The 112,524-nt window shown below is 67.9% G+C and carries 106 protein-coding genes, 1 other RNA gene and 1 pseudogene (1 of these 108 running past the window's edge); 65 read left to right on the top strand and 43 right to left on the bottom strand.

Annotated features, from left to right (window positions below; genetic code table 11):
- Window positions 1–152: 152 nt before the first annotated feature.
- From FB600_RS12420 to FB600_RS12400, 5 genes are all read right to left on the bottom strand, one after another.
- The gene (locus FB600_RS12420; RefSeq protein ID WP_145756763.1) at window positions 153–932 is read right to left on the bottom strand and encodes a peptidylprolyl isomerase; all 780 of its coding nucleotides are present in this window, start codon (window positions 930–932) and stop codon (window positions 153–155) included.
- Between the two features lie 25 nt (window positions 933–957).
- On the bottom strand, window positions 958–1,266 hold the full coding sequence (locus tag FB600_RS12415) for a BolA family protein (RefSeq protein WP_025100292.1): 309 nt from the start codon (window positions 1,264–1,266) through the stop codon (window positions 958–960).
- Between the two features lie 2 nt (window positions 1,267–1,268).
- Entirely contained in the window at window positions 1,269–1,799 is a 531-nt protein-coding gene (locus tag FB600_RS12410) for a septation protein A (protein WP_013698332.1), read from the bottom strand.
- 155 nt (window positions 1,800–1,954) lie between these two features.
- On the bottom strand, window positions 1,955–2,383 hold the full coding sequence (msrB, locus tag FB600_RS12405) for a peptide-methionine (R)-S-oxide reductase MsrB (RefSeq protein WP_013698331.1): 429 nt from the start codon (window positions 2,381–2,383) through the stop codon (window positions 1,955–1,957).
- A 34-nt stretch (window positions 2,384–2,417) separates the two neighbouring features.
- A complete protein-coding gene (locus FB600_RS12400; protein ID WP_145756764.1) occupies window positions 2,418–3,983 on the bottom strand; it encodes a protein adenylyltransferase SelO in 1,566 nt (521 codons plus the stop codon).
- Window positions 3,984–4,102: 119 nt separating this feature from the next.
- Here FB600_RS12400 and FB600_RS12395 point away from each other — a divergent pair, with 119 nt between their 5' ends.
- From FB600_RS12395 to FB600_RS12360, 8 genes are all read left to right on the top strand, one after another.
- Entirely contained in the window at window positions 4,103–5,785 is a 1,683-nt protein-coding gene (locus FB600_RS12395; RefSeq protein ID WP_181164045.1) for a 3-(methylthio)propionyl-CoA ligase, read from the top strand.
- 271 nt (window positions 5,786–6,056) lie between these two features.
- Complete coding sequence (locus tag FB600_RS12390; protein WP_145756766.1) at window positions 6,057–8,141, top strand: 3-hydroxyacyl-CoA dehydrogenase NAD-binding domain-containing protein; 2,085 nt, start codon at window positions 6,057–6,059, stop codon at window positions 8,139–8,141.
- Window positions 8,142–8,161: 20 nt separating this feature from the next.
- On the top strand, window positions 8,162–8,785 hold the full coding sequence (gene pncA, locus FB600_RS12385; protein ID WP_046581692.1) for a bifunctional nicotinamidase/pyrazinamidase: 624 nt from the start codon (window positions 8,162–8,164) through the stop codon (window positions 8,783–8,785).
- Between the two features lie 54 nt (window positions 8,786–8,839).
- Window positions 8,840–10,018, top strand: a complete 1,179-nt coding sequence (locus FB600_RS12380; RefSeq protein WP_013698326.1) for an acetyl-CoA C-acyltransferase — start codon at window positions 8,840–8,842, stop codon at window positions 10,016–10,018.
- Window positions 10,019–10,345: 327 nt separating this feature from the next.
- Complete coding sequence (locus FB600_RS12375; RefSeq protein WP_013698325.1) at window positions 10,346–10,828, top strand: PaaI family thioesterase; 483 nt, start codon at window positions 10,346–10,348, stop codon at window positions 10,826–10,828.
- A 130-nt stretch (window positions 10,829–10,958) separates the two neighbouring features.
- Window positions 10,959–11,957 carry an NADP-dependent oxidoreductase gene (locus FB600_RS12370; RefSeq protein WP_096750572.1) on the top strand — a complete coding sequence of 333 codons (999 nt, stop codon included), beginning with the start codon at window positions 10,959–10,961 and terminating at the stop codon, window positions 11,955–11,957.
- 137 nt (window positions 11,958–12,094) lie between these two features.
- Window positions 12,095–13,054, top strand: coding sequence for an alpha/beta hydrolase (locus FB600_RS12365; RefSeq protein WP_096748707.1), 960 nt, complete (start codon window positions 12,095–12,097; stop codon window positions 13,052–13,054).
- Between the two features lie 36 nt (window positions 13,055–13,090).
- Window positions 13,091–13,543, top strand: coding sequence for a GNAT family N-acetyltransferase (locus tag FB600_RS12360; RefSeq protein WP_096748708.1), 453 nt, complete (start codon window positions 13,091–13,093; stop codon window positions 13,541–13,543).
- Window positions 13,544–13,610: 67 nt separating this feature from the next.
- Here the strand turns inward: FB600_RS12360 and FB600_RS12355 are convergent, their stop codons facing one another.
- Window positions 13,611–14,456, bottom strand: coding sequence for an NRDE family protein (locus FB600_RS12355; protein ID WP_096748709.1), 846 nt, complete (start codon window positions 14,454–14,456; stop codon window positions 13,611–13,613).
- A gap of 88 nt (window positions 14,457–14,544) precedes the next feature.
- Complete coding sequence (locus FB600_RS12350) at window positions 14,545–15,585, bottom strand: YgfZ/GcvT domain-containing protein (RefSeq protein ID WP_096748710.1); 1,041 nt, start codon at window positions 15,583–15,585, stop codon at window positions 14,545–14,547.
- A gap of 78 nt (window positions 15,586–15,663) precedes the next feature.
- On the opposite strand from FB600_RS12350, the gene mltG reads away from it, so the two are divergent.
- The 9 genes from mltG to FB600_RS12305 all read left to right on the top strand — a co-directional run bounded on the left by mltG (window position 15,664) and on the right by FB600_RS12305 (window position 24,226).
- Window positions 15,664–16,680 (top strand): endolytic transglycosylase MltG, encoded by a 1,017-nt coding sequence (gene mltG / locus FB600_RS12345; RefSeq protein ID WP_096748711.1) that lies wholly within the window; start codon window positions 15,664–15,666, stop codon window positions 16,678–16,680.
- A complete protein-coding gene (gene tmk / locus FB600_RS12340) occupies window positions 16,680–17,300 on the top strand; it encodes a dTMP kinase (protein WP_013698318.1) in 621 nt (206 codons plus the stop codon). Before mltG ends, tmk begins: the two co-directional genes overlap by 1 nt.
- Window positions 17,301–17,323: 23 nt before the next feature.
- A complete protein-coding gene (locus FB600_RS12335) occupies window positions 17,324–18,352 on the top strand; it encodes a DNA polymerase III subunit delta' (protein WP_098153932.1) in 1,029 nt (342 codons plus the stop codon).
- 39 nt (window positions 18,353–18,391) lie between these two features.
- Entirely contained in the window at window positions 18,392–19,171 is a 780-nt protein-coding gene (locus FB600_RS12330) for a TatD family hydrolase (RefSeq protein WP_096748713.1), read from the top strand.
- A 43-nt stretch (window positions 19,172–19,214) separates the two neighbouring features.
- Window positions 19,215–19,946, top strand: a complete 732-nt coding sequence (locus tag FB600_RS12325) for an ankyrin repeat domain-containing protein (RefSeq protein WP_096748714.1) — start codon at window positions 19,215–19,217, stop codon at window positions 19,944–19,946.
- Window positions 19,947–20,024: 78 nt separating this feature from the next.
- Window positions 20,025–20,381, top strand: coding sequence for a Rap1a/Tai family immunity protein (locus FB600_RS12320; protein WP_013698314.1), 357 nt, complete (start codon window positions 20,025–20,027; stop codon window positions 20,379–20,381).
- 141 nt (window positions 20,382–20,522) lie between these two features.
- Window positions 20,523–21,713 (top strand): mechanosensitive ion channel family protein, encoded by a 1,191-nt coding sequence (locus tag FB600_RS12315; RefSeq protein WP_096748715.1) that lies wholly within the window; start codon window positions 20,523–20,525, stop codon window positions 21,711–21,713.
- 76 nt (window positions 21,714–21,789) lie between these two features.
- Window positions 21,790–22,959 carry an AAA family ATPase gene (locus tag FB600_RS12310; protein WP_105819851.1) on the top strand — a complete coding sequence of 390 codons (1,170 nt, stop codon included), beginning with the start codon at window positions 21,790–21,792 and terminating at the stop codon, window positions 22,957–22,959.
- A gap of 202 nt (window positions 22,960–23,161) precedes the next feature.
- Window positions 23,162–24,226 (top strand): glycosyltransferase family 4 protein, encoded by a 1,065-nt coding sequence (locus tag FB600_RS12305; RefSeq protein ID WP_036041100.1) that lies wholly within the window; start codon window positions 23,162–23,164, stop codon window positions 24,224–24,226.
- A gap of 109 nt (window positions 24,227–24,335) precedes the next feature.
- Here the strand turns inward: FB600_RS12305 and FB600_RS12300 are convergent, their stop codons facing one another.
- The 3 genes from FB600_RS12300 to FB600_RS12290 form a co-directional block, all read right to left on the bottom strand.
- On the bottom strand, window positions 24,336–24,923 hold the full coding sequence (locus FB600_RS12300) for a YSC84-related protein (RefSeq protein ID WP_013698310.1): 588 nt from the start codon (window positions 24,921–24,923) through the stop codon (window positions 24,336–24,338).
- A 281-nt stretch (window positions 24,924–25,204) separates the two neighbouring features.
- Entirely contained in the window at window positions 25,205–25,663 is a 459-nt protein-coding gene (locus tag FB600_RS12295) for a hypothetical protein (protein ID WP_096748716.1), read from the bottom strand.
- A gap of 237 nt (window positions 25,664–25,900) precedes the next feature.
- Window positions 25,901–26,191 carry a PsiF family protein gene (locus FB600_RS12290; protein ID WP_025097611.1) on the bottom strand — a complete coding sequence of 97 codons (291 nt, stop codon included), beginning with the start codon at window positions 26,189–26,191 and terminating at the stop codon, window positions 25,901–25,903.
- A gap of 214 nt (window positions 26,192–26,405) precedes the next feature.
- On the opposite strand from FB600_RS12290, the gene FB600_RS12285 reads away from it, so the two are divergent.
- Window positions 26,406–27,437, top strand: coding sequence for an asparaginase (locus FB600_RS12285; protein WP_098153934.1), 1,032 nt, complete (start codon window positions 26,406–26,408; stop codon window positions 27,435–27,437).
- A 341-nt stretch (window positions 27,438–27,778) separates the two neighbouring features.
- On the opposite strand, the gene FB600_RS12280 is transcribed toward FB600_RS12285, so the two are convergent.
- The 3 genes from FB600_RS12280 to gcl form a co-directional block, all read right to left on the bottom strand.
- Window positions 27,779–28,666: a 2-hydroxy-3-oxopropionate reductase gene (locus FB600_RS12280; protein ID WP_096748718.1), complete on the bottom strand. Its 888-nt coding sequence runs from the start codon at window positions 28,664–28,666 to the stop codon at window positions 27,779–27,781.
- Window positions 28,667–28,701: 35 nt separating this feature from the next.
- A complete protein-coding gene (hyi, locus tag FB600_RS12275; RefSeq protein ID WP_098181861.1) occupies window positions 28,702–29,499 on the bottom strand; it encodes a hydroxypyruvate isomerase in 798 nt (265 codons plus the stop codon).
- Between the two features lie 85 nt (window positions 29,500–29,584).
- Window positions 29,585–31,360, bottom strand: coding sequence for a glyoxylate carboligase (gcl, locus tag FB600_RS12270; protein WP_145756767.1), 1,776 nt, complete (start codon window positions 31,358–31,360; stop codon window positions 29,585–29,587).
- A 166-nt stretch (window positions 31,361–31,526) separates the two neighbouring features.
- On the opposite strand from gcl, the gene FB600_RS12265 reads away from it, so the two are divergent.
- From FB600_RS12265 to FB600_RS12220, 8 genes are all read left to right on the top strand, one after another.
- Window positions 31,527–32,438, top strand: coding sequence for a LysR family transcriptional regulator (locus FB600_RS12265; protein WP_096748721.1), 912 nt, complete (start codon window positions 31,527–31,529; stop codon window positions 32,436–32,438).
- Between the two features lie 203 nt (window positions 32,439–32,641).
- A complete protein-coding gene (gene rpsF / locus FB600_RS12260; protein ID WP_013698302.1) occupies window positions 32,642–33,016 on the top strand; it encodes a 30S ribosomal protein S6 in 375 nt (124 codons plus the stop codon).
- A gap of 39 nt (window positions 33,017–33,055) precedes the next feature.
- On the top strand, window positions 33,056–33,355 hold the full coding sequence (gene priB / locus FB600_RS12255; RefSeq protein WP_145756768.1) for a primosomal replication protein N: 300 nt from the start codon (window positions 33,056–33,058) through the stop codon (window positions 33,353–33,355).
- 3 nt (window positions 33,356–33,358) lie between these two features.
- Window positions 33,359–33,634 carry a 30S ribosomal protein S18 gene (rpsR, locus tag FB600_RS12250; protein WP_006486248.1) on the top strand — a complete coding sequence of 92 codons (276 nt, stop codon included), beginning with the start codon at window positions 33,359–33,361 and terminating at the stop codon, window positions 33,632–33,634.
- Between the two features lie 28 nt (window positions 33,635–33,662).
- Window positions 33,663–34,115: a 50S ribosomal protein L9 gene (rplI, locus tag FB600_RS12245; protein WP_036041092.1), complete on the top strand. Its 453-nt coding sequence runs from the start codon at window positions 33,663–33,665 to the stop codon at window positions 34,113–34,115.
- 151 nt (window positions 34,116–34,266) lie between these two features.
- Window positions 34,267–36,690 (top strand): replicative DNA helicase, encoded by a 2,424-nt coding sequence (gene dnaB / locus FB600_RS12235; protein ID WP_096748722.1) that lies wholly within the window; start codon window positions 34,267–34,269, stop codon window positions 36,688–36,690.
- A gap of 137 nt (window positions 36,691–36,827) precedes the next feature.
- Window positions 36,828–37,454 carry a DUF47 domain-containing protein gene (locus FB600_RS12225; protein ID WP_013698298.1) on the top strand — a complete coding sequence of 209 codons (627 nt, stop codon included), beginning with the start codon at window positions 36,828–36,830 and terminating at the stop codon, window positions 37,452–37,454.
- A gap of 10 nt (window positions 37,455–37,464) precedes the next feature.
- Window positions 37,465–38,475, top strand: a complete 1,011-nt coding sequence (locus tag FB600_RS12220) for an inorganic phosphate transporter (RefSeq protein ID WP_047836527.1) — start codon at window positions 37,465–37,467, stop codon at window positions 38,473–38,475.
- Between the two features lie 105 nt (window positions 38,476–38,580).
- Here FB600_RS12220 and FB600_RS12215 read toward each other — a convergent pair whose 3' ends face one another.
- Genes FB600_RS12215 through FB600_RS12200 form a run of 4 tightly spaced genes read right to left on the bottom strand, consistent with a single transcriptional unit; the run spans window position 38,581 to window position 42,083 of the window.
- The gene (locus FB600_RS12215) at window positions 38,581–39,870 is read right to left on the bottom strand and encodes an NAD(P)/FAD-dependent oxidoreductase (protein ID WP_145756769.1); all 1,290 of its coding nucleotides are present in this window, start codon (window positions 39,868–39,870) and stop codon (window positions 38,581–38,583) included.
- A complete protein-coding gene (locus FB600_RS12210) occupies window positions 39,867–40,619 on the bottom strand; it encodes an amino acid ABC transporter ATP-binding protein (RefSeq protein WP_036051275.1) in 753 nt (250 codons plus the stop codon). The genes FB600_RS12215 and FB600_RS12210 overlap by 4 nt, the downstream gene beginning before the upstream one ends.
- Window positions 40,616–41,272, bottom strand: coding sequence for an amino acid ABC transporter permease (locus FB600_RS12205; protein WP_098153938.1), 657 nt, complete (start codon window positions 41,270–41,272; stop codon window positions 40,616–40,618). The genes FB600_RS12210 and FB600_RS12205 overlap by 4 nt, the downstream gene beginning before the upstream one ends.
- Window positions 41,273–41,306: 34 nt before the next feature.
- Window positions 41,307–42,083 (bottom strand): ABC transporter substrate-binding protein, encoded by a 777-nt coding sequence (locus tag FB600_RS12200; RefSeq protein ID WP_047836524.1) that lies wholly within the window; start codon window positions 42,081–42,083, stop codon window positions 41,307–41,309.
- Window positions 42,084–42,237: 154 nt separating this feature from the next.
- Here FB600_RS12200 and FB600_RS12195 point away from each other — a divergent pair, with 154 nt between their 5' ends.
- A complete protein-coding gene (locus FB600_RS12195; protein WP_013698292.1) occupies window positions 42,238–43,053 on the top strand; it encodes an IclR family transcriptional regulator in 816 nt (271 codons plus the stop codon).
- Between the two features lie 72 nt (window positions 43,054–43,125).
- Here FB600_RS12195 and FB600_RS12190 read toward each other — a convergent pair whose 3' ends face one another.
- Both FB600_RS12190 and FB600_RS12185 read right to left on the bottom strand, forming a co-directional pair.
- Window positions 43,126–44,277 (bottom strand): C40 family peptidase, encoded by a 1,152-nt coding sequence (locus FB600_RS12190; RefSeq protein WP_096748724.1) that lies wholly within the window; start codon window positions 44,275–44,277, stop codon window positions 43,126–43,128.
- 267 nt (window positions 44,278–44,544) lie between these two features.
- The gene (locus tag FB600_RS12185; protein ID WP_096748725.1) at window positions 44,545–46,362 is read right to left on the bottom strand and encodes a PhoH family protein; all 1,818 of its coding nucleotides are present in this window, start codon (window positions 46,360–46,362) and stop codon (window positions 44,545–44,547) included.
- Here FB600_RS12185 and FB600_RS38070 point away from each other — a divergent pair.
- Window positions 46,258–46,499: pseudogene (locus FB600_RS38070) on the top strand (hypothetical protein); the annotation flags it as partial. The gene FB600_RS12185 and the pseudogene FB600_RS38070 overlap by 105 nt on opposite strands.
- 197 nt (window positions 46,500–46,696) lie before the next feature.
- On the opposite strand, the gene FB600_RS12175 reads toward FB600_RS38070, so the two are convergent.
- The 9 genes from FB600_RS12175 to FB600_RS12135 all read right to left on the bottom strand — a co-directional run bounded on the left by FB600_RS12175 (window position 46,697) and on the right by FB600_RS12135 (window position 55,145).
- Window positions 46,697–47,158, bottom strand: a complete 462-nt coding sequence (locus FB600_RS12175) for a peroxiredoxin (protein WP_025097627.1) — start codon at window positions 47,156–47,158, stop codon at window positions 46,697–46,699.
- Window positions 47,159–47,241: 83 nt separating this feature from the next.
- Window positions 47,242–48,138: a polysaccharide deacetylase family protein gene (locus FB600_RS12170; RefSeq protein ID WP_145756770.1), complete on the bottom strand. Its 897-nt coding sequence runs from the start codon at window positions 48,136–48,138 to the stop codon at window positions 47,242–47,244.
- Between the two features lie 4 nt (window positions 48,139–48,142).
- Window positions 48,143–49,198, bottom strand: a complete 1,056-nt coding sequence (locus tag FB600_RS12165; RefSeq protein ID WP_145756771.1) for a bifunctional UDP-4-keto-pentose/UDP-xylose synthase — start codon at window positions 49,196–49,198, stop codon at window positions 48,143–48,145.
- The gene (locus tag FB600_RS12160; RefSeq protein WP_017920888.1) at window positions 49,195–50,151 is read right to left on the bottom strand and encodes a formyltransferase; all 957 of its coding nucleotides are present in this window, start codon (window positions 50,149–50,151) and stop codon (window positions 49,195–49,197) included. The genes FB600_RS12165 and FB600_RS12160 overlap by 4 nt, the downstream gene beginning before the upstream one ends.
- Complete coding sequence (locus FB600_RS12155; protein ID WP_013698285.1) at window positions 50,148–51,155, bottom strand: glycosyltransferase; 1,008 nt, start codon at window positions 51,153–51,155, stop codon at window positions 50,148–50,150. Before FB600_RS12155 ends, FB600_RS12160 begins: the two co-directional genes overlap by 4 nt.
- A gap of 6 nt (window positions 51,156–51,161) precedes the next feature.
- A complete protein-coding gene (locus FB600_RS12150; RefSeq protein ID WP_096748727.1) occupies window positions 51,162–52,313 on the bottom strand; it encodes a DegT/DnrJ/EryC1/StrS family aminotransferase in 1,152 nt (383 codons plus the stop codon).
- Window positions 52,314–52,485: 172 nt separating this feature from the next.
- The gene (locus FB600_RS12145; protein WP_013698283.1) at window positions 52,486–52,857 is read right to left on the bottom strand and encodes an EamA family transporter; all 372 of its coding nucleotides are present in this window, start codon (window positions 52,855–52,857) and stop codon (window positions 52,486–52,488) included.
- Between the two features lie 14 nt (window positions 52,858–52,871).
- On the bottom strand, window positions 52,872–54,554 hold the full coding sequence (locus tag FB600_RS12140) for a glycosyltransferase family 39 protein (protein ID WP_098153942.1): 1,683 nt from the start codon (window positions 54,552–54,554) through the stop codon (window positions 52,872–52,874).
- Between the two features lie 207 nt (window positions 54,555–54,761).
- Window positions 54,762–55,145, bottom strand: a complete 384-nt coding sequence (locus FB600_RS12135; protein ID WP_013698281.1) for an Mth938-like domain-containing protein — start codon at window positions 55,143–55,145, stop codon at window positions 54,762–54,764.
- Between the two features lie 360 nt (window positions 55,146–55,505).
- Here FB600_RS12135 and FB600_RS12130 point away from each other — a divergent pair, with 360 nt between their 5' ends.
- The 7 genes from FB600_RS12130 (at window position 55,506) to FB600_RS12100 (ending at window position 63,188) form a co-directional block, all read left to right on the top strand.
- A complete protein-coding gene (locus FB600_RS12130; protein WP_013698280.1) occupies window positions 55,506–56,744 on the top strand; it encodes a pyridoxal phosphate-dependent aminotransferase in 1,239 nt (412 codons plus the stop codon).
- Window positions 56,745–56,789: 45 nt separating this feature from the next.
- A complete protein-coding gene (locus FB600_RS12125) occupies window positions 56,790–58,112 on the top strand; it encodes a homoserine dehydrogenase (RefSeq protein WP_025097634.1) in 1,323 nt (440 codons plus the stop codon).
- Between the two features lie 7 nt (window positions 58,113–58,119).
- The gene (gene thrC, locus FB600_RS12120) at window positions 58,120–59,571 is read left to right on the top strand and encodes a threonine synthase (RefSeq protein ID WP_036041078.1); all 1,452 of its coding nucleotides are present in this window, start codon (window positions 58,120–58,122) and stop codon (window positions 59,569–59,571) included.
- A 255-nt stretch (window positions 59,572–59,826) separates the two neighbouring features.
- Window positions 59,827–61,086, top strand: coding sequence for a gephyrin-like molybdotransferase Glp (gene glp / locus FB600_RS12115; RefSeq protein ID WP_145756772.1), 1,260 nt, complete (start codon window positions 59,827–59,829; stop codon window positions 61,084–61,086).
- A 30-nt stretch (window positions 61,087–61,116) separates the two neighbouring features.
- Complete coding sequence (gene moaD / locus FB600_RS12110; protein ID WP_017921957.1) at window positions 61,117–61,374, top strand: molybdopterin converting factor subunit 1; 258 nt, start codon at window positions 61,117–61,119, stop codon at window positions 61,372–61,374.
- 9 nt (window positions 61,375–61,383) lie between these two features.
- Entirely contained in the window at window positions 61,384–61,872 is a 489-nt protein-coding gene (gene moaE, locus FB600_RS12105; RefSeq protein ID WP_096748731.1) for a molybdopterin synthase catalytic subunit MoaE, read from the top strand.
- Between the two features lie 119 nt (window positions 61,873–61,991).
- On the top strand, window positions 61,992–63,188 hold the full coding sequence (locus FB600_RS12100; protein WP_145756773.1) for a J domain-containing protein: 1,197 nt from the start codon (window positions 61,992–61,994) through the stop codon (window positions 63,186–63,188).
- Between the two features lie 28 nt (window positions 63,189–63,216).
- Here FB600_RS12100 and FB600_RS12095 read toward each other — a convergent pair whose 3' ends face one another.
- Complete coding sequence (locus tag FB600_RS12095) at window positions 63,217–63,801, bottom strand: group III truncated hemoglobin (protein ID WP_244133669.1); 585 nt, start codon at window positions 63,799–63,801, stop codon at window positions 63,217–63,219.
- A 177-nt stretch (window positions 63,802–63,978) separates the two neighbouring features.
- Between FB600_RS12095 and FB600_RS12090 the strand changes: the two genes are divergently transcribed.
- Window positions 63,979–64,449 (top strand): Rrf2 family transcriptional regulator, encoded by a 471-nt coding sequence (locus FB600_RS12090; protein WP_013698272.1) that lies wholly within the window; start codon window positions 63,979–63,981, stop codon window positions 64,447–64,449.
- A 282-nt stretch (window positions 64,450–64,731) separates the two neighbouring features.
- Entirely contained in the window at window positions 64,732–67,329 is a 2,598-nt protein-coding gene (gene clpB, locus FB600_RS12085; RefSeq protein WP_017921349.1) for an ATP-dependent chaperone ClpB, read from the top strand.
- Between the two features lie 91 nt (window positions 67,330–67,420).
- On the opposite strand, the gene FB600_RS12080 is transcribed toward clpB, so the two are convergent.
- The 11 genes from FB600_RS12080 to trxA all read right to left on the bottom strand — a co-directional run bounded on the left by FB600_RS12080 (window position 67,421) and on the right by trxA (window position 78,902).
- Window positions 67,421–68,479: a hypothetical protein gene (locus FB600_RS12080; protein WP_105819834.1), complete on the bottom strand. Its 1,059-nt coding sequence runs from the start codon at window positions 68,477–68,479 to the stop codon at window positions 67,421–67,423.
- 137 nt (window positions 68,480–68,616) lie between these two features.
- Window positions 68,617–69,051, bottom strand: coding sequence for a YidB family protein (locus tag FB600_RS12075; RefSeq protein WP_013698270.1), 435 nt, complete (start codon window positions 69,049–69,051; stop codon window positions 68,617–68,619).
- Between the two features lie 104 nt (window positions 69,052–69,155).
- Window positions 69,156–69,785: a ComEA family DNA-binding protein gene (locus tag FB600_RS12070; protein WP_145756774.1), complete on the bottom strand. Its 630-nt coding sequence runs from the start codon at window positions 69,783–69,785 to the stop codon at window positions 69,156–69,158.
- 405 nt (window positions 69,786–70,190) lie between these two features.
- On the bottom strand, window positions 70,191–71,546 hold the full coding sequence (locus FB600_RS12065; protein ID WP_025097642.1) for an MATE family efflux transporter: 1,356 nt from the start codon (window positions 71,544–71,546) through the stop codon (window positions 70,191–70,193).
- A gap of 2 nt (window positions 71,547–71,548) precedes the next feature.
- Window positions 71,549–73,312, bottom strand: a complete 1,764-nt coding sequence (locus tag FB600_RS12060) for an ArnT family glycosyltransferase (RefSeq protein ID WP_096748736.1) — start codon at window positions 73,310–73,312, stop codon at window positions 71,549–71,551.
- A 214-nt stretch (window positions 73,313–73,526) separates the two neighbouring features.
- Entirely contained in the window at window positions 73,527–73,790 is a 264-nt protein-coding gene (locus FB600_RS12055; RefSeq protein WP_013698266.1) for a type B 50S ribosomal protein L31, read from the bottom strand.
- A 159-nt stretch (window positions 73,791–73,949) separates the two neighbouring features.
- A complete protein-coding gene (locus tag FB600_RS12050) occupies window positions 73,950–74,792 on the bottom strand; it encodes a zinc-dependent peptidase (protein ID WP_025097645.1) in 843 nt (280 codons plus the stop codon).
- A gap of 37 nt (window positions 74,793–74,829) precedes the next feature.
- A complete protein-coding gene (locus tag FB600_RS12045) occupies window positions 74,830–76,386 on the bottom strand; it encodes an MFS transporter (protein WP_145756775.1) in 1,557 nt (518 codons plus the stop codon).
- Window positions 76,383–76,931 (bottom strand): MerR family transcriptional regulator, encoded by a 549-nt coding sequence (locus FB600_RS12040; RefSeq protein WP_096748738.1) that lies wholly within the window; start codon window positions 76,929–76,931, stop codon window positions 76,383–76,385. The genes FB600_RS12045 and FB600_RS12040 overlap by 4 nt, the downstream gene beginning before the upstream one ends.
- 184 nt (window positions 76,932–77,115) lie before the next feature.
- Entirely contained in the window at window positions 77,116–78,378 is a 1,263-nt protein-coding gene (gene rho, locus FB600_RS12035; RefSeq protein ID WP_006402347.1) for a transcription termination factor Rho, read from the bottom strand.
- Window positions 78,379–78,575: 197 nt separating this feature from the next.
- Window positions 78,576–78,902, bottom strand: a complete 327-nt coding sequence (trxA, locus tag FB600_RS12030; protein WP_013698262.1) for a thioredoxin TrxA — start codon at window positions 78,900–78,902, stop codon at window positions 78,576–78,578.
- Between the two features lie 527 nt (window positions 78,903–79,429).
- Between trxA and ffs the strand changes: the two genes are divergently transcribed.
- From ffs to FB600_RS11980, 10 genes are all read left to right on the top strand, one after another.
- Window positions 79,430–79,528: signal recognition particle sRNA small type (gene ffs, locus FB600_RS12025), an RNA gene on the top strand.
- 196 nt (window positions 79,529–79,724) lie between these two features.
- Window positions 79,725–82,172, top strand: coding sequence for a DNA polymerase III subunit gamma/tau (locus FB600_RS12020; protein ID WP_145756776.1), 2,448 nt, complete (start codon window positions 79,725–79,727; stop codon window positions 82,170–82,172).
- A gap of 79 nt (window positions 82,173–82,251) precedes the next feature.
- Entirely contained in the window at window positions 82,252–82,578 is a 327-nt protein-coding gene (locus tag FB600_RS12015; RefSeq protein WP_013698260.1) for a YbaB/EbfC family nucleoid-associated protein, read from the top strand.
- 27 nt (window positions 82,579–82,605) lie between these two features.
- Entirely contained in the window at window positions 82,606–83,202 is a 597-nt protein-coding gene (recR, locus tag FB600_RS12010; protein ID WP_036051298.1) for a recombination mediator RecR, read from the top strand.
- A gap of 38 nt (window positions 83,203–83,240) precedes the next feature.
- Window positions 83,241–84,446 (top strand): CaiB/BaiF CoA transferase family protein, encoded by a 1,206-nt coding sequence (locus FB600_RS12005; RefSeq protein ID WP_098153948.1) that lies wholly within the window; start codon window positions 83,241–83,243, stop codon window positions 84,444–84,446.
- 74 nt (window positions 84,447–84,520) lie between these two features.
- Window positions 84,521–85,282, top strand: a complete 762-nt coding sequence (gene surE / locus FB600_RS12000) for a 5'/3'-nucleotidase SurE (RefSeq protein WP_145756777.1) — start codon at window positions 84,521–84,523, stop codon at window positions 85,280–85,282.
- Window positions 85,279–86,190 carry a protein-L-isoaspartate(D-aspartate) O-methyltransferase gene (locus tag FB600_RS11995; RefSeq protein ID WP_013698256.1) on the top strand — a complete coding sequence of 304 codons (912 nt, stop codon included), beginning with the start codon at window positions 85,279–85,281 and terminating at the stop codon, window positions 86,188–86,190. The genes surE and FB600_RS11995 overlap by 4 nt, the downstream gene beginning before the upstream one ends.
- 5 nt (window positions 86,191–86,195) lie before the next feature.
- On the top strand, window positions 86,196–87,128 hold the full coding sequence (locus FB600_RS11990; protein WP_098181871.1) for a peptidoglycan DD-metalloendopeptidase family protein: 933 nt from the start codon (window positions 86,196–86,198) through the stop codon (window positions 87,126–87,128).
- Window positions 87,129–87,139: 11 nt separating this feature from the next.
- On the top strand, window positions 87,140–88,246 hold the full coding sequence (gene rpoS / locus FB600_RS11985) for an RNA polymerase sigma factor RpoS (protein ID WP_096748743.1): 1,107 nt from the start codon (window positions 87,140–87,142) through the stop codon (window positions 88,244–88,246).
- 22 nt (window positions 88,247–88,268) lie between these two features.
- Window positions 88,269–89,045, top strand: a complete 777-nt coding sequence (locus FB600_RS11980; RefSeq protein ID WP_013698253.1) for a 3'-5' exonuclease — start codon at window positions 88,269–88,271, stop codon at window positions 89,043–89,045.
- An 85-nt stretch (window positions 89,046–89,130) separates the two neighbouring features.
- Here FB600_RS11980 and FB600_RS11975 read toward each other — a convergent pair whose 3' ends face one another.
- Complete coding sequence (locus FB600_RS11975; RefSeq protein ID WP_145756778.1) at window positions 89,131–90,000, bottom strand: endonuclease/exonuclease/phosphatase family protein; 870 nt, start codon at window positions 89,998–90,000, stop codon at window positions 89,131–89,133.
- Window positions 90,001–90,073: 73 nt separating this feature from the next.
- On the opposite strand from FB600_RS11975, the gene rlmD reads away from it, so the two are divergent.
- Window positions 90,074–91,468, top strand: a complete 1,395-nt coding sequence (gene rlmD / locus FB600_RS11970) for a 23S rRNA (uracil(1939)-C(5))-methyltransferase RlmD (RefSeq protein WP_096748745.1) — start codon at window positions 90,074–90,076, stop codon at window positions 91,466–91,468.
- 73 nt (window positions 91,469–91,541) lie between these two features.
- Here rlmD and FB600_RS11965 read toward each other — a convergent pair whose 3' ends face one another.
- Window positions 91,542–92,240 carry a Bax inhibitor-1/YccA family protein gene (locus FB600_RS11965; protein WP_017919871.1) on the bottom strand — a complete coding sequence of 233 codons (699 nt, stop codon included), beginning with the start codon at window positions 92,238–92,240 and terminating at the stop codon, window positions 91,542–91,544.
- A gap of 271 nt (window positions 92,241–92,511) precedes the next feature.
- On the opposite strand from FB600_RS11965, the gene ndk reads away from it, so the two are divergent.
- The 17 genes from ndk (at window position 92,512) to FB600_RS11880 (ending at window position 111,264) form a co-directional block, all read left to right on the top strand.
- Window positions 92,512–92,937, top strand: coding sequence for a nucleoside-diphosphate kinase (ndk, locus tag FB600_RS11960; RefSeq protein WP_013698249.1), 426 nt, complete (start codon window positions 92,512–92,514; stop codon window positions 92,935–92,937).
- Window positions 92,938–92,978: 41 nt separating this feature from the next.
- A complete protein-coding gene (rlmN, locus tag FB600_RS11955) occupies window positions 92,979–94,115 on the top strand; it encodes a 23S rRNA (adenine(2503)-C(2))-methyltransferase RlmN (protein ID WP_013698248.1) in 1,137 nt (378 codons plus the stop codon).
- Window positions 94,116–94,247: 132 nt separating this feature from the next.
- Window positions 94,248–95,276 (top strand): RodZ domain-containing protein, encoded by a 1,029-nt coding sequence (locus tag FB600_RS11950; RefSeq protein WP_096748746.1) that lies wholly within the window; start codon window positions 94,248–94,250, stop codon window positions 95,274–95,276.
- 88 nt (window positions 95,277–95,364) lie between these two features.
- Window positions 95,365–96,669: a flavodoxin-dependent (E)-4-hydroxy-3-methylbut-2-enyl-diphosphate synthase gene (gene ispG, locus FB600_RS11945; protein WP_025097656.1), complete on the top strand. Its 1,305-nt coding sequence runs from the start codon at window positions 95,365–95,367 to the stop codon at window positions 96,667–96,669.
- An 18-nt stretch (window positions 96,670–96,687) separates the two neighbouring features.
- Window positions 96,688–98,022, top strand: coding sequence for a histidine--tRNA ligase (gene hisS, locus FB600_RS11940; RefSeq protein WP_013698245.1), 1,335 nt, complete (start codon window positions 96,688–96,690; stop codon window positions 98,020–98,022).
- Between the two features lie 50 nt (window positions 98,023–98,072).
- Window positions 98,073–98,702: a tetratricopeptide repeat protein gene (locus FB600_RS11935; protein WP_025097658.1), complete on the top strand. Its 630-nt coding sequence runs from the start codon at window positions 98,073–98,075 to the stop codon at window positions 98,700–98,702.
- A 43-nt stretch (window positions 98,703–98,745) separates the two neighbouring features.
- Window positions 98,746–99,891, top strand: a complete 1,146-nt coding sequence (bamB, locus tag FB600_RS11930; protein ID WP_096748747.1) for an outer membrane protein assembly factor BamB — start codon at window positions 98,746–98,748, stop codon at window positions 99,889–99,891.
- A gap of 272 nt (window positions 99,892–100,163) precedes the next feature.
- Window positions 100,164–101,510 (top strand): ribosome biogenesis GTPase Der, encoded by a 1,347-nt coding sequence (gene der / locus FB600_RS11925; protein ID WP_060003598.1) that lies wholly within the window; start codon window positions 100,164–100,166, stop codon window positions 101,508–101,510.
- Window positions 101,511–101,632: 122 nt separating this feature from the next.
- The gene (gene hfq / locus FB600_RS11920) at window positions 101,633–101,872 is read left to right on the top strand and encodes an RNA chaperone Hfq (protein ID WP_006399927.1); all 240 of its coding nucleotides are present in this window, start codon (window positions 101,633–101,635) and stop codon (window positions 101,870–101,872) included.
- A gap of 72 nt (window positions 101,873–101,944) precedes the next feature.
- Window positions 101,945–103,132, top strand: a complete 1,188-nt coding sequence (hflX, locus tag FB600_RS11915) for a GTPase HflX (protein WP_172535073.1) — start codon at window positions 101,945–101,947, stop codon at window positions 103,130–103,132.
- Between the two features lie 49 nt (window positions 103,133–103,181).
- Complete coding sequence (gene hflK / locus FB600_RS11910) at window positions 103,182–104,567, top strand: FtsH protease activity modulator HflK (RefSeq protein WP_096748749.1); 1,386 nt, start codon at window positions 103,182–103,184, stop codon at window positions 104,565–104,567.
- A gap of 15 nt (window positions 104,568–104,582) precedes the next feature.
- The gene (hflC, locus tag FB600_RS11905; RefSeq protein WP_098153952.1) at window positions 104,583–105,488 is read left to right on the top strand and encodes a protease modulator HflC; all 906 of its coding nucleotides are present in this window, start codon (window positions 104,583–104,585) and stop codon (window positions 105,486–105,488) included.
- A 42-nt stretch (window positions 105,489–105,530) separates the two neighbouring features.
- The gene (locus tag FB600_RS11900) at window positions 105,531–105,722 is read left to right on the top strand and encodes a DUF2065 domain-containing protein (RefSeq protein WP_025097663.1); all 192 of its coding nucleotides are present in this window, start codon (window positions 105,531–105,533) and stop codon (window positions 105,720–105,722) included.
- Window positions 105,723–105,905: 183 nt separating this feature from the next.
- Window positions 105,906–107,054 carry an ATP phosphoribosyltransferase regulatory subunit gene (locus FB600_RS11895; protein ID WP_013698237.1) on the top strand — a complete coding sequence of 383 codons (1,149 nt, stop codon included), beginning with the start codon at window positions 105,906–105,908 and terminating at the stop codon, window positions 107,052–107,054.
- Window positions 107,055–107,166: 112 nt separating this feature from the next.
- The gene (locus FB600_RS11890; RefSeq protein WP_013698236.1) at window positions 107,167–108,513 is read left to right on the top strand and encodes an adenylosuccinate synthase; all 1,347 of its coding nucleotides are present in this window, start codon (window positions 107,167–107,169) and stop codon (window positions 108,511–108,513) included.
- Window positions 108,514–108,527: 14 nt separating this feature from the next.
- Entirely contained in the window at window positions 108,528–109,130 is a 603-nt protein-coding gene (locus FB600_RS11885) for a phosphoribosyltransferase (protein WP_025097666.1), read from the top strand.
- 241 nt (window positions 109,131–109,371) lie between these two features.
- Window positions 109,372–111,264: a potassium transporter Kup gene (locus FB600_RS11880; RefSeq protein ID WP_046581606.1), complete on the top strand. Its 1,893-nt coding sequence runs from the start codon at window positions 109,372–109,374 to the stop codon at window positions 111,262–111,264.
- A gap of 166 nt (window positions 111,265–111,430) precedes the next feature.
- Here FB600_RS11880 and FB600_RS11875 read toward each other — a convergent pair whose 3' ends face one another.
- Window positions 111,431–112,524: the 3' portion of a Tex family protein gene (locus tag FB600_RS11875; RefSeq protein WP_145756779.1), read on the bottom strand. 1,240 nt of this gene lie beyond the right edge of the window; only the last 1,094 of its 2,334 coding nucleotides appear in the window; its start codon lies beyond the right edge, outside the window; its stop codon occupies window positions 111,431–111,433.

The raw sequence follows: 112,524 nt of genomic DNA, 5'->3' as shown, positions 1-112,524 counted from the left end.
TCCGCGCAGTGTATCGACCAAGCAGATCGCTCCGACCCGCCATTTTCCCCAGGTGCGACAACAACAGCCCAATAAAAAATGCCGTCCCAAGGGACGGCATTTTTTCACCAGGCCAGCTCATCAAAAGCCGGCCCAAGCACATCAAACGAACCTCACTGAATCTTCGCCTGCGCGCGCAGCTTCTCTTCAAACGCCTGCAACTTCTGCTGCACCATCTGCTGCGCCAGTTGCGCCTTCACCTGCTCGAACGGCGGCGGGGCGATCGGGCGAACATCATCCACGCGGATGATATGCCAGCCGAATTGCGTCTTCACCGGCTCGTCCGTCATCTGCCCCTTCTGCAGGTGCGTTGCCGCATTCGCGAATTCCGGCACGAACGACTTCGGGTCCGCCCAATCCAGATCGCCGCCGTTCTTGGCCGAGCCCGGGTCCTTCGAGAACTGCTTGGCCAGGTCCTCGAACTTGGCGCCGGCCTTGATCTTCGCGATCAGATCCTTGGCCTGCTGCTCGTTGTCGACCAGGATGTGATGCAGGTGATACTCGCTACCCGTCGCGCCCTTGGCCAGCTCGTCGTACTTGGCCTTGACCTCGGCGTCGCTCGGCTGGTTCTTCTTCACGAAGTCCTCGATCAGCGCGCGCAGCACCACGGTCTGCTGGGCGATCGCCACTTGCTGCTTCACGTCGGGACGGTTCGGCAGGCCTTCCTTGAGCGCTTCCTGCATCAGGATTTCGCGGTTGATCAGCTCCTGGCCGACCATCTTGCGCAGCTGATCGGAATCCTGCTGACCTTGCTGGACGAGCTGAGCGACCATCGCGTCGACGCGCGACTTCGGGATCGGCGTGCCGTTCACCACGGCGACGTTCTGGGCGAAGGCCGGTGCGGCGACGAATGCGGCGGCCGCGACCCACAGGCGGGGGGATTTCAGGATCATCGGGAAGAATTCCTAGTGAAACGAATTATTGTGAAGACACGTTGAACTCATCGGGCGTGTAAGCCACGATCGCGAGCGCGTGAATGCCGCGCCGCATCGCATCAGCGAGCGCATCATACACCAGCCGATGCCGCGCCACGCGGGACTTGCCGGCGAACGCGGCGGCCACGATCGTCACCGTATAGTGCCCGCCTGCCGCGGCACCCGCGTGACCGGCGTGCTCGGCGCTGTCGTCGCTGACATGCAGGGATTCGGGGGAGAGCGCGCTGTTCAGGCGCGCTTCGATCAGCGCGATGCGCCCTTCGGGCGAGGCGCTGAGGAAATCGTCGGACATCGTCATTCGTCTTTCAGGTATTTCGCGAGCCACAGGCTCTGCAGGATGATGAACACGAACATCGCGCCGGTGGTGCCGAACAGCTTGAAATTGACCCACTGCGACGGCGTGTAGTGATTCACCACGTAGAGATTCACCACGCCCAGCACGGCGAAGAACAGGCCCCAGGCCAGGTTGAGCTTGTCCCAGATCGGATGCGGCAGGCTCAGTTGCTTGCCCATCATCTTCTCGATCAGGTTTTTGCCGAACAGGTAGCGCGCGGCGACCAGGATCACGGCGAACAGCCAGTACAGCACGGTCGGCTTCCACTGGATGAACTTCTCGTCGTGCAGCACCAGGGTCGCGCCGCCGAACACGACGATCACGCCCAGGCTGACCCACAGCATGGTGTCGACCTTCTTGTGGCGGAAGGCCACCCAGGCCACCTGCAACAGCGTCGCGACGATCGCCACGGCGGTGGCGGTGAAGATGCCCCAGACCTTGAAGGCAGCGAAAAACAGGATGATCGGAAACAGATCGAACAGGAATTTCATGGTGATCGGGGCTGCGTGGCGGACCGGGTTCGAGGCGCCCGGGCTGCGCCACCGTTAGGGGCCCCGCCCGGCGGGCCGCGGCGGCACGCAAGACGGGTTTGCGCCGGCGGCTGTTGCGTGTGGCCGAAGCGCCCGGGCCAGCCCGGGCGACGGCCTCACTTGCCGGCGTCAGGCTCGAAGTTTAACGCAGCCGAATTGATGCAGTAACGCAGGCCGGTCTTGTCGCGCGGACCATCCTCGAACACGTGTCCCAGGTGCGCGCCGCAATTGTTGCAGCGCACCTCGACGCGGATCATGCCGTGCGTACGGTCCATCTTCTCCTCGATCACCTCGCCGTTGAGCGGCTTGAAGTAGCTGGGCCAGCCGCAGCCCGAGTGGTACTTCGCGCCGGATTCGAACAACGGCGTGTCGCAAACCACGCAGTGATAGATGCCGGCATCTTCCAGGTCGGTGTATTCGCCGGTGAAGGCGCGCTCGGTGGCGGCATGCTGGGTGACCTCGTACTGCATCGGCGTGAGGCGCTCGCGCAGCTCGGCCTCGTCCTTCTGGTACGGGTAATCGCGGTCGTTGTGATCGTGGGACATGTGGGTCTCTCCAGGGGAATCGGGGCGCCGTCGCTCAGGACGAACAGCTGACCTCGAGCGTGCCGGCCCAGTCCGGCGGCAGCGCGGCGTAGGCTTCGTGCTCCGGTTGCTCGTCGAACGGCCGGCGCAGGATCGCCGCGAGCCGCTCGACTTCCGAATAGTCCTTCTCGGCCGCGCGACGGATCGCGGTCTCGGCCAGGTGGTTGCGCAGCACGTACTTCGGGTTCACGCGGTTCATCGCGGCGGCGCGCTCGGCGTCGTCGCGCGTCTCGTCGGCCAGGCGCGCGCGATATTGCGCGGCCCAGCCGTCGAAGGCTTCGCGGTCGATGAACAGGTCGCGCACCGGCGCATCCGAATTCGCGTCGTGCTTCGAGAGCTGCGCGAGGCGCCGGAAGGTCAGCGTGAAATCGGCGTGGCTGCCGTGCATGATCTCGAGCAGCCGGTTGGCCAGCGCGGCATCGCCTTCCTGCTCGAGCGCGAGCCCCAGCTTGGCGCGCATCGCGCCTTCCAGCGCCGGGCCGAAGGTTTCCGGGAAGCGCGACAGCACCGCCTGGGCGTCCTCCACGGCGCGCTCGGTGCGCGGGTCGTCTTCCAGGTCGACGCGTTGCTGGCCGATCAGCGGCAGCAGCGCCTGCGCCAGGCAGAAGCAGTTCCAGTGCGAGATGCGCGGCTGCATGCGATAGGCATAACGCCCCTGCTGGTCGGTGTGATTGCAGATGTGGCCAGCGTCGAAGGCATCGACGAAGCCGAACGGGCCGTAATCGAGCGTGAGCCCGAGGATCGACATGTTGTCGGTATTCATCACACCGTGGCAGAAGCCGACCGCCTGCCATTGCGCGACCATCTTCGCGGTGCGCTGCATCACGGCTTCCAGCAGGGCGAGGTACGGGTCCTCGGCCTCGCGGCAGGCGGGGTAGAAGCGGTCGATCACGTGGTCGGCCAGTTGCTTGAGCAGGTCGGGCCGATCGTTCGAGAAGAAATGCTCGAAATGGCCGAAACGCACGAAGCTCTCGGCCACGCGCGTGACCACCGCGGCCGTCTCGACGGTCTCGCGCATCACGGTCTGGTCGGAGCCGATCACGGTCAGCGCGCGGGTGGTCGGGATGCCGAGATGGTGCATCGCTTCGGAGCACAGGAATTCGCGGATCGAGGAGCGCAGCACGGCGCGGCCGTCGCCCATGCGCGAGTAGGGCGTGCGCCCGGCGCCCTTCAACTGCAGCTCGAAGCGGCGTCCTTCGTGCTCGATCTCGCCGACGTTCAGCGCGCGGCCGTCGCCGAGCTGGCCGGCCCAGACTCCGAACTGGTGTCCCGAGTAAACGCTCGAATAGGGCAGCGCCTCGGCGGGCCAGTCGCGGCTCGGGTTGCCGCAGAACAGCTCGGCGAAGCCCGGCAGCGCGCGGATCGCGGGATCGAGGCCCAGTTCCGCGGCCACGTTGTCGGAGAAGCCGACCACGTAAGGCGCGGGCAGCGGCGCGGCGGGCAGGCGCGTCAGGAATGCGGCGCCCAGCTTGAGGAAGGCATCGTCGCGCGGCGCGGCGAGCGAGGCGGCGAGATCGGGGAGGGTGGCAGCCAAATCGGATTCGCTTCTGGATAACGGCAAGTTGAACGACGAGTCACAAGTCGGTATTGTAAATCCGCGCCGCGCGGGCCGCTTGCGGCGAGGGAGAGGCATCTGTCGTAGTCGGATCCAACCGGGAGAGCTGGACGATGAGCACCACGATGAACCCGCCGCTGCTGGGCCAGATGATGGACATACCCTTGCTGGTGTCGTCCCTGATCACGCACGCGGCGCGCCACATGGGCCATGCCGAGATCGTATCGCGGCGGCTCGAGGGCGATATCCACCGCTACACCTACCGCGATTGCGAACGGCGTTCCCGGCAACTGGCGCAGGCCCTGCTGCGCGCCGGCGTCGAGCCGGGCGAGCGGGTCGGCACGCTGGCCTGGAACGGCTATCGCCACCTGGAAGCCTATTACGGCATCAGCGGGATGGGCGCGGTCTGCCACACGATCAATCCGCGCCTGTTTCCCGAGCAGCTCGTCTACATCATCAACCACGCCGATGACCGTTTCGTGCTGTTCGACATCAGCTTCGCGCCGCTGGTCGACCGGCTCGCGCCGCTGTGCCCGCAGGTGCGCGGCTGGATCGCGATGACCGACGAGGCGCACCTGCCGGCCGCCGCCACGCCGCTGCTGGCGTATGAAACGCTGCTCGAGGCCGAGGACGGCGACTATCAATGGCCGCTGCTCGACGAGCGCCAGGCTTCCTCGCTCTGCTACACCTCGGGCACCACCGGCAACCCGAAGGGGGTGCTCTATTCGCATCGTTCCACCGTGCTGCACGCCTACGCGGCCGCGCTGCCCGACGCGATGGGCCTGTCGGCGCTCGATTCGGTGCTGCCGGTGGTGCCGATGTTCCATGTCAACGCCTGGGGCCTGCCTTACGCGGTGCCGCTCACCGGCGCGAAGCTGGTGATGCCGGGCAAGGACCTGGACGGCAAGTCGCTGCACGAGCTGATGGAGGCCGAACGCGTGACCTGCTCGGCTGGCGTGCCGACGGTCTGGCTGGGCCTGCTCAACCATCTGCGCGAATCGGGCGCCGGCTTCTCGACCATGGAGCGCACGGTGATCGGCGGCTCGGCCTGCCCGCCGGCCATGCTGCGCGCCTTCGAGGACGATTACGGCGTGCAGGTGATCCACGCCTGGGGCATGACGGAAATGTCCCCGCTGGGCACCCTGTCGCGGCTGACCTGGGAGCAGACGCAGCGCGACGAGGCCGCGCGGCGCCGCTCGCTGGAGAAGCAGGGGCGCGTGATCTATGGCGTGGACATGCGCATCGTCGGCGAGGACGGCCGCGAGCTGCCCTGGGACGGCGTCGCGTTCGGCGAGCTGCAGGTGCGCGGGCCCTGGGTGGTCGAGCATTATTTCGACGGCAGCGGCTCGCCGCTGGTCGACGGCTGGTTCCCCACCGGCGACGTCGCCACCATCGATGCCGACGGTTTCCTGCAGATCACCGATCGCAGCAAGGACGTGATCAAGTCGGGCGGCGAGTGGATCAGCTCGATCGACCTGGAGAACGTCGCGGTGGCGCATCCGGCCGTGGCCGAGGCGGCCTGTATCGCCTGCGCGCATCCGAAATGGACCGAGCGGCCGCTGCTGGTGGTGGTGCCGCGACCCGGCATGGACGTCACGCGCGAGGAACTGCTGGCCTTCTACGCGGGCAAGGTCGCGAAATGGTGGATCCCCGACGACGTGGTGTTCGTCGAGACGCTGCCGCACACGGCCACCGGCAAGCTGCAGAAGCTCAAGCTGCGCGAGATGTTCCGCGAGCATGTGCTGCCCGGCATCGTGGCCGGCGAATGCCCGCTGGAAGGCGAGCCGCTGCGCCCGGCCGGGCTTTGACGCGAGAGCCCGCATCGAGTGGCGCGTCGTTGCCGTTTCCGCAATCATCGGCGGCCGGGTTTCGCTTCTGGCGATCCGGCCGCCGAAGCTGTTTACAGCGTGGTTCCGACCCGCATCCGGCACCTTCAAGTTGTAATTGAACGATCGTTCTTTTTTGTTGTATGCTGCCCCGGTTTCCTCGCGTGCGGCCACGGCGTCGCGCGCGCACAATCACCGTCGACGCTGACGAAGCGCGGCCTGGCGGCTCGCGCAACCGCATGGAGGCAGACAGATGGCAGTGGACTACACGACTCGTGACGGCGTGGCCGTCATCACGCTCAACAATCCGCCCGTCAACGGGCTCGGCTATTCGACGCGAGCCGGGGTGATGGACGGCCTCGATCGCGCGCTGCAGGACCGGGCGGTGACGGCCATCGTGCTCACCGGCGCGGGCCGCGCCTTCTCGGGCGGCGCCGACATCACCGAATTCAATACGCCCAAGGCGCTCCAGGAACCGAGCCTGCACACCCTGATCGCGGCCGTCGAGGCCAGCGCCAAGCCGGTGGTGGCCGCCGTGCACAGCGTGGTGATGGGCGGCGGGCTGGAACTGGCGCTGGGCGCGCATTACCGGATCGCCGCGCCGGGCACCCAGGTGGCCCTGCCCGAGGTCAAGATCGGCCTGCTGCCGGGCGCGGGCGGCACCCAGCGGCTGCCGCGCGCGCTCGGGCTGGAAACCGCGCTGAACATGATCGTGTCGGGCGCGGCCGTGCCTTCCGAGCAGCTCGCCAAGAGCGGCCTGTTCGACGAGATGGCCGAAGGTGACCTGCTGGAAGCGGCGGTGGCGCTGGCCAGGCGCGTCGGCGCCAAGCCGGGCCCGCATCCGCGCGTGCGCGACCGCAAGATCGAGCACCCGAACGCGGCCGGCTTCATCCAGTTCGCGCGCAACAGCGCCCGCGCCGCCGCACCGCAATACCCGGCGCCGCACAAGTGCATCGACGCGATCGAGGCCGGCGTGCTGAAGGGCTTCGACCAGGGCCTGATCGATGAGCGCGAGGGTTTCGTGGCGCTGGTGCAGACGCCGGAAAGCCGCGCGCTGCGCCATGCCTTCTTCGGCGAGCGCGCCGCCAGCAAGATCCCCGACGTGCCGGCCGACACGCCCGTGCGCGAGATCCGCAAGCTCGGCGTGATCGGCGCGGGCACCATGGGCGGCGGCATCACCATGAACTTCCTCAACGCGGGGCTGCCGGTCACGCTGCTGGAAACGAAGCAGGAAGCGCTCGAGCGCGGCCTCGCCACGATCCGCAAGAACTACGAGGCGCAGGTCAAGAAGGGCAAGCTCAGCGAGGAGAAGCTCGAGGCGCGCATGGCGCTGATCTCGCCGACGCTGTCCTACGAGGACCTGAAGGACGCGGACCTGATCATCGAGGCCGTGTTCGAGGAACTGGGCGTGAAGGAGCAGGTGTTCCGCAAGCTCGACGAGGTGGCCAAGGCCGGCGCGATCCTCGCCTCGAACACCTCCACGCTCGACGTGAACAAGATCGCGGCCTTCACCAGGCGGCCGCAGGACGTGGTCGGCATGCACTTCTTCAGCCCGGCCAACGTGATGAAGCTGCTCGAGGTGGTGCGCGGCGAGCATACCGCCAAGGACGTGCTGGCCACCGTGATGCAGCTCGCCAAGAAGATCCGCAAGACGGCGGTGGTATCGGGCGTGTGCGATGGCTTCATCGGCAATCGCATGGTCGAGCAGTACATCCGCCAGGCGCTGTTCATGCTGGAGGAGGGCGCGCTGCCCGCCCAGGTCGATCGCGCGATCGAGGCCTTCGGTTTCGCGATGGGGCCGTTCCGCATGAGCGACCTGGCCGGCAACGACATCGGCTGGGCGATCCGCAAGCGCCGCTACCTCGAGCAGCCCGACCTGCATTACTCGAAGATCGCCGATCGCCTCTGCGAACTGGGCCGCTTCGGCCAGAAGACCGGCGGCGGCTGGTACGACTACCAGGCCGGCGAGCGGCGCGCCAAGCCCTCGAAGCTGGTCGACGAGATGGTGCTGGCCTATTCGAAGGAAGCCGGCTTCGAGCGCCGCAAGATCGCCGACGAGGAGATCGTCGAGCGGCTGGTCTACGCGCTGGTCAACGAAGGCGCGAAGATCCTCGAGGAAGGCATCGCCTCCAAGGCTTCCGACATCGACATGGTCTACCTGACCGGATACGGCTTCCCGCTCTGGCGCGGCGGCCCGATGCTGTACGCGGACACGGTCGGCCTCTACAACGTCGAGCGCGCGATGCGCCGCTACGCGGCGGGCGCGAACGGCGATGCCTGGCAGCCGGCACCGTCGATCGCGAAGCTCGCGGCGGCCGGCAAGGGTTTCAACGGCTGAAGCGCGCGGAGGATACCAGCATGCGTAGCGACGATGTGCTGCTCGTGATTGACGTGCAGAACGATTTCATGCCGGGCGGCGCGCTCGCGGTGGCCGACGGCGACGCGGTGGTGCCGGTGATCAACCGGCTCGCGCGGCGCTTCGAGCAGGTGGTGATCACGCAGGACTGGCATCCGCGCGCGCACGTGTCGTTCGCCGCCAACCACCCGGGCCGCGAGCCGTTCTCGACGATCTCCCTGCCTTATGGCGAACAGGTGCTGTGGCCCGTGCATTGTGTGCAGGACAGCGAGGGCGCGGCGCTGCATCGCGCCCTCGACATCCCGCAGGCGCGGCTGGTGATCCGCAAGGGCCTCGACGCCTCGATCGACAGCTATTCGGCCTTCGTCGAGGCCGATCGCAGCACGCCCACCGGGCTGGCGGGCTACCTCGCCGCGCTCGGCGCGAAACGCGTCTGGTGCTGCGGGCTGGCCACCGACTACTGCGTGGCCTGGTCCGCGCTCGATGCGCGGGCGGCCGGTTTCGAGGCCGCCGTGATCGAGGATGCCTGCCGCGCGATCGACCTGAACGGCTCGCTGGCGCGGGCATGGCAAGAACTTCAGGCCGCGGGCGTGGCCCGCGTCCAGGCGCAGGCGGTGCTCGCCTGAGCGGGCCGCCTGCGTCGACAACCGTCTACAAGCAATTCGAACCAGGAGACTGGCATGAACGAAGCCGTAATCGTATCCACCGCCCGCACCGGGCTGGCGAAATCATGGCGCGGTGCGCTCAACATGACGCACGGCGCGACGCTGGGCGGGCATGTGGTGGCCGCCGCGGTCGAGCGCGCCAAGCTCGATCCGGCGCGCGTCGAGGATGTGCTGATGGGCTGCGCGAATCCGGAAGGCGCCACCGGCGCCAACATCGCGCGCCAGATCGTGCTGCGCGCGGGCCTGCCCGTGTCGGTGCCGGGCATGACCATCAACCGTTTCTGCTCCTCCGGACTGCAGACCATCGCGCTGGCCGCGCAGCGCGTGATCGCCGGCGAGGGCGAGGTGTTCGTGGCGGGCGGCGTGGAGTCGATCTCCTGCGTGCAGAACGAAATGAACCATCACATGCTGCAGGAAGGCTGGCTGCGCGAGCACAAGCCCGAGATCTACTGGAGCATGCTGCAGACCGCCGAGAATGTCTCCAAGCGCTACGGCATCGCCAAGGCGCGCCAGGACGAATACGGCGTGCAATCGCAACTGCGTGCGGCGGCCGCGCGCGAGGCCGGCCGCTTCGACGCTGAGATCGTGCCGATCACCGTGCTGGCCGGCGTGGCCGACAAGGCCACGGGCCGCCTCCACACGCGCGAGGTCACGCTCTCGTCCGACGAGGGGATTCGCCCCGACACCACGCTGGAAGGCGTCTCGAAAATCCGCTCGGCGGTGCCGGGCGGGGTGATCACGGCGGGCAACGCCAGCCAGTTCTCGGACGGCGCCTCGGCCTGCGTGGTGATGAACGCGAAGCTCGCCGAGCGCGAGGGGCTGGCGCCGCTGGGCATCTTCCGCGGCTTCGCGGTGGCCGGCTGCGAGCCCGACGAGATGGGCATCGGCCCGGTGTTCGCGGTGCCCAAGCTGCTCAAGCAGGCGGGGCTGAAGGTGTCCGACATCGATCTGTGGGAGCTCAACGAGGCCTTCGCGGTGCAGGTGCTGTACTGCCAGGACACGCTCGGGATTCCGGCCGACCGGCTCAACGTCAACGGCGGCGCGATCGCGGTGGGTCACCCCTATGGCGTGTCGGGCGCGCGCCTGGCCGGCCATGCCCTGATCGAGGGCAAGCGCCGCGGCGCGAAGTACGTGGTGGTGACCATGTGCATCGGCGGCGGGCAGGGCGCGGCGGGGCTGTTCGAGATCGCATGATCGCGTGACGGCGAGCTGATCGGCATGAAGGCAAAGGGCGGGCGGCGCTGCGGCGTCGGCCGCCCTTTGTGCTTGGCGCTTGACGATCGCCTTTCAGGCCCCGTATTCGACGACACGCCGCTGGATTCGCCGAATCGTCCGGCCCGCAAGTTTGGTAGGCTTCGGTTCTGGATCAGGGGCGCGCGGCCCGAGCCGGCGCGCACCCGCATCGACATTCACTGAATCCTTGATCGCTAGGCAAGAAGGCAACATGACACAGAAGGCATCGGCACACGCCGCGGCGCGCGAGTCGCGCGGATTGATCGGCCAGACGGCGCGAGGCGCGCGATGAGCCAGGACAGCAGCCCGCGCAAGGCGCCGCCCACCATCGAGAGCCCCTTCGTCGACGCGCTCGGTGTGCAACTCGTCTCGGCCAAGGATGGCGCCAGCGAGATCGCGCTGCCGCTGGCCGAGCAGCACATGAACACCTGGAGCATCGCCCACGGCGGCGTGACCATGACGCTGGCCGACGTGGCGCTGGCGATGGCCGCGCGCAGCCTGACCGACGACGGCGTGGGCGTGGTGACGGTGGAGATGAAGGTCAACTTCATGCAGCCGGGGCGCGGCGAGCTGCGTGCCTATGGCCGCGTGATGCACCGCTCGACCACCATGGCCTATTGCGAGGGCGAGGTGCGCGACAGCCAGGGCAATTTCGTCGCCAAGGCGATCGGCACCTTCAAGTACATGAAGCGGCTGGCTGTGGGCCGCGATATCGCCCGGCAGCGCTCGCGCACCGATCCGGGCGCGAATCCGGGGCCGAGCGACGCCTGACGGCCCCCGTGGCAGCAACGGCCCCGATCGGCGACGACGGGGCCGAATCGCGTTGGGCTCGCGCCAGGACGAGGCCGGGAAGCTCCTCTCCGGCGAGGCGGGCGTCATGACATGGAGACAGGAGACAGCGATGACCGACATCAATCGGCAGGTTCTGCTCGTGTCGCGCCCCGAGGGCGCGGCCAGCCTCGACAATTTCCGGCTCGTGGAAACGCCGCTCGCGCCGCTGCGCGAGGGCGAACTACGCGTGCGTAACCGCTTTCTCTCGCTGGACCCCTACATGCGCGGCCGCATGAGCGAAGCGAAATCCTACGCGGCGCCGCAGCCGCTCGGCGAGGTGATGATCGGCGAGACGGCTGGCGAGGTAATCGAGTCGCGTCATGCCGCTTATGCGGTCGGCGACCGCGTGGTCGGCATGTTCGGCTGGCAGACGCATGGCGTCTCGAACGGCAAGGGGCTGCGCAAGGTCGATGCGTCGCGCTTGCCGTTGTCGGCCCATCTCGGCGTGGTGGGCATGCCGGGCGTGACCGCCTGGTACGGCGTGAATCGCCTGCTCGAGCCGCGCGCGGGACAGACCTTGCTGGTCAGCGCGGCGAGCGGCGCGGTCGGCGGCGTGGTGGGGCAGCTCGCGCGGCGCGCCGGCTGCCGCGTGATCGGCATCGCCGGCGGCGAGCACAAGTGCCGCTACGTGCGCGACACGCTCGGCTTCGACGCCTGCGTCGACTACAAGGCCGGGCGCCTGGCCGAGGATCTGGCGGCCGCCGCGCCCGACGGCATCGATCTCTGTTTCGAGAACGTCGGCGGCCCTGGTTTCGACGCGACGCTGGCGCTGATGAACGCATTCGGCCGCGTCGCCTTGTGCGGGATGATCGCCGGCTACGACGGCGAGGCCGCGCCGATCCGGCAGCCCGGGCCGATCCTCAGGGCGCGGTTGCGCGTGGAGGGTTTCATCGTCACCGAGCATCCCGAGGTCTGGCCGGCCGCGCTGGCCGAACTGGGCGAGCTGGTGGCGCGCCGCGAGCTGCATTATCGCGAGACCATCGCGCAGGGCATCGAGCGCGCGCCCGAAGCCTTCCTCGGCATGCTCAAGGGGCACAACTTCGGCAAGCAGCTCGTCGCGCTGGGCTGAGCCGCGCCTAGGCGCGAAAAGCGAAAGGGCGGCGCGCGGGCATTGCCGCCCATCCTGCGCAGGCAAGCCGCCGCCTGGCCGGCGCGTGGCATCATGTGCCGCTATCGTCCACCCTTTGCCTATCCACCGCCGCCCCGATGCCGCTCGATCCCGGAATCGCCCAGGTGCTCGACATGATCGAGCGCGCCCGACGTCCCGCCTACGCCTCCCAGACGCCACAGGCCGCGCGTGCCGCCTACGAGCGCAGTGCGCCGATCCTCGATCTCGCGCCCGCGCCGATGGCCTCGGTGGAGGATCTGCGCGTGCCGACCCGCGACGGCGCCACGATCGGCACGCGGCTCTACCTGCCCGAGATGCCGAGCCTGGGCGAGCCGCTGCCGGCGCTGGTCTACTACCACGGCGGCGGTTTCACGGTCGGCAGCCTCGACACGCATGACGCGCTGTGCCGGATGTTCGCGCGCGACGCGTATTGCGCGGTGCTGTCGGTCGACTACCGGCTCGCGCCCGAGGCGCGCTTCCCGAGCGCGCACGACGATGCCGAGGACGCCTATGCCTGGCTGCACGCGCATGCCAGCGAATTCGGCGTCGACGCGGCGCGTCTGGCGGTGGGCGGCGACAGCGCCGGCGGCACGCTGGCCGCCGCGGTGGCGGTGCTGGCGCGCGATCGAGGGATCGCGCCGCGGCTGCAACTTCTGATCTACCCCGGGCTCACGGCGCACCAGCAGACGGCCTCGCACGCGCGGCTCGCTCACGGCTATCTGCTGACGGCCGAAACCATCCAGTGGTTCTTCTCGCAGTACGTGCCGAACCCGGCCGATCGCGAGGACTGGCGCTTCGCGCCGCTCGACGGCATGCGCGGCGCGCCGTCCTTCGCAGGCCTCGCGCCGGCCTGGATCGCGGTGGCCGAATACGATCCGCTCTCCGACGAGGGCATCGCCTATGCGGACAAGCTGCGCGCGGCCGGCAATCGCGTCGAGCTGGTCCGCTACGCGGGCATGATTCACGAATTCTTCAAGATGGGCGGGTACGTTCCGGCGGTCCGGCAGGCGCATGCGGACGCGGTGCGGGCATTGCGCGGGGCGTTCGAGCAGGACTGAGCGCCGCCGCGTCGATCAGGTCGACGAGGCGCAGCGATGGAGCGGATCGAGGTGGAAACGGGCGACTGGACGCGGCTCGGCGCCGATGCGGCGCGCATCCGCGACGCGGTGTTCGTGCGCGAGCAGCGCATCGCGCCGGAGCTGGAACTCGACGAGGAGGATCCGCTGGCGCATCACGCGGTGGCCTACCTGGTGCGAGGCGAAGGCGGCGATGACCGAGGCACGCGCCACGCGGTGGGCACCGCGCGCCTGTTGGCCGGCGCCACCATCGGCCGCCTGTCGGTGCTGCCGGAAGCGCGCGGCCGCGGCATCGGCACGCGCGTGCTGGGCGCGCTGGTGGCGGAAGCCGCCGCGCGCGGCGAGGCGCGCGTGACGCTCTATGCGCAGCCGGCGGCGGTGCCGTTCTACCGGCAGCGCGGTTTCGACATCGTCGGCGAGCCGTTCGACACGGCCGGCGTGATCCACGTCGAGATGGCGCGCGCGCCCTAGCGGCTAGGCGCGTCGATCTGTGCGAATCCTTGCGAGAGGCTGCGCGTCGAAACGGCGCGCGCCGGCCTCAACGCGTGCCGCCCAGCTCCACGTCGAAGCTCATCGCGCGCTCGAAGGCGCCGGGCCGCACGATCCGGTGCGAGCCGTCGTCGTCGCAGCGCTCCTTGATCTCGACTGTCAGCCGCGAGCGCTCCTTGACCGTCACGCGCAGCGCCGTGGTGCCGCGCGTGCCGTATTCGGGCGTCTCGATGAAGGCGGCCGACAGCGCGCGCTCGCGCTCCAGCGGAATGCCGGTATGCGGCAGCGCCTCGTCGGCGGCGGTGCGCGTGTCGCGCATGATCTCGATCAGCGCGTCGAGCGAGGGCGCGGCCTCGTAGGTCAGCAGGGTGCCGAGCTCGCTGCGCTTGTGGACCAGCTTGGGCCAGGGCGTGTCGAGCCGCGCGTTGGACAGCCCGTGCACGCCGGCGGCCAGCCGCAGCGGCGCGTCGAGCGCGGTATCGGGCTCGGCCGGCCGGTTGCAGTACCAGGCCAGCTCGCGGCGCCGGCAGTCACCGACCAGCAGGTTGAAGCCGTTGTAGAGCGCGGCGGTGCCGGCGATCTGCTCGAGGTAGTCGAGCGGCGCGAGGTTGCGCCCGCCGACGAAGTCCGACACCAGCTTGCCGCGCGTCGGGGCGCCGGCGCGGATGTCGAAGGGGGCGCGGTAGTTGGTCAGCGCGGCGAAGCGGCCGTCGCGCGAGACGCCGAGCCAGGTGCCGCCGCCTTCCAGGTCGCGCCCGGCCAGCACGCCGGGCACATCCTCCCACCAGGCCAGCGGCGCGCTCGTGCGGCGGAAGAATTCGTCACGGTTCGCGGTGAGCGTCAGTACCGGGCCGTCCTCGGCCTCGGGCTGCCAATCGAATACGATCAGGCACATCAGGTGATTCCCTCACTGGGATCGGGGTGCGCGGACCGGGCACGCGCCGTGGCTCGCGTTGGTCCGCGCGCCACGATAGCACGCGCGCTCAGACTTCGGTGGGGATGCCGTAGGGCAGCGGCAGGAAGGCGAGCGCCGGGCCGTCGGCGGCCCCGAGGTGGACCGTGCCGGATTCCTGCGCGGCCAGCTTGATCTCGGCCAGCGCGTCGACGCCGCCTGCCGGCGCGGCCGCCGCGTTGACGATCATCCCGCAGGGCTGGCCCGGATCCTCGCTGTGGAACAGCTCGACGCCGGCGCGCACCGTGTCGGTCTCGCCCTCGACGTGCACCAGCGCGGCACGGCGCTTGATGGTGCCGCGATACTGGCTGCGCGCGACGATTTCCTGGCCCGGGTAGCAGCCCTTGCGGAAATTGACGGCGCCGATCACGTCGTAGTTGAGCATCTGCGGCACGAACTGCTCGACCACCGGCTGGGTGATGCGCGGCTCGGCGGCGCGGATCTCGAGCCAGTCCCACACGGCCGGCGAGACGCGCGCGAGCTTGCCGTCGAGCACCGCGGCGCCGGCCTCGAACTGCTCGCGGCTGGCGATCCACAGGTGACGCGCGCGGCCGTCGGCGTCGGGCAGCCGGATCAGCGTGCCGGCCGGGCCGTCGAGCTTGGTATGGACGCCGTCGGGCAGCGCCTCGAACAGGCCCGACAAGGCCTCGCGAGCCTCGCCGGCGATGCCGACGGCGACCAGCCCGGCCGCGTCGCTCAGCTTCGCCTTGGCGCGCAGCACGAACATCGACAGGCGCTTCTGCACGGCGGGCTGGATGTCCTTCGAGACCAGCAGGCGCACGCCGGACTCGCTGCGCCAGGCCAGGAACGAGGCCAGCAGGCGGCCCTTGGCGGTGCAGTAGCCGGCCAGCTTGACGCCGGCCGCGTCAAGATGCTCGATATCGTTGGTCAGTTGGCTATGGAGGAAGGTCGCGGCATCGTCGCCGGCGACATCGATGATGCCGAACTGCGGCAGCGGCGCGTAGACGCCGCGCGTGAGCGCCGCCTCGAATTCGGCGGCCGCCGGACGCGGCAGGACGGGCAGGGCGGGGGCAGCCGCGGTCGGCGCCCCGTTGACGATCGGTGTGCTCATGGAAACGGGGAACAGTCAATCCTGACTTTGGCGAAGACAAGCAAGTATTATATGGACCTTCACCGAGTCCCGTTCCGCATGTCCCTACTCTCGAAATGCGCCGCGCTCGCGGCGGCGGCCGTCGTCCTGGCCGCTGCGCTGGCGGGCGGCGGTTATTACTGGGCGAACCAGCCGCTTGCCTTACCGTCACCGACCGTCGATGTCACGATCAAGCCGCACAGCAGCGTCAAGGGCGTCGCGCAGCAGCTCGTGCGCGGCGGCGTGCCCCTGCAGCCGCAGCTGTTCGTGCTGATGACGCGCGTGCTCGGGCTGGACAGCCGGCTCAAGTCGGGCAATTACGAGTTCAAGACCGGACTGACGTCGTACGAGGTGCTGCAGAAGCTGGCGCGCGGCGACGTCAACGAATACGTCGCGACCATCATCGAGGGCTGGACCTTCAAGCGCATGCGCGCCGAGCTCGACGGCAATCCGGCCCTCGTGCACAGCACGGCGGGCATGAGCGATGCTGAGCTGCTGCGCGCGATCGGCGCGACCCCCGCTCAGATCGAGCGGGGCAGCGGCGAGGGCCTGTTCTTCCCCGATACCTACCTGTTCGACAAGGGCACCAACGATATCAACCTCTACCGGCGCGCCTACCAGTTGATGCAGACGCGGCTGGACGAGGCATGGCGCATGCGCGCCCCGGGGCTGCCGTATCGCTCGATTTACGAAATGCTGACGATCGCCTCGATCGTCGAGAAGGAAACCGGCCACGCGGCCGACCGCGCCTACGTGGCGGCGGTGTTCGCGAACCGGTTGCGGATCGGCATGCCGCTGCAGACCGATCCGACCGTGATCTACGGCCTTGGCGACGCTTACGACGGGCACCTGCGCAAGCGGGACCTGCAGATGGACACTCCTTACAATACCTACACGCGCCGCGGCCTGCCGCCGACGCCGATCGCCCTGCCGGGCGCGGCGTCGCTGCAGGCCGCCGTGAACCCGGCCGCCACCCCGGCGCTCTATTTCGTCGCCAAGGGCGACGGCACGAGCGTCTTCTCGGATACGCTCGGCGATCACAACAAGGCCGTGGACAAATACCTACGAGGTCAATGATGGCGCGCGGTAAATTCATCACGTTCGAAGGGATCGACGGTGCGGGCAAGACCACGCACCTCGCCTGGTTCTGCGAGCAGTTGCGCGCGCAGGTCGCCGCCAGCGGCCGCCAGGTGGTGCAGACCCGCGAGCCGGGCGGCACCACGCTGGGCGAGTCGCTGCGCGCGGTGCTGCTGGAGCAGGCGATGGACCTGGAAACCGAGGCCCTGCTGATGTTCGCGAGCCGTCGCGAGCACCTGGCGCGCGTGATCGAGCCGGCGCTCGCGCGCGGCGACTGGGTGGTCTCGGACCGCTTCACCGACGCGACCTTCGCCTACCAGGGCGGCGGCCGCGGCCTGCCGCGCGACAAGCTGGAAACGCTGGAGCGCTGGGTGCAGGGCGGCTTCCAGCCCGACCTGACGATCCTGTTCGACGTGCCGCCCGAGGTCGCCAGCGAGCGGCGCGGCGCGGCGCGCGCGCCCGACAAGTTCGAGGCGGAAAGCGATGCCTTCTTCCTGCGCACGCGCGCCGAGTACCTGCGCCGCGCCGAAGAGGCGCCGTATCGTTTCCTGATCGTCGACGCCAGCCAGTCGATCGCCCAGATCCAGCGCCAGCTCGAAGGCGTGCTGGCTTCGCTCTGATCCACCCGCAAAGGGCCGACCCGATGATCTATCCATGGCAAACCGAGGACTGGGACCGCCTGCAGGCGCTGCGCGCGGCCTGGCCGCACGCGCTGCTGCTGCACGGCCAGGCCGGCATCGGCAAGCTGCGTTTCGCCCAGCACCTGGCGCAGGGCTTCCTGTGCGAATCGCCGCTGCCCAAGGGCGAGCCTTGCGGCAAGTGCGCGGCCTGTACCTGGTTCGAGCAGGGCAATCACCCCGACTACCGGATCGTGCTGCCCGAGGCGCTGGCCGGCGAGGCACCGGGCGCGGTTGCCGACGAGCCCAAGGCTGACGCGGACGAGGGCGGCAAGAAGACCCGCACGCCGAGCAAGGAGATCAAGATCGAGCAGGTGCGCGGCCTGCTCGACTTCGTCGGCGTCGGCTCGCATCGCGGCGGCGCGCGCGTGGTGGTGCTGTACCCGGCCGAGGCGCTCAACGTGGCGGCCGCCAACGCGCTGCTCAAGACGCTCGAGGAGCCGCCCTCGGGCGTGCTGTTCCTGCTGGTGTCGGCGCGGCTCGATCGCCTGCTGCCGACCATCATCAGCCGCTGCCGGCAATGGCCGATGACGCTGCCCTCGGCGGCGGACGCCGAGGCCTGGCTGGCGGCGCAGCAGGTGCCCGACGCGGCAGCCTTGCTGGCCGAAGCGGGCGGCGCGCCGCTGGCCGCGCTGGCGCTGGCCGCCGACGAGAACCGGCCGCTGCGCGACTGGACCCTGACGCAGCTGGCGGCCGGCGCGGGCTGCGATCCGTTCGCCTGCGGCGAGTCGCTGCAGAAGCTGCCGGTGCCGGTGGTGCTGGGCTGGCTGCAGCGCTGGCTCTATGATCTGCTGGCGCAGCGTGCGGCTGGCCAGCCGCGTTATTTCCCCGCGCAGCGCGCGGCGCTCGAACGCTGCGCGGCGGCGCTCGACGCCAACGCCTTCGCGCGTTTCATGAAGACCGTGACGCGCCAGCGCGCGGTCGAGAACCACCCGCTCAATGCGCGGCTCGTGTTCGAGGAGCTGTTCCTCGGCTATCGCGAGCTCTACGCATGAGCCCGATCGCTCAGGCCTGAGCCCAGACAGGAAGCACCGATGTTCGTCGATTCGCATTGCCACATCAATTTCGAAGGGCTCGCCGAGCGCCTGCCCGAGGTGCTCGACAAGATGCGCGAGCACCAGGTCACGCATGCGCTGTGCGTCTCGGTGGACCTCGAGACCCTGCCGCAGGTGCTCGCGATCGCCGAGCGGCACGAGTACATCTACGCCTCGGTGGGCGTGCATCCCGATCACGAGGAGGTGCGGGAACCGACGCTCGCCGAACTCGTCGAACTGGCGGCGCATCCGAAGGTGGTCGCGATCGGCGAGACCGGCCTCGACTACTACCGGCTCGGCGAGCGCACGATCGCCGACATGGAATGGCAGCGCGAGCGCTTTCGCACGCATATCCGCGCCGCGCACGCCACCGCCAAGCCGCTGATCATCCACACGCGCGCCTCCTCGGAGGACACGCTGCGGATCATGGCCGAGGAGCGCGCCTCGGTGCCGGGCGGCGTGATGCACTGCTTCACCGAGCCCTGGCACGTGGCCGAGGCGGCGCTGGCGCAGGACTTCCATATCTCGCTGTCGGGGATCGTCACCTTCAAGAAGGCCGAGGAGGTGCAGGACGTGGCGCGGCGCGTGCCGATCGAGCGCCTGCTGATCGAGACGGACTCGCCGTACCTGGCGCCGGTGCCGTATCGCGGCAAGCCGAATGAACCTGCGTACGTCAGTTATGTCGGACGCTTTATCGCGGCACAGCGCGGCATCAGCGATGAGGCGCTGGCCGCCGCGACCACGCAGAACTTTTTCCGGCTGTTCAAGATCGCCGCCTGATGCGATCGCCGGCCGGAGCAACCCAGGGTAGGAGCCTAACAATATGAAACCGATCAACGGTCTGTCCATGATCCGCCCGGGCGCCGCGCTGCGCGCGCTCGTCCTCGCCGCTGCCTGCGGCACCGGCTTCGCCGCCACGCTCGCGCATGCCGAATCGCGCGACGCGATCGTCAAGGCCGTCAAGTTCGACGATATCGCCGACATCGGCAAGCAGCTCAAGAACGGGCTCGACCCGAACCTGACCGACGACCGCGGCAATCCGCTGATCGTGATCGCCGCGCGCGAGAAGTCGGACAAGGTGGCCGAGGCGCTGGCCTCGGCACCCAATATCGACCTGGAGAAGACCGATCCGGCCGGCGAGAACGCGCTGATGATGGCCTCGCTCAACGGCGACCTGCCGCTGGTGAAGTTCCTGGTCGACAAGGGCGCCGAAGTCAGCAAGAAGGGCTGGACGGCGCTGCACTACGCGGCCACCAACGGCCACGACGACGTGGTCAGCTACCTGCTCGACAAGTCCGCCTACATCGACGCGGGCTCGCCCAACGGCACCACGCCGCTGATGATGGCCGCGCGCGGCAACCACGACACCACCGTCACCCTGTTGCTCGACCAGGGCGCCGATCCGGCCATCAAGAACCAGGTCGGCGTCACCGCGCTGGAGTTCGCCAAGCATTACCAGGCGCCCGATGCGGTCAAGATCCTGTCCACGCGCACCGTGCGGATCGGCGACGGCCGCCCCGCCAGTGGGGCGGGTGGCCAAAACAGTGCAAAATAGCGGTTTTGGGCGCGGCCTTCGCCGCGCCGCTTTCGTCGTACCGGCCCGAGGCCGCCGACCTGACATAAGGAAGATCCAATGTTGCGGGCTCTGTGTTTTGCCGCCGCGTTCGTCGCGCCGCTGTCGGCGCACGCTTTCACGGCCGGTGATCTCGACAAGCTCTGTGCGAAGACCGACGTGAAGTCGCGCGCCTCGTGCGGCGCGTATATCGAGGGCGCGGCCGACGGCGTGTACAACACGATCGACGCGATCGGCGGCACCACCGGGCCGCGCGTCGGCCAGTACTTCTGCCTGCCGCCCGACATCAAGGCGCAGCAGATGACGGACGCGGTGCGCAAGTACGTCGCCGAGAACCCGAAGATCGTCGACTACAACGCCAGCACGGCCGTCTCGCTCGGGCTCGGCAAGGCGTTTCCCTGCCGCAACGGCAATTGAGGCGGCCGCGCGCCCGGGCTTAACTGAACTGAATTGAAGGCGAGGGCGGTTCCCGGCCCTCTGTTCCTGTTCCAACCAACCCCGGCGGAAGCGGGATCCGCGGATCCCGCCGCCCCCGCCCCAGACGACGACTCCCGCGCGATGACGATGACCATCGATCAACTCGCGGCCATCGCCGATGCGCCGCTCCACTCCTGGCCCGGCACGCTGTTCGTTGCCGCGCTCCTGCTGGCCGTCGTGACCGGCATCCACTGGCTCGGCGCGCGGATCCTGATCCCGCTGGCGCGCCCCTATCCCTTCATGAGCGTGATCGTGCGCTATATCGACCGGCCCGCGCTCGCGGTGCTGGCCTTCCTGGCGCTCGAATTCCTGTCCCTGCAGGTGGCCGACGAACTGAGCCACGCGGGCGGCCTGCGCACGCTCGCGGCGGTCGGCCTGATCATCGCGCTGACCTGGTTGCTGATGCGCCTGGCGGCGGCGGTCGGCGAGGCGATCGTGCAGGCCAACCCGGTCGACCGGCCCAACAACCTGGAGGCGCGCCGCATCCACACCCAGGCGCGCGTGCTGGCGCGCTCGGCGATGGTGGTGGTGGTGATCATCGGCACCGGCGCCGCGCTGATGGCCTTCCCCAATGTCCGGCAGATCGGCGCGAGCCTGCTGGCCTCGGCCGGCGTGGCCGGGCTGGTGGCCGGTATCGCCGCGCGGCCGGTGCTCGGCAACCTGATCGCCGGTCTGCAGATCGGCATCTCGCAGCCGATCCGGCTCGACGACGTGGTGGTGATCCAGGGCGAGTGGGGCCGGATCGAGGAAATTACTGGTACCTATGTGTCCGTGCGGCTGTGGGACCAGCGCCGGCTGGTGGTGCCGCTGCAATGGTTCATCGAGAACCCGTTCCAGAACTGGACCCGCAACAGCGCCGAGATCATCGGCACGGTGTTCCTGTTCGTCGACTACCGCACGCCGCTGGAACCGCTGCGCAGCGAGCTGTCGCGCATCGTCAGCGCCGCGCCCGAATGGGACGGCCGGGTGCAGGTGCTGCAGGTGACCGACGCCACCGAGCGCTCGATCCAGTTGCGCGCGCTGGTCAGCGCGCCCGATTCCTCGCTGGCCTGGGACCTGCGCTGCCGCGTGCGCGAGGGGCTGATCGCCTTCCTGCAGGCCAATTATCCGGACAGCCTGCCGCGCGGCCGGATGGAGCTGGCCACGCCGGACCAGGGGCGCGAGCCGGTGCTGCCCTCGTGGATGCCGCACGAGCCGGCGGCCAGCACGGCCGCCAACACGGCGGCCGATCCGACCGCCGCCGAGGCGCCCGCGCCGGAGGTGGTGCGCTGAGCGCCGCCGCCGCTTCCTTCCTCCTTCGCCGAGCGAGCCCCGCATGACCGATCCGAAGCCGGGCGCCGGCCCCTCGATGCCGCCGCTGACCGCGCTGGCGGTCGCCAACTACCGCTCGCTGCGCGACTTCATCGTGCCGCTGGCCGGGCTCAACGTGGTGACGGGCCCGAACGGCAGCGGCAAGTCCAGCGTCTACCGCGCGCTGCGCCTGCTGGCCGATACCGCCCAGGGGCGCGCGATTCCCTCGCTGGCGCGCGAGGGTGGCCTGGCCTCGACCTTGTGGGCGGGCCCCGAGCGCTTCTCGCGCGCGATGCTGGCGGGCGAGGTGCCGGTCCAGCCGCTGGCGCGCAAGGATCCCGTCTCGCTCAAGCTCGGCTTCGCCTGCGAGGATTTCGGCTATGCCATCGACCTGGGCCTGCCGATCGTCTCCGATTCGGCCTTCGGCCTCGATCCGGTGATCAAGCGCGAATGCCTGTGGAGCGGCGCCCTGCTGCGGCCCTCGACGCTGCTGGTCGAGCGGCACGGCGCGCAGATCCGCACCCGCGATGCAGCCGGCGACTGGCGCAGCGTGCCGCAGCCGGTCGCCTCGTTCGACAGCATGCTGACCGAATTCGTCGATCCTTCCGGCGCGCCCGAGATGATCGCGATGCGCGAGCGAATCCGCTCCTGGCGCTTCTACGACCATTTCCGCACCGATGCCGGCGCGCCGGCCCGCCAGGCGCAGGTCGGCACGCATACGCCGGTGCTGGCAGACGACGGCGCCGACCTGGCCGCCGCGCTGCAGACGATCCGCGAGATCGGCGACGCCGAGGCGCTCGACGCGACCATCGACGACGCCTTCCCGGGCGCGCGCCTGGCCGTCGAGAGCGGCGGGCGTGGCCGCTTCGAGGTGACCATGCAGCAGCCGGGCTTGCTGCGCGCGCTCGGCGTGGCCGAACTCTCGGACGGCACGCTGCGCTACCTGCTGCTGGCCGCCGCGCTGCTGACGCCGCGCCCGCCGGCCCTGCTGGTGCTCAACGAACCGGAAACCAGCCTGCATCCGGACCTGCTGCCGGCGCTGGGGCGCCTGATTGCCCGCGCGGCGGCGCGCTCGCAGGTGATCGTGGTCTCGCATGCGGCGCGCCTGGTTTCCACGCTGGAGCGCGAGGCCGGCAGTTTGTCGCTGGTGCTCGACAAGCGGCTCGGCGAGACGCGCGTCGACGACGAGCAGCTCGACCGGCCGGCCTGGAAATGGCCCGCGCGTTGAGCGGAAATCGGCCTGGGCGAGGCGGGGAGGCAAGCCATGTTGCGACGCGGTAAGTCTTGCCGAAACCGAATGTATCCGCGCTGTAACAAGGTCCAGAAAATGCAATCTCCCTGCCACCCTCGAGGTGGATCGCGAATAATGTCGGATTAGCGGTAGCGTGGATTTGTGCCGCGGCCCATGGGCGTTCCTGGAGAACATAACGATGAAGATTGCTCAGATCGCGCCTCTGACGGAATCGGTGCCGCCGAAGCTCTACGGCGGCACCGAGCGTGTCGTGTCCTACATCACCGAGGCGCTGGTCGACCTGGGGCACGACGTGACGCTGTTCGCGAGCGGGGACTCGCACACCAAGGCCAAGCTCGACGCGGTATGGCCGCGCGCGATGCGCCTGGACGTGTCGATCCGCGATCGCGTGGCGCCGCACATGCTGCTGATGGAGCGCGTGGCGCGCCGCGCCGCCGAGTTCGACGTGCTGCATTTCCACATGGACTACTACTCGTTCTCGGTATTCCAGCGCCAGCCCACGCCGTTCCTCACCACGCTGCATGGGCGCCTGGACCTGCTCGAGCAGCAGCCGGTGTTCGACCTGTTCAATACCGCGCCGGTGGTCTCGATCTCGAATTCGCAGCGCCAGCCGCTGCCGCGCGCCAACTGGCTGACCACGGTACTGCACGGCCTGCCCGACACGCTCTACACACCGCAGCCGGTGGAGCAGCGCTACCTCGCCTTCCTGGGCCGGATCTCGCCGGAAAAGCGTGTCGATCGCGCGATCCGGATCGCCGAGCGCTGCGGCCTGCCGATCCGCATCGCCGCCAAGATCGACGCGGCCGACGAGGAGTATTTCGAGCGCCGCATCAAGCCGCTGTTCGCGCTGCCGCACGTGGAGTTCATCGGCGAGATCGCCGACGAGCAGAAGGCCGAATTCCTGTCCGGCGCGCATGCGCTGCTGTTCCCGATCGACTGGCCCGAGCCCTTTGGCCTGGTGATGATCGAGGCGATGGCCTGCGGCACGCCGGTGATCGCCTTCAATCGTGGCGCGGTGCCCGAGGTGATCGAGGAGGGGCTGACGGGCTTCATCGTGGAGGACGAGATCGGCGCGGTGGCGGCCGTGAACCGCCTCTCGACGCTCTCGCGCACGCGCGTGCGGCAGCGCTTCGAGGAGCGCTTCACCTCGCGGCGCATGGCCCAGCAGTATGTCGACGTCTACCAGGCGCTGATCCGCGCGCAGAAGCGCTCGCGCTTCAAGGTCATCGATTCGGCCACCTGAGGATTCGATCCGGCCGCCGCATGGCAAAAAAGGCGCCTCTCGCGAGGCGCCTTTTTCATGTCCGCGGTTGCGCGGCCCTGGCAGAGGCCGCGCAGCCTTGCCGCCTGCCTTACAGGTCCAGCTTGGTGACCTTGGTGCCGTTGATCGACACGTCGCCCATCAGGCCGGCGTTGGTCAGCACGATCACCTCGACCGGCGCGGTGGCCGTGTTCGAATCGATCGCGCCGTTCGCGCCCATCTTCACCAGCGCGACCGAGGCGTCGGCGCCGGCCGACCAGCCGTCGGTGGCGCGGAACTTGTCGAGCGCGTCCTGCGTCATGAACAGGAACACCACCGCCTTGGATTGCGCGCCGGCCTGCAGGCCGACCGACAGCGAGGAGGTGTTGAAGTAGCCGATCGTGCTGCCGCCCACGCGCAGCGCCCCGTTGCCGGTCTGCGCGCCGACGATGAAGCCGGCCTGCAGCACGCTCGGGAACACCAGGATGCCGCGTGATTTGGCGGCCAGCTCACGCGAGCCCGGCACGGTCGAATAGAGGCGCGAGAGCGTGGCGTTCACGCTGGCGTCGATCGCCTGGCGCTTCGATGCGTTGGTCGACGCGCTGTCGGGCTTGTCCGGCGTGGTGGTGCAGCCGGTGAGCGCGAGGCTGCCGACGATGAGCGCGGCGGCGGCTTTCAACACGAGATTGCGTTTTTGCATCGTTTTTCTCCTTCTCCATCAGGTGTGGTCTTGAGGGTCGTCCCGCCAAAACTGGGCAATGCGTCCGGAGTTATATCACAGCGATCTGCGACTTTTTTCGGCATTTAAGTAAAAAAGCGTCAAATCGTTGAAATTCTTTAAATTGCCATTTTCCGAATTGAATCAGTGAATTCCGATTGCCGCTGAAAAGGCTGGGGAAGGGCCTGTCACGGGCCTTCACGGCGGGCCGGCGCGAGGATTTCGGCGGCCGGCGTTTGAATGCGCCGCAACATGGAGCGTGCTTAATGCGCGGGCGCGGGGGGATCGACGGGCGGCGCCGGGGCGCGGCCCAGCGCGCGCCGCAACAGGCCGATCAGCGCGCCGCAGGCGAGCAGCAACGCGGCCGGTGCCACCCAGTAGCCGATCAGCGCATGCAGCAGGTAGATGGCCAGCGTATGGCGTCGCATCGCGTAGTCGGCCCGCGCGTCCTGCCGGCGCGCGGCATTGGCGGCCAGCACCTCGGCCGGGCAGCCGGCCGCGCGGGCGTCATCGGGCGTGCCGCGGCAACGCGTGGCGAGGCCGGCGGCCTGCTGCGCATCGCCGAGCTGCCAGGTGTCGAGCGCGCGTTCGAGTTCGGCGCGGTTGTAGGCCGATTCGTCCTGAATCTCGCGCACCGCGACGATCGCGACCGGCACGGCCCAGAACACCACCACGATCAACCAGCGACGGATCCAGCGACGACGTCTGCTCGTGCTTGCCATGCTTGTCTCCAGGCTTGCCCGTTCGATGCGCGGGCGTGGCGGGATGGGCGACGCGGGGGCCGGGGGAAAGCGGGCACGGCGGGGCCGCGTGGCGCCCATCCATCATAGGAGAAAATCGAGCCGGCGACGGTGCCGGCCGGGCAGGGCGGCTTGGTGGACGCGCGACGGCGTGGTCCAAAGAAAAATGCCGCGCCTGCGAGCAGCAGGGCGCGGCATCGTGGTGCGGGCGGTGGAGCGTCAGGCCGCCGGCTGGTTCGACAGGCAGCTTTTCATGAAGGCCTTGCGATCGTCGCCCTTCTTGCCCGTCGCCTGCGTGTTGCAGGCCTTCATCTTGTCCTGTTGCGACATCTTGCCGGCCGGCTTGGCGGACAGGCAGTCCTTCATGAAGGCCTTGCGCTCGTCGCCGGACTTGCCGGCCGCCTGCGTGTTGCAGGCCTTCATCTTGTCCTGCTGGCTGTTCGCGGCGAAGGCGGGTGAAGCCAGCATGCCGCCGAGCAGCAGCACGGCCATCAGCGATCGGATTTTCATTGGACACTCCCGTTGGGTAATTGGCCCTGTCGTTGACACCTTGCGACGCGCGGCTGCGACGATCGCCGGGCCATTATGGCAAATCGCCTCGAAAACACCAGAACTACCTCCGCACTAACGCGCGGGGCGGCCGGGGCGTTGACGCGGGCCGCCTGCCGAAGTCGGCGCGCCCGAGTGTGGCCGGCGGCGATTCAGTGCGATTACAATCGCGGCCATGACACATACGACTTCGCCCCCCACCTCTCCGGCCGCGCCGGCCACGCTGCCGCGCATCGCAGTCCTGGCCACCGGCGGCACCATCGCCGGCGCCGCGCCCGACGCCACCAACACCGCCGGCTACCAGGCGGGCGCCCTGGGCCTCGCCTCGCTGCTCGACGCCGTGCCGGCGCTGGCGCGCGTCGCGCAGATCGAGGGCGAGCAGGTGGCCAGCATCGACAGCAAGGATCTCGAGCCGGCGCTGTGGGCCACCCTGGTGCAGCGCATCGAGGCGCTGGCCGCCGATCCGCGCATCGACGGCATCGTGATCACGCACGGCACCGACACGCTGGAGGAAACCGCCGCGCTGCTGCATCTGTGCGTGGCGACCCCCAAGCCGGTGGTGATCACGGCGGCGATGCGCCCGGCCACCGCGCTTTCGCCGGACGGCCCGCTGAACCTGCTGAACGCGGTGACGGTCGCGGCCAGCGCGGCTGCGCGCGGCCGCGGCGTGCTGGTCGCGTTCAACAACAAGATCCACGCCGCGCGCGACGTGGTGAAGACCAGCACCTATGCCGTCGACGCCTTCCAGTCGCCCGAGACCGGGGTGCTCGGCTGGGTGCAGGACGGCCGCGTGGAGTTCGCGCGCGGTATCGTGCGCGATGCGGCCAGCGCGCCGCGCTTCAGTATCGGCGCTTGGCCGGCGGTGGAGATCGTCAGCAGCTACGCGGGGGCTTCGCGCATCGGCGTCGATGCGCTGGTGGCCGCCGGCGTGAAGGGCATCGTGGTGGCGGGCACCGGCAACGGTTCGATCCATGCCACGCTGCAGGCCGCGCTGCAGGAGGCGGCACGCCGCGGCGTGGCGGTGGTGCGCGCCTCGCGCGTCGGCTCGGGCCACGTGATGCGCAACGGCGCGGCCAACGACGAGGCGCTCGGCTTCGTCAGCGCCGGCTCGCTGAACCCGTTCAAGGCGCGCGTGCTGCTGATGCTGGCGCTGGCGGCCGGCATTGACGACGCGGCGCGCCTGCAGGCGGCCTTCGATACGTATTGAGACCGGGCGCGGCTTCGTCGCGAAAAGCAAACGGGCCGCTCGGCCCGTTTTTTCATGATGCGCAGGGAGATCAGGCAGGGGCGGCGCGTGCCGCCCGCTTGCTACGGACTGCTTGAGGATGCGGATCCGACAGGCGGACACCCGACGACGACGTCTGACCGACCAAGGCTTCCCCGGCGTCGCCGGGTGCCGCTGCGGACCCCACCAGCCGCTCTCAGCCCAGAGCGGCCTTCAAACCGCCCGCCGGATCGCTGGATCCGGCGGGCGCCCCACGGTTCGGGCGGCGTGGCCCCCCGTGTCTCGCGCCTGCCTCGGGATTGTCCCCGGCGCTTCTCCTCGGTTTATTTCGCCTCGGCGATCTCGAGGTTCGACATGATCTCGAGCGCGCGCACGATCGCCGAGTGATCCCAGGCCTTGCCGCCATGCGCGGCGCATACGCTGAACAACTGCTGGGCGCTGGCGGTGTGCGGCAGCGCCAGGCCGAGGCGGCGCGCGCCGTCGAGCGCGAGGTTCAGGTCCTTCTGGTGCAGTTCGATGCGAAAGCCGGGGTCGAAGGTGCGCTTGGTCATCCGTTCGCCGTGCAGTTCCAGGATCCGCGAGGCCGCGAAGCCGCCCATCAGGGCGCGGCGCACGCGTTCCGGATCGGCGCCCGAGCGCGCCGCGAACAGCAGCGCCTCGGCCACCGCCTCCAGGTTCAGCGCGACGATGATCTGGTTGGCGACCTTGGTGGTCTGGCCCGCGCCGTTGTCGCCGACCAGCGAGATGTTCCTGCCCATCGCCTCGAACAGCGGCCGGGCGCGTTCGAAGGCTTGCTCCGGGCCGCCGACCATGATGGTCAGCGTCGCGTCGCGCGCGCCCACCTCGCCGCCCGAGACGGGCGCATCGAGGTAGTCGCAGCCGAGCGCGTTGATCTGCCTGGCGAATTCCTGCGTGTCGAGCGGCGAGATCGAGCTCATGTCGATCACCAGCTTGCCGGCCGTCAGCCCCTTGGCCACGCCGTCCTCGGCGAACAGCACGTTGCGCACGTCGGGCGTGTCCGGAACCATCGAGATGATGATCTCGGCGCTGTCGGCCACCGCGCTCGAATTGGCCACCACGCGGGTACGCTCGCGCAGGTCGTCGGGGATCGGGAAGGCGCCGTTGACCACCAGCGAGTGGCCGGCCTTCAGCAGGTTGCGGGCCATGTGCGAGCCCATGATGCCGAGGCCGATGAAACCGATCGTTGCCATGTGTGGATGTCTCCTGAATGAGGGATGGGTGGGGCTCAGGCGTATTCGGCGCTGCGCTGCTTGGCCTCGCGCAGCCAGCCGAGGCCTTCGCGCGTGCCCTTGAGCGGCTTGTACTCGCAGCCGACGTAGCCGTCGTAGCCGAGTTCGTCGAGCAGCGCGAACAGGTAGTCGTAGCGGATCTCGCCAGTGCCGGGCTCGTGGCGGCCGGGATTGTCGGCGAGCTGGACGTGCGCGATCGACGGCAGGTTCGCGCGCAGCGTGGCCGCGAGTTCGCCCTCCATGCGCTGCATGTGATAGACGTCGTACTGCAGGAACAGGTTGTCGGAGCCCACCGCGCGGATCACGTCGAGCGCTTCCGACGAGCGGTTCAGCGCGAAACCCGGGATGTCGAAATGGTTGCAGGGCTCCACCAGCAGGCGGATGCCTTCCTGCTGCAGCGCGCGCGCGGCGAAACGCAGGTTCTCGACGATCGTCACCAGGGTGGTGTCGCGCGGCGCGCTGGCCGAGGGAATCCCCACCAGGCAGTTCAGCTGCGGCACCTGCAGCGCCTTCGCGTAGTCGATCGCGCGGCCCACGCCGTCCTCGAATTCCGCGCGGCGATCGGGCAGGCAGGCGATGCCGCGCTCGCCCTGTTCCCAGTTGCCGGCCGGCAGGTTGTGCAGCACCAGCCTGAGCCGGTTGGCCGCGAGCCGCTCGGCCAGCTCGGCCTTGTCGTAGGGATAGGGGAACAGGAACTCGACGGCGTCGAAGCCGGCCTCGGCGGCCGCCTGGAAGCGGTCGGGGAAGGGCAGCTCGGTAAACAGCATGGTCAGGTTGGCGGCGAATTTCGGCATGGCGATGGAATCCGGTCGGTCAGCTGGGTTGGGGAAGCAGGCGCGCGGCGGGCTGGATCAGGCCGCCGCGCGCCGCGGGGCACGCTCAGTCGAGCAGCGTGATCGCGGTCGGCGCATGTTCGGCGCGTTCGGCCAGCGGCTCGAACTCGTTGATCGCGTCGATCTCGGCGCCCATCGCGATATTGGTGACGCGCTCCAGGATCACCTCGACCACCACCGGCACGCCGAACTCGGCGAGCAACTGCTTGGCCTGCTCGAAGGCCGGCGCGATCTGCTCGGGCTTCGACACGCGCAGCGCCTTGCAGCCGAGGCCCTCGGCCACCGCGACGTGGTCGACGCCGTAGCTGCCGAGCTCGGGCGCGTTGATGTTCTCGAAGGCGAGCTGCACGCAGTAGTCCATGTCGAAGGCGCGCTGTGCCTGGCGGATCAGCCCGAGGTAGGCGTTGTTGACCACCACGTGCACGTAAGGCAGCTTGAACTGCGCGCCCACCGCCAGCTCCTCGATCAGGAACTGGAAGTCGTAGTCGCCCGAGAGCGCCACGATCGGGCGCGACGGGTCGGCCGCGCGCACGCCCAGCGCGGCGGGGATGGTCCAGCCCAGCGGGCCGGCCTGGCCGCAGTTGATCCAGTTGCGCGCCTGGTACACATGCAGGAACTGTGCGCCGGCGATCTGCGACAGGCCGATGGTGCTGACGTAGCAGGTATCGCGGCCGAAGGCCTTGTTCATCTCCTCGTAGACGCGCTGCGGCTTGACCGGCACCTCGTCGAAGTGGGTCTTGCGCTGCAGCGTGCGCTTGCGTTCCTGGCACTCGGCCACCCAGGCGTCGCGCGCCGGGAGCTTGCCGGCCGCCTTCCATTCGCGGGCCACCTCGATGAACAGCTCGAGCGCGGCCTTCGCATCCGAGACGATGCCGAGATCGGGGCCGAACACGCGGCCGATCTGGGTCGGCTCGATATCGACGTGCACGAACTTGCGGCCCTTGGTGTAGACCTCGACGCTGCCGGTATGGCGGTTGGCCCAGCGGTTGCCGATGCCGAGCACGAAGTCCGAGGCGAGCAGGGTGGCGTTGCCGTAGCGATGCGAGGTCTGCAGGCCGACCATGCCCGCCATCAGCGGATGGTCGTCGGCAATCGCGCCCCAGGACATCAGGGTCGGGATCACCGGCACGCCGACCGTCTCGGCGAACTCGACCAGCAGGTCCTCCGCCACCGCGTTCAGCACCCCGCCGCCGGACACGATCAGCGGCCGCTCGGCCGCCGCCAGCATCGCGATCGCGGCCTCGGCCTGCTTGCGCGTGGCCTTGGGCTTGTAGACCGGCAGCGGCTCGTAGGTGTCGATGTCGAACTCGATCTCGGCCAGCTGCACGTCGATCGGCAGGTCGACCAGCACCGGGCCCGGGCGGCCCGAGCGCATCAGGTGGAAGGCCTGCTGGAACACGCGCGGCACCAGGGCCGGCTCGCGCACCGTGACCGCCCACTTGGTGACCGGCTTGGCGATCGATTCGATGTCGACCGCCTGGAAGTCTTCCTTGTAGAGCCGCGCGCGCGGCGCCTGGCCGGTGATCGCGAGGATCGGGATCGAATCGGCCCAGGCCGAGTAGAGGCCGGTGATCATGTCGGTGCCGGCCGGCCCCGAGGTGCCGATGCACACGCCGATATTGCCGGGCGCGGCGCGCGTGTAGCCCTCGGCCATGTGCGAGGCGCCTTCCACGTGCCGCGCCAGCACGTGGCCGATCGCGCCCGAGCGGCGCAGCGCCGAGTAGAACGGGTTGATGGCGGCACCGGGAACGCCGAAGGCGGTCTGGATGCCTTCCTTCTCGAGCACCAGGACGGCGGCGTCGACGGCTCTCATCTTGGCCATGCATGTCTCCTTGGGAATGGCGGATCACGTAGTCGGAGACACTTTATGGTTGCGTGAAAGCTTTGATAAGATCGGCTCTCGTCGCTTATTTCGAAACTAAAAGTATCGAATCGCGGCTGCGCCCAGGCGCGGCGGTGCTTCGAGGCACAAGGAGGCAGGCAGGCGCATGGACCGCTTCAAGCAGATCGAAACCTTCGTGAAGGTGGCCGATGCCGGCAGCCTGGCCGCGGCGGCGCTGGAGGAAGGCGTCTCGCCGGTGGTGCTGGGCCGGCGCATCGACGCGCTGGAAAAGCGCCTGGGCGTGAAGCTGATGTACCGCTCGACGCGGCGGCTGGTGGTCAGCGAGGAAGGCGCGGCCTTCCTGGAGCGCTGCCGCGGCCTGCTGGGCGACTGGGACCAGGCCGAGAACGAGCTGGCGGCCGGGCGCCGCGCCGTCAACGGGCACCTGATCGTGTCGGCGCCGGCCGCCTTCGGCCGCAAGCACGTCGCGCCGCTCGCGCCGGAGTTCATCGCCGACAAGCCGGACCTGCAACTGTCCTTCAACCTGACCGACCGCGTGGTCGATCTGGTGCGCGAGGGTTACGACCTGTCGATCCGGATCGGCGGCGCGGTCGACCCGAACTTCGTGGCGGTCAAGCTGGCCACCAATCGCCGCGTGGTGTGCGGCACGCCCGAGTATTTCCGCCGCCATGGCCGCCCGAAGTCGCTCGACGACCTGCTGCGCCACAACTGCCTGGCCTTCAACCTGCAAGGGGGCCAGAACCGCGGCTGGTATTTCCGGCGCAACGGCAAGCTGGTGACGATCCGCGTGGCCGGCAATCTCGACTGCAACGACGGCGAGCTGCTGCACCGCTGGGCCTCGGAAGGGCGCGGGCTGGGCTGGCGCTCGACCTGGGAGATCGCGCGCCAGCTCGAGACCGGCGAGCTGGAGACCGTGCTCGACGAATTCGCGCTGCCGGACTACGACATCCTCGCGGTCTACCCGCAGCAGCGCTACGTCCCGGCCCGCGTGCGCTACTTCATCGACTACCTGCGCGAGGTCTATGCGCGGCCCGGCTACTGGGGCGGCATGCCCTGAGGCGGCGGTTCGGGGCCGGATCGGCGGCCCGGTAGCGGGCCCAGAGCGGGCCAGGAACCTCAAGTCGTTGAAAACATGGCCGATTCGCGCCACGAAAGCAGGGAAACCATTGCGTGCGTCCCTCATTCGGGTTATGATCTTCGGCTTCTCACTTGCCACACCGGTTCCGACGCCCGGGTGGCTTCAATCCACAAGGAGTGTGTATGCGTCATTACGAAATCGTCTTTATCGTGCACCCCGATCAGAGCGAGCAAGTGCCCGCCATGATCGAGCGTTACAAGTCCACGATCACCACGCGCGGCGGCCAGATCCACCGCGTCGAGGACTGGGGCCGTCGTCAACTGGCCTACATGATCGAGAAACTCGCCAAGGCTCACTACGTCTGCCTGAACATCGAGTGCGACCAGGCTACGCTCGACGAACTCGAACACGCGTTCAAGTTCAACGACGCGGTGCTGCGTCACCTCATCGTCAAGATGAAGAAGGCCGAAACCGGCCCGTCGCCGATGATGAAGGAAGTTCAGCGCGAAGAAGCCAAGAAGGCGGCTGCTGCCCAGCCGACCGAAGCGCAGGCTTAAGACTCACAAGGTCAAGCCACCAAGGATCGCGTCAACCCCGTGAACAGGCTGCAACTGACGGCAAGCGTCGTCGAGCGACAGGTGGTGCGCTACACCCCCGCCGGCGTTCCGATCGCGAGCTGCACCTTGCAACACCGCACGGAGGTCGTCGAGGCAGGCATCCGCCGACAGGTCGAAATGACGATCGAGGCGATGGCGGCCGGCGAGGCCAGCGGCAAGCTGGAAGCCTGCGAGATGGGCGTCGAGACGCTCTTCACCGGTTTCCTGGCGAAAAAGAGCCGCAACGCGCGAACCCTGGTGTTTCACATCACAGCATTGCAGGACATAGGAAAGGACTGAATCATGCCCCGTCCCACTGGCAAGAAATTCGACAAGCGTCGTCAGCAACAAAACCCGCTCTTCAAGCGCAAGAAGTTCTGCCGCTTCACGGCAGCCGGCGTCGAGCAGATCGACTACAAGGACACGGAAACGCTGAAGGACTTCATCGGCGAAAACGGCAAGATCACGCCGGCGCGTCTGACGGGTACCAAGGCGCACTACCAGCGCCAGCTCGACACGGCAATCAAGCGTGCGCGTTTCCTCGCGCTGCTGCCGTACACGGATCAGCACAAGGCCTAAGGCCAGCGACGCAATAAGGAGAATTCGAATGCAAATCATTCTGTTGGAAAAAGTCGCGAACCTGGGCAACCTCGGCGACATCGTCAAGGTCAAGGACGGCTACGCACGCAACTTCCTGATCCCGAATCGCAAGGCTCGCCGCGCGACCAAGGACGCGATCGCTGAATTCGAAGTCCGCCGCGCGGAACTCGAGAAGGTCGCCGCCGAGAAGCTGGCCGCCTCGCAGGCCATCGGCGAGAAGCTGGCTGGCCAGTCGTTCGAGATCACGCAGAAGTCGGGCGTCGACGGCCGTCTGTTCGGCTCGGTGACGAACGGCGACATCGCCGAACTGCTCAAGAAGGCAGGCTACGACGTCGAGAAGGCGCAAGTGCGCCTGCCGGAAGGCCCGCTGAAGATGATCGGCGAGCACGGCGTGCAAGTCGCGCTGCACACGGACGTCGTCGTCGACGTCACGATCAACGTGATCGGCGACCACGCCTAAGCGTCACGTCGTTCAGGCGCGGGCAGCCTCCATCGCCCCGCGCCGTGAAAGGGCAGGGTCCGGGAAACCGGCCCTGCCTTTTTTGTTTTCCGCCGCATTTCATCCGCCCGACGCTGGCGCCCCCCCTCGCATTTCGCGATAATCCCAAGCCATGAACGCGCCGCAAGATCCCCAACTCGAATCGCTGAAAGTCCCGCCGCACTCGGTCGAGGCCGAGCAATCGGTGCTGGGCGGCCTCCTGCTCGACAACGCAGCCTGGGACCGCATCGCCGACTTTCTGTCGCAACAGGATTTCTACCGCTACGATCACCGGCTGATCTACGAGCACATCGGCCGGCTGATTGCCGGCACGCGCCCGGCCGACGTGGTGACTGTCTACGAGGCGCTGGTCACGGCCGGCAAGGCCGACGACGTGGGCGGCCTGGCCTACCTGAACGCGCTGGCGCAGAACACGCCGAGCGCGGCCAATATCCGTCGCTACGCGGAAATCGTGCGCGATCGCGCGGTGCTGCGCCGGCTGGTGTCGGTGGCCGACGAGATTTCCGCCGACGCCTTCAATCCGCAGGGCAAGGAAATCCGCCAACTGCTCGACGAGGCCGAGTCGAAGGTGTTCTCGATCGCCGAGGACGGCGCGCGCGGCACCCAGGGCTTCCTGGAGATCGGGCCGCTGCTGACCCAGGTGGTGGAGCGGATCGACACGCTGTATCACACGGCCAATCCGAGCGACGTGACCGGCACGCCGACCGGTTTTGTCGACCTGGACCGGATGACCTCGGGGATGCATGGCGGGGAATTGATCATCGTGGCCGGCCGGCCGTCGATGGGCAAGGCGCAGCCGCTCGATGCCCGCGTCAAGACATTGACCGGCTGGAAGGCGATGGGCGAATTGCGGGTGGGCGACATGCTCGCCTCGATCGACGGCAGGCCTTCCTTCGTCACCGGCCGTTATCCGCAGGGCGAACGCCAGGTGCATCGCGTGCGCTTCTCCGACGGCCGCTCGACCGAGTGCTGCGACGAGCACCTCTGGCGCGTCCATTACCGCGGCTGGGACAAGCCGCGCGTGCTGAACACGGCCGAGATCCGCAGCCTGCTGGCGCGCCAGCGCTATCGCAACCGGCTGTGGATCGACCTGCACGAAGGGGAATTCGGGCGCGCCGAGCCCTTGCCGGTCGATGGCTGGGTGCTGGGCGCCTTGCTCGGCGACGGCGCGCCGGGCGGCACGGCAGTGCGCTTCATCGTGAAGGCCGAGGCGACCCTGGCGCGGATGCGCGAGCGCGTCGACGCCTGCCTCGAACTCGAGCACGGCGGCCAATACGATTGGCGCATCGAGCGCCGGGCAGCCGGCGGCGAGATCGAGCGGCCGCCCGTCGATCCGCTCGAGGAGGCGCTCGAGGCGCTGGGCCTGTGGGGCTGCACGAGCCGTGACAAGTTCATTCCGCGCGCCTACCTGGACGCCGAGAAATCGGTGCGCCTGGACCTGCTGCGCGGCCTGCTCGATACCGACGGCTGGGTCGAGTCCTGGGGCACGGTCCGTTATTCGACGGCGAGCCCGCAACTGGCGCGCGACGTCTGCGAACTGGCGCGTTCGCTCGGCGCCTGGTGCTCGATCGGCGAGAAGGCGACCGCCCATACCTGTCAGGGCGAGCGTTGCGACGGCGTGACGGCCTATGTCTGCACCATCAGCCACCCTGATCCGCAGAGCCTGTTCCTGTTCGAGGGCAAGCGCGAGCGCCTGGCTGCAGGTCGCACGCGGCGCAAGATGCCGGTGATCGTCTCGATCGAGCCGACCCGTGTCACGCAAACGCAGTGCATCTCGGTCTCGCATCCGACCCGGCTGTATATCACGGACGACTACGTCGTCACGCACAACACCGCCTTCTCGATGAACATCGGCGAATACGTGGCCGTTGAATACGGCCTGCCGGTGGCGGTGTTCTCGATGGAAATGCCGGGCAGCCAGCTGGTGATGCGTATGCTCGGCTCGGTCGGGCGGCTCGACCAGCATCGCATGCGCACCGGGCGGCTGACCGACGAGGATTGGCCGAAGCTCACGCACGCGGTGCAGAAGATGAGCGAGGCGCAGCTCTTCATCGACGAGACCGGCGGCCTGAACCCGATGGAGCTGCGCTCGCGTGCGCGACGCCTGGCGCGACAATGCGGCAAGCTCGGCCTGATCGTGGTCGACTACCTGCAGCTGATGACGGGTTCCTCGCAGGGCGAGAACCGGGCCACGGAAATCTCCGAAATCTCGCGGTCGCTGAAGAGTCTGGCCAAGGAACTCGACGTGCCGGTGATCGCGCTCTCGCAGCTCAACCGCGGCCTGGAGCAGCGGCCCAACAAGCGCCCGGTGATGTCCGACTTGCGCGAATCGGGCGCAATCGAACAGGATGCGGACGTGATCCTGTTCATCTACCGCGACGAAGTGTACAACCCGGACAGCCCCGACAAGGGCACCGCCGAGATCATCATCGGCAAGCAGCGTAACGGCCCGATCGGCTCGGTTCGGCTCACGTTCCTGGGGCCTTACACGAAGTTCGATAATTTTGCCGGTTCGCAGCATTTCCAGAGCGACTAAGCCCCGCTTGTAAAGCCCTGGGCCGCGAAGCGTTGTATCTCGTCGCAGCCCAGGCGATCGCTTCATCCGTATTTCCGGGAAACGGTACAATGACGCCGCTTTTTATGACAGTCATTTGACAAACACCCGGAAAATTCATGTTCGGTCGATTCATGCCCACCGAGGGCAAGTTTTTCGAAATCTTCAATTCGCACGCGAACTTCATCGTGGCCGGCGGCCGCGAGCTCGAATTGCTGATCGACAATCTCGCCGATGCCGAGATCCACAAGCAGAAGGTCCAGTCCGCGGAAAAATCCGCCGACAAGCTCACCCATGAAGCGATCGACCTGCTGCACAAGACCTTCATCACGCCGCTCGACCGCGACGAAATCCACAAGCTGATCACCACCATGGACGACATCCTCGACCTGATGGAGGACGTCGCCACGGCCGTGTCGCTGTACGACGTGCGTGCCGTCACGTCCGAGGCCAGCCAGCTCGCGCACATCGTGCTCGAATCGGCCCAGCACGTGCAGGCCGCCGTGGCGCTGCTGTCCGACATGAAGCAGTCGGCGCGGATCCTCAAGGCCTGCGAGGAAATCGATCGCTGGGAGTCGGAGGCGGATCGCGTGCTGCGCTCGGCCATGTCCAAGCTGTTCCGCGAGGAAAACGACGTCAAGAACCTGATCAAGCTGAAGGCGGTCTACGAGCTGCTCGAGGAGATCACCGACAAGTGCGAGGACGTCGCGAACATCATCGAAGGCATCGTGCTGGAAAACGCCTGAGCCCGACACGATGCATTCGATACAACTCGCCATCTGGGCCGTCGCGACGCTGGTACTGGTCGCGCTCGTGTTCGACTTCATGAACGGTTTCCACGACGCGGCGAACTCGATCGCCACCGTCGTGTCGACCGGCGTGCTCAAGCCGCAACAGGCCGTCGCCTTCGCCGCGATGTTCAACGTCATCGCCTATTTCGTGTTCCACCTGAAGGTCGCGCAGACGGTCGGCAAGGGCACCATCGATCCCTCCATCGTCGATCACTACGTGGTGTTCGGCGCGCTGGTGGGCGCCATCGGCTGGAACATCATCACCTGGTACTACGGCATCCCCTCGAGCTCCTCGCATGCGCTGATCGGCGGCCTGGTCGGCGCGGCGGTGGCCAAGTCGGGCTGGGGCTCGCTGAACCTCGACGGGCTGATGAAGACGGTCGCCTTCATCTTCATCTCGCCGCTGCTCGGCTTCGTGCTCGGCTCGTTGTTCATGCTCGGCGTGTCATGGCTGTATTTCCGTACGCCGCCCAGCAAGGTCGACCGGCGCTTCCGGCGCCTGCAATTGGTGTCGGCCGGGCTCTACAGCCTGGGTCACGGCGGCAACGACGCGCAGAAGACCATCGGCATGATCTGGATGCTGCTGATCGCCACCGGCTATGCCTCGACCACGGCCGATGCGCCGCCGGTCTGGGTGATCGCCGCCTGCTACCTGTCGATGGGCCTGGGCACGCTGTTCGGCGGCTGGCGGATCGTGCGCACGATGGGGCAGAAGATCACCAAGCTCAAGCCGGTCGGTGGTTTCTGCGCCGAGCTGGGTGGCGCGCTGACGCTGTTCTCTGCGTCCTGGATGGGGATCCCGGTCTCCACCACGCATACCATCACCGGCGCGATCGTCGGGGTGGGTGCCACCCGCAAGCTCTCGGCTGTGCGCTGGGGCGTGGCCGGCAATATCATCTGGGCCTGGGTGCTGACGATCCCGGCCTCGGCGCTGATCGCCGCGGCCGGCTGGTGGGTCGGGCACCGCGTGTTCTGATCCCGGCACGAGGCGGCACGCCGCCGCCTCGCTCCGCAAAAACGAAGCGCCGCGAGCCGAAAGGCCGCGGCGCTTCGTTTTGGGCGCGCGAGAAGTGCGCGTTGCTCAGGACAGCGCGTCGAGCAGCGCGTACCAGGCGACGCCGGCGCTGATATAGAGCCGCTGCAGCGCATGCAGCGGAATCGGCCGGATCGGCGCGGGCGCGAGCGGCAGCTCGGGGGCGCTGCCGTCGATCGCGTCGGCGAGATGTCGGCCCAGCGTGGTGGCCAGCGCGATGCCGCGGCCGTTGTAGCCGAGCGCGATGGTCAGGCCCGGCGCCGGGCGATGCAGGTGCGGCAGGAAATCGCGGGTGATCGCGATCCGTCCCGCCCAGCGATAGTCGTAGCCGATGCCGCGCAGCTGCGGAAACATCAGGGCCGCCGCGCGTTCGAGATGGGCCCAGTCGGCGGCGGTGCCCGGTTCACGGAACGGCCCGCGCCCGCCCATCAGCAGGCGGCCCGAGGCGTCCTTGCGGAAATACAGCAGCAGGCGCCGCGAATCGGAAGCCACCTCGCCGCCGGGCAGGATGCCGCGGCCGATCTCGTCGGGCAGCGGCGCGGTCGCGACGATGAAGCTGTTGGCCGCGATGATCGACTGCCGCAGCCCCGGCCACAGGCCGTCGGTATAACCATTGGTCGCGATCAGCACCTGGGCGGCGCGGATCGTCGCGCCCTGCGCGGTGCGCAGGCGCCAGCCGGCGCCCTCGCGCTCGAGGCCGAGCACGGGTGTGCCGCCATGCAGGATCGCGCCGGCGCGCTGCGCGGCGCGCGCCAGCCCGCGCGCGTAGGCGAGCGGCTGCACGCTGCCGGCGCGCCGGTCGATCCAGCCGCCGATGAAGGCGCGGGTGCCGAGCCTGGCCGCCACCTGCTCGCCGTCGAGCAGTTCGACCGGCGCGCCGCGGCGTTCCCATTGCCGCGCGCGTGCCTGCAGGGTCGGCAGGAGCCGCGTCGAATGGGTCGGCTGGACCCAGCCGGCCCGCACCGCGTCGCAGGCGATGCCATGGCGGGCGATCAGGTCGAACACGGTATCGGCGCCGCCGCCGGCCATTTCGATCAGGGCATGGCCGTTGCGCTCGCCGAAGCGGCGCAGCAGTTCGTCGGGATCGTACTTGAGGCCGGGGATCACCTGGCCGCCGTTGCGGCCCGAGGCGCCCCAGCCGGGTTCATGCGCATCGACCACGCGCACCGCGATGCCGCGCTCGGCCAGGTGCAGCGCGCTCGACAACCCCGTGTAGCCGGCGCCGACGATCGCGACGTCGGTCACCACCGATTCGGCCAGCGGCGGCGCGTCGACGCCGGGCGGCGCGGTGGCGGCCCACAGCGAGGGCGGCAGGGACGCAGCGAAGGAGGCGCTCATGTCGCGGACACGGTGGAGGAATGAGGATCGAGCATGCGGCGCAGGAAATCGCGCGTGCGCGGATGCCGTGGATTGCCGAGCACCTCGGCGGCGGCACCCGCCTCGCAGATCCGGCCGTCGTGCAGGAAGGCGACGCGATCGGCGACCTCGCGCGCGAAACCCATCTCGTGCGTGACCACGATCATCGTCATGCCGTCGGCGGCCAGCTGACGCATCACGCCGAGCACCTCGCCGACCAGCTCGGGATCGAGCGCCGAGGTGGGCTCGTCGAACAGGATCGCGCGCGGCTGCATGGCCAGGGCCCGCGCGATCGCGACGCGCTGCTGCTGGCCGCCCGAGAGCTGCGACGGATAGGCATCGGCGCGATGCGCGAGGCCGACCTTGTCGAGCAGCCGGCGCGCGCGTTCGAGGGCTGCCGCGCGGGATTCCTTCTTGACGTGGACCGGACCCTCCAGCACGTTTTCCAGCGCGCTGCGATGCGGGAACAGGTTGAAGCGCTGGAACACCATGCCGACCTGCGTGCGCAGCGCGTGGATGGTGGGCGAGGCGGGATCCACGCGCTGGCCGTCGATGGCGATGCTGCCGCCCTGGTGCGTCTCCAGCCCGTTGATGCAGCGAAGCAGGGTCGACTTGCCCGAGCCGGACGGCCCGATCAGGCAGACCACCTCACCCGCGCTGACTTCCAGGCTCACGCCCTTGAGCACCTCGGTCTCGCCGAAGCGCTTGTGCAGATCGTCGATGCGGATCATCGCGCCCCCTTCAGGCCGAGGCGGCGTTCGAGCCTGCGCAGGCTCCAGACCAGCGGCAGGCTCAGCGCCAGGTAGAGCAGGGCCACCAGCGTGTAGACGGTCATGTTCTGGAAGGTCGAGGAGGCGATCAACTGGCCGGCGCGCGTCATTTCCGCGACCGTGATGGTTGAGGCCAGCGAGGAATCCTTCAGCATCATCACCAGCGTGTTGCCGTAGGGCGGCAGCGCGATGCGGAAGGCCTGCGGCAGCACCACGCGGCGCATGATCATCGCGCCGCGCATGCCGATCGACTGCGCGGCCTCGATCTGGCCGCGGTCGATGGCCTCGATGCCGGCCCGGAAGTTCTCGGCCTGGTAGGCCGAGTAGGCGATGCCCAGGCCGATGCAGCCGGCCTGGAAGGCCGATAGCTGCACGCCGAGATCGGGCAGCACGAAGTAGATGTAGAACAACTGGACGATGATCGGCAGCCCGCGGATCACGTTGATCACGGCGGCCGCGCCGCCCGACAGCAGGCGGTTCGGCGAGACCCGCATCAAGGCGAAGGCGAGGCCGATCAGCGTGCTCAGCACGAACGAGCAGACGGTGATCTCGACCGTGACGATCGCGCCCTTGAGCAGGATCGGCAGGAAGTCGAGCAGGCTCTGCAGGGACATGGCGAACTCTCCTTGGACGCGACGCGCGGGCGCGTCACTCGACCTGCCATTTCTTGACGATCTGGTTCAGCGTGCCGTCGGCCTTGATCTTGCGGATGCCCTCGTTGAGCTTGTCGAGCGTGTCGCGATCGCCCTTGCGCACCACGAAGCAGACCTGGCCGAGCACCGAAGGCTGGTAGCCCTCGACCAGGCGGATCTTCGGGTTGGGATTCTTCTGCAACTGGTAGGCGAGGATCGGGCGATCGCCGAAGCCGGCCTGGATGCGGCCCAGCGCGACGTCGCGCAGGATGTCGGCGACCGAATCGTAGGTGCGCACCTCCTTGAAGATGCCCTTCTTGTTCAGCGCGTCGACGAAGGCCGTGCCGACCTGGGCGCCCACCACGGCGCCCTTCAGGTCGTCCATCGAGCTGTACTTGCCGGTGTCGCTGGCGGGCACCACCAGCCCCTCGCCGTAGGAATAGACCGTGTCCGAGAAGTCGACCACCTGCTGGCGCGCCGGCGTCTTCAGCATGGCGGCCGAGATGATGTCGATCTTCCTGGTGGTCAGCGAGGGGATCAGGGCGGCGAAGGTGGTCTGCTCGATCTTCACGTCGAAGCCGGCGGCGTGGCCGGTGGCGCTGATCGCGTCGACCAGCAGGCCCTGGATCGAGTTGCTCTTCACGTCGAGGAAGGTGAAGGGCACGCCGGTGGCGGTGGCGCCCACCGTGTAGACGGGCGGCGCGGCCTGGGCCGAAAGGGGCGCGACGGCGGCGGCCAGCGGGGCGAGCGCGCAGGCCAGGACGAGGGCGAAGCGTTTGGCGAACTGAAACATGGGATTGCCTCCTGTGCGGAAGACCGGCCGGTCAGAAATCGATGAACACCTACCGAGTCATGATATTCGAGTCAAAAATATCGATGAAAGATTTTTGCGTATCGATATTCGATATGATATCGTCGATGCCACATGATGACCATTGGGCGTTTCCATGAGTGAGTCCGACCGGACGCCGGCCGCCGAGGGCGGCGAGGCCAGCAGCGATGCGCTGTTCAACCAGTCGCTGGAGAAGGGCATCGCGGTGCTGCGCGCGTTCGGCGCCCAGCGCCGCTCGATGAGCCTGCAGGAGGTCGCCGACGCGACCGCGATCACCAAGAGTTCGGCGCAGCGGATGATCTACACGCTGGAGCGGCTCGGCTACGTGCGCAAGCATCCGCGCACGCGCCGCTACCAGCTCACGCCGCGCGTGATGCAGATCGGCTTCAGCTACCTGTCGGCGGACATGCTGATCGACGTGGCCAATCCGTTCCTCTCGGAACTGACCAACGTGACCGGCGAAACCACCAACCTGACCGAGCCCGACGGCACGGATATGGTCTACGTCGCACGTTTTGTCTGTACCAAGTTCGTGCCGATCCACATGCCGATCGGCAGCCGCATCCCGATGTACTGCACGGCTTCGGGGCGTGCTTATCTGGGCGCGTTGCCCGAGCCGGAGGCGCATGCGCTGCTGCTCGCCAGCGAGCGCGTGGCGCATACGCAGTACACCGTCACCGAGATCGCGCCTATCGAGGCGCTGCTCGGCCAGGCGCGGCTGCGTGGTTATGCCTCGAATCGCGAGGAGCTGTTCATCGGCGACATGACGATCGCGGCGCCCGTGTTCGACGGCGAGCGGCGGCCGGTCGGTTCGGTGCACGTGGTCGCGCCGTCGAGCCGCTGGAGCATCGAGGAAGCCGAGCGCCGGCTCGCGCCGGCCGTGATCGACTGCGCGCGCGGCGTGTCGAATTCGATCCGGACGCTGGCCTGAGCCAAGCGCCCTGGATGGGGGAAGGGAAGTCGGCGATGGCGGCCGTGAGCCGCCCGCTTGAAAGCGATGGGCTCAGTAGCTGCCGTTGGCGAAGCGCGCGATCGGATCGTCGCCGCTGCCGGGGAGGTTGCCGGACGCGGTCGAGGCGCGGATGATCCGCACGCCTTCGGGCGCTGCCGAGCGGGCCTGCTGGGCAGCGGCGCGGGCGGTTGGCGGGGGGGGCTCGAAGGCATCGGCCGCGGCGTCGATCGGATCCGGCGCGCGGTTCGCTGCCGTTGAGCTTGCCGTTGCCGTGACGGGCGGCGAAGAGAGCGGCGCATATTGCGGCGCGGCCATGGTGGTGTCGACCTCGGGCGCGCGTGGCGTCACCGCCGCGGTGGTGGCGCCGGCCGCGCGGGCCTGCTGCTGCGCGGCCGACAGCGCGGACGGCGGCGGCTCGAACTGATCCTCGCCGGCGGCGGCCGCGAGGCGCGGCGGCGGCGCGGCATCGATGGCTGTCGTCGTGGTCGCGATGGGGGCGGCAGTCGCCTGAATCGGCGTCGGCGCGACACGTGCCGGCCTGCTTTCCGCGCGCGCCGCGGCATAAACGGGCGCGGCGGCCGGCGCCGCCTGCGGTACCGGTGCCGGATCGGGTTGGCGATTGTCGGCCTCGTAGGTCGGCGTGTCGAACGGCGCCGGCGCGTGACGTGCCGGCGCGACGCGCCGGATACCGTCGAAATGCTTGGCCCAATACGGGTTTGTCAGGTAGTCGAGCCGCACCGTGCCGCCCGTCGAGGGCGCATTCACGAAGCGCAGCTTGCCGACGTAGATGCCGACGTGGGAATGCGGGCGGCCGGTGGTGTTGAAGAACACCAGGTCGCCGGGGGCGATCTCGTCGGGTTCGATCGATTCGCCGCGCGTGCTCATTTCCGCGGTGGTGCGCGGCAGCGAGACGTTGGCCGCGCGCGACACGATATAGCGAACCAGCCCGCTGCAGTCGAAGCCGCTGTCCGGCGTATTACCGCCCCAGCGATAGGGGATGCCGACCAGGCTCATGGCCTGGATCGGGATTTCCTCGCGGCCGATGCTGTGATCGACGAAGTTCGGGAAGCCGCGCGGCGGCGCGTAGGCGCGCGGCGTGGTGATGCGCGGGGCGGTGCCGGTGCGCGTCGACGACTGCTGCGGCGCGGTCGAGCACGCGGCGAGCAGGGAAACGACGACGACGGACAGCCAGATTCGCAGCATTGGAAGAGGGCAGGCGCCGGATGAGGCGCCTATCGTATGACCACGGGTAAAGCGGATGGTAGTCGCTCCGGCGCGGCTTCGGCAAGAATTCTTCATGAATGACATGAGAAGTTGCCCGATTTTCGAGCAGCGCATTGGAGTTTTTGCGCAAAAACCCTGGCCCCAAATGCCTCATGGTGAAATATGGGGGTGAATCAAACGCCGCTGCCACCATGAAAAAAGCGCTCCCGAGGGAGCGCTTTGGGGTGCCGCCGAGCGAAACGCCGCTCAGAGGATGTCGGACGCGTAGTCGGCCAGCCGCGAGCGTTCGCCACGCGCGAGCGTGACGTGGCCGCTGTGGCCCCAGCCCTTGAAGCGGTCGACCACGTAGGTCAAGCCCGAGCTGCCCTCGGTGAGGTAGGGCGTGTCGATCTGCGCGATATTGCCGAGGCAGACGATCTTGGTGCCGGGGCCCGCGCGCGTGACCAGCGTCTTCATCTGCTTGGGCGTGAGGTTCTGCGCCTCGTCGATGATCAGATACTTGTCGACGAAGGTGCGACCGCGCATGAAGTTCATGCTCTTGACCTTCAGGCGCGAGCGGATCAGCTCCTGGGTGGCCGCGCGGCCCCATTCGCCAGCCGCGTCGTCGGTCTTCTGCAGCACTTCCAGGTTGTCGTCGAAGGCGCCCATCCAGGGCTGCATCTTTTCTTCCTCGGTACCGGGCAGGAAGCCGATGTCCTCGCCGACCGGTACCGTCGCGCGCGTCACGATGATCTCGTTGTAGCGCTTGTCGTCGAGCACCTGGGCCAGGCCCGCGGCCAGCGCGACCAGGGTCTTGCCGGTACCGGCCTGGCCGAGCAGCGTGACGAAGTCGATCTCCGGGTTCATCAGCAGGTTCAGCGCGAAGTTCTGCTCGCGGTTGCGCGCCACGATGCCCCACACGTTGTTCTTGTGGTGGCTGTAGTCGCGCAGCGTCTGCAGCAGCGCCGTCTTGCCGTTGAGCTCGCGCACGATCGCATGGAAGGTCGGCTCGCCGTTCTGCGGCTCGAGGAACACGAACTCGTTGACCAGCATCGAGGCGACCATCGGGCCCGTCACGCGGTAGTAGGTGGTGCCCGTCTTGGTGTCCTGCCAGCTCTCCATGCCCTTGGCATGCTTGGTCCAGAAGTCCTGCGGCAGCTCGCGCACGCCCGAGTACAGCAGGTCGGTGTCCTCGAGCACCTGATCGTTGAAGTAGTCCTCGGCGGGCAGGCCCAGCGCGTGGGCCTTGATCCGCATGTTGATGTCCTTCGACACCAGCACCACCAGGCGGTCGCTGCGTTCGCGCTGCAGCGCGCGCACCACGCCGAGGATCTGGTTGTCGGCCTTGCCTTGCGGCAGGCCCTCGACCGGCTCGATATCGTTGAGCGTGGTCTGGAAGTACAGGCGGCCGACCGCTTCGCGGCTGCCCAGGCGCGACAGCGGAATGCCGGCCGTGATCGGGCCGCCGTCGGCCACCAGCGCGTCGAGCGTGCGGCTGACCTGGCGCGCGTTGCGCGCCACTTCGGACATGCCCTTCTTGTGGTTGTCGAGCTCCTCCAACGTCATCATCGGCAGATAGACGTCGTGCTCCTCGAAGCGGAACAGGCTGCTCGGGTCGTGCATCAGCACGTTGGTGTCGAGCACGAACAGCTTCTGCTGCTCGTGCGCGGCGGCCTTGCGTCCGCGCGTGGTCTTGCCGGCCTCGCGCGCCGGGGCGGCGTTGGTCGCGGGCGCGCGGCCGGCGGGTGCCTCGGCGCGGGCGACCGGCGCCGCTGGGGCGGTGGGCGCGGCCGCCGGGGTCGGTACCGGCGTGAGCAGGGCGGCGGTCTGCCTGGACTTGCGGCTGCGGGCCGGCGCCGGTGCGCTGGCGGGCGCGGCGCTGTCGACCGCGTGCAGCGCGGCCGGTGTGTTGGCGGCGGCGGCCATCGGTTCGGCGACGCTGGTGCTGGCGTAGTCGGCCGCGGCGGCGCTGGCCGTGTCCCCTTCGGCGGCGCGTTTCGCGGTCTTGGCCGGACGCGCTTTCACCTTGTATTCGTCGGGCGGCAGCAGACTGCCGAGCTTGCTGGGGGGAGTAGGCAAAGGCATGGTGTCCCTCGAGAGGAATCGTGTCGCTTGGGGTGCGCCGCGGTTCGCATCCTGTCACGCGAGGCGTGCAGTTTGCGCGCGGTGGCGCACAGGAGTATCAAATCGCCGGTTCGCCTAGTTTTCGGTCAGCTCCTTGATGGGAAGAGACGCGGCGGGCGCAGCGTGCCGCAAAAGACCATGAAAAAAGCCGCTGCCCCCGAACAGGGACAAGCGGCTCGGCTTCTTGCTGCGTAGCACTGCGCGTCACGGGCCAACGAAACTCGCGCCGACCGACTGCGCAGCTACGAAAAAGGGTGGACTGACGGGCATTCATTGCGGCCCAATATAACCCGCCTCAAAGCGCTTGTACAGCGCCGAGCACCTCGTCGACGTGGCCCGGCACCTTGATGCCGCGCCACTCGCGGCGCAGTACCCCGTCGCCGTCGATCAGGAAGGTCGAGCGCTCGATGCCGCGCACTTCCTTGCCATACATTTTCTTCAATTTCATGACACCGAACATCGCGCAGAGCGTTTCATCGGGGTCCGAGATCAAGGGGAAGGGCAGCTCCAGCTTGGCCTTGAAATTGTCGTGCGAGCGCAGGCTATCGCGCGAGACGCCGACGATCTCGGCGCCGGCCTTCTTGAACTTCGGGTACAGATCGCGGAACTGCAAACCTTCGGTGGTGCAGCCCGGCGTATTGTCCTTCGGGTAGAAATACAGCACGAGCTTCTTGCCGTTCAGCGCCGACAGCGTGAAATCGCCGCCGGTCGCCGGTGCGGTGAAATCGGGAATTTGACGGTCGATTTCGACGGACACGGGATTCTCCTGTTGTTATCGGCGGCACGACGCTTCGTCGTGCCGGACATAGGCGGGAAAGAGGACGGCGCGCTGGCTGGCGATCAGTCGGGCTGGACGATCAGTTCGCCGGAGCGGCCGGGGATCTCGCCCCACGTGACAGGGTACGATGGCAGCGAGTCGAGGTCCAGCGCGGCATGATAGTCGCCCATCGTCGCGAAGGTGTGACCCTGGGCGCGCCAGCCGGCCAGCAGTTGCTCGAATACCGGCGCGAGCTTCTGGCCTTCGAGCTCGGCATGCAGCGTGAACACCTGGTCGTGCGGATTGTGCTCGGTGCGCGCCAGCAGATGGGCGGCGACGTTCGATTCGTCGATGCCGTCGATGCCGAGCACCTCGTCGAGCGTCGGCAGGGTGGTGGGCAACTGCACGTGGTTCAATGTGCGGCCCGCCAGTACCGGGCGATACGGCCCGTGGCCACGACCGTCGGAGGCGTAGCGCATGCCCCAGGCGTCGATCTGCTCGAAGGCGGCCGGGTTCATCTGCCAGCCGGCCGCGCCGTGCGTGACGGGCGGCGCACCGAAGATCTCGATGAAGCGCGCGTGGCTCTTGCCCATCTCGCGGGCCGTCCACTCGCGCTCGCGGCTGCGCACGTTGTCCTGCCAGTAGACGTGATCCCAGGTGTGGATGCCGCATTCGAAGCCGGCCTCGTGGATCGCGCGCATCTCGCCCACGGTGCGGCGCCCGATGTCGGGCCCCGGCAGCAGCACGCCGTACATCAGCTGGCGGATCCCGTAATGCTCGACCACCGAGGTGCGCGAGACCTTCTTCAGGAAGCCGGGCCGCAGCACGCGGCGCATCGCCCAGCCGGTGTGATCGGGGCCGAGGCTGAACAGGAAGGTCGCGCGCGCGGCATGGCGATCGAAGATGCGCGCCAGATTCGGCACGCCCTCGCGCGTGCCGCGCAGCGTATCGACGTCGATCTTGAGGACGATGCGGGCCAAGGCGTCAGTATTGCTGTTCGACCAGGGCGCGCGCGTCGGCCACGTGGCCGCGATACGCTTCGAAGATGTTGCGCAGCGCGTCGTCGAAGGTCGACTGCGGCGCCCAGCCGAGCTCCTGCATGGTGTTGTCGATCTTCGGCACGCGGTTCTGCACGTCCTGGTAGCCGTTGCCGTAGTAGGCGCCGGAGGTCGTCTCGACCAGTTGCACCTGCTTGGCCGAGGCCGCGTACTCGGGGAATTCGGCGGCCAGCTCGAGCATCTTGTTGGCCAGCTCGCGTACCGAGTAGTTGTTGTGCGGGTTGCCGATGTTGTAGATCTTGCCCGAGGCGATGCCGTCCGGGTTCTCGATGATCTTCATCAGCGCGCTGATGCCGTCGTCGACATACGTGAAGGCGCGCTTCTGCGAGCCGCCGTCCACCAGGCTGATGTTCTCGCCGCGCACGATGTGGCCGAGGAACTGCGTGACCACGCGCGAGCTGCCTTCCTTGGGCGTGTAGATCGAGTCCAGGCCCGGGCCGATCCAGTTGAACGGACGGAACAGCGTGAAGTTCAGGCCTTCCATGCCGTAGCCCCAGATCACGCGGTCCATCAGCTGCTTGGAGCAGGCGTAGATCCAGCGCGGCTTGTTGATCGGGCCGTAGGTCAGCGCCGAGGCGTCCGGGTCGAACTGCTCGTCCGAGCACATGCCGTAGACCTCGGAGGTCGACGGAAACACCAGGTGCTTGCGGTACTTGACGGCCGAACGCACGATCGGCAGGTTCGCCTCGAAGTCGAGCTCGAACACGCGCAGCGGCTGCTGCACGTAGGTGGCGGGCGTGGCGATCGCCACCAGCGGCAGGATCACGTCGCACTTCTTGACGTGGTATTCCACCCACTCCTTGTTGATCGTGATGTCGCCTTCGAAGAAGTGCATCCGCTCGTGGTTGACGAGATCGCCAAGCCGATCGGTCTGCATGTCCATCCCGAACACTTCCCAATCGGTGGTTTCAAGAATGCGCTTCGACAGGTGATGGCCGATGAAGCCGTTCACACCGAGGATCAGGACTTTTTTTGCTTTCATGACTGACGGGAAGAATCAATGAACTGCGCGAATTGAGCGGGAGACAGGACCGTCTCGTGGTCCGGACGGCCAGGATGCTGCTCGCGCAGCTCGAGGATGGAGACGGCGCGGCTGTCGCCGCAGACGCCGAATAGCGCATTATCGCTTACGTGCAGCCCCGGCGGCAAATCCCGCGCGGCTTGCGCGGCGGGCGAGCCGGGCGCGGCCAGGCGCGCGCGGGCCACCACGAAGCGGCGGCCGTGCAGCTCGGTGAAGGCGCCCGGATAAGGGGGCGCGACCGCCCGGATCAGGTTGTAGACCTCGGCGGCCGGCTTCGACCAGTCGAGGCGGCCGTCCTCGGGCTTGCGCCCGCCGAAGTAGCTGCCCTGCGAGAGATCGTTCGGCAGATGCGGGGCCTCGCCGGCCAGCAGCGCCGGCAGCACGCGCCAGAGCGTCTGCTCGGCGGCCACGGTGACCTTGTCGAACACCTGGGCGGCGGTGTCGTCGGGCAGGATCGGCACCGCGGTCTGGCCGAGGATGGCGCCCGCGTCGGGCTTGGCGGCCATCTCGTGCAGGGTCGCGCCGGTTTCGGTCTCGCCGCGCAGCACCGCCCAGTTGGTCGGCACGCGGCCGCGGTACTTCGGCAGCAGCGAGCCGTGCATGTTGTAGGCGCCGCGCGCGGCCAGCGCGAGCAGCGCGACCGGCAGCATGTGCCGGTAGTAGAACGAAAAGATGAAATCCGGTTGCGCGGCGGCCACCGCCTCGCGCAGTTCCGCGCCGGCTGGGTCGGCCGGCGTGATCACCGCGATGCCGTGCTCGCGCGCCACCGAGGCGACGCTGCCGAACCAGATGTTCTCGCTCGGGCTGTCCTCGTGGGTGACCACCAGGGCGACCTCGACGCCGCGCGCGAGCAGCACCTGCAGGCAGCGCACGCCGACGTTGTGATAGGCGAAGACGACCGCGCGCGGCTTCATCGCGCGGCCTCGCCGGCGGTGCCCGGCAGCGGCAGGTGGGCGCGCTCGGCGCGCTCCTCGAGCACGGTCTGGATCAGGTAGCGCGGCCGCGCGCGCACCTGCTGGTAGATCCGGCCGATGTACTCGCCGAGCAGGCCCAGCGCGAAGATGATCACGCCGAGCAGGAAGAAGGTGATGGCGAACAGCGTGAACACGCCCTGGACTTCCGCGCCGACGATGAAGCGGCGGATCAGCAGCAGCAGGAACAGCGCGGCCGAGCCGATCGAGAGGATCACGCCGACGAAGGACAGCCATTGCAGCGGCACCACCGAGAAGCCGGTGACCAGGTCGAAGTTCAGGCGGATCAGGCTGTACAGCGAGTACTTCGATTCGCCCGCGAAGCGCTCCTCGTGCGCGACGTCGATCTCGGTCGGGTTCTGCGCGAAGGTGTAGGCCAGCGCCGGGATGAAGGTGTTGACCTCGCCGCAGCGGTTGATGGTGTCGATGATCTGGCGGTTGTAGGCGCGCAGCATGCAGCCCTGGTCGGTCATCTTGATGCGCGTGATGCGCTCGCGCAGCCGGTTCATCGCGGCCGAGGCCTTGCGGCGGAACAGGCTGTCCTGGCGCTGCATGCGGATCGTGCCGACGTAGTCGTAGCCGTCGCGCATCTTGTGCACCAGCTTGCCGATCTCCTCGGGCGGGTTCTGCAGGTCGGCGTCGAGCGTGATCACGATCTGGCCGCGCGACTGCTCGAAGCCGGCGAGGATCGCCATGTGCTGACCATAGTTGCCGTTGAGCAGGACCACGCGCGTGGTGTCGGGGCGCTTGCGGAACTGCTCGGCGAGCAGGGCTGCCGAGCGGTCGCGGCTGCCGTCGTTGATGAAGATCACTTCGTACGTCGCATCGAGCGCGTCGAGCGCGGGATACAGTCGGGCGAAGAGCGCGGCGAGCCCGTCTTCCTCGTTGTACACGGGGATGACGATCGAGACTTCCGGGTTCGTGGCGCGTGTTTCAGGGTGAGTCATTTCCGCTTATTTTCCGTATCGTTCGCAAATCTGGTTGATCGCCTCGACCACGCGCCCGACGTCCGCCTCGCTCATCTGCGTAAACAGCGGCAGGGTGACGGTCGACGCGCCGAAGCGCTCGGCGTGCGGGAACATGCCTTCGTGGAAGCCGCGCGCGCGATAGAGCGTGAACAGGTGGATCGCCGGGTAGTGCACGCCCGAGCCGATGCCGGCTTCCTTCAGTTGCGCCATGAATTCGCCGCGCGTGAGCGAGAGCCGCTCCAGCGGCAGCGTGATCTGGAACATGTGCCAGTTGCCGTGCTCGAAATCGGCGAGCGGCAGGCCCACGCCCAGCGCCACCGCCGGGCTCGCCTCGAAGGCGGCGAAATAGGCGCGCGCCAGGCGCCGGCGCTGCTCGGTGAAACGCTCGATCTGCGCGAGCTGGCCGAGGCCGACGCGGGCCGCGACATCGGTCAGATTGTACTTGCCGCCCAGCACGTCGCAGTCCATGCCGTCCAGGCCGGTGCGCGTCACGCCCTGCAGGCGGTACTTCTGGGCCAGGATCGCCTCGTCCTCGTTGTTGAGCACCAGCGCGCCGCCCTCGATCGAGGTGACGTTCTTGTTCGGGTGGAAGCTGAACGAGACGATGTCGCCGAACGCGCCGATGCGCTTGCCCTTCCAGGTCGAGCCGAGCGCCTGCGCGGCGTCCTCGATCACGCGCAGCTTGTGTTCGCGCGCGATCGCGTAGAGCCGGTCCATGTCGACCGGCAGCCCGGCCAGATAGACGGGGATCACGGCTTTGGTGCGCGGCGTGATGGCGCGCTCGAGCGCGTCCAGGTCGAGGTTGCGGGAGGCCGGGTCGATGTCGACGAACACCGGCGTGGCGCCCACCTCGAGGATCACGTTGGCGGTGGCGACCCAGCTCGCCGGGGTGGTGATCACCTCGTCGCCGGCGCCGACGCCGGCGATGCGCAGGCCGATCTCGAGCGTCGCGGTGCCCGAGTTGAAGCTGCGCACCGGGCGTGCGCCGCAATACTCGGACAGGGCGGCCTCGAAGCGCTGGTTCTGCGGGCCGGTGGTGATCCAGCCGGAACGGAGCACCTCGGTCACGCCCTGGATGGTTTCCTCGTCGATTTCCGGTCGGGTGAGCGGCAAGAACGGCACGGATGTCTGGCTCATGGCGGCGATGGTCTTTAAATGGGGTTGGATCGTATGCGATCCGGCATGCGCATTAAACACTGGTTCGCGAGATTACAACGTCTCTTTTTGTGGGGGGAAGAGGGGGAAGCCGCGATGCCGCGGCTTCGTGCCGTCGCTGGGTCCCTTCCTCGTTCCTTGCGCTCCCCGGCGCTCAGCTGCGCGCGAGCACCAGCACGCCGATCAGGATGATGCCGATGCCGATCAGGCGCTGCATCGACAGCACCTCGCCGAACAGGTACCAGGCGGCGAAGGCGTTGACCACGTAGCCGAGCGAGAGCATCGGGTAGGCGATCGAGACGTCCACGCGCGACAGGCCGACGATCCAGACCACCACGCTCAGCACGTAGCAGCCCAGCCCGCCGATGATCGGCAACTGGGTGGCGATCTTGAAACCGACCGGGATGATGTTGGCGCGCGAGAATTCGAAATGGCCGACGGCATTGACGCCGGCCTTCAGCAGCAGTTGCGCGCAGGCGTTGAGCAGCACGCCGGTGACGATGCAGACAAGCGAGACGGGATTCATCGGTGCGGCTTTCCTCAGGATTGGGGCTTCTCGACGACCACTCGGCGGTTGTCGCGCGCGATCAGCTTCATCGGCAGGCCGGCCTTGAGCAGCGCCTCGTAGCGCTCGGGGCGCATCACCGCGATCGCGGCGGGCTCGGCGCGCCAGCGGCGCTCCCATTCCTCGATGGTCGGCACCCATTTCTGCGGCTCGCGCGAGATGCCGAACGTGAGTTCGTCCTGGTAGGCCACCAGGGTGGTGGTATGGCCGACGTAGAAGGGCAGCGTGTGATCGAGCATCTCGACCGCGTAGAACGGCGTGTCGGGCGGCAGCCTGGCGAATTCTGCGCGGATCGCCGGCGCCAGCAGCGCGCCCGAGCTGTAGCGGCCGAAGGCGTCGTGGCCGGTGCCGCCGATGGTGCCGAGCAGCAGCCAGGCGAGGCCGAACACGAAGGCGGTGGCGGCGATGCCGGCCTTGCCGCGGCGGTTGACCCACAGCGCCACCAGGGTCAGCACGAAGGCGACTGCCAGCGCCGCCCACACCCAATGCTGGAATTCCACGTACTGCGAATTCGGGGTGCGTTCGTCGCCGAGCTGGCCGAGCACCGCGCAGCCGGCGGCCGCCGCGACCAGGAACAGGAGGTAGCCGATCAGGTGCAGGCGGTAGCGCTCGCGCGCCACCAGCGGCAGGTAGGCGCCCATCACCAGGGCCAGCGAGGGCGCGATCGGCAGCACGTAGGACACCAGCTTCGAGTGCGAGGCACTGAAGAACAGGAAGATGAAGCCGCTCCAGACCAGCAGCACCATCATCGGCGCGAAGCCGTTGGGCTGGCGCGGCATGCGCCAGGCATGGCGCAGGCTCTGCACGGCGATCGACAGCCAGGGCAGGAAGCCCACCAGCAGCACCGCCACGAAGTAGTAGACGGGGCCCGGGCGGTTCTGCTCGGGCGTCAGGTAGCGGCGGAACTGCTGGACCACGAAGAAGAAGTCGAAGAACTCGGGATTGCGCTGCTGCACCAGCACGAACCAGGGCGTGGCGATCGCGAAGAAGATCACCACGCCGCTGACCAGGTGCAGGCGCTTCCACAGCGCCCAGTCGCGCGCGATCAGCGTGTAGAGCACCAGCACCGCGCCGGGCAGGATCACGCCGATCAGGCCCTTGGAGAGCACCGCGAGCGCCATCGAGGCCCAGCACAGCCACATCCAGCCGCGCGTCGCGCCGGTGGCGAGGCCCGGGCGCTGGGCCAGCAGCAGCGCGCAGAGCGTGACCGCCATCCAGAACGACAGGCCCATGTCGAGCGTGTTGAAGTGGCCCATCAGGTTCCAGTACGGCGAGGCGGCCAGCACCACCGCGGCGCACAGGCCCGCCACCGGGTTGAACACGCGCGCGCCGGTGTAGCCCACCAGCAGGATCCCGCCGAAGCTGACCAGCGCCGTGTAGAGCCGCGCCTGCCAGGCGCCGATGCCGAACCAGGCGAAGCTCAGGGCATTGAGCCAGGTCTGCAGCGGCGGCTTTTCGAAATACTTGTAGCCGTTGTAGCGCGGCGTGATCCAGTCGCCGGTCACGAACATCTCGCGCGCCATCTCGGCGTAGCGGCCTTCGTCGCTGGGGATCAGGTGGCGCAGCCCGAGCGGGCCGAACCAGATCAGCGCGAGGCCCAGCAGGATCAGTAGGAGTACGGCACGGTTGAGCGGCAGCCTCGATGGCGTATCGGTCATGGAGTCGGTCAGCCTGTCAGACGAACGGAAAACGGAATTCGGAATCGGAAAAGCGGCATGCCGCGGGCGCGGCGCCGCCGGCTTTGTAACGCATCGCGCCTTAACGTTCAATTAAAGGCGCTTCGATCCCTCGATGTCGATTCGGATGATGGGAGGGATCGGAGGGATGATGGAGCCAGGCCGGGATACTGGGACGAGCGGCGAGCCTCAGGCGGCCGGACGTTCGATCAGCAGCGCCGCGGCCACCTTGCGGCCTTCGCCCATCAGGATGTTGTAGGTCCGGCAGGCGGCCTGGAAGTCCATGGTCTCGACGCCGATCCGGCGCGCGGCCAGTGCGGCGGTCAGCCGCGGATGCGGGAAGCGCAGGCGCGCGCCGCTGCCGAAGATCACGACTTCCGGGGACGGATCGAGCAACAGCTCGAAATGGCGGGCTTCCAGCGCCTCGAAGGCGTCGACCGGCCAGGCCATCACGGGCGCGGCCGGCAGCACGATCACGCTGTGCTCGTGGCGTGCCAGGTTGATGTCGACGTAGTCGGGGCCGTAGCCGGTGACGGTATTGAGCGCCTCGCTCGGGTCCTGATGCAGTTTCAAATCGTTGTCCGCGGTATCGGTTGGGCCGGTTGCACCGTTTTGGCCCGCGCCCGGTCGGAGCGGGCCCGGCCGGCGCGCCGGCCGCCAGGGGCTCGGGTGGGCGCGCCGCCGGCCGCGCGCGGTGCCGGTGGGCGCCGCCCCGGCCGGCGAGCCGGAATGGTGCATTGCGAAAGCGGGTTAAAATCCGCTAAATTATAACTTTTAAGTCGCCCCCGGGCGGCATTTGCGTCGCGCGTCGCCACAAGCCGCGTCCGGCCGCGCTCCCCGACCGCTTTCCTAGACAGCGCGCATCCACCCGCCGCTTTCCAGTTTCGCCCCCCTTTTCTTGCCCCGCAGGCCTTGCCCAGGAACGTGCCCGCCGTGAAACCGATTCAGAAATCCAACAAGCTGCTCAACGTCTGCTACGACATTCGCGGCCCGGTGCTCGAGCACGCCAAGCGCCTCGAGGAGGAAGGGCACAAGATCATCAAGCTGAACATCGGCAACCTGGCGCCCTTCGGTTTCGAGGCGCCCGACGAGATCATCCAGGACATGATCCGCAACCTGCCGGCTTCGTCGGGTTATTCGGATTCGAAGGGGGTGTTCTCGGCGCGCAAGGCCGTGATGCACTACACCCAGGAAAAGGGCGTGAAGGGTGTCGGCCTGGACGACATCTACATCGGCAACGGCGCCTCGGAGCTGATCGTGATGGCCACCCAGGCGCTGCTCAACAACGGCGACGAGGTACTGCTGCCGGCGCCGGACTACCCGCTCTGGACCGCTGCCGTGAGCCTGTCGGGCGGCACGCCGGTGCACTACATGTGCGACGAGCAGAACGGCTGGATGCCCGACACCGACGACATCCGCCGCAAGATCACGCCGAACACCAAGGCGCTGGTGGTGATCAACCCGAACAACCCCACCGGCGCGCTGTATTCCGACGACCTGCTGCGCGAGCTGATCGCGATCGCGCGCGAGCACGGCCTGCTGATCTTCGCCGACGAGGTCTACGACAAGATCCTCTACGACGGCAAGACCCACACGGCGCTGGCCTCGCTCACCGAGGACGTGATCACGGTCACCTTCAACAGCCTGTCCAAGAGCTACCGCTCCTGCGGCTACCGCGCCGGCTGGATGTCCGTGGCCGGCCTGAACGGCGAGAACCGCGCGCGCGCCAAGGACTACCTGGAAGGGCTCGGGATCCTCTCGTCGATGCGGCTGTGCGCCAACGTGCCGGGCCAGTTCGCGATCCAGACCGCGCTGGGCGGCTACCAGAGCATCAACGAACTGCTGGTGCCGAGCGGGCGCCTGTACCGCCAGCGCGAGCTCGCCTACGACATGCTGACCTCGATCCCGGGCGTGAGCTGCGTGAAGCCCGACGCGGCGCTCTACATGTTCCCGCGCCTGGACCCGAAGCTCTACCCGATCCGGAACGACCAGGAATTCATTCTCGACCTGCTGCTCAAGGAGCGCGTGCTGCTGGTGCAGGGCACCGGCTTCAACTGGCCCACCCCGGATCACTTCCGCGTGGTGTTCCTGCCGAACATCGACGATCTGACCGACTCGATCAATCGCATCGCGCGATTCCTCGACGGCTATCGCAAACGTCACGCGGCCTGAGCGGCCGCATCCGTCCTTCAACTTCAAAACGCAACCACACGCAGCATGGAACCGATCAAAGTCGCCCTGTTGGGCTTCGGCACCGTCGGCAGCGGCACCTTCGAGGTGCTGCGCCGCAATCAGGAAGAAATCAAGCGGCGCGCCGGCCGGGGCATCGAGATCACGCGCATCGCGCTGCGCAACCCGGCCAAGGCGCAGGCCGCGCTGGGCGGCGCGAGCGTCGATCTGAGCACCGATTTCCAGGCGGTGGTCGACGATCCCTCGATCTCGATCGTCGCCGAGATGATCGGCGGCACCGGCATCGCCCGCGAGCTGGTGCTGCGCGCGATCGCCAACGGCAAGCACGTGGTGACCGCCAACAAGGCCCTGCTCGCCGTGCACGGCAGCGAGATCTTCGCGGCCGCGCGCGAGAAGGGCGTGATGGTCGCGTTCGAGGCCGCCGTGGCCGGCGGCATCCCGATCATCAAGGCGCTGCGCGAGGGCCTGACCGCCAACCGCATCCAGTACATCGCCGGCATCATCAACGGCACCACCAACTACATCCTGTCGGAGATGCGCGACCGTGGCCTGGACTTCGCCACCGCGCTGAAGGCCGCCCAGGAGCTCGGCTACGCCGAGGCCGACCCGACCTTCGACATCGAGGGCGTGGATGCCGCGCACAAGGCCACCATCATGAGCGCGATCGCGTTCGGCGTGCCGGTGCAGTTCGAGCGCGCCTACGTCGAGGGCATCAGCAAGCTGGCCGCCACCGACATCCGCTACGCCGAGGAACTCGGCTACCGCATCAAGCTGCTGGGCATCGCGCGCCGCACCGAGGCGGGCATCGAGCTGCGCGTGCATCCCACCCTGATCCCCGAGAAACGCCTGCTGGCCAATGTCGAGGGCGCGATGAACGCGGTGGTGGTGCACGGTGACGCGGTCGGCACCACGCTCTACTACGGCAAGGGCGCCGGTGCCGAGCCGACCGCCTCGGCCGTGGTGGCCGACCTGGTCGACGTCACGCGCCTGCACACGGCCGACCCGGAACATCGCGTGCCGCATCTCGCGTTCCAGCCGGAAAGCCTGTCGAACACGCCGATCCTGCCGATCGAGGCGGTCACCAGCGGCTACTACCTGCGCCTGCGGGTGGCCGACGAAACCGGCGTGCTGGCCGACATCACGCGCATCCTGGCCGAATCGGGCATCTCGATCGACGCGCTGCTGCAGAAGGAATCGGACCAGGTCGACGGCGGCAGCGACGAAACCGACATCATCCTGATCACGCACGTGACGGTGGAGCGCAACGTGAACGCGGCGATCGCGAGCATCGAGGCGTTGCCGACGATCCGTTCCAAGGTCACGAAGCTGCGCATGGAAGCGCTCAACTGAGGACGACATGAATTACATTTCGACGCGCGGTGCCGGCATCGGCGAGCGCCATACGTTTTCGGACATCCTGCTGGGCGGCCTGGCCAAGGACGGCGGGCTCTACCTGCCGGCCGAATACCCGCGCGTGAGCGCCGGGGAACTGGCGCGCTGGCGCGAGCTGCCTTACGCGGAGCTGGCCTTCGAGGTGCTCTCCAAGTTCAGCGACGACATCCCGGCCGAGGACCTGCGCGAACTCACGCGCCGCACCTATCGCGCCGAGGTCTACGCCAACACGCGCCATGGCGAGAACGCCGCCGACATCACGCCGATCAAGACGCTCGGCAGCGAGGGCGGCACCACGCTGGCGCTGCTGGAACTGTCGAACGGCCCGACCCTCGCGTTCAAGGACATGGCCATGCAACTGCTCGGCAACCTGTTCGAGTACACGCTGGCCAAGCACGGCGAGACCCTCAACATCCTCGGCGCGACCTCGGGCGACACCGGCAGCGCCGCGGAATACGCGATGCGCGGCAAGGCCGGCGTGCGCGTGTTCATGCTCTCGCCGCACCGGAAGATGAGCGCGTTCCAGTCGGCGCAGATGTACAGCCTGCAGGATCCGAACATCTTCAACCTGGCCGTGGAAGGCGTGTTCGACGACGCCCAGGACATCGTCAAGGCGGTCTCGAACGACCACGCCTACAAGGCGCGCCACAAGATCGGCACGGTCAACTCGATCAACTGGGCACGGGTGGTCGCGCAGGTCGTCTACTACTTCAAGGGCTACTTCGCCGCGACCCGCAGCAACGACGAGCGCGTCTCGTTCACGGTGCCCTCGGGCAACTTCGGCAACGTCTGCGCCGGCCATATCGCGCGCATGATGGGCCTGCCGATCGAGAAGCTGGTGGTGGCCACCAACGAGAACGACGTGCTCGACGAGTTCTTCCGCACCGGCAGCTACCGCGTGCGCGGCGCCGAGCAGACCTATCACACCAGCAGCCCCAGCATGGACATCTCGAAGGCCTCCAACTTCGAGCGCTTCGTGTTCGACCTGCTGGGCCGCGATCCGGCGCGCGTGCTGCAACTGTTCCACGACGTCGAGCACAAGGGCGGCTTCGATCTCGCCGCGAGCGGCGATTTCGCGCGCGTGGCCGAGTTCGGCTTCGTCTCGGGCCGCAGCACGCACGCGGATCGCCTGGCGACGATCCGCGATGTCCATGCGCGCTACGCGACCATGATCGACACGCATACGGCCGACGGCGTGAAGGTGGCGCGCGAGCACCTGCAGCCGGGCGTGCCGATGGTGGTGCTGGAGACCGCCCAGCCGATCAAGTTCGGCGAGACGATCCGCGAGGCGCTGGGCCGCGAGGCCGAGCGTCCCGCCGCGTTCGACGGCATCGAGGCGCTGCCGCAGCGCTTCGAGGTGGTGAAGGCCGATGTGCAGCAGGTGAAGGACTTCATCGCCGCGCATACCGGCGGCTGAGGCGTCGGGCGAGCCACCGGCGGCGGGTGCCGCGGCTCGCGCCGCGCGCCTGGTGTCTCGCCCGTGCGCAGCCGTGGCACGTCACGAGGCCGCGACCGGGCTTGCCCGGCGCGGCCTCGTCGTTTTTGGGCCACCGGACGTGCTGCCGGGCGTTCCGACGGCGCCGGCATGCGCGCCTCGACATGCGCGTCATATCGCACCGTCGCCCGGCTCGCTCGTTACAATGTGGCTTCCGCTCCCCCCACGACCACCCAGATGTCGACTCCCGCTCCCCAGGCCCCCCGTCCCCCCATGCTGTCGACCGCCGACGCGCTCGCCGCGCTGCTCGGCGCGGCGGTGCCGCTGGCCGGCTCCGAAACCGTGCCGACGCTCGACGCGCTCGGCCGCGTGCTGGCCGCCGACGTGGTGTCGCCGCTCGACGTGCCGCCGATGGCGATCAGCGCGATGGACGGCTACGCGGTGCGCGTCGCCGACCTGACGCGCGGCGAGCGCCGCCTGCCGGTTTCGCAGCGGATTCCGGCCGGCCACGCGGCCGAGCCGCTGGCGGCCGGCACCGCGGCGCGCATCTTCACCGGCGCGCCGGTGCCGCTCGGCGCCGACGCGGTGGTGATGCAGGAGCAGGCCGCCGCGGCCGGCGACGAGGTCGATTTCCTGCACACGCCGAAGGCGGGCGAATGGATCACCGCGCAGGGCGCCGATATCCGGCGCGGTGCCGTGATCCTGCCGGCCGGCACGCGGCTCGCGCCGCAGGCGCTGGGACTGGCGGCCTCGGTCGGTTGCGCGAGCCTGGCGGTGCGGCGTCGCCTGAAGGTGGCGGTGTTCTTCACCGGCGACGAGCTGACCATGCCGGGCGAGCCGCTCAAGCCCGGCGCGATCTACAACTCCAACCGCTTCAGCCTGCGCGGCCTGCTGGAGCGCTTCGGCTGCGAGGTCAGCGACTACGGCATCGTGCCCGATTCGCTCGAGGCGACGCGCGCGACCTTGCGCGATGCCGCGCGCGAGCACGACCTGATCGTCACCAGCGGTGGCGTGTCGGTCGGCGAGGAAGATCACGTCAAGCCCGCCGTCGAGGCCGAAGGGCGGCTCGCGCTGTGGCAGATCGCGATGAAGCCGGGCAAGCCGCTCGCCTACGGCGCGGTGCGCCGCGAGGCGGCGGGGGCCGAGGCCGGCGGCGAGGCGCATTTCATCGGCCTGCCCGGCAACCCCGTGTCGAGCTTCGTGACCTTCCTGCTGTTCGTGCGGCCGTTCCTGCTGCGCCTGGCCGGCGCCACCCAGGTGGCGCCGCGCGCGCTGTCGCTGCGCGCCGATTTCACGCAGCGCAGCGGCGATCGCCGCAACGAGTTCCTGCGCGCGCGCATCAACGAGGCGGGCGGGCTCGATCTCTACCCGAACCAGAGCTCGGCCGTGCTGACCTCGACCGTCTGGGCCGACGGCCTGATCGACAATCCACCGAACCACGCGATCAGCGCCGGCGAGACGGTCCGTTTCCTGCCTTTTTCCGAACTGCTCGGCTGAACCCGCCGGGCCTGCGAATCCGATGAAGCGATGAAGATCGAACTGAAATTCTTTGCCAGCGTGCGCGAGGCGCTCGGCGTGGCCGGCGAATCGGTGACGGTGCCCGACGGCATCGCCACGGTGGGCGACGTGCGCGACTGGCTGCGCGCGCGCGGCGGCGCCTGGGCCGAGACGCTGGCCGAGGGCCGCGCGCTGCGCATGGCCTGCAATCACGTGATGACCGACGCGGGCACGCGCATCACGGATGGCTGCGAGGTGGCCTTCTTCCCGCCCGTGACGGGCGGCTGAGGAGGCGCGATGACAAGGCTCAGGGCAAGGGTCCAGACCGGGGATTTCGAGGTCGGCGCGGAATTGGCGGCCTTGCGCGCGCGCAATCCGAAGATCGGCGCGGTGGCCTGCTTCGTCGGCACGGTGCGTGACCTCAACGAGGGCGAGACGGTGGCCGCGATGGAGCTCGAGCACTATCCCGGGATGACCGAGAAGGCGCTCGAGGCGATCGCCGACGAGGCGATCGCGCGCTGGCCGGGCATCGAGGTGGCGATCATCCATCGCGTCGGTCGGTTGCTGCCGCTCGACCAGATCGTGTTCGTCGCGACGGTCGCCGCGCATCGCGGCGACGCCTTCGCCTCCTGCGAATTCGTGATGGACTACCTGAAGACCGAGGCGCCGTTCTGGAAGAAGGAAAGCACGCCGTCGGGCGAGCGCTGGGTCGATGCGCGCAGCAGCGACGACGCGGCGCTGGCGCGCTGGGGCCTGCTCTCCGGCAACCGGCGCGAGCCGGGCTGAGGGCGGCGGCAAGCCGGGCGACGCGACTCGGCTGACTTCATTCGGCTCGGCTCGACGAAGGCCAGCCGGCCCGCTACCATCGCGCCTCGCCCGAACTCCCGCGCAGTGTCTCCCCGATCATGACCGAATCCCCATCCGGCGCCATCCTGCTGGTGCCGCAAGACGGCAGCGCCGGCTTGTCCCCTTCGCAACGCAGCTTCAACGCGCTGACCCGGCAGGTGGCCGCGCGCCGCGAGCGGCTGCGCGCCTGGGAGACGGTCTGGCCGCCGTTCCAGCAGCGCTACGTCGACGAATGGGTGCCGCTCGCGCGCGAACTGAGCGCGCGCGAGACGGAGTTGGTGCGCCAGCTCGATGTCGCCGCCGAGATGAAGGGGCTGAGCCGGGCCGAGCGCGAGCTGGTATCGCAATTGATCGTGCATTTCGCGCGGCCGCTGCTCGGCGCCGACGCGGATCGCGAATTGCGCGCGATCCTCGCCCGCCATGGCGCGGCGGCGATGGGGCAGGCTGCAGGCGATGCCGGCCGTCGTGGCGGCAAGTCGCGCCGGCGCGACGCGGCCGCGGCGGAGGATGCCGCGCCGGGGCATGCCGCGGCCGAGCCGCCCGAGGACGAATCCGAGGAAGCGATGATGCTTCGGATCCAGGCCGAGCTGGACGCGCAGGAGGCGCGCGCCTCGGCCGACGCGCAGGCGCGCCAGGCCCAGCGTGGCGAGCGCCAGCGGGCCTCGAGCTCGAAGCGCAAGGCGGCCGAGGCGGCGCGTGCCGCCGCCGCGCAAGCGCAGCCGGAAAGCCCGGCCGAGGCGGAGGCGGATCGCACGGACACCGAGGCGGTGCCCGAGATGGCGCCGGCGCAGGTCAGCCGCTCGCTGCGCGATCTCTACCGGCGCCTGGCCAGCGCGCTGCACCCCGATCGCGAGCCCGACGCGGACGAACGCGAGCGCAAGACCGCGCTGATGCAGCGGCTCAACCGCGCCTACGACAAGCAGGACCTGCTGCAACTGCTCGAACTGGAGCGCGACCTGGGCGCCGCCGATGCGGACCGGCTTGCCGGTGCCGGCGACGAATTGTTGCGGCATTACAACGGCATTCTGAAAGCCCAGTTGGCCTCGCTCGATCGCGAACTGCATCGCGTCGAGGCGGATTTCCGGCATGGCTACGGGATCGGCGCGAATGCCATGCTGTCGCCCGACACGGCGCTGCGCACGCTCGGCGACGATATCGCCGGCCTGCGTCGCGCGCTGGCCGAGTTGGAGCGCGACTTGCTCGCGCTGCGCGAGATCGGCGCCTTGAAGGACTGGCTGGCCGGCTTCGTCGGCTAGGCTTCGAGGATTCCGGGGAAGGGCTGGCTCAGGCGCCGTCGTCGGCGCCGCGGCCGATGATGCGGGCCGGGAACGGCTCGCCGCGCGGCCGTGCCGGATGCGCGTCGTCCTCGCGTGGTCGTTTCGGCGCGATCGCGTCGAGCAGGGCCTGCTGCTCGTCGGGAATCCGGTAGTCCCAGCCGAAGCGGCTCAACTGCAGGCTCTGCGCGATGCGCAGCGCCGGCTCCATGAAGCGCACCGCGGCGGCCGGCTGGTAGCGCGCCTCGACGGTCCTCAGGAACAGGGCCAGCCAGCGGCTGAAATGCGCCGGCTCGATGCCTTCGAGCGGCTGGTGCCTGGCCTGCAGGTTGCCGCGATATCCCTTGGTGCCGAGCACCAGGTTCGACCAGAACGCGACCATCTTCGGCAGGTGCTCGTCCCAGCGGCCGTCGAGCCGGGCACCGAACACGGGGCCGAGCAGGGGATCGGCGCGCACCTGCAGATAAAACGCGTCGACCAGGCCGCGGATATTGTCCTCGCTCGGCTCGGCCTCGCGCGGGCCGGCGGGCGCGGGCGAGACCGCTTCGGGGGAGGGGCTGGCGGCCAGGTCGAGGGCCGGATTGGTCGGGATCATGGTCGAAGGGAGAACGGGGCCGCTACACTGTCGCGATTTTGTCGCACAATAGCGAACGGCCACCCGCCAAAAAGTGCTTCCAGGGCGCATATTATCGCGCGATTTCCGTTTCGGCAGGCGCCTTATCCGGCGGCGGCCGCCGACGCTGGCACCTCAACGACACGATCGACTTCGCTCATGAGACTGACCGACTACACCGACTACTCGCTGCGCGTGATGCTGTTCCTGGCGGTGCGCAGCGAAGGCCTGTCGACGATCCAGGAGATCTCGGATGCCTACGGCATCTCGAAGAATCACCTGATGAAGGTGGTGCAGCGGCTCGGCGAGCTCGGCTGGGTCGACACCGTGCGCGGTCGCAACGGCGGCCTGCGCATCAACGCGAATTCGGGGCGGCTGACGATCGGCGAGGTGGTGCGCGCCACCGAGAGCGATTTTGCCCTGGTGGGCTGTTTCGGCGGCGAGGGGCAGGGCGTCGAGCACCGTTCCTGCGTGATCGAGCCGCATTGCCGCCTCAAGGGCGTGCTGTACGCCGCGCGCGAGGCCTTCTTCTCCGAACTGGACCGCCACACGATCGCCGAACTCTCGCGCCCCGCCTCGCCGCTGGCGGCCGCGCTCGGCATCGTGCCGATCGTCGTCGAGCCGGCCTGAGCGCCCGCGCTTCCTCCCAACGGCGGCGTCCGCCGCCATCCAGCCTCGTTTCTCGCTATCCTGACGCAGCCAGGCTGGCGCCGTCATCGAGCCTGGACGCCGCCCGGGCAGACCGAATCCCGCGCCTGCTCCCTGCCTGCGCCTCGCCGGGCTCGGGCCCCATTCGGCCAAGCCATGCCGGGCGGGGCTGAACGCCGCAAGGCACACATCTTGCCTAGCGAGCGCTTGAAACCCCGGCAAGCAGCCTCATGTTGGAGCTATTCGAAAATTGGAGGTCTCTTCATGAGAATCGACAAGCTCACCACCAAGTTCCAGGAAGCGCTGGCCGACGCCCAGAGCCTCGCGGCCGGCCGCGACAATCAATACATCGAACCGGTCCACGTGCTGGCCTCGCTGATCGGCCAGACCGATGGCTCGGCGCGCTCGCTGATGTCGCGCACCGGCGTGCACGTGCAGGCGCTGCAAGGCGCGCTGAACGAGGCGATCTCGCGCCTGCCGCAGGTCACCGGCACCGGCGGCGACATCCAGATCGGCCGCGAGCTGGCCGGCCTGCTGAACCAGGCCGACAAGGAAGCGCAGAAGCTCAACGACAGCTTCATCGCCAGCGAAATGTTCCTGCTCGCGGTGTCCGACGACAAGGGCGAGGCCGGTAAGCTGGCGCGCCAGCACGGCATGACGCGCAAGGCGCTGGAAGCGGCGATCGCGGCCGTGCGCGGCGGCTCGCAGGTGCACAGCGCCGATGCCGAGAGCCAGCGCGAGGCGCTCAAGAAGTACACGGTCGACCTGACCGAGCGCGCGCGCTCGGGCAAGCTCGATCCGGTGATCGGCCGCGACGACGAGATCCGCCGCTCGATCCAGATCCTGCAGCGCCGCACCAAGAACAACCCGGTGCTGATCGGCGAGCCCGGCGTGGGCAAGACCGCCATCGTCGAGGGGCTGGCGCAGCGCATCGTCAACGGCGAGGTGCCCGAGACGCTGAAGAACAAGCGCGTGCTCTCGCTCGACATGGCCGCGCTGCTGGCCGGCGCGAAGTACCGCGGCGAGTTCGAGGAACGCCTGAAGTCGGTGCTCAACGACATCGCCAAGGACGAAGGCCGTACCATCGTCTTCATCGACGAGATCCACACCATGGTGGGCGCCGGCAAGGCCGAGGGCGCGATGGACGCGGGCAACATGCTCAAGCCGGCGCTCTCGCGCGGCGAGCTGCACTGCATCGGCGCGACCACGCTCGACGAGTACCGCAAGTACATCGAGAAGGATGCCGCGCTCGAGCGCCGCTTCCAGAAGGTGATCGTCGACGAGCCGAGCGTGGAGGCGACCATCGCGATCCTGCGCGGGCTGCAGGAGAAGTACGAGCTGCACCACGGCGTGGACATCACCGATCCGGCCATCGTGGCCGCGGCCGAACTCTCGCATCGCTACATCACCGACCGCTTCCTGCCGGACAAGGCGATCGACCTGATCGACGAGGCCGCCTCGAAGATCAAGATGGAAATCGATTCGAAGCCCGAATCGATGGACAAGCTCGACCGTCGCCTGATCCAGTTGAAGATCGAGCGCGAGGCCGTCAAGAAGGAGCAGGACGAGGCTTCGCAGAAGCGCCTGCAACTGATCGAGGAAGAGATCGAGCGGCTGGGCCGCGAGTATGCCGACCTCGAGGAGATCTGGACCGCCGAGAAAGCCGCCGTGCAGGGCAGCGCCCAGCTCAAGGAGGATATCGACCGGGTGCGCGCCGAGATCGCCAAGCTGCAGCGCGAGGGCAAGCTCGAGAAGGTGGCCGAGCTGCAATACGGAAAGCTTCCGCAACTCGAGGCGCAACTCAAGCAGGTTACCCAGGCCGAGGAGCAGGAGCAGCACAATCCGAGCAAGCCGCGTCTGTTGCGCACCCAGGTCGGCACCGAGGAGATCGCCGAGGTGGTGTCGCGTGCCACCGGCATCCCGGTCTCGCGCATGATGCAGGGCGAGCGCGAGAAGCTGCTGCATATCGAGGAAAAACTGCATGAGCGGGTGATCGGCCAGGACGAGGCGATCAGCGCGGTGGCCGATGCGATCCGCCGCTCGCGCGCGGGCCTGTCGGACCCGAACCGGCCTTATGGCTCGTTCCTGTTCCTGGGCCCGACGGGCGTCGGCAAGACCGAGCTCTGCAAGGCGCTGGCCGGCTTCCTGTTCGATTCGGAGGATCACCTGATCCGCATCGACATGAGCGAGTTCATGGAGAAGCACAGCGTCGCGCGCCTGATCGGCGCGCCGCCGGGCTACGTCGGCTACGAGGAAGGCGGTTACCTGACCGAAGCGGTGCGTCGCAAGCCGTATAGCGTGATCCTGCTCGACGAGATCGAGAAGGCGCACCCGGACGTGTTCAACGTGCTGCTGCAGGTGCTCGACGATGGCCGCATGACCGACGGGCAGGGCCGCACCGTGGACTTCAAGAACACGGTGATCGTGATGACCTCGAACCTCGGTTCGCAGGTGATCCAGTCGATGGTGGGCTCGCCCCAGGAGGCGGTGAAGGACGCGGTGTGGGAGGAGGTCAAGCTGCACTTCCGCCCCGAGTTCCTGAACCGGATCGACGACGTGGTGGTGTTCCATGCGCTCGATCGCAGCAACATCCAGTCGATCGCGAAGATCCAGCTGGCGCGCCTGCACGAGCGGCTGGCCAAGCTCGACATGCAGCTGGAGGTGACCGACGCGGCGCTCGACCAGATCGGCAAGGTCGGCTACGACCCGCTGTTCGGCGCGCGCCCGCTCAAGCGCGCGATCCAGCAGGAGATCGAGAATCCGGTGGCCAAGCTGATCCTGGCCGGGCGCTTCGGGCCCAAGGACGTGATTCCGGTCGACGTGCAGGACGGCAAGTTCGTGTTCGATCGCGTCGTGCACTGAGGCGAAGCCGCACGATTGGCAAGGGCTTCGGGAACCCCGCTTCGGCGGGGTTTTTTTTCGGCCGTCGCTTGTTTCGGCGGTTGCCGGCGCCTCAGCCGGCGCCGAACAGGAAGCGCTCGCAATACACGGCGTCGAATGCGAGCGAGCCCCGTTCGAAATCAGGACTGCGATGGAAGCCCGCCCGCGCGGCCTCGGGCAGCCCGGCCTCGAAATCGGGTGAGAAGACGAAGCCTGATTTCATCGACAGCAGGTACTGCGCGACCTTCTGTCGGCCCTCCGGGGCGCCGAGATCGTGATGGTCGAGGATGCCGTCGGCGTGAGCATTGTCGAGCGCGCCGACGAAGAAGGCGCTCTCGTCGGCGAAGTCGGCTTTCAGCAGGAACACCACGAAGGGCTCGGTGTCGCCCGGCTGGCTCAGGTCCACCACGCCGGAGAACAGGTAGCCGGGCGCCGCGAGCCGGTGGCAGCGCGAGCCGACGGCGGGGCGGCCCGCTTCCAGGCCGGCGCGGACCTGCTCGTAGACGCGTTGCCAGCGCGCGAGCGACTCGCGCAGCTCGGCGAGGTTGCGCTCGACGCGCTCGCTCGCGGCCGCCAGCTCGGCATGCGAGGCCTCGTCGAGCTGGCGCAGTTCGACGGCGATGTCCTGCCAGATCGCGATCTGGCGCTCGGTCTCGTAGGCGCGCTTCTTCAGCGAGCGCAGGTACTGCGCGTTGAGCCGGGTGTCGTCGTAGCGCGTCAGGCCGTTGTCGAGATCGCGGAACAGCAGGTTGTCGTGTTCCTGGCAGTAGCCGAGGAAGGTGGTCGCCGAGCGGGTCGCGACATGCTTGAAGGCGTAGCGATAAGGGTTGCCCGACAGGTCGGGCGCGAGCACGTCGACATAGCGCCGCCCCTCGATGTCGCGCGCCAGGCAGCGCGTGATCTTGCCTTCCGAGATTTCATGCGACCAGATCGAGGCGCGCGTGCAACCCGCGTGCCGGCAGGTCCAGGCCGCGCTCTTGCCGGGGCGCGCGAACTTGCCGTAGACGGCGCGCGCGCTTTTCTTGATCGCGTCGCCGGGGTGGCTGAAGAGGATGGCCGAGAGGAAATGCGCGAGCAGCGGATCGTGGATCGCGGCGTCGGAGATGGTTGCCTGGGCGCTGGTGAAGTCCATGCGGCGGCTCGTGGGGGCGGCCGGTTCGCCGGCTCGCGGGTTGCGCCGCCGCGGGCCCGGGGCAGGCTGCGGCCCGGGCCCGCGCCTTCGACCGCGCCCCGGCCTGGCGACCGGTGCGGGCGAGGGCTGGCGGCGAATCAGGCGGTCTTGTTGCCGCCGCCGAACAGGCCGGCCAGCTGCGAGAGCGTGCCGAGCAGGTTCGGCGCGTCGACCTGGCCGTCGGCCGGCACGTTGCCGTCCGGGGTGGCGTGATTGACCAGGTGCGGCAGCACCTGGGCCAGCAGGTTCGAGGCCGTCGAGGGATCGACGCCGGCCTTGTTGGCGAGCGAGGTGACGGTGTCCGAGCCGAGCACGTTCTGCAGCGTGTCGGGCGAGATCGGCTGGTTCGCGCCGGTGCCGACCCACGAACCGATCACGTCGCCCACGCCGCCCTGGCGGAACTTCTCGATCAGGCCGTTCAGCCCGCCGGGCTGGTTGTTGACGAATTCGAGCGCGGCGGCGAGCAGTGCGCCCTGATTGCCGCCGCCATTCTGGCCGCCTAGCGCGCCAGTCACCATATCGAGCAGACCCATGATTTCTCTCCGATGCCGGGTTTCCACTTCCTGAAACGGCGTCGCGAGGGCGGCGCCGGGCTTGTGTTCGCGGCCAGCCGCATCTCGCGCGGCGGGCCGACGGGTCAGGCGCCTGACGCGGCCGATGCGGCCTGACTCTTCTTCGACTTCCTGGGCTTCTTGGCCTTGGGCTCCGAGGCGCCGGCCGTGGCGGTTGCCGCGGCCGGGGCGCTGCCTGCCGCCGCGGCGCTGGCGGCGGCCGCCGCCTTGTCCTTCTTGCGCGAGGCACGGCTCGCCTTGGCGGGCTTGGCCGGCTGCGAGGCCGCGTTGGCGGCGGCCGCGCCCGTCTGCGCGGTGCTTGTCGTGGTGGACGGGGCCGGCGTGGTCGCGCTCGGCGCGGGCGCCGGCGTGCCGGTGCTGGTGCCGGCCTGGGTCTTGGTGGCGCGCGTGGCGGGCTGGCTGGCCTTGGCGCCGGTCGGCGGCGCCGAGGAGCCGCCGATCGTCAGGCCGGCGGCCTCGAGGTTGGCGACCGATTTCTGCCCGAGCCCCTTGACGCGGCTGGCCAGGTCATCGGCGCTCTTGAACGGGCCGTTCTTGGCGCGTTCGTCGATGATCGCCTTGGATTTCACCGGGCCGAGGCCCTTCACCGATTCGAGCGCGGCCTGGTCGGCGGTATTGACCTCGACGGCCGCCGCGAAGGTGGCGCCCAGCGAGAGCGACAGGGTGAGCAACAGCAGCAGCAGTTTTTTCAGCATGGCAAGGACTCCCCAGTAGAGCGGTGGAACCGCTGTTATGACGGACAGGCGATGACGCGATGCGAACGGCCGATGTCGTGCGATCAAGCATAGGACAAATGCGTGCCCTTTTTGAGGCAGCGCGCGCAGTGTTGCGCATCGCGACGGGGGCTGTAAAGGGGAGAAGGGCCGGCGGCGGGCCGTTTTGACCAAGTTTGACGGAAGCCTCCAGTCGGGCGGTGGATTTCCGGGAGGTCGGGAGCCGCGGGACGCGGGCAGGATGGGCTTTGGCGCAGCCAATCGCGCCGATCGTTTCGCCAGGAAGTATTCGGGCCGCCGTCGCGGCTGGCCCCTTGGCGCACGTCAGGTCGAATCCGGCGGCTGGCGCGGCGCCTGGCCATTCCGGCTCACGCCCCGGCCGGTCGTTCAGCCCGCGTCGCGCAACTGGCGCCGGCTGACGTGGCGCAGGTAGAGCACCAGGGCCGCGCCGGCGATCAGCAGGCTCACGAAGTTGGCGCTCCAGAAGCCGCGCGCGCCGGTCAGCGCGGCCGGCACCCAGCCACCGACGTCGAAGCCGAGCAGGTAGCCGCCGCCCACCCCGACGCCCCACAGCGCGACCGCGTAGATCACGGTCGGCACCACCGCCACCTTGTAGGCGCGCAGCACGAAGGCAGTGGTGACCTGGATCGCGTCCACGCAGTGGTAGAAGGCAACGATCGTGACCAGCGGCAGGGCGGCGGCCATCACGGCCGGGTTTGGCGTGTAGGCGCCGATGATGCGCTGGCGCAGCAGCAGCACCACGCAGGCATAGCCGATCGCGGTCATCGCCGCGAAGCTCACGCCGTGCCGCGCCAACAGCCGCGCCTCGTCGGGGCGGCCGGCGCCGAGCGAACGCGCCACCAGGGTCGAGGCGGCGATGCCGATCGACAGCGGCGTCATGTAGAGCACCGCGCCGAGGTTGCCGGCGATCTGGTGGCCGGCCAGCGTGGTGGTGCCGAAATGCGCGATGAACAGCGCCATGAAGGTGTAGGAGGTCACCTCGATCAGGTAGGACAGCCCCATCGGCAGGCCGAGCTTGAGCAGCGCCTTCTGGCGCTCCCAGGTCGGCGTGCAGAAGCGCGCGAAGATGCCCAGCGGCGCGAACACGTTGAGCCGCGCGACCAGGGTGAATCCGATCAGCGCGAGCGCCCAGTTGATCAGGGTGCTGGCCAGCCCGCAGCCGGGGCCGCCCAGGGCCGGCACGCCCAGGCCGCCGAAGATGAACCAGATGTTGAGCGGGATCTTCAGCGCCAGCGCGCCGATCTGCAGGATCATCGCCAGCCGCGGCTTGCCGGCCGCGTTGGTCAGCGCGTTGTAGATGCGGAACATCAGGCTGGCCGGCAGCCCGAAGGACAGGATGCGCAGGTAGTCGACGGTGCGGTCGTGCAGCTCGGGCGGCGTGTGCGCGAGGCGCAGCAGCAGGTTCGGGAAGTGCAGCAGCAGGAAGCCGGGCACTGCCAGCATCGCCGCCAGCCACATCGCCTGGCGCACCTCCTCGCCGATCTCCTGGAAGCGGCGCGCGCCGTACAACTGGCCCGCGATCGGCTGCAGCGCCGAAAGGATTCCGGTCAGGCCGATGAAGACCGACACGTAGATCGACGAGCCGAGCCCGAGCGCGGCCAGGTCGACGGCCGAGTAGCGGCCCACCATCGCGGTGTCGATCACGCCGAAGGCGATGATCGCGAGCTGGCCGATCAGCACCGGCCAGGCGAGGCCGGCGATGCGGCGCACGTCGGCGAACATGCTCAATCCCGCGCGATGCGGGCGCCGCGTCCCGGATGACGGCGGATCGGCGTCTTGGGCCGCTCGATCCGCTCGTAGAGGCGGAAGCGCTCGTCGCGGTCGGCCGCGCGGCGGCCTTCCCAGATCAGCCGCCAGACGTATTCCGACATCGAACTCGGCTCGCCGTAGTCGGCCGGGTCCTGGCGCAGGATCACGTCGCAGTCGTCGGTGAAGGAGAAGTGCATGTCGCCGAAGTAGGCGAAGGTGGCGATCTGCGCGTCGCCCAGGCGCACCGGCGAGATGCACTCGTAGTCGGCCGGCAGGTGCGCGGCGATCTGCACCGCCACGTCGCGATAGGTCCGGCTGTAGTTGACGAAGGGCAGCCACAGCGTCATCAGCAGTACCCACATCAGGGTGGTGCCGGCGCCTGACAGCACCACGCTGCGCCACAGCACCTTGGGCTGGCGCGAGATGCGCCAGCGCACCAGCGCGCACCAGCAGAACGTGGCAATCAGCGCGCAGGCGAAGGCGAGGATGTTGAAGTGCGATTCGTAGCCGGGCACCAGGCGCGCCAGGTTGCGGGCCAGCGGATGCGGGAAGCCGGTGATCGAGGCCAGCCAGACCAGCCACACGAAGCTGCCGAGGATGGTGAAGCTGAGCACCGCGAACCAGTCGATCGCGTTGATCGCGCCGCGCTTCAAGGTGGGCAGGGCAAAGGTGGCGAGCACCGCCAACGGCGGCAGCAGCAGCATGTAGACGCGGTTGGTTTCCTGGCTCTGCAGGATCACCAGCGCGACCAGCGGGGCGGCCACCGCGAGCGGCACGGCGATGTGCGGCCGGCGGCGCCAGCCCTTCCAGCTCACCCAGGCCCAGATCGCCAGCGGCCAGGCCGGCCAGGTGAACAGCGGCAGGTTCTTGGCGGCGTAGCGCAGCACCGTGGTCGGCGGGCCCGAGAAGCGCATCAGGCTGCCGTGCAGCCACTGGTTGAAGAACCAGTTGGCGTCGTCGGGATAGAGCGTGAGGGCGGCGAGCGGCCAGAGCGCGAACAGCAACACGGCGATCGGCACGCCGACCAGCAGCAGGTGGCGATGCCGGACCTCGGGCGTGGCCAGCATCAGCACGGCGGTGCCGACGATCAGCGCGGCGGCCAGTACCGGGTTGCCGGACAGCAGCAGCAGGCCGACCGCGATGCCCCACCAGGTGGCGCCGTGCAGCGGCTTGTCGGTCAGCCGTACCAGGCCGTAGACCAGCATCGCGACCCAGGCGAACTGGGCCAGTTGCGGGGTGGTTTCATGGCCGCGCTCGGCCAGCCCGAAGCAGGCCAGCAGCACCAGCAGCGCGCCGTCGGCCAGCGTGCGGCCGTAGTCGCGTGGCTCGGGCTCGCCGCCGAAGGCGTACTTGAACGGCTGCACCTCGGGGCGGCGGCCGAGCAGGTAGGCGGTGTACCAGACGAAGGCGCAGGCCACGCAGAACAGGATGCCGGTGGCGATCCGCGAGGCGTTGCTCGCCGAGAACCAGGGGCCGAAGGCCTCGACGCCGAGCGCGCCGAGCCAGTAGCCGAGCGGGCCGTCCGTGGTGATGAACTTGCCGACCAGGTTGGGCAGCAGCCAGTCGTGCAGCGAGCCGCCCGCCATCGTCCACATCACGCCGAAGCCGGCGGCATCCTCGTTCTTCCACGGATCGCGGGCAAACAGGCCGAAGCCCGCGTAGACCAGGCAGAGCGTGAGCAGCAGCCAGCGCGGCAGGGCGCGCGTGGCGGAGGCGGTGAGACGAACGACAGGCTTCATGCAGTGATTGGCTTGTTATGAGTAGGCGCCGGGCGGCGCCGCTGGGCACTGCCGTGTTACGAGCATCCGGCATTGTAGACGTTGCGCGCGGGCGTTGCCGCAAGCCCGGTGCCGCAACACGCGCACACGAAAAAAGGGCAGCCTGGGCTGCCCTTTTTTCGGTTCGGACCATGCAGGCCGGCGTTGCCGCCGGCCCGGGTCTCGCGAGGCTGGCTTACGAGGAAGCCTTGCCGTTCGCGCGCGAGCCGAACTTGTTCTTGAACTTCTCGACGCGGCCGGCCGTGTCCATGATCTTTTGCTGACCCGTGTAGAACGAGTGCGATTCCGACGAGACTTCGATCTTGGCCAGCGGGTAGGTCTTGCCGTCGAGTTCGATGGTTTCGCGCGTCTGGATGGTCGAGCGCGTCACGAACTTGAAGCCGTTCGACATGTCTTGGAAGACGACTTCGCGGTAATCCGGGTGAATGCCAGGTTTCATGATGTGTCCTGTAATGGAGCGGTAGCCAACCCGCCGCGTCGTCCTGAACCGCAAACGATGCCTGGCGAGCCACTTGCCTAGGGTCGAAAAACGGAGATTATGCCAGAAAATCAGGCGGTTGGCGATTTTCGCGCACGGCGCCCTGATTTGTCGCGCGCTTCAGACGGCCGGCAGCTCCGCCAGCGCGCCGGTGCCGGCCGGATCCTGGCGGTAATAGTGCGCGAGCAGCCGGTACAGCTCGGGGAATTCCGCCTCGAAGGCGGTCGGCCGCACGAACAGCGCCTCGCTGCAGACCGCGAAGAATTCGGAAGGGTGGTCGGCCGCATAGGGATCGATCAGCGAGTTGCGCTCGAAGCGCGCCCAGGCGCGATCCGGCACCGCGTCGACGCGGTCGCAGAAACGGTCGTAGGCGTGGTCGAAGACGTTTTCCCAGCGCGTCGCGTCGAGGTGCGGCGCATGCAGGCGGCGAAACAGGGGCGGATGGCCATCGGCCTCGCCGCTGATCATGTCGATCTTGTGCGCGAATTCGTGGATCACCACGTTGTAGGCGTCGCTGCCGTCCGACATCTGCACGTCCTCCCAGGACAGGATCACCGGGCCGCCCTGCCAGGCCTCGCCGCTGGCGTCCTGCTCGACCTCGTGGACCACGCCGTCGTGGTCCTCGACGGTCTTGCGGATCACGAACTCGCCCGGATAGACCACCACGCCCACCCAGCCGCGGTAGAGGTCGAGCCCGAGATTGAGCACGGGCAGGCAGGCCTGCACGGCGATGCCGACCGTCATGGCCTCGGTCAGCTCCAGTTCATGCGCGGTCGAGAAGGATTTCTCGGCGAGAAAGCAGCTTGTCATCTCGCGCAGGCGGGCCAGGTCGGCGGCCGACAGCGTGGCGAGGAACGGCAGCCGCGCGAGCGTGTCGTCCCAGAGCGGGTCGGGAATCGGGAAACTGCGCAGCGCGCGATCGCGGCGGCGCGCGTCGAGCCACCGGGAGAGTCGGGAGAGCATCGGAGCGAGGGGCGTGACGAAACAGGCGCACGGTACCTCAATCGATCGCTTTTTGCCAGGCGGCGATCAGGCCGCCGCAGACGGCCACGCCCGCCACGAACAGGAAGCCGTCGAGCGAGGCGAGGAAGGCGGCCTGGCGCAGGAAGGTCTGGTTCAGCGAGGCGAGCGCGAGCGCCTGCGCCTCGCCCGCCGCGTGGCCGGCGGCCGCGAAACCGCGCGTCAGCGTGTCGAGCGTCTGCGCAAAGATCGGGTTGAGCGGGCTGGCCTGCTCGAACAGGCGTTCGCGGTGCAGCGCGTCGCGATGCTGCTCGACGATGATCACCGAGGCGGTCGCGAAGGACAGCGTCAACTGCTTGAAGATGTTCTTGAGGCGGTAGCTGTGCGTGTAGTCGTCGAGCGCGAAATCGCGGAAGGTCAGGTTCGCCACCGGCAGCACGATGAACAACAGCAACAGCCCGCGCATCAGCAGCGGGGCGATCAATTGCGCCTCGCTGACCTGGGGCGTCATGCGCGACATCACGAAGGCGGTGCAGGCGGCCAGCGCAAAGCCCGGCACGATGATCCATTTCTTGCGCGTGACGTGTTTCGCGTAGCGCAGGTAGACGAACAGCGCGCTGGCGGCGATCAGCGAGGTGGTGCCGGTCAGGCGCCCGGCGTTCTCGACCGGGTAGCCGAGGCCGGCCTCGAGGAAGCGCGAGCTCAGGTAGCTGAACGAGGTGGTGATGTAGTAGTAGAAGACATAGAGCAGCAGGCCGACCTGGAAGCTGCGCTGGCGGAACGCCGACATGCGCACCAGCGGCGAGGGATGGTTCCACTGCTGGCGCGCGAACCAGGCCAGCGAGGCGAAGCCGGCGAAGCTGAGCAGGATCAGCGAGGGCGAGGACAGGAACAACTGGTAGCGCACCTGCTGCATCACGATCTGCAGGGCGCCTTGCGCGAAGGCGAACACCACATAAGGCCAGATGTGGCTGTTGGTGCGTTCCTCGGGCGGCGCGTGGCCGCTGTCGGGCAGCGCGCCATAGGCCAGCGCCGAGAACAGCAGCGCGGGCGGCACGGTGCAGGCGAACACCGCGCGCCAGGTGAAATGCGCCACCAGCTCGCCGCCGACGATGGGGGCGAGCGAGGTGCCGAGCAGCAGCATGATCAGGAAGGCGCGCGTGGCGCGCGGTCGTTGCGGCGGCGCGTAGGTGATCTGGATCAGGATCCGGCAGGCGCCCATCATCGGGCCGATGAAGTAACCCTGCAGGCCGCGCGCGAAGGCCAGTTGCAGCGAGGTGTCGGCCGCGGTGGCGGCGAGCGCGCCCAGCGCGTAGAGCAGCATGCAGCCGCTGACGTAGCGGCGATGCCCGACGCGATCGATCCACCATTGCTGCTGGAGGATGCCGAGCACGGCCGCCATCGCATAGGTGCTCGAGGACCAGACGAGTTCGTCGGGCGAGGCGTTGATGCCGCCGGCGATATGGCTGGCGAAGAACGAGAAGATCGCGTTGTCGAAGTAGTCGAGGCCGGTGACCAGCGCGATCACCCAGGGAAACAGCTCGCCGCGCAGCGTCTCGATACGCCAGAACGAAGGGCGGGGTGCCGCCGTGTTCATGGGCGTGGCTTGCCGGAGTGGCTCCGGGCGCGGCGCTCGGGTTGCGCCGCTTGGGTCGGTTTGGCCTGTTTTGCCGCGGCCTGGCGTTTGGCGATCAGCTCATCGGGATTGTCGCCGGCGATGCGCCGCTCGATGTAGTCGAGGTCGTGCCGCAATTCGGCGCGCACCATCTCGACTTCGCGCAGTTCGCGGCGCGCTGCGGCGATCCGCTCGTCGAGCCGGGCGACCTGCGCGGTCAATTCCGTGTGGATGTCGCGCAGCGAGTTCTCCGAGTAGCGGCGGCGCCCGCCGCTTTCGGCGGCCGGCTCCAGCGGCCGTTTCAGCATCTCGGTGATGCCGTGCAGCGAGAAGCCGATCGCGCGCAAGCGCAGGATGCGCGAGAAACGATCAAGGTCGGCCTCGTCGTAGAGACGGTAGCGACCCTCGCTGCGGCTCGGCGTGACGAGCCCGCGTTCCTCGTAGTACTTCAACGTGCGCGGCGTGACGCCGAGGCGCTCGGCGGCATCGCGCACGGTCAGCAGGCTGGGATCGGAGGGGCGGGGCATCGGCAGCGGCGATTCGAATGGAACGTGGCCGATTCTAGATCAACGTGTACGTTCACGTACAGGTTGGAATGCGCAATAGACCGCTGCGCCGGTTGAAGCGGATGCGAGGGGGCGGGATGCAAAAAAGCCGCCCCAAAGGGCGGCTCTTGCTGGCGCCGGCGCGATGGCCGGCGGTGGCGGGGCTTCAGCCGCCGCGGCGCATCAGGTCGAAGAACTCCGAATTGCTCTTGGTCTGGCGAATCTTGTCGAGCAGGAATTCCATCGCCTCGACTTCGTCCATGTCGTGGATGAACTTGCGCAGCACCCAGATCTTCTGGAGGATGTCCGGCTTGATCAGCATTTCTTCGCGACGCGTGCCCGACTTGTTCAGGTTGATCGACGGGTAGACGCGCTTTTCCGCGAGACGGCGCTCGAGGTGCACTTCCATGTTGCCGGTGCCCTTGAACTCTTCGTAGATCACGTCGTCCATGCGGCTGCCGGTTTCGATCAGGGCCGTGCCGATGATGGTCAGCGAACCGCCTTCCTCGATGTTGCGCGCCGCGCCGAAGAAGCGCTTCGGACGCTGCAGCGCGTTGGCGTCGACACCGCCCGTGAGCACCTTGCCCGAAGCCGGGATCACGGTGTTGTAGGCACGGGCCAGGCGCGTGATCGAGTCCAGCAGGATCACCACGTCATGCTTCATTTCCACCAGACGCTTGGCCTTCTCGATCACCATTTCGGCGACCTGCACGTGACGCGTGGCCGGTTCGTCGAAGGTCGAGGCGATCACTTCGCCCGCCACCGAACGCTGCATTTCGGTCACTTCTTCAGGGCGCTCATCGATCAGCAGCACGAACAGGATCACGTCCGGGTGGTTCTGCTTGATGGCGTGCGCGATGTGCTGGAGCATGACCGTCTTGCCCGACTTCGGCGAGGCCACCAGCAGGCCGCGCTGGCCCTTGCCGATCGGCGCGATCATGTCGATGATGCGGCCCGTGACGTTTTCCTCGCCGCGCATTTCGCGTTCGAGCGAAAGCGGCTTGTTTGGGTGCAGAGGCGTGAGGTTCTCGAACATGATCTTGTGTTTCGAGGCCTCGGGCGGCTGCCCGTTCACCTTGTCGACCTTCACCAGCGCGAAATAGCGTTCGCCGTCCTTCGGCGTGCGCACTTCACCTTCGATGGTGTCGCCGGTGTGCAGGTTGAAGCGGCGGATCTGCGACGGGCTGATATAGATATCGTCCGTGCTTGCGAGGTAGGACATTTCCGGCGAGCGCAGGAAGCCGAAGCCGTCCGGCAGGACTTCGAGCGTGCCGTCGCCGAAAATCGTCTCGCCCGTCTTGGCGCGCTTTTTTAGAATGGCGAACATCAACTCCTGCTTGCGCAGGCGGTTCGCGTTTTCGATCTCCAGACCATTGGCCATTTCGATCAATTCGGAGACGTGCAGAGACTTGAGCTCGGATAAATGCATACGGAGAACCCGCCAGGGAGGAGATGCTACGAAAGATATAGGGAGGAGGGCGAGCGGAATCGCTCAGAGACTTTTGCGTCGGATGGCGACGTCGAATGAAATTCTAGCACACGCCGATTCGGGCTTGCTTTGCCGTTCGGCGCTTGCGCAAAAAGCCTGTTGCCGGTTGGCAACAGGCTTTTTGCGGCAATACGGATTTACAGGTGGCTGTCGAGGAAGGCCGTCAGCTGCGACTTGGACAGCGCGCCGACCTTCTGAGCGGCGACCACGCCGTTCTTGAACAGGATCAGGGTCGGGATGCCGCGCACGCCGAACTTGGCCGGGGTGGCGGTATTGTCGTCGACGTTGATCTTCGCGATCTGCAGCTTGTCGCCGTAGTCCTTCGAGACTTCGTCGAGAATCGGCGCGATCATCTTGCAGGGGCCGCACCATTCCGCCCAGAAATCGAGCAGGACGGGCTTGTCGGATCTGACGACGTCCTGTTCGAACGATGCGTCGTTGATGTGTTTGATCAGTTCGCTCATTTGGTCAATACCTCATTCGTTTCGGGGACTGCCTGCGCTCGCCGGTCTTTGCACCGGCTGCCGGTCCAGGCAGCTCCGCCCCGTGGAACACGGCGGCGTGAAGCGCTTGCAAACCGTGGCTCGCGGGTCACTCGGGCGTCATATTAGCCTAAATTGCTATCCACCGTTGGCGGCGATAGTATCCGCTTCGCGAGTAGGGCTGTCGGCCCTTGCCGGCGACAACAGGGAGATGGGGTAGGCGCTTCGGAATACAAGAGGCGGCGCTCGCCGCGGTAATGCCATGTAATCGCGGCGCGCGTCGATGACAATGCGGCGCATCGGAAGGCGAGTGTCCTATTCTTTATTCTTCCGATTGTGCGAGCGGGTGGAAATGCCTGAGTCCGGCTCATGAATCGCGCCTTCCTTTCCTGCGTGTTCGTGTGGATCGATTGCGTTGCAGGGCATCGAATCGCGCGGCCGCACGGCGTCTCGCGATGCGTACGATAAATCGGTCGCGTTCAGCGTGAAGCGGTGATAGAATTCACCGTGACGGGCCTCCTCGCATGGTGGGCCGGTGAACCTGGTCAGGTCGGGAACGAAGCAGCCACAGCCGTTTTCCGCCAGTGCCGAGGGTCAGGCTCGTCACCTTCCCCTTTCTTCCTGTTCGATCAGCTGCCGCCGCGGCGTGTTCGCCTACTCCAGATCCCGATTGTCCTGCCTGCCCGCCACGTTCTACATGGCCGCATCGCGCATGCCGTTCATCTCGGCGCGCGTTCGCGCGGCGAGGATTTCGATGGCCGCTTGCCTGTCGGCGACGCCATACGTTACTGATACAATTTCCCGATGACCTATCAAGTTCTCGCACGCAAGTGGCGTCCGAAGGATTTCGCTTCGCTCGTCGGCCAGGAGCACGTCGTCAGGGCGCTCACGCACGCGCTCGACGGCGGGCGTTTGCATCACGCCTATTTGTTTACCGGTACGCGCGGCGTCGGCAAGACCACGCTATCCCGGATCTTCGCCAAGGCGCTCAATTGCGAGACCGGCATCACCTCGCAACCTTGCGGCGTCTGCCGTGCCTGCCGTGAAATCGACGAGGGGCGTTTCGTCGACTACGTCGAGATGGACGCGGCGAGCAATCGCGGCGTCGACGAAATGGCCGCGCTGCTGGAGCGCGCCGTGTACGCGCCCGTCGATGCGCGCTTCAAGGTCTACATGATCGACGAAGTGCACATGCTGACGAACCACGCGTTCAACGCGATGCTCAAGACGCTGGAAGAGCCGCCACCGCACGTCAAGTTCATCCTCGCCACCACCGATCCGCAGAAGATTCCCGTTACCGTGCTGTCGCGCTGTCTTCAGTTCAACCTGAAGCAGATGCCGGCCGGGCATATCGTCATGCACCTCGAGCGCATCCTCGGCGAGGAGCAGGTCGCCTTCGAGCCGCAGGCGTTGCGGCTGCTCGCGCGCGCGGCACAGGGCAGCATGCGCGATGCGCTGTCCCTGACCGACCAGGCGATCGCCTACTCGGCCAACGAGGTGACCGAGGCGGCGGTGTCGGGCATGCTCGGTGCGCTCGACCAGACCTACATGGTGCGTCTGCTCGATGCGATCGCGGCGGCCGATGGTCCTGAAATCCTGACGATCGCCGACGAGATGGCGCTGCGCAGCCTGTCGTTCTCGACCGCCCTGCAGGATCTGGCGGGCCTGTTGCACCGGATCGCCTGGGCCCAGTTCGCGCCCGCCTCGGTGCTCGACGAGTGGCCCGAGGCGGGCGACCTGCGCCGTTTCGCGGACTTGCTGAGTCTCGAGCAGGTGCAGCTCTATTACCAGATCGCGACGGTCGGGCGTGGCGAGATGGGGCTCGCGCCCGATGAATACGCCGGCTTCACCATGACCCTGCTGCGCATGCTCGCCTTCGAACCGGCGGGGCCGGGCGGCGGCGGGGCGGTGCCGGGTGTATCGCCGGCCGCGGCGGGCAACCGGCGCGCTACGGCAACTGCCGGTGCAGCAGCGGCGCCACGCGTAGCCTCCTCGGCGAGTGCCACGCCCGCAGTGCCCGCGATCGAGCCGAAGCCGCTGGCCAAGCCGGCGGCTTCTTCGGTCTCGCCGGCCGCCACGGTGCCTTCGAAGCCGCTGGCCCCCGAGGTGTCAGTGCCGGTCGCGTCGGTCGAAGCCGCCGCGTCGAGCGAGCCGGTGCCGAGCGTCGCGTCGGTAACCGAGCCGCTCGTCGAGCCTGCGCCGGAATCGACCGATGTTCCTGCTTCCCCCGTAGCCGCCCAGACCGACGCGGCCCCGGCTGCCGCCGAGGTCCCGGCCGTGCCCGGGCCGGCGGTAATCGCGCCTGTCGAGGCGAAATCCGAACCCGCAGCGCCGGTCGAATCCGTCGAACCTGTCGCGGCACCGATCGCAAGCCAGACGACTGTGCCGGCCGCAGCGGTCGAGCGTCCGGCGCCGGCACGCGGCGGCGGCGGCGCCGCCGCCGCGCTGGACGTGCTGCGCAGCCGCGGCATGCGCGTGTCCTCCGCCTCCGATCGCGAGCGTGCCGCCGCCGCGCCTAAATCAGCCGCGCCGGCCCCGAAGGCTGCCGCATCCGCGCCGCGGGTGAACGTGCCGACGCCGCGTCCGCGTCCCACGCCGGCCGCCGCGGCATCGCAGCCGGTAGGCGCGTCGTCGCCGGACCTTTCGGTACCGCCCCCGTGGGACGACATTCCGCCCGACGATTACCTGCCGATGTCGGCCGACGACAATTACGGCCCGCCGCCCGACGACGGCTACATTCCCGTCTTCGACAGCGGCCCCGACGACGTGCGCGTGGCCCCGCAGCCGGCGCCCGCGCCGGTCGACACGCGGCCGCTGCCGCCGGCCGTGCCGCTCGACGCGATCGGCTACCAGGGTGAATGGCCGCAACTGGCCGCGAGCCTGCCGCTCAAGGGCGTGGCCTACCAGCTCGCCTTCAACAGCGAGCTGACCTCGCTCGAGGGCGGCGCGCTGAAACTGGCGGTGCCGGTGCCGCAATACGCCGATGCCGCGCAGGTCGCCAAGCTGAAGACCGCGCTCGCCGAGGCGCTCGGCAAGCCGGTCGAGCTGAGCGTCGAGGTCGGCCCGGCGCGTCGCACCGCGGCTGCGCTCGACGCGGTCGAGCGCGCCAAGCGCCAGCGCGAGGCCGAGCAGGAGATCGGCGCCGACCCCTTCGTCCAGCAACTGATCCGCGATTTCGGCGCGCGCATCGTCGAGGGCTCGGTGAAGCCGGTCGCCGCCGACGGCGCCGGCGGCGCGCCCACGCTGCACTGATCGCGCGCAGCCCATTCCCTAATCCCGGAACCGGCGCTAAGATCGCGCCGGTCTCACACGAACACCAAGGAGCACGTCCATGATGAAAGGCCAACTCGCCGGGCTGATGAAGCAAGCCCAGCAGATGCAGGAAAACATGAAGAAGATGCAGGAGCAGCTCGCCCTCATCGAAGTCGAAGGCCAGTCGGGCGCCGGGCTCGTGAAGGTCACCATGACCTGCAAGAACGAGGTGCGCCGCGTGGCGATCGACCCGAGCCTGCTCGCGGACGACAAGGACATGCTCGAGGACCTGGTCGCGGCGGCGTTCAACGACGCCGTCCGCAAGGCCGAAGCCACCTCGCAGGAAAAGATGAGCGGCATGACCTCCGGCCTGCCGCTGCCGCCGGGCTTCAAGCTGCCGTTCTGAGGCGGCGCCCACGTCGACCGGTATCGCATGAAGCAGCCCTCCGCCCTGTCCGCCCTTGTCGAAGCGCTGCGCGTGCTGCCCGGCGTCGGGCCGAAATCCGCGCAGCGGATGGCGTATCACCTGATGCAGCACGATCGGGAGGGCGCCGAGAAGCTCGGGCGCTCGCTGCTGTTCGCCACCGAGCACCTGCAGCATTGCGAGAAATGCAACACCTTCACCGAGTCGCGCATCTGCGAGGTCTGCAGCGATGCCGAGCGTGATCCGAGCCTGCTGTGCGTGGTCGAGACGCCGGCGGACCAGATCATGCTCGAGCAGACGCTCACCTATCGCGGCCTCTATTTCGTGCTGATGGGGCGGCTCAGCCCGCTCGACGGCATTGGTCCCAAGGAAATCCATTTCGATCGGCTGGTGCGACGCGCCTCGGACGGCATCGTCAAGGAGGTCGTGCTCGCGACCAACTTCACGAACGAAGGCGAGGCGACCGCCCATTACCTCGGGCAGACCCTCAAGGCGCGCGGCCTGTCCGTCACGCGGCTGGCGCGCGGCGTGCCGGTCGGCGGCGAACTCGAATACGTCGACGCGGGCACCATCGCCCGCGCGATGCTCGACCGCCGGTCGATGTAAGCCCCAACGCGGCGCACGCCGCTCCGGAGATTCCACAGATGAGCGCTACCCCAGGCCCGCTCGCGGGCGTCAAGGTGCTCGAGTTCGGCACGCTGATCGCGGGGCCGTTCGCGGCCCGCCTGTTCGCCGAATTCGGCGCCGACGTGATCAAGGTCGAGGATCCCAACGGCGGTGACCCGCTGCGCAAGTGGCGCAAGCTCTATCCCGAGGCGGGCGGCACCTCGCTCTGGTGGGCGGTGCAGGCGCGCAACAAGAAGTCGGTCACGCTGAACCTGAAGACGGACGAGGGCCGGCGCATCGCGCAGCAGCTCGCCTCGCAGGCGGACATCGTGATCGAGAATTTCCGGCCCGGCCTGCTCGAGAAGCTGGGCCTCGGCTACGAGGTACTGTCGGCCGACAATCCGGGCCTGGTGATGGTGCGCCTGTCGGGTTACGGCCAGAGCGGCCCGTATCGCGACCGTCCCGGTTTCGGCGCGATCGCCGAATCGATGGGCGGCCTGCGCCACATCACCGGCTACCCGGAGCTGCCGCCGCCGCGCATCGGCATCTCGATCGGCGACTCGATCGCCGCGCTGCACGGCGTGATCGGCGCGATGATGGCGCTGCACCATCGCAACATGAACGGCGGCAAGGGGCAGGTGGTCGATGTCGCGCTCTACGAGGCCGTGTTCAACATGATGGAGAGCGTGGTGCCCGAGTACGGCGTCTACGGCATGGTGCGCGAGCGCACCGGCGCCTCGCTGCCCGGCATCGTGCCGTCCAATACCTATGCCTGCGTCGACGGCAGCATCGTGATCGGCGGCAACAGCGACCCGATCTTCAAGCGCCTGATGAAGGCCATCGAGCGCGCCGATCTCGCCGACGACCCGGCGCTCGCCCACAACGACGGGCGCGTGCCGCGCACCCGCGAGATCGACGAGGCGATCGCCGCCTGGCTCGCGCCGCGCACCATCGAGGCCGCGCTGGCGGTGCTCAACGCGGCCGACGTGCCGGCCGGCCGGATCTACAGCGTGGCCGACATGTTCAGCGATCCGCAGTTCGTGGCGCGCCAGATGATCCAGCGCTTTCGCCTGCCCGACGGACAGGAGATCCCGCTGCCCAACATCACGCCGAAGCTGTCCGACACGCCGGGTGAGACGCGCTGGCTCGGCCCGGCGCTCGGCGAGCATACCGACGAGGTGCTCGGCGGGCTCGGCTACGAGGCCGCGGCGATCGCCGCATTGCGCGAACGGCGCGTGATCTGAGCCGCCGCGCGAGACCGCCCCGGGGCGTCCGGGCTGTCGTTCGCGCGCCATCTTTCCTCGGTTACAATCGCCGCATGCGAATCCTACTCAGCAACGACGACGGTTATCTGGCGCCCGGTCTGGCCGCGCTTTACGAAGCGCTGCGGCCGTTCGCCGACGTGACCGTGATGGCGCCCGAGCAGAACTGCAGCGGGGCCTCGAACTCCCTGACGCTGTCCCGGCCGCTGTCGCTGCATCGCTCGGCGAGTAGCGGTTTCCACTACGTCAACGGCACGCCGACCGACTCGGTCCACCTGGCGTTGACCGGCATGCTCGAGGAACGGCCCGACCTGGTCGTGTCGGGAATCAACAACGGCCAGAACATGGGCGACGACACGCTGTATTCCGGCACCGTCGCTGCTGCCACCGAAGGCATCATGTTCGGCATCCCGGCGATCGCCTTCTCGCTGGTCGACAAGGACTGGGTGGAACTCGAATCGGCCGCGCGGGTGGCCGCCGATATCGTCCGCCACTTCATCGCCCGGCCGATGCCGGGCCAGCCCTTCCTCAACGTCAACATCCCGAACCTGCCCTACGAGCAGATCAAGGGCTGGCAGGCGACGCGGCTCGGCAAGCGGCATCCGTCGCAGCCGGTGATCCGCCAGACCAATCCGCGCGGCGAGGCGATCTACTGGATCGGCGCCTCGGGCGCGGCGCTCGACGCGAGCGAGGGCACCGATTTCCATGCCACGGCGAACGGCTACGTGTCGATCACGCCGCTGCAGCTCGATCTCACCGACTCCCAGAAACTGGCCGCGACGCAGGCGTGGGCGCGCGCGCGGGGCGAGGCTTCATGAGCGGCGAGCGCGCCAAGCGGTTTCCGCTTGCGCTCGAGGATCTGAAACGTGCACCGCGCAAGAGCGCGGCGCGCCCGAACGAGCGGCATCCGAGCTCGCCCGCGCGCCCGACCCTGGGCGCCTCCGTGGCCGGCTCGCCGGCCCGGCCGGCGGGCCTCGCGCGCGCCGCGCACGGCCATGGCGCGGCCCAGGCGAAAGGACCGGCGAACGCGGCGGGGACGGCTGCCGGCAGTGCGGGAAAACCCGCCGTCGCGGGCGCGCTGGCCCTGACCTCGGAACGGGTGCGCGAGCGCATGGTCGAACGGCTGCGCGCCAACGGCGTCACCGATACGCGCGTGCTGGCGGCGATGGCCGCCGTGCCGCGCCACCTGTTCGTGGATCCGGGCCTGGCGGCCCAGGCCTACGAGGATGCGGCGCTGCCGATCGGCCATCAGCAGACGATTTCCAAGCCCTCGGTGGTGGCCCGCATGATCGAGCTCGCGCTCGCCGGGCGCGTTCCCGAGCGGGTCCTCGAAATCGGCACTGGCTGCGGTTACCAGGCAGCCGTACTGAGTCACCTCACGCGCGATGTCTATTCGATCGAGCGCGTGAAGCCGTTGTTCGAACGCGCGAAACGAAATCTCCGGCCGTTGCGCGTGCCGAACATCCGGCTGCATTACGGCGATGGCCGCCTGGGCCTGCCGTCGGCCGCGCCGTTCGATGCGATCGTGATCGCGGCGGCGGGGCTCGACGTGCCGCAGGCGCTGCTCGAGCAACTGACGGTCGGCGGTCGCCTGGTCGCGCCGGTCGGCGCGCAGAGCGGCCAGCCGCAGGTCCTGACGCTGGTCGAGCGGGTCGGGCCGACCCAATGGCGGGAGTCGCGGCTTGATCGCGTTTTCTTTGTCCCTTTAAAATCCGGAGTGATTTGACACTGATGATTACGTTGCGCGCGATGCAAAACAAACAATCGACTATTCCGCTGACATCCGGCCAGCGAATCGGCCAGCGCGCCATCTGTGCAGCCGCACTCCTGCTCGTCGCCGCCTGTGCCTCGCGCATGGACCAGGCGCCGGTGGTGGACCGCTCGGGCGCGGGCGCGATCGGCACCGCGCCGGGTTCGAGCGCGGCGGCCGCCCAGCCGGCGGTGCCGCTCGGCCCGCCGCCGCCGGGCTACTATCGCGTGAAGCCGGGCGACACGCTCTATCGGATCGCGCTCGAGAACGGCCAGAACTATCGCGATATCGCGGCCTGGAACAATCTCGCCAACCCGAACCAGATCGAGGTCGACCAGTTGCTGCGCGTGGCGCCGCCGAACGGCGCCGTCGCCGCGGCTGCGCCCGGCACGCTGCCGCCGCCCGGCAGCTCGAACGCGGCGGTGCCGCCGCTGTCGAGCGGCCCGGCCATGCCGCCGATCTACGGCGCCAACGGCGTGCCCGCCAACGCAGCCCCCTCGACCACGCCGGCTCAGGCGCCGGCCGATGCCGGCAGCGCGGGCCCGAGCTCGGTCAGTTTCGCCTGGCCGGTGCGCGGTCCAATCCTGAACCAGTTCGACGACTCGAAGAACAAGGGCGTCAATATCGGTGGCGCGGCGGGCACGCCCGTCAAGGCGGCCGCCGACGGCCGCGTGGTCTATGCCGGCAATGGCCTGCGCGGCTACGGCAACCTCATTATCGTCAAGCACGACGCAACCTATCTCACGGCGTATGCACACAACCGCGCTTTGATGGTAAAAGAGGGAGATTCCGTCACGAAAGGCCAGAAGATCGCCGAGATGGGTAACAGCGATTCCGACCGCGTGATGCTGCATTTCGAGGTTCGCCGGCAGGGTAAACCTGTCGATCCGCTGAAGTACCTGCCGCCTCAATAGACGAGACGACCATGCCGAAATCGAAGCGCCACGAGCCGCAAGCCGAGTCTGAGAAAATCAGTCGTGCCACGCAAGCATCGGTGGGGCGGTCTGGTGCTTCGAGGGACGACGATGACGATGCCGCAGAGAACGAACGCGATTACGAGGCGCGCGAGTCCGACGCGGAGGAATCCGAGGGCGGCGAGCGCGAGCGCGAATCGGGCAGCGGCGGCCGCGAAAGCGCTCCGGAGGCCGACGATTTCCGTGCCATGCTGCAGGCGGAACTGACCGCCGACACGATCCAGCACTACCTGAACCGCATCAGCGTCAAGCCGCTGCTGACCGTCGAGGAGGAGCAGCGCTATTCGCGGCTGGCCAAGGCCGGCGAATTCGAGGCGCGACAGGTCATGATCGAGCGCAATCTGCGGCTGGTGGTGAGCATCGCCAAGGGCTACCTGAACCGCGGCGTGCCGCTCCTGGACCTGATCGAGGAAGGCAACCTCGGCCTGATGCACGCGATCGAGAAGTTCGACCCGACGCGCGGCTTCCGCTTCTCGACCTATGCGACCTGGTGGATCCGGCAGAGCATCGAGCGCGCCATCATGAACCAGGCGCGCACCGTGCGGCTGCCGGTGCACGTGATCCGCGAACTGAACCAGGTGCTGCGCGCCAAGCGTCACCTGGAAAAGAATTCGATGTCGACGGGCGAGGCGGCCGAGCGCCGCGAGGCCAGCATCGACGACATCGCCTACCTGACCGGCAAGACGGCCGAGGAAGTCACCGACATCCTCGCGCTGAACGAGCACACCGCCTCGCTCGACGCGCCGCTCGACCTGGACCCGGCGAGCAGCCTGCTGGACCTGCTGCCCGACGACCAGAGCCAGTCGCCCGATGCCGAGGTCCAGCATCGCGAGCTCGAGACGCTCACGCGCGCCTGGCTATCGCGCCTGTCCGACAAGCACCGCCATGTGATCGAGCGGCGTTTCGGCCTGAACAACATCGAGCCGGCCACGCTCGAGGAGCTGGCCGACGAGATGGGCCTGACGCGCGAACGCGTGCGGCAGATCCAGCAGGAAGCGCTGGTGCGGCTGAAGCGGTTTTTTGCCTCCAATGGCGTTCGCAAGGACGCCGTTCTGTAAAGCGCGGTTCCGTAACTGATTCATGACTCCAATTCTGGTTTTTGACATCGAGACGATTCCCGATGTCGACGGCATTCGCCGTCTCGAAGATCTCCCCGCCGACCTCAGCGACGAGGAAGTGGCCGAACATGCGTTCGAGGCCCGCCGCGAAAAGACGGGGGGCGATTTCCTGCCGCATCACCTGCAACGGGTGGCGGCGATCTCCTGCGTGTTCCGCGACAAGAGCGGCTTCCGCGTGCGCTCGCTCGGTACCGCCGCGGACGGCGAGGCCGCACTGATCCAGTCCTTCTACCGGACTATCGAGAAATACACGCCGCAGCTCGTGTCGTGGAACGGCGGCGGCTTCGACCTGCCGGTGCTCCATTACCGCGCACTGGTGCACGGCATCGCCGCGCCGCGTTACTGGGACATGGGCGAGGACGATCGCGAGTTCAAGTGGAACAACTACCTGTCGCGCTACCACACGCGGCATACCGACCTGATGGATCTGCTGGCGCTGTACCAGCCGCGCGCGAACGCGCCGCTCGACGCGCTGGCCAAGCTGTGCGGGTTCCCGGGCAAGCTGGGGATGGACGGCGGGCAGGTCTGGGAGGCGTATCGCGCGGGCGAGCTCGAGGCGATCCGCAATTACTGCGAGACCGATGTCGTCAATACCTATCTGCTGTACTGTCGCTTCCAGATGATGCGCGGCGGCCTCACTGCGGTCGAATACGCGGATGAGGTGCAGCTCGTGAAGGACAGCCTGGTGGCCGAGCCGGCGCCGCATTGGGCCGAATACCTGGCGGCATTTCCCAAATAATCCAGCGCTTGGTGACGGACGGCGAATCGATTCCGATGAATCGATTCGCCGTTTTTCATTGTGCGTCCCCGGGCGCGCGACCCGCTCAGTCGCGCAATTCGAGCAGGATCGGCTGGTGATCGGAGGCGCGTGTCGTGCTGTCGATCTCGCAGCGCAGGATCCGCTCGCGCAGCGTTTCGGTCACGAACACGAAGTCGCAGGTCAGCGAGCCTTGCTGCCACTGCTGCGTGTCGTAGATGCCGGCCGTCGGCGGTGGCGTCTCGCCGGGATGGGCGTGCATCCAGGCATCGACGAAAGCCGGTGCGCCGTCGATCGGGGCCAGCAGGCGCCGGTAGGCATCGTCGCGCCAGGCGCTGTTGAAGTCCCCGCAGACGACCGCGTCGCGTGCCCGCGCCGATGCCGTGAAGGCGCTGCCGGTCTTTTCGGCCGAGGCCGGGTGCCGCGCGTGGTCGAGCGCCTCGCGATGCTGCTCGCGCAAGGCCTCGATCTGGGCCATGCGCTGCGCCCCCGAATAGAACTCCAGGTGGGTGGTGACGACACGCAGCGGGCCGTGTGCGGTCTGCAGGTTCGCCTCGAGCGCCACGCGCGGCATCGAGGGCACGCTGTCGTCGGCCGGCCAGGGCAGCGTGTGGCGCAGGATCCGCCCCACCGGCAGGCGCGTGGCGATGGCGTTGCCGAACTGGCGCCGCGGCGCGCGGGCGGCTGCTTGGCCAGGATCGGGCGGCAGGTCGACGGCGAGCGCCTCGATCACCGTGTAGCCGGGCAGCAGCGCGGCCAGTTCGGCGAACTGGTCCGCCCCGGGGCCGCCGGGCAGGCTGTCGAAGCCGCGCGTGAGTTCCTGCAGGCACAGCACGTCGAAGTCGGCGAGTGCACGCGCCTCGGCCACGGTGCGGCCGAGATCGACGCGACCGCTCGCGTCCCGACCCCATTGAACGTTCCAGTTGATCAGTTGCATGGCGAATCTCCGATGCGGGGCGGCCATTCGTCTACAATCTCGCCTTCCCACAAACGAATGTCAGGAAAAGCTGGTGTCTGAAGCCGCCCACACTCCCGCGCGCAAGTCCCGGAACGCGCCCGTCGTGCAAGTCAGCGCGCCCATCGAGATCGAATCGCTCGACCACGAGGCGCGCGGCGTCGGCCGCATCGTGAACGAGGACGGCGAGTCCGGCAAGGTGATCTTCGTCGAGGGCGCGCTGCCGGGCGAGCGCGTCACCTATTCGAGCTATCGCCGCAAGGCCAGCTACGAGCAGGCCACCCTGGTCGAAGTGTTGCGCCCGAGCGTGATGCGCAGCGAGCCGAAGTGCCAGTTCTACGGTACCTGCGGGGGCTGCTCGATGCAGCATCTCGATGTGCGTGCGCAGGTCGCGATCAAGCAGCGCGTGCTCGAGGACAATCTGTGGCATCTCGCCAAGCTACGCTCGGAGGCGATGTTCTCGCCGATCCACGGGCCGTCGTGGGGCTATCGCTATCGCGCGCGGCTGACCGTGCGCAACGTCGCGAAGAAGGGCGGCGTGCTGGTCGGTTTCCATGAGAAGAAGAGCAGCTACGTGGCCGACATGACCAGCTGCGAGGTGCTGCCGCCGCACGTTTCGGCCCTGCTCGTGCCGCTGCGCCGGCTGGTCGAGGGGCTCTCGATCAGCGATCGCATGCCGCAGATCGAGCTGGCGGTCGGCTCGAGCGTGACCGCGCTGGTGCTGCGCGTGCTCGAACCGATCAACGCGGCCGACGAAGCGCTGCTGCGCGAGTTCGCCGATGCCCACCAGGTGCAGTTCTGGCTGCAGCCGAAGGGGCCGGATTCGGTGTTTCCGTTCTACCCGCTCGACAAGTCGCTCGATTACACGCTGCCGGAATTCAACATCCGCATGCCGTTCAAGCCGACCGACTTCACCCAGGTCAACCATCAGATCAATCGCGTGCTGGTCGGCCGCGCGCTGCGCCTGCTCGCGCCGCGCCGCGAGGACCGCGTGCTCGACCTGTTCTGCGGGATCGGCAACTTCACCCTGCCGCTGGCGCGCCTGTCGCGCGAGGTGGTGGGGATCGAGGGCAGCGAGGCGCTGACCACGCGCGCGCTGGCCAATGCCAAGGAGAACGGCGTCGACGGCCATACCTCGTTCGCCTGCCGCAACCTGTTCGAGGTGACGGCCGACGACCTGCGTGCCCTCGGCGCATTCGACAAGTTCCTGGTCGATCCGCCGCGCGAAGGCGCGCTGGCCGTCTCGAAGGCGCTGGCCGAGATCGCGCAGAGCGGTGAAGGCCCCTTGCCGAAGCGGATCGTCTACGTCTCCTGCAACCCGGCCACGCTGGCGCGCGACGCCGGCCTGCTGGTGCACGAGGCCGGCTATCGGTTGCGCGGCGCGGGCGTCGTCAACATGTTCCCCAATACCTCGCATGTCGAATCGATCGCGGTATTCGAGCGCGACTGAGCCGATATCGAACGGGCATGAAAAAACCGGCCCGAAGGCCGGTTTTTCTTGATCCGCATCGCGGTGATTCCGCTCAGTTGCGGTTGCCGCCGAAGATGCCGAGCAGGGCGAGCAGATTGGTGAAGACGTTATACAGGTCGAGGTAGATCGCCAGCGTGGCCGTGATGTAGTTCGTCTCGCCGCCGTTCACCACGCGCTGCACGTCGAACAGCATGTAGGCCGAGAAGATCACGATCGCCAGCACCGACACCGTCAGCATCAGCGCCGGCAGGTGCAGGAACATGTTGGCGACCGAGGCCAGGATCAGCACGATCACGCCGACGAACAGCCATTTACCCAGTCCCGAGAAATCGCGCTTGCTGACCGTGGCGACGGTGGCCATCGCGGCGAAGATCACGCCGGTGCCACCGAAGGCGAGCATGATCAGCGACGGGCCGTTCGAGAAGCCGAGGATGAAGCTCAGCAGACGCGACAGCATCAGGCCCATGAAGAACGTGAAGCCGAGCAGCACGAACACGCCGGCGCTGCTGTTCTTGGTGCGCTCGATTGCGAACATGAAGCCGAATGCGATCGCGAAGAAGGCCAGCAGGCTCATCACCGGACTGGTGGCGGCGAACAGCGAGAAACCGGTCGCGACCCCTACCCAGGCGCCGAGCACGGTCGGGATCATCGAGAGCGCGAGCAGCCAGTAAGTATTCCGCAGCACGCGGTTGCGGGTTTCGGCCGAGGCCAGCGTACCGCCGCGACCGAAGTTGTACGGATAGTCGTTCATGGTTTCTCCTAGCATGGAACGTGACAGCGATCGGGAACCGGATGCATCGCGATGCGCTGCAGCAATCCGGGCGCCGCACTACATAAGATCGGTTTGCCGGCCCAAGGTTTCAAGGGCCACCGAGCAAGAAAACACGGGCGACGCGCAAATGTCAGCATACCCGGTTTTCGACCTTACGATTGTGTAAGGGTTCAATCGCTATGATACACGGGAACGTGTTACAATAGCGGATTCATTTGAAAACGTAACTTCTTAATTTCTTGGAGTTTTTATGGCAATCGAGCGCACCCTGTCGATCATCAAGCCGGATGCAGTGGCAAAGAACGTGATCGGTCAGATCTACAGCCGTTTCGAAGGCGCTGGCCTGAAGGTCGTCGCGGCTCGTATGGCGCACCTGTCGCGCGGTGAGGCAGAGCAGTTCTACGCTGTCCACGCAGCACGTCCGTTCTTCAAGGACCTGGTCGACTTCATGATCTCGGGCCCGGTGATGATCCAGGTTCTGGAAGGCGAAAACGCCATCCTGAAGAACCGCGACCTGATGGGCGCGACGGATCCGAAGAAGGCCGAAGCCGGTACCATCCGTGCCGATTTCGCCGACAGCATCGATGCCAACGCCGTGCACGGCTCGGACGCGCCGGAAACGGCAGCCGTCGAAATCTCGTTCTTTTTCGCCGGCCTGAACGTCTACTCGCGCTAAGCGGGTAACGGAATCCGGCGCACGCGGCAAGGCAGGGCACCATGACGAGCGAAACTTCCGTCAATCTTCTCGACTTCGACGCCGAAGGCCTCGTCGCGTATTGCGGCAGCCTCGGCGAGAAGCCGTTTCGCGCCAAGCAGTTGCAGCGCTGGATTCATCAGTACAACGCCGCCGATTTCGACGGCATGACCGATCTCGCGAAGTCTTTGCGCGAAAAGCTCAAGGGCCGCGCGATGATCGGCATGCCCGAGATCGCCAGCGATCACGTTTCGTCGGACGGCACGCGCAAGTGGCTGATCGACGTGGGCAACGGCAACGCGGTCGAGACCGTGTTCATCCCGGAAGAAACGCGCGGCACGCTGTGCGTGTCCTCGCAGGCCGGATGCGCCGTGAACTGTCGGTTCTGTTCGACAGGCAAGCAGGGTTTTTCGCGCAATCTCTCGACGGCTGAAATCGTCGGACAATTGCGCATGGCGGAATTCGCGCTGCGCGAATCGCTCGGGCGTGCCCCCGGGCCGAACGGCAAGGCCGATCGCGTCGTCACCAATGTGGTGATGATGGGCATGGGCGAGCCGCTGCTCAATTACAGCGCGGTGGTGCCGGCCATGCGGCTGATGCTCGACGACAACGCCTACGGGTTGTCGCGGCGCCGCGTGACGCTCTCCACCTCCGGCGTGGTGCCGATGATGGACCGCCTCGGTGCCGAACTGCCGGTGGCGCTGGCGGTGTCGCTGCACGCGCCGAACGATGCGCTGCGCGACGAATTGGTGCCGCTCAACAAGAAGTACCCGCTGCGGGAGCTGATGGCCGCATGTCAGCGCTATCTGACCGTCGCGCCGCGGGATTTCATCACATTCGAATACTGCATGCTCGACGGCGTCAACGACACCGACGCGCATGCGCGCGAGTTGCTCGCGGTGACCCGCGACGTGCCGTGCAAATTCAATCTGATCCCGTTCAATCCGTTCCCGGAATCGGGGCTGCTTCGCTCGAAGAACGAGCGGATCAAGCAGTTCTCGCAGATCCTGATCGATGCCGGCGTGGTCACGACCGTGCGCAAGACGCGCGGCGATGACATCGACGCCGCCTGCGGTCAGCTTGCCGGCGCCGTGAAGGACCGCACGCGCCTGGCGGAACGGACGGGAGCGGGAAAGATCATCGAAGTCCGGGCTGTCTGACGGGGAAGTCCGGGCGACGCGAAAGCGATCCGGGGCGGGCTTGGCCCGCCTCTGTTTAACGGTTGCGCTTCGGCGCCGGGCGATGCGCCGGCGCGGTCGCGCAAGTGAAGAAGAATCGACGCGAGGATTAGGATGAGCGAGCCGCAACCGCCAAGAGGCACAGAGACGAACGCCGAGCACAAGCCGGCGTCGGCGGGGTTGGAGTCGTTGGCGGCGGTCGGGGCGCGCCTCGCGCAGCTGCGCGAGGCGAAGGGTTGGTCGGTGGCGGACGTATCCTCTCGCCTGAAGGTGGCGGCGCCGAAGCTGCGCGCGCTGGAGGCCGGCGATATCAGCCAGATGCCGGGCGCGACCTTCGCGGCTGGCGTGGTGCGCAGCTACGCGAAGATGCTTGGCGTCGATCCGGAACCGTTCGCGCAGGCGCTGCGTCGTGAGAAGGGCGTGCCGGAGGTGGATCTGTCGATGCCGGCCTCGGCCGGTACCGGCCTGCCGCGTGGCCGCGTCTCGATTCCGCTCGGCGCGCCCACGCGCGGTCGCACATGGCTGTGGGGCGTGCTGGCGGTGATCGTGGTGCTGATCGCGGCGGCGATGTGGCATTCGAGCGGCGATTCCGCGAACTGGCTCGCGCGCTTCAAGTCCAATACCGGCGCGGCATCGCCGGCCGCCTCGGAGGCCGGGCAGGCTTCCTCGGTGGCGGCCCAGGCGGCAGCCACCTCCGATACCACCGCGATCGCGGTGGGCGGCTCGACGGTGACGGGCGGTGTCGCCTCGGATGCTGGCGCAAGTGCCGGCGGCAATGCGCCGGCCACGAACGACGCTGGCGCTTCGGCCGCGGCGCCGGCCCAGCCCGGGTCATCGGCGGTGGCGCCTGCCGCGGCATCGTCGGCCGATGGCGCGAGCGTGGTCGCGGCGGCCGGCCAGTCGATGCTCGGCATCACGGTCAAGCAGGATTGCTGGGTCAGCGTGCGTGACAAGAGCGGCAAGGAACTCGTATCGGCCCTCGTGAAGGCCGGCGAGACGCGCCAGGTGGCGGGCGATACGCCGCTGCGCGTGACGATCGGCAACCGGGCCGGCCTCGAGTCGGTCACGTTCGACGGAAAAATCGTCGATCCGGCAAAATATTCGGCGGGTAAGGGCAACGTCGCGCGCTTCGCGCTGCCCTGACAGCTAGCGTCGTGGCTGACCGGGCACGACGCTTTTTCAATTCGCGCGCCGTCCGCGGGCGGCGCTTCCGGCGTAAATGGATCCAACGATGCAATCCGAAGCTCAATCCCCACGCAGCAGCCAGATTTGTTCCACCGAACCGGTGTTCGGCGGCTCCTTGCCGCGCCGCCGCTCGCACGCGGTGGATGTCCGTTGGGGCGGGAACCTGGTGACGATCGGCGGCGACGCGCCCGTGCGCGTGCAGTCGATGACCAATACCGATACCGCCGACGCGATCGGCACCGCGATCCAGATCAAGGAACTGGCCAACGCGGGGTCGGAGCTGGTCCGGATCACTGTGAACACGCCCGAGGCCGCGGCCGCCGTGCCGGCGGTCCGTGAGCAACTCGACCGGATGGGCGTCGCGGTGCCGCTGGTGGGCGACTTCCATTACAACGGCCACCTGCTGCTGCGCGACTACCCGGCCTGCGCAGAATCGCTCTCGAAGTACCGCATCAACCCGGGCAACGTCGGCCAGGGCGCCAAGCGCGACACGCAGTTCGCGCAGATGATCGAGGCTGCCGCCAAGTACGACAAGCCGGTGCGCATCGGCGTGAACTGGGGCAGCCTGGACCAGGACCTGCTCGCGCGCATGATGGACGAGAACGCCGCGCGCAGCGCCCCCTGGGACGCGCAGAGCGTGATGTACGAGGCACTGATCCAGTCGGCGATCGGCTCGGCCGAGCGCGCCGTCGAACTGGGCCTCGGTCGCGACAAGATCATCCTGTCATGCAAGGTCAGCGGCGTGCAGGACCTGATCGCCGTCTATCGCGAACTGGCCAAGCGCTGCGGCTTCGCCCTGCACCTGGGCCTGACCGAGGCCGGCATGGGCTCGAAGGGCATCGTCGCCTCGACGGCGGCGCTCGGCGTGCTGCTGCAGGAAGGCATCGGCGACACGATCCGCATCTCGCTGACGCCGGAGCCCGGCGCGCCGCGTACCGGTGAGGTGGTGGTCGGCCAGGAAATCCTGCAGACCATGGGCCTGCGTTCGTTCGCGCCGATGGTGATCGCCTGCCCGGGCTGCGGCCGCACCACCAGCACGCTGTTCCAGGAACTGGCGATGCAGATCCAGACCTACCTGCGCGAGCAGATGCCGTCCTGGCGCAAGACCTACCCGGGCGTCGAGAAGATGAACGTCGCGGTGATGGGCTGCATCGTCAACGGGCCGGGCGAGTCGAAGCACGCCAACATCGGCATCAGCCTGCCGGGCTCGGGCGAGAATCCGGCCGCGCCCGTGTTCATCGACGGCGAGAAGGTCAAGACGCTGCGCGGCGAGCGCATCGCCGAGGAATTCCAGCAAATCGTGAGCGACTACGTCGCGCGCAACTACGGCCAGGCAACGGCCGAGCAATAAATCGTCAACCGAAATCAGATGACCGAAACCAAGCGAAAGCTCGAAAAACTGACGGGCGTGAAGGGCATGAACGACATCCTCCCGCAGGATGCCGGGCTGTGGGAATTCTTCGAGTCGACCGTGAAGTCGCTGCTGCGCGCCTACGGCTACCAGAACATCCGCACCCCGATCGTCGAGCATACGCAACTGTTCACGCGCGGCATCGGCGAAGTGACCGACATCGTCGAGAAGGAGATGTACAGCTTCACCGACGCGCTGAACGGCGAGAACCTGACCCTGCGTCCGGAGAACACCGCCGCCGTGGTGCGTGCCGCGATCGAGCACAACCTGCTCTATGACGGCCCGAAGCGCCTCTGGTACGTCGGCCCGATGTTCCGCCACGAGCGCCCGCAGCGCGGGCGCTATCGCCAGTTCCACCAGGTCGGCGTGGAAGCGATCGGTTTTGCCGGCCCGGATGCGGACGCGGAAATCATCATGATGTGCCAGCGCCTGTGGGATGACCTGGGCCTGACCGGCATCAAGCTCGAGATCAACTCGCTCGGCCTGGCCGAGGAGCGCGCCGCGCACCGCGTCGAGCTGATCAAGTACCTCGAGCAGCACGTCGAGGTGCTCGACGAGGATGCCAAGCGCCGTCTCTACACGAACCCGCTGCGCGTGCTCGACACCAAGAATCCGGCCCTGCAGGAAATCGCCCAGAACGCGCCGAAGCTGATCGACTTCCTCGGCGAGAGCTCGCGCGCGCACTTCGACGGGCTGCAGCGCCTGCTGAAGGCCAATAACGTGCCGTTCACGATCAATCCGCGCCTGGTGCGCGGCCTCGATTACTACAACCTGACCGTGTTCGAATGGGTGACCGACAAGCTCGGCGCGCAGGGCACGGTGGCCGCTGGCGGCCGCTACGACCCGCTGATCGAGCAACTCGGCGGCAAGCCGACGGCGGCTTGCGGCTGGGCGATGGGCGTCGAGCGGATCCTCGAACTGCTCAAGGAAGAGCAGCTCGTGCCGGAGCAGGACGGCGTCGACGTCTATCTCGTCCACCAGGGCGAGGCGGCGCGCGAACAGGCCTTCATCATCGGCGAGCGCCTGCGCGACACCGGCCTCGACGTGATCTTCCACTGCAGCGCCGACGGCGCGAGCGCCAGCTTCAAGTCGCAGATGAAGCGCGCCGACGCGAGCGGCGCCGCCTACGCGGTGATCCTCGGCGAGGACGAGGTCGCCAACGGCACGGCCGGCGTGAAGGCCTTGCGCGGCGCGGAAGGCGAAAAGAGCGCGCAGCAGACGGTAACGGTCGAGAACTTGACCGAATTTCTAATCAATGCGATGGTTGCATCCGCCGAAGACGGCGACGACTGATCGCGGCGCATCCGCTCGACAACAAGCTGGACAGAAGGAATCGCTAGGCGATGAGTTATCACGACGAACAAGAATCGATTGAAAGCGTAAAAGCGTGGTGGGCCCGCTGGGGCAACCTGACGACCTGGATCCTGACTGCCGTGCTCGTCGTGGTCGCGGCCTGGAACGGCTGGAATTTCTGGCAGCGCCATCAGGCCTCCGAAGCGTCCGGGCTGTACGAGGCGGTGCAGCAGGCCGTCACCTCCGGCGACAAGGCGAAGATCGCGCGCGCGGCCGCCGACATGGAAGACAAGTACGGCGGCACCGCCTATGCGCAGATGACGGCGCTGGCGGCGGCCAAGGGCCTGTACATGGCGGGCGATTCGGCCGGCGCCAAGACCCAGTTGCAATGGGCGATCGATCACGCGAAGGACGACGAGTACAAGCAGATCGCGAAGCTGCGCCTGGCCTCGCTGCTGCTCGACGAGAAGGCCTATGACGCCGGCCTGGCGCTGCTCAACGGCACGTCCGACGAAGGCTTCAAGGGTCTCGTCGCGGACCGGCGCGGCGACCTGCTGGCGGCGCAGGGCAAGCGCGACGACGCGCGCTCGGCCTACCAGCTCGCGCTCGACTCGCTGCCGAAGGAAGACCAGCGTGCGCGCCAGCTCGTGCAGTTCAAGCTCGACGCGCTCGGTAGCTGAGCGTCCACGCTCGTTCCACAACCCTAGATAGCTTCGCTCACCGATGAATTTGCTGAAACGTAACGCTCTTCCGATCGCCTGTGCCGCTGCCATTCTCGCGCTGTCGGCTTGCTCGGCCACCAAGGACGCGCGCCGCGTGCCGACGCCGCTCACCGAGATCAAGCCCGTGCTCAATGTCCAGCAGGCGTGGAAGACGAGCGTCGGCAAGGGCGGGCGCTATTCGTTCTCGCCGATCGCGGTCGGCGACGCGGTGTACGCCGCGGCCGCCAACGGCACGGTCGAGAAGATCGATGCCAAGACCGGCCAGACCGTGTGGCGCACCAAGCTGCGCTCGGACCTGTCGGCCGGCGTCGGCAGCGACGGCACGCTGACCGCGGTCGGTGCGCTCAAGGGCGGCGTGTTCGTGCTTGGCGCGGACGGCAAGCAGCTCTGGCAGACCAACGTGCAGGGCGAGATCTTCTCGCCGCCGCTGGTCGGCAACGGCCTGGTGATCGTGCGCACCATCGACGGCCAGGTGATCGCGTTCGCCGCGCAGACCGGCGAGCAGAAGTGGGTCTACCGCAGCCGCGCGGTGCCGCTGAACCTGCGCGTGTCGGCCGGCATGACCTTCGCGGGCGACCAGGCCGTGCTGGCCGGTTTCCCCGGCGGCGGGCTGGTGGCCATCAACCTGCAGTCGGGCGACGCCTTCTGGCAGACGCCCGTGTCGTTTCCGAAGGGCGTGACCGAGGTCGAGCGGATCAACGACGTCAGCGGCCCGCCCACCTTGGTCGGCGCACTTACCTGCGCCGTCACCTTCCAGGGGCAGATCGGCTGCTTCGATGCGAACTCGGGCCGTCCGCTCTGGGAGAAGGCTTTCTCGAGCCGCAGCGGCGTGGCGCAGGACGATACCGTGCTGGCTGGCGGCGACGACTGGTCGGTGGTCACGGCCTACGACGTGTCGACCGGCAACCAGCTCTGGCGCAACGACAAGCTCAAGAGCCGCGATGTCGGCGTGCCTTACCTGCTCGGCCATGCGCTGGTGCTCGGCGACTACAAGGGTTTCGTCCACTTCCTGTCGCGTGACGACGGTTCCTTCGTCGCGCGCATGAAGACGGACGGCAGCCCGATCACGGCGGCGCCGGTGCTGGCCGGCGACACGCTGGTGGTGCAGACGCAGGACGGCGAGCTGTACGGCTTCCGTCCACGCTGAGCGATCGGTTTGGAATTGCGCGGCCCGGCGCCCGATGGCGCGGGCCGCGCGTGTTTTTTGGCGTGGCGATTGCCGCCGATGCCCCCGAGCGGATGGGGCCGGCGCGCTGCCCGGGCGGCATGCCGCCGTGTTCACGCGTTGCGCGAGTCGCACGCGAGCGCCCGTCGCGGCGCGGAATTCGTGCTAATTTTCATTCAACGCAGCCGCCCGTCGCAGCGCATCTCGCGCGCGGCAGGTCTCCCGCTCCTGCGTAATACCGTAGACGACATCAAATGAAACCGGTCATTGCCCTCGTCGGGCGCCCCAATGTGGGGAAATCCACGCTGTTCAACCGGCTCACACGCTCGCGCGACGCCCTCGTCGCCGACCTGCCGGGCCTCACGCGCGACCGCCATTACGGCGAGGGCCGGGCCGGCGCGCGCCCTTACCTGGTGGTCGACACGGGCGGCTTCGAGCCGGTCGCGAAGGACGGGATCCTGCACGAAATGGCGCGTCAGACGCGCCAGGCGGTCGAGGAAGCCGACGTGGTGGTGTTCATCGTCGACGGTCGCAACGGGCTCGCGCCGCAGGACAAGTCGATCGCCGACTACCTGCGCAAGACTGGCCGGCCGATCTTCCTGGTGGTCAACAAGGCCGAGGGCATGAAGTACACGGCGGTCGCCTCCGACTTCTACGAGCTCGGCATGGGTGACCCGCGCGCGATCTCGGCCGCGCACGGCGACGGCGTGACCGACATGATCAACGAGGCGCTGGAAGTCGCCTACGCCGGCCAGCCCGAGGAAGCCGACGACACCCAGGCCTCGCACGGCGTGAAGATTGCCATCGTGGGCCGCCCGAACGTCGGCAAGTCGACGCTGGTCAACACGCTGATCGGCGAGGACCGCGTGATCGCCTTCGACATGCCGGGCACCACGCGCGATTCGATCTACGTCGACTTCGAGCGCAACGGCAAGCCCTACACGCTGATCGACACGGCCGGCTTGCGCCGTCGCGGCAAGGTGTTCGAGGCGATCGAGAAGTTCTCGGTGGTGAAGACGCTGCAGTCGATCTCCGACGCCAACGTCGTCATTCTTCTGCTGGATGCCCAGCAGGACATCTCCGACCAGGACGCGCACATCGCCGGCTTCGTGGTGGAGCAGGGCCGCGCGCTGGTGGTGGGCGTGAACAAGTGGGACGGGCTCGATGCTCACACGCGCGATCGCACCAAGGCGGACCTGACCCGCAAGCTGAAATTCCTCGAATTCGCCAAGTTCCACTTCATCTCGGCGGCCGAGAAGACCGGCATCGGCCCGCTGCTGCGCTCGGTCGACGACGCCTATGCCGCCGCCATGAAGAAGCTGCCGACGCCGAAGCTCACGCGCGCGCTGATCGAGGCGGTCGAATTCCAGCAGCCGCGCCGCCGCGGTCCGGTCCGGCCGAAGCTGCGCTATGCGCACCAGGGCGGCCAGAATCCGCCCGTGATCGTGGTCCACGGCAATGCGCTCGACGCCGTCACCGAAACCTACAAGCGCTATCTCGAGAATCGTTTCCGGGAAACTTTCGCGCTGACCGGCACTCCATTGCGAATAGAGTTCCGCTCCTCGGTGAACCCCTACGCGGACAAGGGGCGCGGCGACTAGACCGAACGGCCGGCCCCGGAGCAGGGGAAGCAAAATCGGCTATAGTGTAGCGATTGACGGTGGATCTCTTTTTCTTCGCCGCCAATCTAGAAGATCAACCTGCAAAAAAGATGGAGTACGCCATGAGCAACAAAGGGCAATTGTTACAAGACCCGTTTTTGAACGCACTGCGTAAGGAGCATGTGCCGGTGTCGATCTACCTCGTCAACGGCATCAAGCTGCAAGGGAACATCGAATCGTTCGACCAGTACGTCGTGTTGCTCCGTAACACGGTTACCCAGATGGTTTACAAGCACGCTATCTCGACGGTCGTGCCGGCGCGCCCGGTGAATTTCCACCCGGATGCGGAAGCTTCGTCCTAACCCGATTGCCGCGGCTGGCGTCCGTCGCCGCCGGCGATCCACGCCAGCCGCCTTATCTTGACACCCGATAATTTGATCAACGCAGCGTTAGTCGGCATCGATTTCGGCAAGACCGATTTCGAGGCCAGCCTCGAAGAACTCAGCCTGCTCGCCTCCAGCGCGGGCGCCCGCCCCGCAGTCACGCTCACCGGTCGACGCTCCAGCCCCGACGCCGCCATGTTCATCGGCAGCGGCAAGGCCGAGGAGCTGCGTCTGGCCTGCGACGCCAACGACGTCGACATCGTCATCTTCAACCACCCGCTCGCCCCCGCCCAGCAGCGCAATCTCGAGCGCACGCTGAACCGCCGCGTGGTGGACCGCACCAGCCTGATCCTCGACATCTTCGCGCAGCGCGCGCGCAGCCACGAAGGCAAGCTGCAGGTCGAGCTGGCGCAACTGCAGTACCTGTCGACGCGGCTGATCCGCGCCTGGACCCACCTGGAGCGGCAGAAGGGCGGTATCGGCCTGCGCGGCCCCGGCGAAACGCAGCTCGAAACCGACCGCCGGCTGATCGGCGAGCGCATCAAGATGCTGAAATCGCGGCTCGACAAGCTGCGCCGCCAGCACAACACGCAGCGCCGCCAACGCGAGCGCAACCGCACCATGTCGGTGTCGCTGGTGGGCTACACGAACGCGGGCAAATCGACGCTGTTCAATGCGCTGACCAAGGCGCAGGCCTATGCGGCCGACCAGCTGTTCGCCACGCTCGACACCACCTCGCGACGTGTCTATCTCGGCGACGAGGTCGGCCAGATCGTGGTGTCCGACACGGTCGGCTTCATCCGCGAGCTGCCTCACCAATTGGTGGCTGCGTTCCGCGCCACGCTCGAGGAAACCATTCACGCCGACTTGCTGCTGCACGTGGTCGACGCCTCCAGCGCGGTTCGGCTCGAGCAGATCGAGCAGGTCAACGACGTGCTGCACGAGATCGGCGCGGACGCGATCCGGCAGGTGCTGGTATTCAACAAGATCGACGCGGTGCCCGAGCTGGCGGCCCGCGGCGACGCGGTCGAGCGCGATGAGTATGGTAATATTTCGCGCGTCTTTTTGAGCGCACGCACGGGCCAGGGGCTCGATACGCTGCGCGCCGCCATTGCCGAAATCGCGAGCAGCGATGCGCTTGCCGGCACGGGGTTGCTGCCCGAGCGCGACGTTCGGTTCGATGGCAACGGGCTGACCGAACCGCACGACGACCACACGGTTTCCGAACACGGGCACTGACCGGCAGCCTGCCGGCACAGTCGAGGCCCAATCTGGTGAACAAACTCAGGTGAACGATTACAACGAGCGGAGTTCCTGGCTGCGCAAGCGCCCGATGCTGTCGATCAACGATCCCCGCTGGGGTCGCGGCGAGGGCAATGGCGACAAGTCCCGCAAGAACGACCCGAAGCGTCCGCCGCCCGACGGCGAAGGCCCCCCCGATCTCGACGAAATGTGGCGCAATTTCAACCGGCGCCTGGCTGGCCTGTTCGGCGGCAAGGGCGGCGGCAATCGCGGCTTGCGCCCCGACAACGGCCGCGCGGCGAGGGTTGGCGTCGGCATCGTGATCGGCGTGCTGGTCGCCGTTTATGCCGGCAGCGGCGTGTTCGTGGTGCCCGACGGCCAGACCGGCGTGGTGCTGCAGTTCGGCGAATCTCGCGGCACGGTTGGCCAGGGCGTTCACTGGCGCCTGCCGTATCCGTTCGAGTCGCACGAGATCGTCGATACCGCCCAGATCCACGCCACCGAGATCGGCCGCAACAACGTGGTGCGCGTGGCGAACGTGAAGGATGCCTCGATGCTCACGCGCGATGGCGACATCGTCGACGTGCGCTTCGTCGTCCAGTACCGGATCCGCTCCGCCACCGACTACCTGTTCCGAACCGTCGATCCCGAGCTCGCCGTGCGCCAGTCTGCGCAGGCGGCGATTCGTCGCATCGTGGGCGCCGCGGCGGCCAGCGAAGTGACGGGCGCCGATCGCGACAAGCTGCGCGATCAATTGAGCGCAGCGATCCAGGGTGATCTCGACCGCGAGCAGACGGGCCTGGTGGTGACGGGCGTGGTGATCCAGGCCGCGCAACTGCCCGAGCAGGTGCAGGCGGCGGTCGACGAGATCGGCAAGGCGCGCCAGGAGCGCGAGGCGGCCAAGAATGCCGCGCAGGCCTATGCCGACGATCTGCTGCCGCGCGCGCGCGGCGATGCCGCCAAGCTGGTCGACGACGCGAAAGCCTATGCCGATCGCGTCGTGACGCAGGCACAGGGCGACGCGGATCGCTACAAGCAGGTCTACGCGCAATACGAGAAGGCGCCGGCGGTAGTGCGCGAGCGCATGTACCTCGACACCATGCAGGACATCTACTCGAAGGCCACCAAGGTCTATATCGGCAGCAAGAGCGGCAACAGCCTGGTCTACCTGCCGATCGACAAGATCGTCGAGCAGCAGCGCCAGCGCGCGGCCGAAGCCGCCAGCGGCGCCGCGCCGGCCGCGGCCGGCCAGCCGGCCAGCGCACCCGATGCGGGCAACACCGCGCCGGCATCCTCCGGTGCCACCGCGGCATCGGTGAGCGCCGCGCCGGCCGCGAGCGCGGCCAACGCCGCCAGCGCGGCGCCCGGCAACGATCCGCTGCGATCGCGCGAGGCGTTCCGCAGCCGGTCGCGCGAAGACGATCTGCAGTAAAGGGGAGCGCCACACATGAATCGAATCGTTGCGCTCGTCATTGCGCTTGTGGTGGTCGCGTTCATCGCGTCGTCCACCGTGTTCATCGTCGATCCGCGTCACGCGGCGGTGTTGTCGGCCCGCGGCGACGGCGAACCGACCGTGCTGGGCCCCGGCCTGCACGCGAAGCTGCCGGCGCCGCTGCAGACGGCCGTGCTGGTCGACACGCGCCTGCAGACGCTCGAATGGGCCGATCCGCAGAGCTGCACCACGGCCGACAAGCAGGACGTGCTGGTCAGCCCGGCGGTGCGCTACCGGATCGCCGATCCGCTCAAGTACTACGCGAAGACCGAAGGCGGCCTGCGCGATGCGGTGGATCCGCTGCTGGCCTCGCTGAAGGGCGCGCTGACGCAGGCGTTCTCGACGCGCTCGCTGGTTGATGCGATCGGCGCGCAGCAGGCCATCGCCGACGAAGCCAAGCGTTCGCTGCAAACCGCGGCCGCCGACTACGGCGTCGAGATCGCCGACGTGTCGCTGCTGCGCGTGGACCTGCCCGCCGCCGCGGCCGAGGCTGCCTATCGCCGCATGTCGGTGGCCGAGCGCGAGCGTGCCGATACCGAGCGCGCCGAAGGCGCGGCCGACGCGGAGCGCATCAAGGCCGAGGCGGGCCGCCAGCAACAGCAGATCCTCGCGGACGGCTACCAGTCGGCCCAGCAGATCAAGGGCGAGGGCGACGCGAAGGCCGCCTCGATCGCCGGCGAAGCCTTCGGCCGCGATCCGCAGTTTTACCAGTTCTATGCAAGCCTGCAGGCGTACCGGAACACCTTCCATGCGAACGATGTGATCGTCGTCGACCCGGACAGCGAGTTCTTCCGCTTCATGCGCGGCCCGACGGGCGGCGGTGCTTCCGCGGCGCCGGCTCCCGCTCCCCGCAAACACTGACGCTGAGAAGGGGCGCCGCCTCGCGCGGCGCATCGATACCGCATGGATCTGGCCGGTTCGCTGTTGCTCGCTCTCGCGCTGATGCTGATCATCGAAGGCGCGTTCCCGTTCGTGTTTCCGGTCGCCTGGCGCGACACCTTTCGTAGAATAGCGGAGCGACCGCCGCATCATATCCGGATCGGCGGCCTGATCGTGATGGTGATCGGCCTCGTGCTGCTCGTCTTCGCGACCTGACGTAGGGCTGTCGATCCGGCCCGTTTTCTCCTGTTTTGACCGATTCCGGCCCATCGGGCCGGATCGCGCGCGCCGCGTGCGCCGCCGCCTCGCGTGCTGCGCCGAAGGCCCGGTATTTGCACCATCCGATTCCAAATCCGGCGCGCCAGCGCGCGCCGCAGTTTCTGTCGTAGGACCGTGACGATGTCGACCTGGTTACTTCCCGAGAATATTGCCGACGTGCTGCCGTCGGAAGCACGCAAGATCGAGGAGCTGCGTCGCAGGCTGCTCGACCGCTTCCGTTCGTATGGCTACGAAATGGTGATGCCGCCCCTGCTCGAGTATCTCGAGTCGCTGCTGACCGGCGGCGGCAACGATCTGCACCTGCGCACCTTCAAGCTCGTCGACGAGCTGTCGGGCCGAACCCTGGGCCTGCGTGCCGACATGACGCCGCAGGTCGCGCGGATCGACGCGCACCTGCTGAACCGCCAGGGCGTGACGCGCCTCTGCTACGCGGGCAACGTGCTGCATACGCGGCCGCGCGGCCTGCACGCGACGCGCGAGCAGATCCAGATCGGTGCCGAGCTGTACGGCCATGCGGGCCTCGAGGCCGATCTCGAGGTGCAGCAGTTGATGCTCGACGCGCTGCGCCTGACCGGCATCGGCACGATCCGCCTCGACCTCTGCCACGCCGGCGTGCTCAATGCGCTGTTCTCGCGCGACGCGGTGGCCGCCGCACGTGGCGAGACGCTGTACGGCGCGCTGGCCGGCAAGGACGTGCCGCTCCTGAACGAACTGACCGAGGATCTGGGGCCGGATACGCGCGCCGCCTTGCGCGCGCTGCCGCATCTGTACGGCGATGCCTCGGTGATCGACGAGGCGCGTCGTCAGTTGCCGGCGCTGCCTGAAATCACGCGCGCGCTCGACGATCTCGCGCAGCTCGCGGCCCAGGTGCAGGGCGCCGAGGTCGCGATCGACCTGGCCGACCTGCGCGGCTACGCCTATCACAGCGGCGCGATGTTCTCGGCCTACGTCGACGGCGTGCCGAACGCGGTGGCGCGTGGCGGCCGTTACGACCACGTCGGGCAGGCCTATGGCCGCGCCCGCCCGGCCACCGGCTTCTCGCTGGACCTGCGCGAAATCGCGCGGATCTCGCCGATCGAGGCACGCGGCACGGCGATCCTCGCGCCCTGGCGCCAGGACGAGGCGCTGCGCGTGGCGGTGGCCGCGCTGCGCGATGCGGGCGAGGTCGTGATCCAGGCGCTGCCGGGACACGATCACGTGCTCGACGAGTTCGCCTGCGACCGCGTGCTGGTCGAGCAGGGCGGCGCGTGGCTCGTCCAGACCCGCTGAAACAAGCGCGGCGCGGATGTTTCGGGTGCCATATCGTTGACGCGAAACGGAAAAATTCGGAACCCGCGCCGAACCTAGGTAGAATACGTTTTTAACCAGCTAACGAATCAACATGTCTGCCAGCGCAGTGAATGTGACTCCCGGGCGCAACGTCGTCGTCGTGGGAACCCAGTGGGGAGATGAAGGCAAGGGCAAGATCGTCGACTGGCTGACGGACCACGCTCACGGCGTCGTGCGTTTCCAGGGCGGTCACAACGCCGGCCACACCCTCATCATCGGCGGCAAGAAAACCATCTTGCGCCTCATTCCTTCCGGCATCATGCGCGCGGGCACGGCCTGCTACATCGGCAACGGCGTGGTGCTGTCGCCCGAGGCGCTGTTCAAGGAAATCGGCGAGCTGGAAGAGGCGGGCATCGATGTGCGCTCGCGCCTGTTCATCTCCGAAGCCGCCACGCTGATCCTCCCGTACCACGTCGCGATCGACCAGGCGCGCGAAGCCCGCCGCGGCGCCGACAAGATCGGCACCACCGGCCGCGGCATCGGCCCCGCGTACGAAGACAAGGTCGGCCGCCGCGCGCTGCGCGTGCAGGACCTGTTCGACGCGAAGACCTTCGCCGATCGCCTGCGCGAGAACCTCGACTTCCACAACTTCGTGCTGACCCAGTATCTCGGCGGCGCGGCCGTCGATTTCCAGGCCACGCTCGACACGATGCTCGGTTATGCCGATCGTCTCAAGCCGATGGTCACCGATGTCTCGCGCCGTCTCTACGACGCGAACCATCAAGGCCAGAACCTGCTGTTCGAAGGCGCGCAAGGCACGCTGCTCGATATCGACCACGGCACCTATCCGTTCGTCACCTCGAGCAACTGCGTGGCCGGTGCGGCCGCGGCAGGCGCCGGCGTCGGCCCGCAGAAGCTCAACTACATCCTCGGCATCACCAAGGCCTATTGCACGCGCGTCGGCTCGGGCCCGTTCCCGAGCGAGCTCTACGACGCGGACAATCCCGCGCGCCAGAGCCAGGTCGGCCTGACGCTGGCCAACGTCGGCAAGGAATTCGGTTCGGTCACGGGCCGTCCGCGACGCACCGGCTGGCTCGACGCGGCCGCGCTGCGCCGCTCGATCCAGATCAACGGCGTGTCGGGCCTCTGCATGACCAAGCTCGACGTGCTCGACGGTCTCGAGGAAGTGCAACTCTGCGTCGGCTACAAGATCGACGGCAAGGATGTCGACCTGCTGCCGCGCGGCGCGGCCGACGTGGCGCGCTGCGAGCCGGTCTACGAAACCTTCCCGGGCTGGAAGGAAAGCACGGTCGGCATCGATCGCTGGGATGCGCTGCCGGCGACGGCCCGCGCCTACCTGACGCGCGTCCAGGAAGTGGCTGGCGTGCCGATCGACATGGTGTCGACGGGCCCCGATCGCGACGAGACGATCCTGCTGCGTCATCCGTTCAAGGTCTGAGGTTTGCCCGCACGATGACGCAAGCCACGAATCATCACGGCGCTCCGATCGCCATGTCCGATCCTCGCAACGACGACAAGAACCTCTGGGTGGGCTGGGACGAATATCACCGGCTCGTCGAGCTGCTCGCGCTCGCGGTGCACGAATCGGGCTGGAAGTTCGACCAGATCCTCTGCCTCGCGCGCGGCGGCCTGCGCGTGGGCGACCAGCTCTCGCGCATCTACGACCTGCCGCTCGCGATTCTCGCGACCAGTTCGTATCGCGAGGCGGCCGGCACCCAGCAGGGTGATCTCGATATCGCGCAGTACATCACCATGACGCGCGGCAACCTGTCGGGCAACGTGCTGCTGGTCGACGACCTGGTCGATTCGGGCGTCACGCTCGCACGCGTCCAGCAGCATCTGAAGGAGCGTTATCCGTCGGTCACGGCGGTGCGCTCGGCCGTGCTCTGGTACAAGGCCTGTTCGAAGGTCAAGCCCGACTACTTCGTCCAGCACCTGGCGACGAATCCCTGGATCCATCAGCCCTTCGAGGAGTGGGACACGCTGCGTCCCCACAACCTGGTGGCCTGGACCAAGCGCGGCTATACGCAGCGCAACGACGAGGCGGCGCAGTAAGCGACTCGCTCGACACGCCGCGCGAAGCGATCGCGCGGCGCACGCATCGGCGCCCATGGGCGCCGATTTCATTTTGCGCGCCGGCGCCCAGTCTGCCGGCGCGCTTTCCGTCTAAACGGGGACGCATGCTACACTGGCCGCGCCGCGTCGCATCACGGCAACACCGCGAGGTGGCATTGCGACCCGGTCAGTCTAGAATAGCGCTCGTTTTTCCGACCCCAGAACGGAACGTTACGCTTCCATGACCGACACGAACCATTCGAACACGCGCTCTTCCTCCTTGCAGGCTCTCGCCGTCGCGGCGATCGGCGTGGTGTTCGGCGATATCGGCACCAGCCCGCTCTATTCGCTGAAGGAGGCGTTCAGCCCGGCTCACGGTATCCCGCTGACGCAGGCCTCGATCCTCGGGGTGATCTCGCTGCTGTTCTGGGCCATCATGCTGGTGGTCGGCGTCAAGTACGTGCTGTTCGTGATGCGCGCCGACAACAACGGCGAGGGCGGCGTGCTGGCGCTGATGGCGCTGGCGCTGCGCTCGATCGAACCGCGCAGGAATGCCGCCAGGATCCTCATGGCGCTCGGCATCTTCGGTGCCTGCATGTTCTACGGCGACGCGGTGATCACGCCGGCCATCTCGGTGATGTCGGCCGTCGAGGGCCTCGAGATCGCGACGCCGCAGTTGAGCCACATGGTGCTGCCGATCACGGTGGTGATCCTGATCGCGCTGTTCTGGATCCAGCGCCATGGCACCGCGATGGTCGGCAAGCTGTTCGGCCCGATCATGGTGATCTGGTTCCTGACGCTGGCCGCGCTCGGCATCTACCACATCGCGCGCGTGCCGATGGTGATCGCGGCGATCAATCCCTACTACGCCTTCTCCTTCATGTCGGCCCATGTGCTGCAGGCCTACGTGGTGCTCGGCTCGGTGGTGCTGGTGCTGACCGGTGCCGAGGCGCTCTACGCCGACATGGGCCACTTCGGCATGCGCCCGATCCGGCTCGCCGCCTACGTGCTGGTGATGCCCTCGCTGGTGCTGAACTATTTCGGCCAGGGCGCGTTGCTGATGCAGAATCCGAAGGCGATCGAGAACCCGTTCTTCCTGCTCGCGCCCGACTGGGCGCTGTTGCCGCTGGTGGTGCTGTCCACGGTGGCCACCGTGATCGCCTCGCAGGCGGTGATCTCGGGTGCCTATTCGCTGACCAGCCAGGCCATCCAGCTCGGCTACGTGCCGCGCATGAAGGTGCTGCACACCTCCGATCTGGCGATCGGGCAGATCTACGTGCCGGTGGTGAACTGGCTGCTGTTGTTCGTGATCCTCTGCATCGTGATCGGCTTCAAGTCCTCCGATAACCTGGCCGCCGCCTACGGCATCGCGGTGACCGCCACCATGGTGATCACCACCGTGCTGGCCGGTGTCGTGATGATCAACGTCTGGAAGTGGAACCGCCTGCTGGTGGCCGCCATTATCGGCGTGTTCATGATCATCGACCTCGGCTTCTTCGGTGCCAACCTGCTGAAGGTCGCGCAGGGCGGCTGGCTGCCGCTGGGCATCGGCGCGCTGCTGTTCTTCCTGCTGACCACCTGGTTCAAGGGCCGCCATATCGTCAAGGAGCGCACCGCCGCCGACGGCATTCCGCTCACGCCGTTCCTGCAGGGGCTGCTGGCGCATCCGCCGCATCGCGTCTCGGGTACCGCGATCTACCTGACCGGCAGCGACACGCTGGTGCCGGTGAGCCTGCTGCACAATCTCAAGCACAACAAGGTGCTGCACGAGCGCACGCTGTTCCTGACCTTCATCACGCGTGACATCCCCTATGTGCGCGACGAAGAACGCGTGACGGTGCACGAGGCGGGCGGCGGGCTGTACATCGTCAAGGCCGAATACGGCTTCAACGAGACGCCTGACGTGAAGGCCGTGCTCGAGGACATCGGCCGCAAGCACGACATGTCCTTCGAGCTGATGGACACCTCGTTCTTCCTCGCGCGCGAGACGGTGGTGCCGACCCATCTGCCCGGCATGTCGATCTGGCGTGAGCGTGTGTTCGCCTGGATGCACCAGAACGCCGCGAAGCCGACCGACTTCTTCTCGATCCCGGCCAACCGCGTGGTCGAGCTCGGCACCAAGATCGAGATCTGAGGCTGGAGGTGGCTGCGGCGCCGAGCGCCGCTACCGTTGCTGCCCTCGACGGAGCCGCGCAAGCGCGCGGCTTTTTCTTTTGTGCGCGCGCCATGAAAAAACCCGCATCCGGGGATGCGGGTTTTTCGTTTCCTGCGGGCTTCGAAGCTCAATAGCCCGGGATGGATCAGCGCTTGAGCTTGGCGAAGGCCGCCGCCATCGCGCCGGCCGGCTCCGGCTCGCGCGAGCGCGGCGGCCGGCCGCCCATGCCGCCGCGCGCCGCGCCGCGATCGTTGGCGCCGCCGCCGCGGCTGCCGCTGGTGGCGACGCCGGGTTCGTCGTCCATGCGCATCGTCAGCGCGATGCGCTGGCGCTTCACGTCGACATCGAGCACCTTGACCTTGACCACCTGGCCCGCCTTCACCACCTCGTGCGGATCCTTGATGAACTTGGTCGACATCGCCGAGACGTGGACCAGGCCGTCCTGGTGGACGCCGATATCGACGAAGGCGCCGAACGCGGCCACGTTGGTCACGACGCCCTCAAGCACCATGCCCGGCATCAGGTCGGATACCTTCTCGACGCCTTCGCGGAAGGTCGCGGTCTTGAACTCGGGACGCGGATCGCGGCCCGGTTTCTCGAGTTCGGACAGGATGTCGCGAACCGTCGGCAGGCCGAAACGATCGTCGACGAACTCGGTCGGCGCGAGGCCGGCCAGCGCGTCGCGATTGCCGAGCACGTCGTCGATGCGCTTGCTGATCTTCGCGAGCATGCGTTCGACCACCGGATAGGCTTCCGGGTGGACCGATGAACGATCGAGCGGGTTCTCGCCGCCATTGATGCGCAGGAAGCCGGCGGCCTGCTCGAAGGTCTTGTCGCCCAGGCGCGGCACGCGACGCAGATGCTCGCGCGACGGGAACGGGCCGTTGGCGTCGCGGAAATCGACGATGTTGCGCGCCAGCGTGGCATTGAGCCCCGAGACGCGTGCCAGCAGGGCGGCCGAGGCGGTGTTCGCGTCGACCCCCACGGCGTTCACGCAGTCCTCGACCACGGCATCCAGCGAACGCGCCAGCTCGCGCTGGTTAACGTCGTGCTGGTACTGGCCGACGCCGATCGCCTTCGGCTCGATCTTGACCAGCTCGGCGAGCGGATCCTGCAGGCGGCGCGCGATCGAGACGGCGCCGCGCAGCGTGACGTCGAGCTCGGGGAATTCCTTGGCCGCCGTTTCGGAAGCCGAATAGACCGAGGCGCCGGCCTCGGACACCACGATCTTCTGCAGCT

The organism is Burkholderia sp. SJZ089, from assembly GCF_007828315.1.
Lineage (GTDB): Bacteria > Pseudomonadota > Gammaproteobacteria > Burkholderiales > Burkholderiaceae > Burkholderia > Burkholderia gladioli.
The sequence above is the reverse complement of the archived record's forward strand: the minus strand, read 5'-3'. Positions and strand labels throughout refer to the sequence as shown.

Bases quoted from the DNA above. Each gene is read 5' to 3' on its own strand.
- FB600_RS12420 (WP_145756763.1), bottom strand. From the start codon at position 932: ATGATCCTGAAATCCCCCCGCCTGTGGGTCGCGGCCGCCGCATTCGTC.
- FB600_RS12415 (WP_025100292.1), bottom strand. From the start codon at position 1,266: ATGTCCGACGATTTCCTCAGCGCCTCGCCCGAAGGGCGCATCGCGCTG.
- FB600_RS12410 (WP_013698332.1), bottom strand. From the start codon at position 1,799: ATGAAATTCCTGTTCGATCTGTTTCCGATCATCCTGTTTTTCGCTGCC.
- msrB (WP_013698331.1), bottom strand. From the start codon at position 2,383: ATGTCCCACGATCACAACGACCGCGATTACCCGTACCAGAAGGACGAG.
- FB600_RS12395 (WP_181164045.1), top strand. From the start codon at position 4,103: ATGAACCCGCCGCTGCTGGGCCAGATGATGGACATACCCTTGCTGGTG.
- FB600_RS12390 (WP_145756766.1), top strand. From the start codon at position 6,057: ATGGCAGTGGACTACACGACTCGTGACGGCGTGGCCGTCATCACGCTC.
- pncA (WP_046581692.1), top strand. From the start codon at position 8,162: ATGCGTAGCGACGATGTGCTGCTCGTGATTGACGTGCAGAACGATTTC.
- FB600_RS12380 (WP_013698326.1), top strand. From the start codon at position 8,840: ATGAACGAAGCCGTAATCGTATCCACCGCCCGCACCGGGCTGGCGAAA.
- FB600_RS12375 (WP_013698325.1), top strand. From the start codon at position 10,346: ATGAGCCAGGACAGCAGCCCGCGCAAGGCGCCGCCCACCATCGAGAGC.
- FB600_RS12370 (WP_096750572.1), top strand. From the start codon at position 10,959: ATGACCGACATCAATCGGCAGGTTCTGCTCGTGTCGCGCCCCGAGGGC.
- FB600_RS12365 (WP_096748707.1), top strand. From the start codon at position 12,095: ATGCCGCTCGATCCCGGAATCGCCCAGGTGCTCGACATGATCGAGCGC.
- FB600_RS12360 (WP_096748708.1), top strand. From the start codon at position 13,091: ATGGAGCGGATCGAGGTGGAAACGGGCGACTGGACGCGGCTCGGCGCC.
- FB600_RS12355 (WP_096748709.1), bottom strand. From the start codon at position 14,456: ATGTGCCTGATCGTATTCGATTGGCAGCCCGAGGCCGAGGACGGCCCG.
- FB600_RS12350 (WP_096748710.1), bottom strand. From the start codon at position 15,585: ATGAGCACACCGATCGTCAACGGGGCGCCGACCGCGGCTGCCCCCGCC.
- mltG (WP_096748711.1), top strand. From the start codon at position 15,664: ATGTCCCTACTCTCGAAATGCGCCGCGCTCGCGGCGGCGGCCGTCGTC.
- tmk (WP_013698318.1), top strand. From the start codon at position 16,680: ATGGCGCGCGGTAAATTCATCACGTTCGAAGGGATCGACGGTGCGGGC.
- FB600_RS12335 (WP_098153932.1), top strand. From the start codon at position 17,324: ATGATCTATCCATGGCAAACCGAGGACTGGGACCGCCTGCAGGCGCTG.
- FB600_RS12330 (WP_096748713.1), top strand. From the start codon at position 18,392: ATGTTCGTCGATTCGCATTGCCACATCAATTTCGAAGGGCTCGCCGAG.
- FB600_RS12325 (WP_096748714.1), top strand. From the start codon at position 19,215: ATGAAACCGATCAACGGTCTGTCCATGATCCGCCCGGGCGCCGCGCTG.
- FB600_RS12320 (WP_013698314.1), top strand. From the start codon at position 20,025: ATGTTGCGGGCTCTGTGTTTTGCCGCCGCGTTCGTCGCGCCGCTGTCG.
- FB600_RS12315 (WP_096748715.1), top strand. From the start codon at position 20,523: ATGACGATGACCATCGATCAACTCGCGGCCATCGCCGATGCGCCGCTC.
- FB600_RS12310 (WP_105819851.1), top strand. From the start codon at position 21,790: ATGCCGCCGCTGACCGCGCTGGCGGTCGCCAACTACCGCTCGCTGCGC.
- FB600_RS12305 (WP_036041100.1), top strand. From the start codon at position 23,162: ATGAAGATTGCTCAGATCGCGCCTCTGACGGAATCGGTGCCGCCGAAG.
- FB600_RS12300 (WP_013698310.1), bottom strand. From the start codon at position 24,923: ATGCAAAAACGCAATCTCGTGTTGAAAGCCGCCGCCGCGCTCATCGTC.
- FB600_RS12295 (WP_096748716.1), bottom strand. From the start codon at position 25,663: ATGGCAAGCACGAGCAGACGTCGTCGCTGGATCCGTCGCTGGTTGATC.
- FB600_RS12290 (WP_025097611.1), bottom strand. From the start codon at position 26,191: ATGAAAATCCGATCGCTGATGGCCGTGCTGCTGCTCGGCGGCATGCTG.
- FB600_RS12285 (WP_098153934.1), top strand. From the start codon at position 26,406: ATGACACATACGACTTCGCCCCCCACCTCTCCGGCCGCGCCGGCCACG.
- FB600_RS12280 (WP_096748718.1), bottom strand. From the start codon at position 28,666: ATGGCAACGATCGGTTTCATCGGCCTCGGCATCATGGGCTCGCACATG.
- hyi (WP_098181861.1), bottom strand. From the start codon at position 29,499: ATGCCGAAATTCGCCGCCAACCTGACCATGCTGTTTACCGAGCTGCCC.
- gcl (WP_145756767.1), bottom strand. From the start codon at position 31,360: ATGGCCAAGATGAGAGCCGTCGACGCCGCCGTCCTGGTGCTCGAGAAG.
- FB600_RS12265 (WP_096748721.1), top strand. From the start codon at position 31,527: ATGGACCGCTTCAAGCAGATCGAAACCTTCGTGAAGGTGGCCGATGCC.
- rpsF (WP_013698302.1), top strand. From the start codon at position 32,642: ATGCGTCATTACGAAATCGTCTTTATCGTGCACCCCGATCAGAGCGAG.
- rpsR (WP_006486248.1), top strand. From the start codon at position 33,359: ATGCCCCGTCCCACTGGCAAGAAATTCGACAAGCGTCGTCAGCAACAA.
- rplI (WP_036041092.1), top strand. From the start codon at position 33,663: ATGCAAATCATTCTGTTGGAAAAAGTCGCGAACCTGGGCAACCTCGGC.
- dnaB (WP_096748722.1), top strand. From the start codon at position 34,267: ATGAACGCGCCGCAAGATCCCCAACTCGAATCGCTGAAAGTCCCGCCG.
- FB600_RS12225 (WP_013698298.1), top strand. From the start codon at position 36,828: ATGTTCGGTCGATTCATGCCCACCGAGGGCAAGTTTTTCGAAATCTTC.
- FB600_RS12220 (WP_047836527.1), top strand. From the start codon at position 37,465: ATGCATTCGATACAACTCGCCATCTGGGCCGTCGCGACGCTGGTACTG.
- FB600_RS12215 (WP_145756769.1), bottom strand. From the start codon at position 39,870: ATGAGCGCCTCCTTCGCTGCGTCCCTGCCGCCCTCGCTGTGGGCCGCC.
- FB600_RS12210 (WP_036051275.1), bottom strand. From the start codon at position 40,619: ATGATCCGCATCGACGATCTGCACAAGCGCTTCGGCGAGACCGAGGTG.
- FB600_RS12205 (WP_098153938.1), bottom strand. From the start codon at position 41,272: ATGTCCCTGCAGAGCCTGCTCGACTTCCTGCCGATCCTGCTCAAGGGC.
- FB600_RS12200 (WP_047836524.1), bottom strand. From the start codon at position 42,083: ATGTTTCAGTTCGCCAAACGCTTCGCCCTCGTCCTGGCCTGCGCGCTC.
- FB600_RS12195 (WP_013698292.1), top strand. From the start codon at position 42,238: ATGAGTGAGTCCGACCGGACGCCGGCCGCCGAGGGCGGCGAGGCCAGC.
- FB600_RS12190 (WP_096748724.1), bottom strand. From the start codon at position 44,277: ATGCTGCGAATCTGGCTGTCCGTCGTCGTCGTTTCCCTGCTCGCCGCG.
- FB600_RS12185 (WP_096748725.1), bottom strand. From the start codon at position 46,362: ATGCCTTTGCCTACTCCCCCCAGCAAGCTCGGCAGTCTGCTGCCGCCC.
- FB600_RS12165 (WP_145756771.1), bottom strand. From the start codon at position 49,198: ATGAAAGCAAAAAAAGTCCTGATCCTCGGTGTGAACGGCTTCATCGGC.
- FB600_RS12160 (WP_017920888.1), bottom strand. From the start codon at position 50,151: ATGAAGCCGCGCGCGGTCGTCTTCGCCTATCACAACGTCGGCGTGCGC.
- FB600_RS12155 (WP_013698285.1), bottom strand. From the start codon at position 51,155: ATGACTCACCCTGAAACACGCGCCACGAACCCGGAAGTCTCGATCGTC.
- FB600_RS12150 (WP_096748727.1), bottom strand. From the start codon at position 52,313: ATGAGCCAGACATCCGTGCCGTTCTTGCCGCTCACCCGACCGGAAATC.
- FB600_RS12145 (WP_013698283.1), bottom strand. From the start codon at position 52,857: ATGAATCCCGTCTCGCTTGTCTGCATCGTCACCGGCGTGCTGCTCAAC.
- FB600_RS12140 (WP_098153942.1), bottom strand. From the start codon at position 54,554: ATGACCGATACGCCATCGAGGCTGCCGCTCAACCGTGCCGTACTCCTA.
- FB600_RS12125 (WP_025097634.1), top strand. From the start codon at position 56,790: ATGGAACCGATCAAAGTCGCCCTGTTGGGCTTCGGCACCGTCGGCAGC.
- thrC (WP_036041078.1), top strand. From the start codon at position 58,120: ATGAATTACATTTCGACGCGCGGTGCCGGCATCGGCGAGCGCCATACG.
- glp (WP_145756772.1), top strand. From the start codon at position 59,827: ATGTCGACTCCCGCTCCCCAGGCCCCCCGTCCCCCCATGCTGTCGACC.
- moaD (WP_017921957.1), top strand. From the start codon at position 61,117: ATGAAGATCGAACTGAAATTCTTTGCCAGCGTGCGCGAGGCGCTCGGC.
- moaE (WP_096748731.1), top strand. From the start codon at position 61,384: ATGACAAGGCTCAGGGCAAGGGTCCAGACCGGGGATTTCGAGGTCGGC.
- FB600_RS12100 (WP_145756773.1), top strand. From the start codon at position 61,992: ATGACCGAATCCCCATCCGGCGCCATCCTGCTGGTGCCGCAAGACGGC.
- FB600_RS12095 (WP_244133669.1), bottom strand. From the start codon at position 63,801: ATGATCCCGACCAATCCGGCCCTCGACCTGGCCGCCAGCCCCTCCCCC.
- FB600_RS12090 (WP_013698272.1), top strand. From the start codon at position 63,979: ATGAGACTGACCGACTACACCGACTACTCGCTGCGCGTGATGCTGTTC.
- clpB (WP_017921349.1), top strand. From the start codon at position 64,732: ATGAGAATCGACAAGCTCACCACCAAGTTCCAGGAAGCGCTGGCCGAC.
- FB600_RS12080 (WP_105819834.1), bottom strand. From the start codon at position 68,479: ATGGACTTCACCAGCGCCCAGGCAACCATCTCCGACGCCGCGATCCAC.
- FB600_RS12075 (WP_013698270.1), bottom strand. From the start codon at position 69,051: ATGGGTCTGCTCGATATGGTGACTGGCGCGCTAGGCGGCCAGAATGGC.
- FB600_RS12070 (WP_145756774.1), bottom strand. From the start codon at position 69,785: ATGCTGAAAAAACTGCTGCTGCTGTTGCTCACCCTGTCGCTCTCGCTG.
- FB600_RS12065 (WP_025097642.1), bottom strand. From the start codon at position 71,546: ATGTTCGCCGACGTGCGCCGCATCGCCGGCCTCGCCTGGCCGGTGCTG.
- FB600_RS12060 (WP_096748736.1), bottom strand. From the start codon at position 73,312: ATGAAGCCTGTCGTTCGTCTCACCGCCTCCGCCACGCGCGCCCTGCCG.
- FB600_RS12055 (WP_013698266.1), bottom strand. From the start codon at position 73,790: ATGAAACCTGGCATTCACCCGGATTACCGCGAAGTCGTCTTCCAAGAC.
- FB600_RS12050 (WP_025097645.1), bottom strand. From the start codon at position 74,792: ATGCTCTCCCGACTCTCCCGGTGGCTCGACGCGCGCCGCCGCGATCGC.
- FB600_RS12045 (WP_145756775.1), bottom strand. From the start codon at position 76,386: ATGAACACGGCGGCACCCCGCCCTTCGTTCTGGCGTATCGAGACGCTG.
- FB600_RS12040 (WP_096748738.1), bottom strand. From the start codon at position 76,931: ATGCCCCGCCCCTCCGATCCCAGCCTGCTGACCGTGCGCGATGCCGCC.
- rho (WP_006402347.1), bottom strand. From the start codon at position 78,378: ATGCATTTATCCGAGCTCAAGTCTCTGCACGTCTCCGAATTGATCGAA.
- trxA (WP_013698262.1), bottom strand. From the start codon at position 78,902: ATGAGCGAACTGATCAAACACATCAACGACGCATCGTTCGAACAGGAC.
- FB600_RS12020 (WP_145756776.1), top strand. From the start codon at position 79,725: ATGACCTATCAAGTTCTCGCACGCAAGTGGCGTCCGAAGGATTTCGCT.
- FB600_RS12015 (WP_013698260.1), top strand. From the start codon at position 82,252: ATGATGAAAGGCCAACTCGCCGGGCTGATGAAGCAAGCCCAGCAGATG.
- recR (WP_036051298.1), top strand. From the start codon at position 82,606: ATGAAGCAGCCCTCCGCCCTGTCCGCCCTTGTCGAAGCGCTGCGCGTG.
- FB600_RS12005 (WP_098153948.1), top strand. From the start codon at position 83,241: ATGAGCGCTACCCCAGGCCCGCTCGCGGGCGTCAAGGTGCTCGAGTTC.
- surE (WP_145756777.1), top strand. From the start codon at position 84,521: ATGCGAATCCTACTCAGCAACGACGACGGTTATCTGGCGCCCGGTCTG.
- FB600_RS11995 (WP_013698256.1), top strand. From the start codon at position 85,279: ATGAGCGGCGAGCGCGCCAAGCGGTTTCCGCTTGCGCTCGAGGATCTG.
- FB600_RS11990 (WP_098181871.1), top strand. From the start codon at position 86,196: ATGATTACGTTGCGCGCGATGCAAAACAAACAATCGACTATTCCGCTG.
- rpoS (WP_096748743.1), top strand. From the start codon at position 87,140: ATGCCGAAATCGAAGCGCCACGAGCCGCAAGCCGAGTCTGAGAAAATC.
- FB600_RS11980 (WP_013698253.1), top strand. From the start codon at position 88,269: ATGACTCCAATTCTGGTTTTTGACATCGAGACGATTCCCGATGTCGAC.
- FB600_RS11975 (WP_145756778.1), bottom strand. From the start codon at position 90,000: ATGCAACTGATCAACTGGAACGTTCAATGGGGTCGGGACGCGAGCGGT.
- FB600_RS11965 (WP_017919871.1), bottom strand. From the start codon at position 92,240: ATGAACGACTATCCGTACAACTTCGGTCGCGGCGGTACGCTGGCCTCG.
- ndk (WP_013698249.1), top strand. From the start codon at position 92,512: ATGGCAATCGAGCGCACCCTGTCGATCATCAAGCCGGATGCAGTGGCA.
- rlmN (WP_013698248.1), top strand. From the start codon at position 92,979: ATGACGAGCGAAACTTCCGTCAATCTTCTCGACTTCGACGCCGAAGGC.
- FB600_RS11950 (WP_096748746.1), top strand. From the start codon at position 94,248: ATGAGCGAGCCGCAACCGCCAAGAGGCACAGAGACGAACGCCGAGCAC.
- ispG (WP_025097656.1), top strand. From the start codon at position 95,365: ATGCAATCCGAAGCTCAATCCCCACGCAGCAGCCAGATTTGTTCCACC.
- hisS (WP_013698245.1), top strand. From the start codon at position 96,688: ATGACCGAAACCAAGCGAAAGCTCGAAAAACTGACGGGCGTGAAGGGC.
- FB600_RS11935 (WP_025097658.1), top strand. From the start codon at position 98,073: ATGAGTTATCACGACGAACAAGAATCGATTGAAAGCGTAAAAGCGTGG.
- bamB (WP_096748747.1), top strand. From the start codon at position 98,746: ATGAATTTGCTGAAACGTAACGCTCTTCCGATCGCCTGTGCCGCTGCC.
- der (WP_060003598.1), top strand. From the start codon at position 100,164: ATGAAACCGGTCATTGCCCTCGTCGGGCGCCCCAATGTGGGGAAATCC.
- hfq (WP_006399927.1), top strand. From the start codon at position 101,633: ATGAGCAACAAAGGGCAATTGTTACAAGACCCGTTTTTGAACGCACTG.
- hflC (WP_098153952.1), top strand. From the start codon at position 104,583: ATGAATCGAATCGTTGCGCTCGTCATTGCGCTTGTGGTGGTCGCGTTC.
- FB600_RS11900 (WP_025097663.1), top strand. From the start codon at position 105,531: ATGGATCTGGCCGGTTCGCTGTTGCTCGCTCTCGCGCTGATGCTGATC.
- FB600_RS11895 (WP_013698237.1), top strand. From the start codon at position 105,906: ATGTCGACCTGGTTACTTCCCGAGAATATTGCCGACGTGCTGCCGTCG.
- FB600_RS11890 (WP_013698236.1), top strand. From the start codon at position 107,167: ATGTCTGCCAGCGCAGTGAATGTGACTCCCGGGCGCAACGTCGTCGTC.
- FB600_RS11885 (WP_025097666.1), top strand. From the start codon at position 108,528: ATGACGCAAGCCACGAATCATCACGGCGCTCCGATCGCCATGTCCGAT.
- FB600_RS11880 (WP_046581606.1), top strand. From the start codon at position 109,372: ATGACCGACACGAACCATTCGAACACGCGCTCTTCCTCCTTGCAGGCT.